General features: G+C 72.6%; 108 protein-coding genes and 1 pseudogene (1 of these 109 running past the window's edge). 64 read left to right on the forward strand and 45 right to left on the reverse strand.

The features are described from left to right. The first annotated feature begins 131 nt into the window (after positions 1-131). Entirely contained in the window at positions 132-1,334 is a 1,203-nt protein-coding gene (locus FL583_RS13040; protein ID WP_142704878.1) for an MFS transporter, read from the forward strand. Here the strand turns inward: FL583_RS13040 and FL583_RS13045 are convergent. Further along, a complete protein-coding gene (locus FL583_RS13045; protein WP_142704879.1) occupies positions 1,320-2,195 on the reverse strand; it encodes an AraC family transcriptional regulator in 876 nt (291 codons plus the stop codon). The genes FL583_RS13040 and FL583_RS13045 overlap by 15 nt on opposite strands. Before the next feature lie 97 nt (positions 2,196-2,292). Between FL583_RS13045 and FL583_RS13050 the strand changes: the two genes are divergently transcribed. Then, positions 2,293-3,381, forward strand: a complete 1,089-nt coding sequence (locus FL583_RS13050; RefSeq protein WP_142704880.1) for an aldo/keto reductase — start codon at positions 2,293-2,295, stop codon at positions 3,379-3,381. Here the strand turns inward: FL583_RS13050 and FL583_RS13055 are convergent. The 3 genes from FL583_RS13055 to FL583_RS13065 form a co-directional block, all read right to left on the reverse strand. Further along, positions 3,352-4,254, reverse strand: a complete 903-nt coding sequence (locus tag FL583_RS13055) for a LysR family transcriptional regulator (RefSeq protein ID WP_142704881.1) — start codon at positions 4,252-4,254, stop codon at positions 3,352-3,354. The two genes, FL583_RS13050 and FL583_RS13055, sit on opposite strands and share 30 nt — an antisense overlap. Positions 4,255-4,261: 7 nt before the next feature. Beyond that, positions 4,262-6,424: an FUSC family protein gene (locus FL583_RS13060; protein WP_142704882.1), complete on the reverse strand. Its 2,163-nt coding sequence runs from the start codon at positions 6,422-6,424 to the stop codon at positions 4,262-4,264. 1,068 nt (positions 6,425-7,492) lie between these two features. After that, a complete protein-coding gene (locus FL583_RS13065) occupies positions 7,493-7,873 on the reverse strand; it encodes a hypothetical protein (protein ID WP_142704883.1) in 381 nt (126 codons plus the stop codon). Between the two features lie 133 nt (positions 7,874-8,006). Here FL583_RS13065 and FL583_RS13070 point away from each other — a divergent pair, with 133 nt between their 5' ends. From FL583_RS13070 to FL583_RS13080, 3 genes are read left to right on the forward strand one after another with little or no spacing between them, the layout of a single operon-like run. Next, the gene (locus FL583_RS13070) at positions 8,007-8,888 is read left to right on the forward strand and encodes an LLM class flavin-dependent oxidoreductase (protein ID WP_142704884.1); all 882 of its coding nucleotides are present in this window, start codon (positions 8,007-8,009) and stop codon (positions 8,886-8,888) included. A 7-nt stretch (positions 8,889-8,895) separates the two neighbouring features. Then, on the forward strand, positions 8,896-10,086 hold the full coding sequence (gene dinB / locus FL583_RS13075) for a DNA polymerase IV (RefSeq protein ID WP_142704885.1): 1,191 nt from the start codon (positions 8,896-8,898) through the stop codon (positions 10,084-10,086). A gap of 27 nt (positions 10,087-10,113) precedes the next feature. Next, positions 10,114-10,788, forward strand: coding sequence for a DUF1707 SHOCT-like domain-containing protein (locus tag FL583_RS13080; RefSeq protein ID WP_142704886.1), 675 nt, complete (start codon positions 10,114-10,116; stop codon positions 10,786-10,788). On the opposite strand, the gene FL583_RS13085 is transcribed toward FL583_RS13080, so the two are convergent. The 5 genes from FL583_RS13085 to FL583_RS13105 are packed head-to-tail and all read right to left on the reverse strand — an operon-like array spanning position 10,776 to position 14,057. After that, a complete protein-coding gene (locus FL583_RS13085) occupies positions 10,776-11,399 on the reverse strand; it encodes a maleylpyruvate isomerase family mycothiol-dependent enzyme (RefSeq protein WP_142704887.1) in 624 nt (207 codons plus the stop codon). The genes FL583_RS13080 and FL583_RS13085 overlap by 13 nt on opposite strands. A gap of 27 nt (positions 11,400-11,426) precedes the next feature. Continuing rightward, positions 11,427-12,662 (reverse strand): RNA polymerase sigma factor, encoded by a 1,236-nt coding sequence (locus FL583_RS13090; RefSeq protein WP_142704888.1) that lies wholly within the window; start codon positions 12,660-12,662, stop codon positions 11,427-11,429. Continuing rightward, complete coding sequence (locus FL583_RS13095) at positions 12,659-12,982, reverse strand: YciI family protein (RefSeq protein WP_142704889.1); 324 nt, start codon at positions 12,980-12,982, stop codon at positions 12,659-12,661. Before FL583_RS13095 ends, FL583_RS13090 begins: the two co-directional genes overlap by 4 nt. Positions 12,983-13,034: 52 nt before the next feature. Continuing rightward, positions 13,035-13,616, reverse strand: a complete 582-nt coding sequence (locus FL583_RS13100) for an NUDIX hydrolase (RefSeq protein ID WP_142704890.1) — start codon at positions 13,614-13,616, stop codon at positions 13,035-13,037. Between the two features lie 15 nt (positions 13,617-13,631). Beyond that, positions 13,632-14,057 (reverse strand): VOC family protein, encoded by a 426-nt coding sequence (locus FL583_RS13105; RefSeq protein ID WP_205752096.1) that lies wholly within the window; start codon positions 14,055-14,057, stop codon positions 13,632-13,634. A 63-nt stretch (positions 14,058-14,120) separates the two neighbouring features. Here FL583_RS13105 and FL583_RS13110 point away from each other — a divergent pair, with 63 nt between their 5' ends. Continuing rightward, positions 14,121-14,717 carry a TetR/AcrR family transcriptional regulator gene (locus FL583_RS13110; protein ID WP_142704892.1) on the forward strand — a complete coding sequence of 199 codons (597 nt, stop codon included), beginning with the start codon at positions 14,121-14,123 and terminating at the stop codon, positions 14,715-14,717. A gap of 9 nt (positions 14,718-14,726) precedes the next feature. Next, positions 14,727-15,518 carry an SAM-dependent methyltransferase gene (locus tag FL583_RS13115; protein WP_142704893.1) on the forward strand — a complete coding sequence of 264 codons (792 nt, stop codon included), beginning with the start codon at positions 14,727-14,729 and terminating at the stop codon, positions 15,516-15,518. Here FL583_RS13115 and FL583_RS13120 read toward each other — a convergent pair. Together FL583_RS13120 and FL583_RS13125 are read right to left on the reverse strand one after the other, a co-directional pair. Further along, entirely contained in the window at positions 15,515-16,693 is a 1,179-nt protein-coding gene (locus FL583_RS13120) for an FIST signal transduction protein (protein ID WP_142704894.1), read from the reverse strand. The genes FL583_RS13115 and FL583_RS13120 overlap by 4 nt on opposite strands. A gap of 24 nt (positions 16,694-16,717) precedes the next feature. Next, a complete protein-coding gene (locus FL583_RS13125) occupies positions 16,718-17,644 on the reverse strand; it encodes an NAD-dependent epimerase/dehydratase family protein (protein WP_142704895.1) in 927 nt (308 codons plus the stop codon). A gap of 3 nt (positions 17,645-17,647) precedes the next feature. Here FL583_RS13125 and FL583_RS13130 point away from each other — a divergent pair, with 3 nt between their 5' ends. Beyond that, positions 17,648-18,166: a metallophosphoesterase family protein gene (locus tag FL583_RS13130; RefSeq protein ID WP_142704896.1), complete on the forward strand. Its 519-nt coding sequence runs from the start codon at positions 17,648-17,650 to the stop codon at positions 18,164-18,166. On the opposite strand, the gene zwf is transcribed toward FL583_RS13130, so the two are convergent. Further along, positions 18,125-19,615 (reverse strand): glucose-6-phosphate dehydrogenase, encoded by a 1,491-nt coding sequence (gene zwf, locus FL583_RS13135; protein WP_142704897.1) that lies wholly within the window; start codon positions 19,613-19,615, stop codon positions 18,125-18,127. The two genes, FL583_RS13130 and zwf, sit on opposite strands and share 42 nt — an antisense overlap. Before the next feature lie 108 nt (positions 19,616-19,723). Further along, on the reverse strand, positions 19,724-22,630 hold the full coding sequence (locus FL583_RS13140) for a helix-turn-helix transcriptional regulator (protein ID WP_142704898.1): 2,907 nt from the start codon (positions 22,628-22,630) through the stop codon (positions 19,724-19,726). A gap of 112 nt (positions 22,631-22,742) precedes the next feature. Between FL583_RS13140 and FL583_RS13145 the strand changes: the two genes are divergently transcribed. The 4 genes from FL583_RS13145 to FL583_RS13160 are packed head-to-tail and all read left to right on the forward strand — an operon-like array spanning position 22,743 to position 26,445. Further along, positions 22,743-22,991, forward strand: a complete 249-nt coding sequence (locus tag FL583_RS13145; RefSeq protein WP_142704899.1) for an SCO4226 family nickel-binding protein — start codon at positions 22,743-22,745, stop codon at positions 22,989-22,991. An 11-nt stretch (positions 22,992-23,002) separates the two neighbouring features. Next, positions 23,003-24,769, forward strand: coding sequence for a glycosyltransferase 87 family protein (locus FL583_RS13150; RefSeq protein ID WP_142704900.1), 1,767 nt, complete (start codon positions 23,003-23,005; stop codon positions 24,767-24,769). Further along, a complete protein-coding gene (locus FL583_RS13155) occupies positions 24,766-25,287 on the forward strand; it encodes a hypothetical protein (RefSeq protein WP_142704901.1) in 522 nt (173 codons plus the stop codon). Before FL583_RS13150 ends, FL583_RS13155 begins: the two co-directional genes overlap by 4 nt. A 36-nt stretch (positions 25,288-25,323) precedes the next feature. Next, a complete protein-coding gene (locus tag FL583_RS13160) occupies positions 25,324-26,445 on the forward strand; it encodes an MFS transporter (protein ID WP_142705100.1) in 1,122 nt (373 codons plus the stop codon). Positions 26,446-26,714: 269 nt separating this feature from the next. Here the strand turns inward: FL583_RS13160 and FL583_RS13165 are convergent, their stop codons facing one another. Then, positions 26,715-27,533, reverse strand: a complete 819-nt coding sequence (locus FL583_RS13165) for an FHA domain-containing protein (RefSeq protein WP_142704902.1) — start codon at positions 27,531-27,533, stop codon at positions 26,715-26,717. A gap of 2,334 nt (positions 27,534-29,867) precedes the next feature. Continuing rightward, a complete protein-coding gene (locus tag FL583_RS13175; RefSeq protein WP_142704904.1) occupies positions 29,868-30,329 on the reverse strand; it encodes a PaaI family thioesterase in 462 nt (153 codons plus the stop codon). Between the two features lie 85 nt (positions 30,330-30,414). Here FL583_RS13175 and FL583_RS13180 point away from each other — a divergent pair, with 85 nt between their 5' ends. From FL583_RS13180 to FL583_RS13205, 6 genes are all read left to right on the forward strand, one after another. Continuing rightward, a complete protein-coding gene (locus FL583_RS13180; protein ID WP_142704905.1) occupies positions 30,415-30,852 on the forward strand; it encodes an HNH endonuclease in 438 nt (145 codons plus the stop codon). A 132-nt stretch (positions 30,853-30,984) separates the two neighbouring features. After that, positions 30,985-31,422 carry a helix-turn-helix transcriptional regulator gene (locus FL583_RS13185; RefSeq protein WP_142704906.1) on the forward strand — a complete coding sequence of 146 codons (438 nt, stop codon included), beginning with the start codon at positions 30,985-30,987 and terminating at the stop codon, positions 31,420-31,422. A gap of 10 nt (positions 31,423-31,432) precedes the next feature. Further along, on the forward strand, positions 31,433-31,849 hold the full coding sequence (locus FL583_RS13190; RefSeq protein WP_142704907.1) for a VOC family protein: 417 nt from the start codon (positions 31,433-31,435) through the stop codon (positions 31,847-31,849). Positions 31,850-31,866: 17 nt separating this feature from the next. After that, complete coding sequence (locus FL583_RS13195; protein WP_142704908.1) at positions 31,867-32,364, forward strand: gluconokinase; 498 nt, start codon at positions 31,867-31,869, stop codon at positions 32,362-32,364. After that, positions 32,361-33,311 carry a DNA polymerase domain-containing protein gene (locus FL583_RS13200; protein ID WP_142704909.1) on the forward strand — a complete coding sequence of 317 codons (951 nt, stop codon included), beginning with the start codon at positions 32,361-32,363 and terminating at the stop codon, positions 33,309-33,311. Before FL583_RS13195 ends, FL583_RS13200 begins: the two co-directional genes overlap by 4 nt. Beyond that, on the forward strand, positions 33,308-33,754 hold the full coding sequence (locus FL583_RS13205; RefSeq protein WP_142704910.1) for a hemerythrin domain-containing protein: 447 nt from the start codon (positions 33,308-33,310) through the stop codon (positions 33,752-33,754). Before FL583_RS13200 ends, FL583_RS13205 begins: the two co-directional genes overlap by 4 nt. On the opposite strand, the gene FL583_RS13210 is transcribed toward FL583_RS13205, so the two are convergent. From FL583_RS13210 to FL583_RS13230, 5 genes are all read right to left on the reverse strand, one after another. Then, complete coding sequence (locus FL583_RS13210; protein ID WP_142704911.1) at positions 33,728-34,615, reverse strand: RNA polymerase subunit sigma-70; 888 nt, start codon at positions 34,613-34,615, stop codon at positions 33,728-33,730. The genes FL583_RS13205 and FL583_RS13210 overlap by 27 nt on opposite strands. Next, a complete protein-coding gene (locus tag FL583_RS13215) occupies positions 34,612-35,028 on the reverse strand; it encodes a VOC family protein (protein WP_142704912.1) in 417 nt (138 codons plus the stop codon). Before FL583_RS13215 ends, FL583_RS13210 begins: the two co-directional genes overlap by 4 nt. Before the next feature lie 94 nt (positions 35,029-35,122). Beyond that, entirely contained in the window at positions 35,123-35,770 is a 648-nt protein-coding gene (locus FL583_RS13220; protein WP_205752098.1) for a response regulator transcription factor, read from the reverse strand. Further along, positions 35,767-36,849 carry a sensor histidine kinase gene (locus FL583_RS13225; RefSeq protein ID WP_142704913.1) on the reverse strand — a complete coding sequence of 361 codons (1,083 nt, stop codon included), beginning with the start codon at positions 36,847-36,849 and terminating at the stop codon, positions 35,767-35,769. Before FL583_RS13225 ends, FL583_RS13220 begins: the two co-directional genes overlap by 4 nt. A gap of 58 nt (positions 36,850-36,907) precedes the next feature. Beyond that, positions 36,908-37,543, reverse strand: coding sequence for a maleylpyruvate isomerase N-terminal domain-containing protein (locus FL583_RS13230; protein WP_142704914.1), 636 nt, complete (start codon positions 37,541-37,543; stop codon positions 36,908-36,910). Between the two features lie 35 nt (positions 37,544-37,578). Here FL583_RS13230 and FL583_RS13235 point away from each other — a divergent pair, with 35 nt between their 5' ends. Then, a complete protein-coding gene (locus FL583_RS13235) occupies positions 37,579-37,977 on the forward strand; it encodes an SRPBCC family protein (protein WP_142704915.1) in 399 nt (132 codons plus the stop codon). A gap of 28 nt (positions 37,978-38,005) precedes the next feature. On the opposite strand, the gene FL583_RS13240 is transcribed toward FL583_RS13235, so the two are convergent. Beyond that, positions 38,006-38,653, reverse strand: a complete 648-nt coding sequence (locus FL583_RS13240) for a GntR family transcriptional regulator (RefSeq protein ID WP_142704916.1) — start codon at positions 38,651-38,653, stop codon at positions 38,006-38,008. A 188-nt stretch (positions 38,654-38,841) separates the two neighbouring features. Here FL583_RS13240 and FL583_RS13245 point away from each other — a divergent pair, with 188 nt between their 5' ends. Further along, the gene (locus tag FL583_RS13245) at positions 38,842-39,336 is read left to right on the forward strand and encodes a hypothetical protein (protein ID WP_142704917.1); all 495 of its coding nucleotides are present in this window, start codon (positions 38,842-38,844) and stop codon (positions 39,334-39,336) included. Here FL583_RS13245 and FL583_RS13250 read toward each other — a convergent pair. Further along, positions 39,295-40,170 (reverse strand): LysR family transcriptional regulator, encoded by an 876-nt coding sequence (locus tag FL583_RS13250; RefSeq protein ID WP_142704918.1) that lies wholly within the window; start codon positions 40,168-40,170, stop codon positions 39,295-39,297. The two genes, FL583_RS13245 and FL583_RS13250, sit on opposite strands and share 42 nt — an antisense overlap. Before the next feature lie 70 nt (positions 40,171-40,240). Between FL583_RS13250 and FL583_RS13255 the strand changes: the two genes are divergently transcribed. Beyond that, a complete protein-coding gene (locus FL583_RS13255; protein WP_142704919.1) occupies positions 40,241-40,579 on the forward strand; it encodes a YybH family protein in 339 nt (112 codons plus the stop codon). Here the strand turns inward: FL583_RS13255 and FL583_RS13260 are convergent. Beyond that, positions 40,576-41,073 (reverse strand): anthrone oxygenase family protein, encoded by a 498-nt coding sequence (locus FL583_RS13260; protein ID WP_142704920.1) that lies wholly within the window; start codon positions 41,071-41,073, stop codon positions 40,576-40,578. The genes FL583_RS13255 and FL583_RS13260 overlap by 4 nt on opposite strands. A 103-nt stretch (positions 41,074-41,176) precedes the next feature. On the opposite strand from FL583_RS13260, the gene FL583_RS13265 reads away from it, so the two are divergent. The 6 genes from FL583_RS13265 (at position 41,177) to FL583_RS13285 (ending at position 46,599) form a co-directional block, all read left to right on the forward strand. Then, the gene (locus tag FL583_RS13265) at positions 41,177-42,016 is read left to right on the forward strand and encodes an isocitrate lyase/PEP mutase family protein (protein WP_142704921.1); all 840 of its coding nucleotides are present in this window, start codon (positions 41,177-41,179) and stop codon (positions 42,014-42,016) included. A gap of 559 nt (positions 42,017-42,575) precedes the next feature. Further along, a complete protein-coding gene (locus FL583_RS13270) occupies positions 42,576-42,941 on the forward strand; it encodes an NUDIX hydrolase (RefSeq protein ID WP_205752099.1) in 366 nt (121 codons plus the stop codon). 48 nt (positions 42,942-42,989) lie between these two features. Beyond that, positions 42,990-44,180, forward strand: a complete 1,191-nt coding sequence (locus FL583_RS13275) for an AGE family epimerase/isomerase (RefSeq protein ID WP_205752100.1) — start codon at positions 42,990-42,992, stop codon at positions 44,178-44,180. A 9-nt stretch (positions 44,181-44,189) separates the two neighbouring features. Continuing rightward, positions 44,190-44,933, forward strand: a complete 744-nt coding sequence (locus FL583_RS13280) for an SAM-dependent methyltransferase (protein ID WP_142704922.1) — start codon at positions 44,190-44,192, stop codon at positions 44,931-44,933. Between the two features lie 14 nt (positions 44,934-44,947). Then, positions 44,948-45,019 carry a putative leader peptide gene (locus tag FL583_RS42910; protein WP_420843140.1) on the forward strand — a complete coding sequence of 24 codons (72 nt, stop codon included), beginning with the start codon at positions 44,948-44,950 and terminating at the stop codon, positions 45,017-45,019. Positions 45,020-45,081: 62 nt separating this feature from the next. Further along, on the forward strand, positions 45,082-46,599 hold the full coding sequence (locus FL583_RS13285) for an FAD-dependent oxidoreductase (protein WP_142704923.1): 1,518 nt from the start codon (positions 45,082-45,084) through the stop codon (positions 46,597-46,599). Here the strand turns inward: FL583_RS13285 and FL583_RS13290 are convergent. Further along, positions 46,587-47,450, reverse strand: coding sequence for a 3-hydroxybutyryl-CoA dehydrogenase (locus FL583_RS13290; RefSeq protein WP_142704924.1), 864 nt, complete (start codon positions 47,448-47,450; stop codon positions 46,587-46,589). The two genes, FL583_RS13285 and FL583_RS13290, sit on opposite strands and share 13 nt — an antisense overlap. 265 nt (positions 47,451-47,715) lie before the next feature. Between FL583_RS13290 and FL583_RS13295 the strand changes: the two genes are divergently transcribed. Next, entirely contained in the window at positions 47,716-53,052 is a 5,337-nt protein-coding gene (locus FL583_RS13295; RefSeq protein WP_205752101.1) for a diguanylate cyclase, read from the forward strand. A gap of 29 nt (positions 53,053-53,081) precedes the next feature. On the opposite strand, the gene FL583_RS13300 is transcribed toward FL583_RS13295, so the two are convergent. Both FL583_RS13300 and FL583_RS13305 read right to left on the reverse strand, forming a co-directional pair. Continuing rightward, on the reverse strand, positions 53,082-53,426 hold the full coding sequence (locus tag FL583_RS13300; protein WP_142704926.1) for a three-helix bundle dimerization domain-containing protein: 345 nt from the start codon (positions 53,424-53,426) through the stop codon (positions 53,082-53,084). A 77-nt stretch (positions 53,427-53,503) separates the two neighbouring features. Beyond that, positions 53,504-54,943 carry a glycosyl hydrolase family 28 protein gene (locus FL583_RS13305; protein ID WP_142704927.1) on the reverse strand — a complete coding sequence of 480 codons (1,440 nt, stop codon included), beginning with the start codon at positions 54,941-54,943 and terminating at the stop codon, positions 53,504-53,506. Positions 54,944-55,275: 332 nt separating this feature from the next. Here FL583_RS13305 and FL583_RS40910 point away from each other — a divergent pair, with 332 nt between their 5' ends. From FL583_RS40910 to FL583_RS13375, 14 genes are all read left to right on the forward strand, one after another. Further along, positions 55,276-56,010, forward strand: a complete 735-nt coding sequence (locus tag FL583_RS40910) for an ATP/GTP-binding protein (protein WP_142704928.1) — start codon at positions 55,276-55,278, stop codon at positions 56,008-56,010. Continuing rightward, a complete protein-coding gene (locus FL583_RS13315; RefSeq protein ID WP_142704929.1) occupies positions 56,007-56,663 on the forward strand; it encodes an SAF domain-containing protein in 657 nt (218 codons plus the stop codon). The genes FL583_RS40910 and FL583_RS13315 overlap by 4 nt, the downstream gene beginning before the upstream one ends. Next, positions 56,663-57,493, forward strand: coding sequence for a CpaE/TadZ family protein (locus tag FL583_RS13320; protein WP_205752102.1), 831 nt, complete (start codon positions 56,663-56,665; stop codon positions 57,491-57,493). Before FL583_RS13315 ends, FL583_RS13320 begins: the two co-directional genes overlap by 1 nt. Before the next feature lie 1,714 nt (positions 57,494-59,207). Further along, complete coding sequence (locus FL583_RS13330; protein ID WP_420843141.1) at positions 59,208-60,863, forward strand: TadA family conjugal transfer-associated ATPase; 1,656 nt, start codon at positions 59,208-59,210, stop codon at positions 60,861-60,863. Next, positions 60,797-61,747, forward strand: coding sequence for a type II secretion system F family protein (locus FL583_RS13335; protein ID WP_420843139.1), 951 nt, complete (start codon positions 60,797-60,799; stop codon positions 61,745-61,747). The genes FL583_RS13330 and FL583_RS13335 overlap by 67 nt, the downstream gene beginning before the upstream one ends. Continuing rightward, positions 61,747-62,613: a type II secretion system F family protein gene (locus tag FL583_RS13340; protein WP_420843142.1), complete on the forward strand. Its 867-nt coding sequence runs from the start codon at positions 61,747-61,749 to the stop codon at positions 62,611-62,613. The genes FL583_RS13335 and FL583_RS13340 overlap by 1 nt, the downstream gene beginning before the upstream one ends. A gap of 9 nt (positions 62,614-62,622) precedes the next feature. Next, a complete protein-coding gene (locus FL583_RS40090) occupies positions 62,623-62,799 on the forward strand; it encodes a hypothetical protein (protein ID WP_170323629.1) in 177 nt (58 codons plus the stop codon). After that, the gene (locus tag FL583_RS13345; protein ID WP_142704933.1) at positions 62,800-63,201 is read left to right on the forward strand and encodes a TadE family protein; all 402 of its coding nucleotides are present in this window, start codon (positions 62,800-62,802) and stop codon (positions 63,199-63,201) included. It abuts the gene before it with no gap. Next, positions 63,198-63,680, forward strand: coding sequence for a TadE/TadG family type IV pilus assembly protein (locus FL583_RS13350; protein WP_142704934.1), 483 nt, complete (start codon positions 63,198-63,200; stop codon positions 63,678-63,680). Before FL583_RS13345 ends, FL583_RS13350 begins: the two co-directional genes overlap by 4 nt. Beyond that, entirely contained in the window at positions 63,677-64,081 is a 405-nt protein-coding gene (locus FL583_RS13355; RefSeq protein WP_205752104.1) for a hypothetical protein, read from the forward strand. Before FL583_RS13350 ends, FL583_RS13355 begins: the two co-directional genes overlap by 4 nt. Before the next feature lie 19 nt (positions 64,082-64,100). Then, positions 64,101-67,805 carry a LysM peptidoglycan-binding domain-containing protein gene (locus FL583_RS13360; protein WP_142704935.1) on the forward strand — a complete coding sequence of 1,235 codons (3,705 nt, stop codon included), beginning with the start codon at positions 64,101-64,103 and terminating at the stop codon, positions 67,803-67,805. Between the two features lie 54 nt (positions 67,806-67,859). Further along, positions 67,860-68,255 carry a PPOX class F420-dependent oxidoreductase gene (locus tag FL583_RS13365; RefSeq protein ID WP_142704936.1) on the forward strand — a complete coding sequence of 132 codons (396 nt, stop codon included), beginning with the start codon at positions 67,860-67,862 and terminating at the stop codon, positions 68,253-68,255. A gap of 259 nt (positions 68,256-68,514) precedes the next feature. Further along, on the forward strand, positions 68,515-69,495 hold the full coding sequence (locus FL583_RS13370; protein ID WP_142704937.1) for an ROK family protein: 981 nt from the start codon (positions 68,515-68,517) through the stop codon (positions 69,493-69,495). A 234-nt stretch (positions 69,496-69,729) separates the two neighbouring features. Beyond that, positions 69,730-72,078 (forward strand): bifunctional diguanylate cyclase/phosphohydrolase, encoded by a 2,349-nt coding sequence (locus tag FL583_RS13375; RefSeq protein WP_142704938.1) that lies wholly within the window; start codon positions 69,730-69,732, stop codon positions 72,076-72,078. Here FL583_RS13375 and FL583_RS13380 read toward each other — a convergent pair. After that, positions 72,040-72,513 carry a VanZ family protein gene (locus FL583_RS13380; RefSeq protein ID WP_205752105.1) on the reverse strand — a complete coding sequence of 158 codons (474 nt, stop codon included), beginning with the start codon at positions 72,511-72,513 and terminating at the stop codon, positions 72,040-72,042. The genes FL583_RS13375 and FL583_RS13380 overlap by 39 nt on opposite strands. Positions 72,514-72,630: 117 nt before the next feature. Between FL583_RS13380 and FL583_RS13385 the strand changes: the two genes are divergently transcribed. Then, entirely contained in the window at positions 72,631-73,617 is a 987-nt protein-coding gene (locus FL583_RS13385; protein ID WP_142704940.1) for a pirin family protein, read from the forward strand. Positions 73,618-73,677: 60 nt separating this feature from the next. Here FL583_RS13385 and FL583_RS13390 read toward each other — a convergent pair whose 3' ends face one another. The 6 genes from FL583_RS13390 to FL583_RS13415 all read right to left on the reverse strand — a co-directional run bounded on the left by FL583_RS13390 (position 73,678) and on the right by FL583_RS13415 (position 81,587). Then, positions 73,678-74,931 carry a cation:proton antiporter gene (locus tag FL583_RS13390; protein ID WP_142704941.1) on the reverse strand — a complete coding sequence of 418 codons (1,254 nt, stop codon included), beginning with the start codon at positions 74,929-74,931 and terminating at the stop codon, positions 73,678-73,680. Further along, positions 74,931-77,288 carry a protein translocase subunit SecD gene (secD, locus tag FL583_RS13395; protein ID WP_142704942.1) on the reverse strand — a complete coding sequence of 786 codons (2,358 nt, stop codon included), beginning with the start codon at positions 77,286-77,288 and terminating at the stop codon, positions 74,931-74,933. Before secD ends, FL583_RS13390 begins: the two co-directional genes overlap by 1 nt. A 61-nt stretch (positions 77,289-77,349) precedes the next feature. Next, the gene (locus FL583_RS13400; protein ID WP_142704943.1) at positions 77,350-77,790 is read right to left on the reverse strand and encodes a hypothetical protein; all 441 of its coding nucleotides are present in this window, start codon (positions 77,788-77,790) and stop codon (positions 77,350-77,352) included. 81 nt (positions 77,791-77,871) lie between these two features. After that, on the reverse strand, positions 77,872-79,953 hold the full coding sequence (locus FL583_RS13405) for a SpoIIE family protein phosphatase (RefSeq protein WP_142704944.1): 2,082 nt from the start codon (positions 79,951-79,953) through the stop codon (positions 77,872-77,874). Between the two features lie 18 nt (positions 79,954-79,971). Then, complete coding sequence (serA, locus tag FL583_RS13410; RefSeq protein ID WP_142704945.1) at positions 79,972-81,171, reverse strand: phosphoglycerate dehydrogenase; 1,200 nt, start codon at positions 81,169-81,171, stop codon at positions 79,972-79,974. A 56-nt stretch (positions 81,172-81,227) separates the two neighbouring features. Then, positions 81,228-81,587 carry an STAS domain-containing protein gene (locus FL583_RS13415; RefSeq protein WP_142704946.1) on the reverse strand — a complete coding sequence of 120 codons (360 nt, stop codon included), beginning with the start codon at positions 81,585-81,587 and terminating at the stop codon, positions 81,228-81,230. Positions 81,588-81,819: 232 nt separating this feature from the next. On the opposite strand from FL583_RS13415, the gene FL583_RS13420 reads away from it, so the two are divergent. Genes FL583_RS13420 through FL583_RS13430 form a run of 3 tightly spaced genes read left to right on the forward strand, consistent with a single transcriptional unit; the run spans position 81,820 to position 84,792 of the window. After that, positions 81,820-82,095 carry a DUF6158 family protein gene (locus FL583_RS13420; protein WP_142704947.1) on the forward strand — a complete coding sequence of 92 codons (276 nt, stop codon included), beginning with the start codon at positions 81,820-81,822 and terminating at the stop codon, positions 82,093-82,095. A 9-nt stretch (positions 82,096-82,104) separates the two neighbouring features. Beyond that, positions 82,105-83,052 carry an aldo/keto reductase gene (locus FL583_RS13425; protein ID WP_142704948.1) on the forward strand — a complete coding sequence of 316 codons (948 nt, stop codon included), beginning with the start codon at positions 82,105-82,107 and terminating at the stop codon, positions 83,050-83,052. Between the two features lie 30 nt (positions 83,053-83,082). After that, positions 83,083-84,792 carry a bifunctional 3'-5' exonuclease/DNA polymerase gene (locus FL583_RS13430; RefSeq protein WP_142704949.1) on the forward strand — a complete coding sequence of 570 codons (1,710 nt, stop codon included), beginning with the start codon at positions 83,083-83,085 and terminating at the stop codon, positions 84,790-84,792. Here FL583_RS13430 and FL583_RS13435 read toward each other — a convergent pair. The 6 genes from FL583_RS13435 to FL583_RS13460 form a co-directional block, all read right to left on the reverse strand. Beyond that, the gene (locus FL583_RS13435; protein WP_142704950.1) at positions 84,777-85,118 is read right to left on the reverse strand and encodes a DUF3817 domain-containing protein; all 342 of its coding nucleotides are present in this window, start codon (positions 85,116-85,118) and stop codon (positions 84,777-84,779) included. The two genes, FL583_RS13430 and FL583_RS13435, sit on opposite strands and share 16 nt — an antisense overlap. Then, positions 85,115-85,549, reverse strand: coding sequence for a hypothetical protein (locus tag FL583_RS13440; RefSeq protein ID WP_142704951.1), 435 nt, complete (start codon positions 85,547-85,549; stop codon positions 85,115-85,117). Before FL583_RS13440 ends, FL583_RS13435 begins: the two co-directional genes overlap by 4 nt. A 20-nt stretch (positions 85,550-85,569) precedes the next feature. Further along, entirely contained in the window at positions 85,570-85,893 is a 324-nt protein-coding gene (locus tag FL583_RS13445) for an STAS domain-containing protein (protein WP_170323631.1), read from the reverse strand. A 100-nt stretch (positions 85,894-85,993) separates the two neighbouring features. Continuing rightward, entirely contained in the window at positions 85,994-86,677 is a 684-nt protein-coding gene (locus FL583_RS13450; RefSeq protein WP_142704953.1) for a lysophospholipid acyltransferase family protein, read from the reverse strand. Positions 86,678-86,789: 112 nt separating this feature from the next. Next, a complete protein-coding gene (locus FL583_RS13455; RefSeq protein WP_142704954.1) occupies positions 86,790-87,932 on the reverse strand; it encodes an XdhC family protein in 1,143 nt (380 codons plus the stop codon). Positions 87,933-87,964: 32 nt separating this feature from the next. Further along, positions 87,965-88,177 (reverse strand): hypothetical protein, encoded by a 213-nt coding sequence (locus tag FL583_RS13460; RefSeq protein WP_142704955.1) that lies wholly within the window; start codon positions 88,175-88,177, stop codon positions 87,965-87,967. A 98-nt stretch (positions 88,178-88,275) separates the two neighbouring features. Here FL583_RS13460 and FL583_RS13465 point away from each other — a divergent pair, with 98 nt between their 5' ends. Then, positions 88,276-88,638: a DoxX family protein gene (locus FL583_RS13465; protein ID WP_170323632.1), complete on the forward strand. Its 363-nt coding sequence runs from the start codon at positions 88,276-88,278 to the stop codon at positions 88,636-88,638. On the opposite strand, the gene FL583_RS13470 is transcribed toward FL583_RS13465, so the two are convergent. After that, entirely contained in the window at positions 88,619-89,656 is a 1,038-nt protein-coding gene (locus tag FL583_RS13470; RefSeq protein WP_142704956.1) for a PHP domain-containing protein, read from the reverse strand. The two genes, FL583_RS13465 and FL583_RS13470, sit on opposite strands and share 20 nt — an antisense overlap. Before the next feature lie 32 nt (positions 89,657-89,688). Between FL583_RS13470 and FL583_RS13475 the strand changes: the two genes are divergently transcribed. Continuing rightward, positions 89,689-90,468: an HAD-IIA family hydrolase gene (locus FL583_RS13475; protein ID WP_142704957.1), complete on the forward strand. Its 780-nt coding sequence runs from the start codon at positions 89,689-89,691 to the stop codon at positions 90,466-90,468. Between the two features lie 23 nt (positions 90,469-90,491). Next, entirely contained in the window at positions 90,492-91,202 is a 711-nt protein-coding gene (locus tag FL583_RS41640; protein ID WP_142704958.1) for a TetR/AcrR family transcriptional regulator, read from the forward strand. A gap of 50 nt (positions 91,203-91,252) precedes the next feature. Here FL583_RS41640 and FL583_RS40920 read toward each other — a convergent pair. Together FL583_RS40920 and FL583_RS13490 are read right to left on the reverse strand one after the other, a co-directional pair. Further along, positions 91,253-92,284 (reverse strand): annotated as a pseudogene (locus FL583_RS40920) (phosphatase PAP2 family protein); the annotation flags it as partial. Positions 92,285-92,793: 509 nt separating this feature from the next. Then, entirely contained in the window at positions 92,794-93,792 is a 999-nt protein-coding gene (locus FL583_RS13490) for a LacI family DNA-binding transcriptional regulator (protein WP_142704960.1), read from the reverse strand. Positions 93,793-94,004: 212 nt separating this feature from the next. Here FL583_RS13490 and FL583_RS13495 point away from each other — a divergent pair, with 212 nt between their 5' ends. Genes FL583_RS13495 through FL583_RS13530 form a run of 8 tightly spaced genes read left to right on the forward strand, consistent with a single transcriptional unit; the run spans position 94,005 to position 104,123 of the window. After that, positions 94,005-95,507 (forward strand): sugar ABC transporter ATP-binding protein, encoded by a 1,503-nt coding sequence (locus FL583_RS13495; RefSeq protein ID WP_142704961.1) that lies wholly within the window; start codon positions 94,005-94,007, stop codon positions 95,505-95,507. Then, a complete protein-coding gene (locus tag FL583_RS13500; protein ID WP_142704962.1) occupies positions 95,504-96,985 on the forward strand; it encodes an ABC transporter permease in 1,482 nt (493 codons plus the stop codon). Before FL583_RS13495 ends, FL583_RS13500 begins: the two co-directional genes overlap by 4 nt. Continuing rightward, positions 96,982-98,019, forward strand: coding sequence for an ABC transporter permease (locus FL583_RS13505; RefSeq protein WP_142704963.1), 1,038 nt, complete (start codon positions 96,982-96,984; stop codon positions 98,017-98,019). The genes FL583_RS13500 and FL583_RS13505 overlap by 4 nt, the downstream gene beginning before the upstream one ends. A 32-nt stretch (positions 98,020-98,051) precedes the next feature. Beyond that, positions 98,052-99,122: a rhamnose ABC transporter substrate-binding protein gene (rhaS, locus tag FL583_RS13510; RefSeq protein WP_142705107.1), complete on the forward strand. Its 1,071-nt coding sequence runs from the start codon at positions 98,052-98,054 to the stop codon at positions 99,120-99,122. 48 nt (positions 99,123-99,170) lie between these two features. Beyond that, positions 99,171-99,491, forward strand: a complete 321-nt coding sequence (locus tag FL583_RS13515; RefSeq protein ID WP_142704964.1) for an L-rhamnose mutarotase — start codon at positions 99,171-99,173, stop codon at positions 99,489-99,491. An 11-nt stretch (positions 99,492-99,502) separates the two neighbouring features. Next, a complete protein-coding gene (gene rhaI, locus FL583_RS13520) occupies positions 99,503-100,660 on the forward strand; it encodes an L-rhamnose isomerase (protein WP_142704965.1) in 1,158 nt (385 codons plus the stop codon). Then, entirely contained in the window at positions 100,657-102,693 is a 2,037-nt protein-coding gene (locus FL583_RS13525; protein WP_142704966.1) for a bifunctional aldolase/short-chain dehydrogenase, read from the forward strand. The genes rhaI and FL583_RS13525 overlap by 4 nt, the downstream gene beginning before the upstream one ends. Beyond that, positions 102,690-104,123: a rhamnulokinase gene (locus FL583_RS13530; RefSeq protein WP_142704967.1), complete on the forward strand. Its 1,434-nt coding sequence runs from the start codon at positions 102,690-102,692 to the stop codon at positions 104,121-104,123. Before FL583_RS13525 ends, FL583_RS13530 begins: the two co-directional genes overlap by 4 nt. On the opposite strand, the gene FL583_RS13535 is transcribed toward FL583_RS13530, so the two are convergent. Beyond that, positions 104,104-105,519 carry an MFS transporter gene (locus FL583_RS13535; RefSeq protein ID WP_142704968.1) on the reverse strand — a complete coding sequence of 472 codons (1,416 nt, stop codon included), beginning with the start codon at positions 105,517-105,519 and terminating at the stop codon, positions 104,104-104,106. The genes FL583_RS13530 and FL583_RS13535 overlap by 20 nt on opposite strands. 103 nt (positions 105,520-105,622) lie before the next feature. Between FL583_RS13535 and FL583_RS13540 the strand changes: the two genes are divergently transcribed. Beyond that, a complete protein-coding gene (locus FL583_RS13540) occupies positions 105,623-106,171 on the forward strand; it encodes a TetR/AcrR family transcriptional regulator (protein WP_142704969.1) in 549 nt (182 codons plus the stop codon). 10 nt (positions 106,172-106,181) lie between these two features. Beyond that, positions 106,182-107,030, forward strand: coding sequence for a metallophosphoesterase family protein (locus FL583_RS13545; protein ID WP_142704970.1), 849 nt, complete (start codon positions 106,182-106,184; stop codon positions 107,028-107,030). Between the two features lie 78 nt (positions 107,031-107,108). Here the strand turns inward: FL583_RS13545 and FL583_RS13550 are convergent, their stop codons facing one another. After that, the gene (locus FL583_RS13550; RefSeq protein WP_142704971.1) at positions 107,109-107,360 is read right to left on the reverse strand and encodes a hypothetical protein; all 252 of its coding nucleotides are present in this window, start codon (positions 107,358-107,360) and stop codon (positions 107,109-107,111) included. Between the two features lie 251 nt (positions 107,361-107,611). Between FL583_RS13550 and FL583_RS13555 the strand changes: the two genes are divergently transcribed. The 5 genes from FL583_RS13555 (at position 107,612) to FL583_RS13570 (ending at position 111,326) form a co-directional block, all read left to right on the forward strand. Further along, a complete protein-coding gene (locus tag FL583_RS13555) occupies positions 107,612-108,283 on the forward strand; it encodes a hypothetical protein (protein WP_142704972.1) in 672 nt (223 codons plus the stop codon). Between the two features lie 184 nt (positions 108,284-108,467). Beyond that, entirely contained in the window at positions 108,468-108,593 is a 126-nt protein-coding gene (locus tag FL583_RS42435; RefSeq protein ID WP_276611605.1) for a hypothetical protein, read from the forward strand. Positions 108,594-108,618: 25 nt separating this feature from the next. After that, positions 108,619-108,939 carry a hypothetical protein gene (locus FL583_RS13560; RefSeq protein ID WP_142704973.1) on the forward strand — a complete coding sequence of 107 codons (321 nt, stop codon included), beginning with the start codon at positions 108,619-108,621 and terminating at the stop codon, positions 108,937-108,939. A 112-nt stretch (positions 108,940-109,051) separates the two neighbouring features. Continuing rightward, complete coding sequence (locus FL583_RS13565) at positions 109,052-109,543, forward strand: DUF3145 domain-containing protein (protein WP_142704974.1); 492 nt, start codon at positions 109,052-109,054, stop codon at positions 109,541-109,543. 88 nt (positions 109,544-109,631) lie between these two features. After that, positions 109,632-111,326, forward strand: a complete 1,695-nt coding sequence (locus FL583_RS13570) for a glycoside hydrolase family 3 protein (protein ID WP_142705108.1) — start codon at positions 109,632-109,634, stop codon at positions 111,324-111,326. Positions 111,327-111,391: 65 nt separating this feature from the next. Here FL583_RS13570 and FL583_RS13575 read toward each other — a convergent pair whose 3' ends face one another. Continuing rightward, positions 111,392-112,247 carry the 3' portion of a beta-ketoacyl-[acyl-carrier-protein] synthase family protein gene (locus FL583_RS13575; RefSeq protein WP_142704975.1) on the reverse strand. The gene runs 422 nt beyond the window's last position, so only the last 856 of its 1,278 coding nucleotides appear in the window; its start codon lies off the right edge, out of view — the gene reads right to left on this strand; it ends in the stop codon at positions 111,392-111,394.

Below are 112,247 nucleotides of genomic sequence, written 5' to 3' on the forward strand. Positions count from 1 at the left end.
AACGTGAAGAAGGGCCGCTACCCGCACCGGGTAGCGGCCCTTTTCGTGTTTCTAGAGCCATCTCGTACAGAGATGGCTCCGAGCTCAGACTCTCGTTGGACGAGATGACCGACCCGGCGCAAAGTGGGCTCATGACCACCCTGGCTCCATCCGCTTCACTGATCGAGACCCACCGCCCATCACGAGGGTTCTGGCTCGTCGCCGGCGCATTCCTCACCGCGATGGCCTTCTCGACCGTCCCCGCTCCGCTCTACGCGATCTACCACCTCTCGCCCTTCGTCGTCACGGTCGTGTTCGCGATGTACGCGGTCGGCGTGGTGGTCAGCCTGCTGCTCGCCGGGCACATCTCCGACTGGGTGGGACGCAAGCGCATCCTGATCCCCGCACTCGCGCTCGAGGTTCTCGCCGCGGTCGTCTTCCTCAGCTCCACCGCGTTGCCGGCTCTCCTGCTGGCCCGTCTGGTGTCCGGGCTCGGCGTCGGGCTGATCACGGCGACCGCGACGGCCTGGCTGTCCGAACTGCACTTCCTGGACCGCCCCGATTCGAGCAGCACCCGCTTCGAGGTGGTCTCCACCGCCGCGAACATCGGCGGGCTCGGCGTCGGGCCGTTGGTGTCCGGGGTGCTCGCCCAATACGTCGACGCACCGCTGCGGACGCCGTACCTCGTGTTCGCCGTGCTGTTGCTGCTGGCGATCGTCGGCGTGGGGATTTCGAGGGAGACGGTCGAGATTCGACCGGAGCGTCCGGCCTGGCGTCCGCAGCGGGTGCGGATCATCGGGCGCCGGTACCTGGCCGCGGCCACCACCGCCTTCACCGCGTTCGCGGTCTTCGGCCTGTTCAACTCGCTCGCGCCCGGCTTCGTGTCGGGGACGCTGCACCACCCGAGCCGGGCGCTGGCCGGCCTGATCGTCTTCGTCGTGTTCGGAGCCGCCGCCGCGGCCCAGACCGCGACCAGCCGGGTCCGCCCAGGCGCCCGGTTCTGCGGCGGGCTCGCCGTCGAGGCCGTCGGTCTGATCGTCCTGGCCACCGGCATGGCGCAGGCGAGCCTGGCCGGATTCCTGGTGGGTGGCGCGCTGGCCGGTGCCGGGGCCGGCGTCGTCTTCAAGTCGGCGATCGGGTCGGTCGTGGCCTCGGCTGCCCCGGAGGCTCGGGGCGAGGCTCTCGCCGGGCTGTTCCTGATCGCGTACCTCGGTCTGGTGATCCCGTCGCTGGCCCTCGGCGTCGCGACCCAGCTCATCGGCGCGACGGCGGCGATGCTCTGGTTCACCGGCGCGCTGCTGGCGCTCCTGGCCACGGGCGCCCTGCTCGCTCCGAAGACGTCACGGGATCGGTAGCGGGGCGTCCGGGGCGGTCGTCCGCAGGTGGGCCGCGTCCTGGCCGGGTGGGGCGCCGAACAGGCGACGGTACTCCCGGCTGAACTGGGACGGGCTGTCGTACCCGACCACGAACCCCACCGAGGTCACGTCCCCGGCGCTGGCCGCCAGCAGTGCCCGGGCCTGCTGCAGGCGGATGCGTTTCTGGAACTGGATCGGCGTCATCGCGGTGATGGCCCGGAAGTGCCGATGGAACGACGAGACGCTCATCCCCGACAGGCGGGCCAGGTCGTTGACGCGCAGCGCTTCCGCGTAGTGGTCACGAATCCACCGGATCGCCCGGCTGACGTGCGTCAGGTTGCTGTCGGCCAGGCCGATCTGCGCCACGGTGGCGCCCTGGGCGCCGGTCAACAGCCTCCACAGCACCTCGCGCTCGAGCATCGGCCCGAGTATCCGCAGATCACCCGGGCGCTCGGCGAGCCGCACCAGCCGGACGACGGCGTCCAGCAGGTCGTCGTCGGCATCGCTGACCGCCATCCCCGGCGGGGTGCCCACCGACCGGGGGAGGTCGGCGTCCAACAGGATCGACGCGATCACCGACGGACGGAGCTCCATTCCGAAGCCGAGGAACGGCGCCTCGGTGACGTAGCCGGTGATCGGCGCGTCGATCGTGACGACGAGGAACTGGCCGGCCGCATAGTCGTAGGTCCGATCGTGCAGGATGGCCCGCTTGGCGCCCTGGGCCACCACCGCGAGCCGCGGCCGGGAGGTCGACAGCATCGGCGCGGTCGGGCCCGCCACCGCGGACAACGTGATCCCGTCCAGCCCCGCCCCCGGCGCGTGCGCCGTGATGAGCCGACGCAAGGCGTCCAGTGAAGGCATGTCCCCAGCGTACGATCCCGCCGAGGTTGGCAGGATCGTGCATTCGACGAGCAGCATCGGTCTACTCGCCCGACCGCGCCCGCGGTTGCATCGAAGCATGCGAACGAGCCTTGATTCCTACGTCACGCTGGGCCGCTCCGGCCTCCGGGTCAGCCCCCTCACCCTCGGCACGATGACGTTCGGGGAGGACAGCGGCTGGGGCTGCAGTCCCGAGGAGTCCGAGAAGATCCTGCAGACCTACCTGGACCGCGGCGGCAACAGCATCGACACCGCGAACATCTACACCAACGGGCACTCCGAGAAGATCCTCGGCGACTACTTCGCGGCTCGGCCCGGCCTGCGCGACCGGATCGTCCTCGGCACGAAGTTCTTCGCCAACCTCTACCCGGGCGACCCCAACGGCGGCGGCGCCGGCCGGAAGGCGATCATCGCCCAGCTCGAGCAGTCACTGCGCCGGTTGCGGACCGACTACGTCGACCTGTACTGGCTGCACAACTGGGACCGCGGGGCACCGATCGAGGAGACGCTGCGGGCCATGGACGACCTGGTCACCGCGGGCAAGGTCCGCTACCTCGGCCTCTCCGACGTGCCGGCCTGGTACGCGGCCGAGGCGCAGACCACCGCCAGGTTCCGCGGCTGGTCGCCGGTCGTCGCGATGCAGTTGGAGTACTCGCTGCTCGAGCGGACGGTCGAGGGTGAGCTGATCCCGATGGCCCGGCACCACGGCCTGGCCGTGATGCCCTGGGGGCCGTTGAAGAGCGGGTTCCTGTCCGGCAAGTACACCCGCGAGACCGCCGGCGCGGTCCTTTCGCCCCGGTCCGCGCTGGTCGGCGTCCCGTCGGCCGACGACTACGACGTGATCGACGCGCTCCGCGCGGTCGCCGGTGACGTCGGGGCGAGCCCGGCCGCCGTCGCGCTGGCCTGGGCGCGCGGGCGGGCCGGGGTCGGCTCGACGCTGATCGGGGCCCGCAGCGTCGAGCAGCTCAACGCCAACCTCGAATCGCTGGCCGTCGAGCTCGCTCCGGAGCAGGTCGCGGCGCTGGACGAGGTCTCGGCGCCGACGATGAACTTCCCCGCGGCCAACCATGCCCACCTCGCCCCGATGCTCCAGTTCTCCGGCGCGACCGTCGACGGCGTGCACACCGACGTCTGGTCGTCACTCGCCAACAGCCCGGCCCGGTATTAGCTGCGGGAGCAGCGCGAGCAGGGCCCGGGCGGCCGCGCTCGGCCGGCGCTCGGCCGAGATCGCGGCCGACAGCGGCCACTCGACGTCGGCCCCGGTCACCGGCAACGACCGCAGCTCCGGCGTCGCCGGGACCAGGAACCGGGGGAGCAGCGCGACGCCCATCCCGTGCCGGACGTAGTCCGCGCCGGTCGCGATGTTCATGATCTCGATGACCACCGACCGGCGCAGACCGGCGGCGTCGAAGGCCCGGTCGGTCACCGTGCGGTTCCCGTAGCCGATCGGGAAGTCGACGAACGGCTCGTCGGCGAAGTCGGCCAGGCTCACCGACGCAACCCCGGCCAGCCGGTGGCCGGCCGGCACCACCAGATCCAGCGGCGAGGACGCCAGGTCGGTCAGCACGACGCTCGGCGGTGCGCCACCCGGCAGCGAGACGAACGACAGGTCCAGCCGTCCCTCGGTCAGCGCCTCGATCAGGCCTTGCGAGCCCGACGGTTCGGCGCTCAGCCGGAGCTGCACGTGGGGGTACCGGCGGTGGTACGTCCCCAGCAGCGCGGGCAGGTCGATCAGGTCGATCGCGGTCAGCGTCCCGATCCGCAGCGTTCCGCGGACGCCGCCGCGCACCTCCTGCACCGCCTCCCGGGCGTCGCGGGCCGCGTCCAGCGCGGCGCGGGCCTTCGGCAGCAGGACGAGACCGGCGTCGGTCAGCTCCGCGCCCCGGGCCGAGCGCTCGAGCAGCACCGCGCCGAGCTCCTTCTCCAGCGCCTTGATCGCCGACGAGACCCCAGACTGGACGATGTGCAGCCGGGCCGCCGCCCGCGTGAAGCTCTGTTCCTCGGCGACCGCGACGAAGAACTCCAGGTGACGCAGCTCCATACCGGGACTATCCCAAACGGGCGAACAGGCCCTGGGCGTGCTCGGCCGCCCCGGCCGGTTCGACCAGCCGCTCCTGGATCCGGCGGGTGGCGTCGAGGTGATCGGCGGTCCAGATCACCCGCACGGCCGTGTCGGCCTCCGAACCGGCCAGATCGCGACGGACCGCGTCGATCAGCACCAGGTCGGCGTCCGCGTCGGCGGGCAGCGGCGGCGGGGCCGGACGGTCGGCCGCGAGCTGGGCCGCGAACTCCTCGTACCAGCCGGTGACCTCCGCGCTGCGGCGGCGCAGCTCCTTCCGGGCGGCGGCCCGGTCACCCGGCCCGGCCGGCGAGTCCTCCCACAGCGCGAGCATCCCGTCGGCCGCCAGCCGGAGCGTCGCCACGCCCGTCACCAGCGTCGCCATCTCGGCCAGCGGCGTCGGCTTGGGACCGCGGTCGGCCACGTACGTCCGCAGGGTGTCGTCGAGACGGCGGCTGGACGCGGCGGCGGCCAGCCGCGCAGCGTCCGGAGGGGGAGTGGTGGCCCGTTCGCAGCGGGCGGCCGCGTAGGTGACGGAGGCGTCCACGTACCGGGCGCTGTCGAGATACGCCTCGGAGAGTGCGATCCGGAGGGTCGCGGCGGCGCCGCGAGGCCAGAACAACAGACCGACGATCAGGCTGACCGCACAGCCCAGGCCGACGTCCTCCAGGCGGACGAGGCCCAGCTCCCACCCGGCCGGCGCGGTCAGGTTGAACAGGATCAGCAGCGTCACGGTGAACGCGGCCTGACCGGTGGCGAAGCCGATCAGCGCGGGGGCGATCCCGGCGATCAGCACCGCGATCGGCAGCAGCACCCAGAGCAGCGTCGTGTCGCTGCCAACCAGTGCGAGCACGGCCGAGCCGATCGCGAACCCGATCGTGGTGCCGAGGACGCCCCGGGCGATCGTCTGGCCGGTGGCCAGCGCGTTCGAGCGCAGCACGGAGAGCGTGCCGAGCACCACCCAGAACCCGTGCGAGACGCCGCTGAGGTCGGCGACGACGACCGCCAGCGCGAGCCCGGCCGCACCCCGGACGCTGTTGTGCAGCCAGACCGAGTGCCATTCGATGTGCGCGGAGGCGCGCTCGACGGCCGAGCGCCAGGCGCCGGTGACGCTGCCCGGCTGAAGTCCGAGGAGGCGTTCCCACCAGCCCCGACGCTCGGCCGCGGCCGCGGTGGCGACGTTGCCGGCGATCAGCGAGATGACGAACGTGAGCTCCTCGGCCCGGAAGCTCGGTTCGAGCGCGGTCAGCAGGGTGTCGGGGGTGGCGGGCAGGCTGTCGCCGGCGCGGCTCTCGAGTTCCTCGAGCGCGGTGTGCAGGGCGTCCGTGGCGGCCTGCAGTGACCGGTCGGACGATGGGCTCTCCAGCAGGTCGGCGCTGCGGTCGAGCACGTCGGCGGCGGCCCGGCGGACGGCGTCGACCGCGTCGGAGTGATCGGCCCGAGCGGGCAGCGGATCGTCGGTGAGAATGACGCCGAGCAGCGCGAACTCGTCGACCAGACGGACCAGCGTCCGGGCCGCGGTGGTGAGGCCGGTCGGGCGGTTGGGCGAGCTCAGGAACGTCCGGTGCAGGGCCGCGATCGCGTCGCCGGCGTCCGCGCCCGACCGCAGGTGTTCGGCGACCGCCCGGGCGGCCCGCGTCATCGCCGCGCGCAGTTTGTCGTCCGAACGGGTCGGCCAGAGCAGCGTGATCGCGAGCAGCGAGGCCACCGACGCGAGGCCCCACCCGAGCAGCCGGTCGGGGATCGAGGAGACCGGCCCCGGCACCGAGATCGACAGGATCGCCGCCAGCACCAGCGGCGTCGCCGCGCTGGCCAGCACCGAGCTGACCACTCCGGAGAACAGCACCGCGAACGCGACGACCGCCATCACGATCGCGCCCAGCCAGAGTGTGCCGCCGGCCGGCGTGGCCACGCAGATGATGACCGCGCCGGTCACGATCAGCAGCAGTTGGCCCTGCAAGCGGGCGTGCATCGGCCCGGTGAACTCGACGAACAGCACCTGCGCGAACGACCCGAAGCTAGCGAACAACGCGGCGGTCGGGTTGTCGAGGACGTGTCCGGCAAAGGCGAACATCGTCGGCATCACGACGGCTGCCCGGGCCGCCCGGCGCACTGCTCCGTTGTTCCAGTACCGCACCAGCCACTCGCGCATGCGCACAGCACATCATTCGGAAATGCAGACCGCTACTGTGCGGGGCCGGGGGGCAAAGGTGAGAGTTTGGAGGCGTGACGCGCCGTGCGGGTCGGGGCTGCCGGCCCGGGGCGCGACTGTGGCCCCAGCGACCTCCGGTGCGACCGCAGCCGGGTCTCGGCCTCATCGGTGGTGGTCGCCACGTCCGCTGCCGACGGCTGCAGAGCGGCTGAAACCAGCCGAGCTGCGGCGAACCGCCAGTACGACGAGATCTTCGGCAACGGTGGCAGGCCGCGGCCGAACCCGTGCCGCGGGTCGGTCGGGTTCCAGGCGTTTGAGCCAGCTCCCGGCGTCGTAGCTGTCGCCGTCGAACGGCTTTGCTGGCGTGCCGGAACGCGATGACCTGTCTGAGCGTCGCGCAGGCCAGCGTGCCCGTGTTCGCTGGGATTCCGGTCGGCCGTGCTCGGTTGATCGTGCGCGTCCACGTACGAGATCGCCTCGCGGCGGACGCCGTGTACCCGCCCACCTCGTGCAGCTGGCCGGTGAGCTCGGTCCGGATGCGATTCTGCGCCGCCGGATCAGCCGGCCTCCAGCGAAGCCCGGCGTCCGTGGGTCTGCCGGCCGGATCGGCCTCGGCCGCGTTGAGCACCGCAGGTTGTCGGCGACCTCGCCGAAGTCCCAGCCCTCGCGCAGCGCGATCATCTGCGCCCTCGGGCGGAAGCCCATCAGGTCGTGCGCGGGCCGAGGCCGGGCACCGCGTCCACCATCGCGCGGACCTCGGCCGGGCCAGGGCCGGGGTCGACCGCGTACGAGCACTCGGGCCGGAAGCGTCGCAGTCCGCGACCACCGCGACCACCGCGACCAGCGCCTGCTGGCGGTCGCTGCCCGGCGGAAGGCCGCCGAGGGCGGCGCCGATCAAGAAGCACCGTCACCGCGAAGCGGCACGGGCGGGCCGCCCGGGGCCGGGAACCCGGTGATCGTCCAGAGGCCGTCGGGCGCGTCCGCCGTCGACGCCCAGAGCACTAGCGTCAGAGCCCGTCGTGCCAGCTGAGGCGAGCGCCCGGATACCGTCGAGTGGGCCCACCCCCGTCAGAGGCGGGTGAAGAACGTCCGGTTCGCCGGCCGGGCCAGCAACACGAGGATCGCCAGCGCGCCGAGGGCCGGGCGGTGCGCGAGCGTCGCGGTCAGCACCACGTTCACCGTCACGTACGCCACCGTCATCACGAACGCGATCCGGCTCCCGAGCAGGAGCCCGATCGCCACCACCCCGGTGCCGACCGCGCCGAGGCCGAGCAGCAGCGCCGTCGTGAGGTCGGTGGCCTCGGACGCGTGCAGGATCGCGCCCAGCAGGAGCGCCGCCGCGTGCAGTCCGACGAGGAACGCCGCCACCAGCACCCGCAGCGGCCGCTGGGGGCCGGCCTCGGGCCGCCGTATCGCCGGTATACCGCGTAACACGGTCACTCCGTTCATCGGATCCTCCCTGGGTTCGCGCCGTAACCCCAGCGTGCGGCCGATTCCGCGACGGCACCGTCCGGCCCGGGACGGCGGATCTGTTCGCGCGCCGACGGTTGTCCTCGGCGCCGGCAAAAGCTAGGAACAGGGCATGACCTCACTCGGCGTCGTATTCCGTCCGCAAGTTCCTCCGGAGCGTCTGATCGCGGCCGCGCGCGCGGCCGACGAGGCCGGGCTCGACGAGCTCTGGCTGTGGGAGGACTGCTTCTGGGAGAGCGGCATCGCGCCGGCCGCGGCCGCGCTGGCCAGCACGACCCGGATCAAGGTCGGGATCGGCCTGCTGCCGGTCCCGTTCCGGAACGCGGTGATCACCGCGATGGAGTTCGCGACCCTCGAGCGGATGTTCCCCGGCCGTTTCCTGCCGGGCGTCGGCCACGGCGTCCAGGAATGGATGGAGCAGGTCGGAGCCCGGGCGTCCTCGCCGTTGACCCTCCTCCGTGAACATCTGGACGCGATGCGAGCCCTGTTGCGGGGCGAAGAGGTGAGCACCGACGGCCGGTACGTGAAGCTGGACAGGGTCAAGCTCGACTGGCCGCCCGCGAACGTGCCGAAGATCCTGGCCGGCGCGGTCGGGCCGAAGACGCTGAAGCTGGCCGGCGAGTCCGCCGACGGCACGATCCTCGACGGCCAGAACTCGCCCGACCGGGTGCGCTGGGCCAAGACCCAGATCGACGAGGGCCGGGCGGCGGCCGGTCGCACCGACCCGCACCACGTCGTCGTGTTCACGCACGCGGCGACCGGGCCGGGCGGGGCCGAGCGGGTCCGGCGCGAGCAGGTGGCGTTCGGCAACGACCCCGACCTCGGCGTCTCCGGCGGGCCGGACGACTTCGCCGCGCTCGCCGCCCAGTACATCGACGCCGGTGCCGACAGCCTGGTCTTCACGCCCACCGCGGACGAGCCCGAGGTCGAGAGCTTCATCCGGTTCGTCGCCGGGGAGGTCAAGCCGCTGATTTCTCGAACATCTGTGCGATAGTTAGTGGGTGGCCGAGCAGGCATCGATCCTGCACGCTGACCTCGACGCGTTCTACGCCTCGGTGGAGCAGCGTGACGATCCACGCCTGCGCGGCCGCCCGGTCATCGTCGGCGGTGGGGTCGTGCTCGCAGCCAGCTACGAGGCCAAGGCGTGCGGGGTCAAGACCGCGATGGGCGGGCGCCTGGCCAAGGCGCTGTGCCCGCAGGCGATCGTCGTCCCGCCCCGGATGAGCGCGTACAGCGCGGCCAGCAAGGCCGTGTTCGAGGTGTTCCGCGACACGACGCCGCTGGTCGAGGGCATCTCGATCGACGAAGCGTTCCTCGACGTCGGCGGGCTGCGCAAGGTCAGCGGCGAACCCGCCGACATCGCGGTGCGGCTGCGGGCCGCCGTGAAAGACCGGGTCGGGCTGGCCATCACGGTCGGCGTCGCCCGCACGAAGTTCCTGGCCAAGGTGGCCAGCGGCGTCGCCAAGCCCGATGGGCTGCTCGTCGTCCCGCCGGAGACCGAGCTGGAGTTCCTGCACCAGTTGCCGGTCGAGCGGCTCTGGGGCGTCGGCACGGTGACGTCGGCCAAGCTGCACGAGCGCCGGATCCGCACGGTCGGCCAGGTGGCGCGGCTGGGCGAGGCGTACCTGGTGTCGATCCTCGGGCAGGGCGCGGGCCGTCACCTGCACGCGCTGGCCCACAACCGCGACCCGCGGCCGGTCGTCGTCGGGCGCCGCCGCCGGTCGATGGGCGCCCAGCGGGCGATCGGACGCGGCCCGCACGCGCTGCCCGACCTGGAGGCGACGCTCGCCGGGCTGGTCGACCGCGTGAGCCGCCGGATGCGGGCCGCCGACCGCGTCGGACGCACGATCACGCTGCGCCTGCGCTTCGACGACTACTCGCGGGCCACCCGGTCGCGGACGCTGCGCCAGCCGAGCTCGCACACGACGGTCCTGCTCGACGCCGCCCAAGGCCTGCTGGCCGCGTCCCTGCCGCTGATCGTCGAGCGGGGCGTCACGCTGATCGGCGTCGCGGTGGGAAACCTCGACGGGCAGGGCGAGCAGCTGATGCTGCCGCTGGAGCGCCCCGACGACGGCGGCCTCGACTCGGCGCTGGACGCGGTGCGCGAGCGGTTCGGCTCGTCCGCCGTCACCCGGGCCACCCTCCTCCACCGCGGCGAGGGCTTCACGGTTCCGCTGCTGCCGGACGACTGAGCTTGTGTAACCACCTATTCTCTTTGTGTGAGCCAGCTCTCCGAACCGACGCCACCGGTTCCCGCGGCGACCGGTGAACTGCGTGCGTCCAATGCCGACCGCGAGCGAGTGGCCAACGCGTTACACGAGGCCGCTGCTGAAGGGCGCATCGACCTGAACGAGCTCGACGTCCGGCTCAACCAGGTCTACGGCGCCAAGACCTACGCTGAGCTGCAGCCGCTCACCCAGGACCTGCCCGCGCTCGGCACCGCCCACCAGTGGGCGCCCGCGCAGCCCCAGGCCCCCGTGCTGCCGCCGTCCCGCCAGGGCGTCGCGATCATGAGCAGCTTCAAGCGGGCCGGGAACTGGACGGTCCCCGACAAGTTCGAGTGCTTTGCGTTCTGGGGTGGCGGGGTCATCGACCTGCGCGAAGCGATCTTCACCAGCCAGACCGTGACGATCCGCGCGGTCGCGATCATGGGCGGCATCGACGTCATCGCGCCCGAGTTCGCCACCGTGCACGTCAGCGGCGTCGGCGTCATGGGTGGCTTCAACGACGCCGCCACGTACCAGGGGGCTCCCGGGGCGCCGATCATCATCGTCACCGGGTTCGCGTTCTGGGGTGGCGTCAGCGTGAAACGGCGGGCGACCCGGGCCGAGATCGAGCGTCGCCGCCTGGAGCGGAAGCGGCTGAAGGCCGAACGCAAGGCTCAGGACGACTGAAACGCGCCGGCCGGCGCGCCGTGCAGGTGGCCGGCCGGGAGGCGGCGGCCGGCCAGCACCATCAGCAGCGCGGAGCCGGAACCGGTGAGCGGTTCGCCGTCGCCGGCCGACCAGTCCAGGTCGTCGGCGACCAGCCGGACGCCGGTCAGGTCGACGCCGAAGATCTTCTGTCCGCGCTCGACCGACCAGCCGTCGAGCACCGGCCGGAGCGTCTCGGCCGGTACCGTCCAGTCCAGACCGAGCGCGATCGTGACGTCGAGCGCGTGAACCGTGTCGTGCGTGAGTGCGCCCGGCAGGCCGCCGCCCGGCGGCTTCCACGGGTGGTTCGCATTGTCCCGCACCGCGGCGGTGAGCTGGGTCGCGCTCAGCGTGGCGGCGTCGGCCGTCGCGCGGCGGTTCGAGAGCCGGGTGAAGTTACCGCCGGCCAGCGCGAAGTGCCACAGGAACTGACGGGTCGAGTAGCGGAACGGCATCGTCACGTGGGCGATCACCTCGCGGACCCGCCAGCCCGCGCACAGCGTGGGCTCGTTCCAGCGGGATTCGGGCAGGGCGGCGAGCGTGTCGGCGAGCCGGGCGCGCTGGGCCGCGATGATCGGGGGGAGGGTGTCCATGCCCTCCCGACGAACGGCGCGGCCCGGTCAGGACACCTCGGCGAGGCGCCCGGCCAGATATCGGCGTTCGGGTTCGGTCGTCGCCCGGCTGATCGCCTCGCGGTAGGCGTCCGCCGCCTCGGACCGGCGACCCAGACGGCGCAGCAGGTCCGCGCGGGTCGCGGACAGCAGCGGATAGCCGGTCAGCCCGCTGATCCGGTCGACCAGCGCGAGGCCGGCCGCGGGGCCGTAGGCCATCCCGACCGCGACCGCCTGGTTGAGCGCGACCACCGCGGACGGGTTCAGCTCCCGGAGCGTTCCGTAGAGCGTCGCGATCTGTCGCCAGTCGGTGTCCGCCGCAGTCGCCGCGGTCGCGTGACAGGCCGCGATCGCGGCCTGCACCTGGTACGGCCCCGGGCGGCCGCGCCGCAGCGCGGCGTCCAGAATGCCGACGCCTTCGGCGATCGCGACGGCGTCCCACCGGCTACGGTCCTGTTCTTCCAGCGGGACGACGACGCCGTCGGCGATCCGGGCCGACGAGCGGGAATCGGTCAGGAGCATCAGCGCGAGCAGGCCGGAGGCCTCGGGTTCGTCAGGCATCAGCGCGCAGAGCAGCCGGGCCAGCCGGATCGCTTCGGCCAGCAGCGGACGCCGGACGAGCTCGTCACCGGCGGTCGCCGCGTAGCCCTCGCTGAACAGCAGGTAGAGCACGGCGAGGACGGCCGGCGTGCGTTCCGGGAGCAGGTGCGCGGGCGGCACCCGGTACGGGATTCCGGCGTGCTGGATCTTCGACTTGGCCCGGACCAGCCGCTTCGCCAGCGCGGCCTCCGAGACGAGGAACGCGCGGGCGATCTCCGGCACGCTCAGGCCGGCGAGCGTGCGGAGGGTGAGCGCGACCTGGGCGTCGAGGGCCAGCGCCGGGTGGCAGCAGGTGAACATGAGCCGGAGGAGGTCGGGGGGCTCGGCGCTTTCTTCCTGGTGGGGCTCCCGGGCGAGTTCCTGGAGCTTGGCCGCGCCGACCTTGTCCCGGCGGAGACGGTCGATCGCCCGGTTGCGGGCGGTCGCGGTCAGCCAGGCTCCTGGCTTCCGCGGAACACCGTCTACCGGCCAGCGCGCGATGGCCTGGGCGAACGCGTCCTGGGTGGCTTCTTCGGCGAGGTCCCAGTCGCCGGTCACGCGGATCAGCGTCGCAACGATCTGCCCCCAGTCGGAGCGGAAGGCCGCGTCGACGGCGGCGCGCGCGGAACCGTCGCGGGCGGGGCCGGACGCGTCGGGACGGGTCACGGGATCAGGGGGCGGACCTCGATCGAGCCGTAGGTCGCGGCCGGGTGCTTGGAGGCGATCTCGATCGCCTCGTCGAGGTCGGCGCAGTCGATCAGGCAGAAGCCGCCCATCTGCTCGCGGGTCTCGGCGAACGGACCGTCGGTCAGCAGCGTCTCGCCGTCGCGGACGCGGATCGTCGTCGCGTCGGCCGGCGGACGGAGCCCGGCGCCGCCGTAGAGGACGCCCCGCGCGGCCATCTCGGTGTCCCAGCCGCCGCAGCCGTCCTGGGCGTGTTCGGCTCCGACGGCCTCGTCGGCGCAGATCAGCAGTACGTACTTCATGTGTGCCTCCCCTTCACCCTCCCGACGAACGGTATCGGCGGTCGAGGACATCTCAACGCCAGGCGAAGACCGGTTGTTCGAGATGAGCGACCGGAGTGGGGCGGCCGTGCAGCGCCACCTCGCGGAACTGATAGATCACGGCGGCGGTCGGCGCGTGCACGAGCGTCCCGACCAGCGGCAACTGGACGACCGGCTGGTCGGACTCGGGGATCCGCAGGTAGCGCGGCTCGACGTCGACGTCGGCGAACGGGATCACGTGCACCTCGGCGACCTCGTCCGGGTTCGGAGTGATCGCCGGGGTGTCGTCGAGCACGAGGACGACCGGGGTGATCACGTAGCCGGACCGGGTCGGGTAGTCGTCGAGCGTGCCGACGAACGAGCCCCGGGGCGCGTCGACGCCGAGTTCCTCGGAGAGCTCCCGGAGGGCCGCGTCGACCGCGTCCTCGCCCGGGTCGAGGCGACCGCCGGGCAGCGCCCACTGCCCGGGGTGGGCCCGTAACCGGGTGGTCCGGCGGGTGAGCAGGATCGCCTGGTCGGCGACGACGAGCGCGACCGCGGCGTGCCGTTTGCCGGTGGTGGGGAGGGTGGTGGGGTGGAACGCGCGGACGTTGGCCCGTAGCGCATCGAGTTCCACAGCTCGGAGGGTACGTCAGGTGAACAGGGCAGCGGCGGCGCTCGCGATCTCGTCGGTCGGGACGTCCCGGACGTGCTGGTCGAACGCCCAGCGGTGGCCGAACGGATCGAGGATCTGGCCGGTGCGGTCGCCCCAGAACGCGTCCCACAGCGGCTCGTAGACCGTGGCGCCGGCGTCGACCGCGCGCTGGAAGGACGCGTCGGCGTCCGGTACGTCGAGGTGGAACGCGGCGGAGGTCGCGTCGAGGCTGACCGGCGCGCGCATCGAGCGTCCGGGCATCTCGCCGGCGACCGCGAGCACGGTGTCGGCGAGCCGGAGTTCGACGGTGAGCAGCGTCCCGTCGGGCAACGTCAGCCGGCTGGTCTCGACTGCGCCCAACGCGTCGGAGTACCAGCGGGCCGCTGAATCGGCGTCGGTGACGACGAGGTGGATAGCGATCATGGCCCCGACCATACACCGTGTCTGAACACACTGTATGGACACGATGTTCGTAGACTGGCGCGCATGGCCATTCGACGAGCCGCCGAGCTGCGGGAACGCATTCTGGACGGGATGCGCCGGCTCCTGGCCGAACGCCGCTTCGACGAGTTGAACGTCGCCGACGTGCTGACCGAGGCAAAGGTCTCGCGGGCCAGCTTCTACTTCTATTTCCCCAGCAAGCAGGCCGTGCTGGCCGATCTGGTCCGGGCCGCGGTCGGAGAAGGGCACGGCGCGGCGGCGCCGTTCGTCGACCCGGACGGAGAGGGCCTGCGGGCCGGGATCCGCGACGGCGCGAGGCTCTGGCGCGAGAACGCCGGGGTGCTCACCGCGGTCGTCGACGCCTGGGCCACCGACGACGACCTCCGCGCGCTGTGGCTGGCCCAGATGGACACGTTCACCGACGCGGCGGCCGCCCGGATAGCCGCCGACCCGCGCGCGCTGGCCTACCTGGGGGACCGGGACGTCCGGGCGGTGGCCGCCGGCCTCACGTGGACCGGTGAGCGGCTCTACTACCTGGCCGCGAGCGGGGTGCCCCCGTTCGACGACGAACAGGTGCTGATCGACGTCCTGACCCACGCGTGGACGTCCATTCTGTACGGAGAGAGCGGAGGCGTTCGGTAGCCTGCCGCGGTGGACGACGTGAACACCGGCACTCCGCACCCGGCCCGGGTCTACGACGCGTTGCTGGGCGGCACCGCCAACTTCGCCGCCGACCGGGAGATCGCCGACGCGATCCGGGTCAACCCGGCGGGTGAGATCGCCCCGCTGGCCAACCGCGACTTCCTCCGCCGTGCGGTCGCGTATCTGGCGACCGAGGCCGGCGTCGATCAGTTCCTCGACGTCGGGAGCGGATTACCGACGTCCCCGAACGTCCACGAGGTCGCGCAGGCGATCATCCCGGCCGCCCGGATCGTCTATGTCGACAACGACCCGATCGTGCTCGTCCACGCCCGGACGTTGCTGTCCAGCACCCCCGAAGGGTCGAGCAGCTACGTCGACGCCGACGTCCGCGACCCCGGGACGATCCTCGCCGCGGCCCGGCAGACGCTCGACTTCGAGCGGCCGGTCGCGCTGCTCCTGCTGGCCGTCGGGCACTTCCTGGACGACGAGCACGATCCCTACGGTGTCGTCGGGACGCTCCTCGACGCGCTGCCGGCGGGCTCGTACCTGGCGATGACGCACCTCACCGGCGAGTTCCAGCCCGACGAGACCGCGAAGACCGAGGCGATGTACCGGGCCCAGGGCATGGTGCTGCGCGCGCGGACCAGGGACGAGTTCGCCCGGTTCTTCGACGGGCTGGAACTCGTCGAACCGGGCGTCGTCCTCGTCCCTCGGTGGCGTCCGGACGCGGACGACCGGGTCTCGCCGGACGAGCCCGGCGAGCGGGCCCCGTTGTACGGTGCGGTCGGGCGCAAGCTCTAGCTGAGGGCCAGGGTCACCATCGTCAGGTGGTGCAGACCCTGGGAGCCGCGAATCCTCGCGACCTCCCCATTCGTGTACCACCCGGCATACGGGATCGACCCGGCCGCCGCCGCTAGCGCACCGGTCTCCCGCTCGACGCCGGCCGGGCCGAGCATCGCTTTGCGGACCGCGCAGTCGAAGGCGAGCATGCCGAGCGGCGGCGCGCCCTCGAGCATCGCTATCGCCTGGTGGCAGGACGTGCCGGCCGCGGCGACCAGCGAATCCTCGTCGGTCTCCATCAGCCAGACCAGGCCGCCCTGGGGGACGTCGGCCAGGCAGATCAGCGAGCCGTCGTCCGGTTCGCTGCCGTGGATCACCCGGATGTCCTCGCCACTTCGACGGTTGAGCCCCAGCGGGTAGCGGTAGGCGATGTCCCGGAACACCGACTCGTCGGTCGCCATCGCCGGGGAGAGGCCCACCCGCTCGACGTAGACGTCCAGCGCCGGTTGTTCGTCCAGCTCGAAGACCTTGCCGTTGACGCTGCGGGTCACCGACATCGGGGTGCCGGACTGGCGCCAGCCGTGCGCGACCCCGATCCCGAGCGGCGACTCGCAGGCCAGCCCGACGCCGACGATCGCGCCCGAGAGCACGTCGACGTGGTCGGCGTCACCGGCGAACTGGTACGTCCGTACGTACTGCAGGCCGTCGCCGGACGCGCCGCCGACCAGCGGGGTCGCCGCGCCGGCGGCCGCGTAGGCACCGCGGACGATCTCCTGCTGATCGTCGGCGAGGCCGTCGAAGAACAGGAGCAGCGCCTGGTGGGGCAGCGTGAGTTCGGACGTGCACGCGGCCACCTCGGCGGCCGCGTCGCGGCCGCGGCCCGGGGACACGTCGGCCACCCGGTAGCGGGCCTCGATCCCGGGGCCGCCGTAGGCCGCGACGACGGTGCTGCCCGTGTCGAGCGTGCCCGCCGTGTACTGACCCGACGACGACGTGCCGACGACGATCGCGTGGCCGGAGAGTTGGGAGCGGACGCCGTCGAGCATCGCCGGGAGGTCGTCGCGGACCTGGCACAGCACGATGACCAGCGCGGGCTCCCGGCCCTGGAGCGCGGCGGCCGCGGCCTCGCGCCCGGCGGACGCACCGTCGGCGGCGTCGCTGGAGCCGACACCGAACCAGCGCGCGCCCTCGTCCATGCCTGCCGGGTCGTCCGGTTCCTCTCAGACCTGAGAAGTTCCGGGCAGGTGATCTCGCCAGCTGCGCTTGGGCTCCCAGCCCAGCAGGCGCTTGGCCTTGGAGCAGTCGATTCCGCCGGCGTCGGGCCGCGAGACCGGGCGCAGCTCGGTCGGGGCGTCCGGGTAGACGCGCCGCCAGGACTCGTGCAGGTCCCGCCCGCCGACGGTGTCGGCCGCGGCGATGTACACGACCTCGTGACCGGGGACGTCCGACGTCGCGGCCAGCACGATCGCGTCGCCCAGGTCGTCGGCGTCGATGTACGCCCAGCCGGTCAGGCTCGGGGCGGAGGGATCATCGACGATCGGGCCCAGGTTGAGCGGGTAGCTGGCCGCGTTCTGCACCCACGTGGGCCGCAGCGACAGCACGTTCAGGTCCGACCGGCGCACGGCGGCGTCGCACAGCTGCTCACCGAAGAACTTCGACAGCCCGTACGGGTCCGACGGCGTGCACGGGTGCTCCTCGTCCAGCGGCAGGTACGCCGGGTAGGTCGGACGCTCGGCGAAGTGGAAGCCGGTGGCCGTCTCGCTGGAGATGTTCACCAGCCGGGGGACGCCCCACCGCACGCACGCCTCGACGACGTTGAACGTCGCACCGATGTTGTTCGTGAACACGGTCGCGGGTGCGTGCGACCCGGGCGCCGGGATCGCGGCCGCGTGCACGACGACGTCGTACCGCCCGGCCTTCGCGCCTTCGCCTTCGCTGATGCCGCCGATCAGCGCGTAGACGTCGCCGGCGTTTCCCAGGTCGGCGGAGACGTAGGGCACCTGCTCGCCGACCGGGGCGTCCGGCGCCGGCCGGTTCCACGACGGCGGGGCCAGGTCGGTGGCGGTCACCGTATGACCGGCCGCGACCAGCGCTTCGACGGCCGCGACGCCCACCTTGCCGCGGGCCCCGGTAACGAGAATCCTCAACGCATGCACCTCGTCATCATGGCCGACACACACGTCCCGAAACGTGCCCGGGATCTCCCGGCGCCACTCTGGGCGGACGTCGAGGCGGCGGATCTGGTGATCCACGCCGGCGACTGGGTCGACGTCGCCCTGCTGGACGAGCTCGAGGCGCGGAGCGTCCGCATGATGGGTGTGTACGGCAACAACGACGGCGCGGCACTGCGCGCCCGGCTACCGGAGGTGGCCCGGGCCGACCTCGACGGACTACGGGTCGCGGTCGTGCACGAGACCGGCGCGGCCGGAGGGCGCGAGAAGCGGTGCGCCCAGCGATTCCCGGACACCGACGTGCTGATCTTCGGGCACAGCCACATCCCGTGGGACACGACGGCCGACAACGGCCTGCGCCTGCTGAACCCGGGGTCCCCGACCGACCGCCGCCGTCAACCGTTCGCCACCTACCTGACGGCGGAGATCGACGGCGGCGAGCTCACCGCGGTGGACCTACGCCGGATTGCGCCACGCCCGGCCGTGACGGCCGATTAGGCGGTCGGCGTCGGTCGGGCCCCAGGACGCGGCCTCGTAGGTCGGGATCGGGGACTTGTCGTTCGCCCAGTGCTCGATGATCGGGTCGACGATCCGCCAGCTGTGCTCGACCTCGTCGGCCCGGATGAACAGCGTCGCGTCGCCCAGCAGCGCGTCGAGGATCAGGCGCTCGTAGGCCTCCGGCGACTCCTCGCGGAACGTCTGGTCGTACGAGAAGTCCATGCTCGCGGTGCGGACCCGGAACGAGTGGCCCGGCACCTTCGCGCCGAACCGCAGCGAGATGCCCTCGTTCGGCTGGATGCGCAGGATCAGCGCGTCGGCCTCCAGCTCGGTGAGCTGGTTGCCGGGGATCGGCAGGTGCGGCGGACGTTGGAACGTCAGCGCGACCTCGGTGACCCGGGCCGGCAGCCGCTTCCCGGTCCGGACGTAGAACGGGACGCCGGCCCAGCGCCAGTTGTCGACGTCCAGGCGCAGGGCCGCGTAGGTCTCGGTGCGGCTCAGCGGATCCACCCCGGGCTCGTCGCGGTAGCCAGGCATGAGCTCCTCGCGGGTACCGCCGCGGGTGTACTGGCCGCGGACCGCGATCTCGCTGACGTCCCGGTCGGTGGGCAGGCGGATCGCCTGCAGCAGCTTGACCTTCTCGTTGCGCAGCGCCTCGGCGCCGAAGCTGGCCGGCGGCTCCATCAGGGCCAGCGCGAGCACCTGCAGCACGTGGTTCTGCACGATGTCGCGCATCGCCCCGGCGGTCTCGTAGAAGCTGCCCCGGGTGCCGACGCCGAGCGTCTCGGCCACCGTGATCTGCACGGAGTCGACCCACGACCGGTCCCAGATCGGCTGGAAGATCGAGTTCGCGAACCGCAGCGCGAGCACGTTCTGGACCGTGTCCTTGCCCAGGTAGTGGTCGATCCGGAAGACCTGGGACTCGTCGAACGCGCTGTGCACGGTCGCGTCGAGCTGGCGGGCGCTGTTCAGGTCGGTGCCGTACGGCTTCTCGATGACCAGCCGGGCGAAGCCCTCGTCGGAGCGGGCGTGGTTCAGCCCGGCCCCGGCGAGCCCGTTGATGATCGGCGAGAACGCCTGCGGTGGCGTCGACAGGTAGAACAGCCGGTTACCGCGCGTGCCGCGCTGGTCGTCGAGCTCGTCGAGCAGCGTCGCGAGCGTCTTGTAGGTCTCCGGGTCGTCGTAGCCGCCCGAGACGTACCGCAGACCGCCGCCGGCCAGGTCGCCCAGGCCGTTCTCGGCCTGGATCGACTGCGCGAACTCGTCGTCGCTCATCGGGGTCCGCGCGACGCCGACCAGCGCGAACTCCTTCGGCAGACGCCCGTGGCGGGCCAGGCTGGCGACGGCCGGGATCAGCTTTCGCCTGGTCAGGTCACCCGACGCACCGAAGATCACGAGCGTCGAGGGCGGCGCGCTCCGGTCGCTCGAGTACTGCGGGCCGATGTCCATCGTCTGAACCTCTATCCGACGGGGGTCTCTGTATCGATGCAATTGACGTGCGGCACAAACGTATTCCTGCGATGTGAACCACGGATGACTGGCGCGATCGGTTGAAGATCACTCTGTGTGACTTCGCACCCAGCTGGCGATCTGGGTTCGGCGGTTCGCCTGAAGTTTGGCCAGGATGTGCTCGACGTGCGCGGCGACCGTCTTGGGGGAGATCGCCAGCGCCCCGGCGATCTCCCGGTTCGTCGCGCCCGCGGCGACGTGCCGGGCGACCTCGGCCTCCCGTGGGGTGAGGGCTCCCGGTCCGGGCCCGGTCCGGGCCCTCATCTCGGTCAGCAGGTCGTCGGCCGCCGACACCAATACCGACGCCCCGGCGGCCAGCGCGCGCCCGCGGGCCTCCGACGCGAGCGCGGCCGCGTCGGCCGGGCGCCGCGAGCGATGGGCGCAGCGGGCCCGGTCGAGCAGGGCCTGGGTGCCCTCCCAGAACTGGCGCCGCCGGTCCCACTCGGCGCTGGCCCGATCGAGGGCGTCCCGGGCCTTGCCGGTCTGGCCCTCGTGCAGGTGGAGCAGGCCGAGCGCGTGGTCCAGCGCCGGTCGGGTGCCGGGGATGTCTCTCTTCTGCAGCAGGGCGCCGCACCGATCGAGCCAGGAGCGCGCGCCGGTGACGTCGTCCTCGCCGAGATAGGCCCGGGTGCCGGTGACGACGAACGGGGCCAGGTAGGCGGCGTCGCCCACCTCGGCGGAGGCGCGGTAGCCCTCCTCGCAGCGGTCCACCGCCGGCTTCCCGGTCCGGAGTGCGAGCTCGGCCAGGCCCCAGAGCGTCGGGGACAGGCGCTGCACCTCGCGCAGTTCGGCGCCGAGCGTGTGGGCCGGCACCAGGTAGGCCGCGGCCCCGGTCCAGTCGCCCCGGCCGATCGCCAGGAAACCGAGGATCTGCTGGGCCAGGATCCGGTTGAGGATCGTGTCGGTGAAGTCGGCCAGCGCCTGCTCCGCGTTCGGCCGGGCCCGCGCCCAGTCGCCGGTCGCCCACTGCACCCGGGCGCGCATCGACAGCATGTAGTTGCGGTCGCCGAACTGCTCGGTCCGGTCGGCGTAGGCGATGCCGTCGTCGAGGTAACGGGTGGCCGCGTCGTACTCGACGAGCACCGCGGCCGAGCTGCCGACCATCTGGTAGGCCCGGCTCGCCTCGGGCTCGGCGCCGGCCGCGATCGACTCGGCGATCGTCGCGTCGGCCAGCCGCCAGCCCTCGTCCATCCGGCCGGCGAACAGCAGCACCGGCACGATCGTCGCGTCGACGCACCAGCGGGACCGGTCGTCGCCGACCGCGATCGCCAGCGTCCGGGCCTCGGACCCGTAGGCGAGCGACTCGTCGAGTCGCCGGTCGAACATGTAGACGGCCGAGAGGCTGGTCAGCACCCGGGCGCGGGCCTCGTCGGCCGGGCGGCCGGGGTGGTCGGCGATCCGGTCGAGCTCGGCCCGGAGCAGCGCGGCCCGGGGCTCGAGCGCGGCGCCGAGGCGGTGGCGCGCGGTCACCAGCGACGGCGAGAGCGCGGCCGCGGCCACCGTTTCGCCGAGTTCCAGCAGCAGCGCGTGCGCCTCGGTGAGCGTCGCCTCGGCGCCGGGGACGTCGTCGACCGACACCAGCTCGATCGAGAGCGCGGTGAGGAGGCCGGCCCGGTCGCGTCCGGGGGTGTCGGACGGCATCGTGCGCTGGGCCCGCCGGTAGAGCGCGGCGGCCTCGGTGTGCGCGGAGATCGCGGTGGCGTGCCGGGCGGCTCTGAGCGCGTGCTCGTACGCCCGGCTCGGCTGGTGGGCGCGTTCGCACTGGTCGCTGACGAACGCGTCGCCGAACCCGGCCGCGCGGGCGGCGTCCGCGACCCGGGCGTGCAGGCGGCGGCGCTGATGGGGCGGGAGGTCGGTGTAGAGCGCGTCGCGGATCAGCGCGTGCCGGAAGTCGTAGGTCGTGTCGGACCGGGGCGTGACGAAGAAGCGGTCGTGCAGCTCCTGGAGGGCGGTGTCCACTTCGTCGGGTGGGGTGCCGGTGACCGCGGTCAGCAGGTCGACGTCGAACGAGTGCCCGATCGCCGCGGCCGCGTCCGCGAGGGCGCGCGCGGGTGGGGTGAGCTCGCGGGCCCGGCTCAGCACCGCGTCGGCCAGCGTGTCCGGCACCGCGAACCGCCTCCCGCCGGAGGCCCGGCCGTCGGCCGGCGCGCGGCCGTCGGCCGTGGCGCGGCTTTCGGCCGTGGCGCGGCTTTCGGCCGTGGCGCGGGTTTCGGACGTGGGGGTTTCGGACGCGGCGAGGAGTTCTTCGACGTGGAGGGGGATGCCGTCGCTGCGGTCGAAGAGTGCGCCGACCGGGGCGTCGGCGCTGACCGTGCCGGTGATCGCGGTGACCATCGCGGCCGTCGACGCCCGGTCGAGACGACGCAGCCGCAGCTCCTCGCCCGACCGCTGGGCCAGCAGCCGGGTCCGCCAGGCCCGCAACACCGAGCGCGGATAGAGCTCGTCGCTGCGATAGCTCGCCACCACCAGGACCGGCGCCGAACGCAACCTGCGGGCCGCCCGCTCGACGACGTCCAGCGACATCTCGTCCGCCCAGTGCAGGTCCTCCAGCGCGACGACCAGCGGGTCCTTCGCCGCGGCCAGAGCGTCCGCGGCCTCTCGGACGAGCAACCGACGCTGACGGTCACCGCCCTCGCCGACCGCGACCTCGCGCAGCGGTCCGGCCAGTACGGCGGTCGGCTCACCGAGCCGGGCCAGCTCGGACGCGAGGCCGAGCAGCAGACCCCCGGCGACCTCGGCGTCACGCGGGAACGCGGCCGCGTGCACCACCGGCAGGCCGGCCCGGCCGACGATCTCGGACAGCAGCCGGGTCTTCCCGATCCCGGCCTCGCCGGCCAGCAGCAGGACCCCACCGGAGCCGTTCGCCGCGTCCTCGGTGCGGCGGAGCGCGTGGGCCAGCAGGTCGTCGCGGCCGATGAGCACCGGGCACAGGTGTGCCTCGGGTCTGGTCCGCATGGTGAGGACCCTAGGCCGGGAAATAGGCCTTCCTAGGTGGTCTGACCGATGTCGGACAGGCTCCCGACCTCGACTCTGGACGCATCAACCCGTTCGTTCGGAAGGTACGAGAATGGCGACGTTCATCGATGTCCACAGCGGTTTCGTCGGAGTCACCGCGGAGCAGCTGAAAGAGGCGCACGAGGCCGACCTCGCGATCGAGTCGGAGGAGGGCGTGCACTTCGAGCGGGCCTGGCTCGACCCGGAGACCGGCAAGGTGTTCTGCCTGGCCCACGGCCCGAGCAAGGAGGCGGTGATGCGCGTGCACGAGCGCGCCGGGCACCCCACCGCCGAGGTGTACGAGGTACCCATCGAGGTGTGATCCTGTTCCGGATGCGACGAATCCGGAGTTTTGTGCGGACGCCGGCCGGCCGGGTCGGGCTGGCCGGCGTCGTGGCATTGGGCTGTGTGTCGGGGCTGGTGCTGCTGGCCGGTGGGCGGCCGCTCGGCCTCGACGGGTGGGTGGCCGGCTGGGTGCCGAGGTTCTTCGGGGCGCGCACGGTGACGCAGCTGGGGTCCGGGTCGGTGCTGTACCCGGTGCTGGCGATCGTGGCGATCCTGCGCCGGGGTTCGGGCGCGTCGTGGCGGGACTCGGTGCGGCCGCTGGTCGTGCTGGCGGTCGCGCAGATGCTGGAGGCGGTCACATTCGTGACGCTGGTGCGGCCGGGGCCCGACGGAGGCACGATCTCGTTCTCGTCCGGGCACGCTATGACCGCGGCGCTCGGGTGGGGGCTGGTGGCGTGGTCGCTGGGGCGGGCCCGGTGGTGGCCGGCCGTGGTGGTGGTAGCCGGGGCGGTGGGGGTCAGCCGGGTCGGGCTCGGGTTGCACTGGGCGACCGACGTCGTGGCCGGGTGGGCGATCGCTGCGATCGCGCTGGCCGCGGTGGCGGCCTGGCCCGCGGGTGAGGAAGCGCCGTCGGTCCCGGCTTCGGACTCAGGGCCGGGCCGGTGGCTCGGGTCTCGGTGGACCTGGGTGTTGCCCGCGGTGGCGCTGGCCGTGCCGGTCGTGCCGTTGTTGCTGGTCCCCGGCCCGGACCGGATGAAGGACCTGCTCGTCTACTACGGCGCGGGCGGCACGGCGGGCACCGGATCGGACGTCTACGAGTTCCGCACCGTGTTCGACATGCCGTTCACGTATCCGCCGTTCGCCGCGATGCTGTCCGAGCCGCTCTCCCGCGTGCCGCTCGGGCTGCTCCAGGTGCTGTGGGTGCTGGCGTCGCTGGCCGCGCTGGTGGGCGTCGCCCGGATCGGGATGCGGCCGGTCGTCGACCGCCTCGGGCTACCGCTCACGCTCGCGTTGCTGCTGGTCTCGGCGCCGGTGCGCAGCCACCTGCGGTTCGGCCAGGTCGGGCTGTTCCTCGTGCTGCTGGTCTCGGCCGACCTCCTGCGTCGCCATCGCCGTCCGGGGTTGGGCCTCGGCCTGGCGATCGCGGTCAAGCTCACCCCGGCCGTGTTCGTGCCGTGGTTGCTCGTGACCCGGCAGTGGCGGACGTTCGTCGTCACCGCGACCACCGCGGTCGGCGCCACGCTGGCCGGGCTCCTGCTGCTCTGGCCGAGCGCGGGGGAGTACCTCTGGCGCGCGCTCTGGGACTCCGACCGGTTCGGCGCGAACGACGTCGTCGGCAACCAGTCGGTCCGCGGGATGCTGCTGCGTACCGGTCTGCCGGACTCCTGGGTGTCGCTGTCGTGGGTGGGGTCCGCGGTGGTGCTGACCGTGATCGGGACCTGGGGCGCGCGCCGGTTGGAGGCCGACGGGAACCGGCTCGGCGCGGTGGGGGTGCTGGCCGCGCTGTCGGTCGCGGTGTCGCCGATCTCCTGGGTGCATCACCTGGTGTTCCTGGTGCTGCCGCTGGCCGCGGTGGTGGCCGCGGGCCGGTACTGGCTGGCCGTCGGATGGGGGGTGCTGCTCACTGCGTCGCTGCCGTCGATCGGGGCGGCCGGCCTGCGGTCCGGCTCGGCTCATCCGGTCTTCTGGCACCTGGTGGTGGACGCTCAGGGGCTGACCGCCGTGGCCGCGGTGCTGGTGCTGCCGTGGCTGCTGGGGGCACTTCGCACCGAACGCCCCGAACTGTCGTCGGAGGCCGATAGCGTGCGGGTGTGATCACCGACCTGGACCAGTGGAGGGGGTTGGGGCGGCTGCTGCCGCCGGGCGAGGACGAGCAGTTCGTCGACTACTTCATGATCGGCGAGCAGGAGGGCGGTCTCGGCTTCCTGCTGAGCCGCTTGCGGGATCACGACCTGCCGATCCCCGCCAACGCGGTGGCCGAGGCCGCGGTGACGGCCGAGGAATGGGGCGTCTGGGTCCGGTCCGAGGACGAGTTCCGCCTGCTGCCGGTGGACGAGAGCGGCGGCCGGTGCGTGCGGCTGGCCGGGCCGTCGGGTGCGGTGGCGATCCCCGACGAAGATCTCGTCGCCTGGCCGTGGCTGGCCTGCGCGTCGTGCGGGGCCGGGGTGAGCCGGGTCTGTCGTCCGGAGCCGTTCGGGCCGTGGGTTCCCCAGCACTACCGGGTCGAAGAGTGCTGGTACGAGCCCGAGGAACTGTGGGAGGCGCTCGCCGACCTGCACTCGTGTTGTGACGACCCGGAGTGTCGGCTGCGCTGGCTCGCCGCGTTGGATTGAGGCATGTCGTCGGAGCACTCACCACCGGCCCGGCAGATGTGGCCGCTGTACGCCGCCGGGTTCACCACCGCGTTCGGGGCGCACGGTATCGCGGCCAACCTGGGCGGGTTCTCCGACGACGCGGTCACGTCTCTGCTGGTCCTGGGCGGGCTGCTCGCGCTCTACGACGGTGCCGAGATCGTGCTCAAACCGCTGTTCGGCACGCTCGCCGACCGCGTCGGGGCGCGTCCGGTGCTGCTCGGTGGGCTCGTCGCGTTCGCGGTCGCGTCGGCCGTGTACGTGGTGGCCGACAGCCACGGCTGGCTCTGGGCCGCCCGGCTGGGCCAGGGCGCGGCCGCGTCGGCGTTCTCGCCGGCGGCGTCGGCGCTGGTCGCGCGGATGAACCCGGCGGCCAGGCGCGGACGGGCGTTCGGGTCGTACGGGTTCTACAAGTCGATCGGGTACACGCTCGGGCCGCTGCTCGGCGGCGTCCTCGTGTGGGCGGGCGGCCTGCGGTTGCTGTTCGCCGTGCTGGCCGTGCTGGGTGCGGCGGTCGCGGTCTGGGCGTTGGTGGCCGTGCCGGTCGTGCCACCGACAGCCAAGGTCCGGCAGACGCTGGTCGACCTCTTCCGGCGGCTGACCGACCCGGTGTTCCTCGTCCCGACCGGGGCACTGGCCGGGGCCACCGCCGCGCTCTCGGCCGGCGTCGGGTTCCTGCCGGTCAGCGGCCGGGTCGCCGGGCTCGGGACGGTGGCCACCGGCGCGGCGGTGTCCCTGCTGGCCGCGTGCGCCGCGGTCGTCCAGCCGCGTACCGGCCGGGCGCTGGACGAGGGGCGTCTCTCCGCGCGCACTGGGTTGTGGGCCGGCCTGGTCGTGACCGCGGCCGGGCTCGCCTGCGCGATGCTGCCCGGTCTGGCCGGGGTGCTCGCCGGGGCGGCGCTGATCGGCGTCGGCACCGGGATGATCACGCCGCTGGGGTTCGCCGCCCTGGCCGCCGGTACTCCGTCCGAGCGGATCGGCCAGACGATGGGTGCGGCCGAACTCGGCCGGGAGGCCGGTGACGCGGGCGGTCCGCTGTTGGTCGCCGCGGTGGCGTCGATTGCGACGCTGACGTACGGATTCGCGGCGCTGGCGGTGCTGCTCCTGGTGGGCGCGGTGCTCGTCGCGATGCGCGAATAGGCCGGGGGCTTTTCTGGCGGGGGCTTTTCCGGGCGGGGCACGGCTGAATGGGGAGCGGGGTGCGGCCGGTGAATTCCGGCCGCACCCCGCTTTCTCCTATCAGCGATGCGGTTCCACTGGCTCCTCCTGGTCGTCGCCGTTTCCTCGGCGTGGAGCGAGCGAGCCGCGGAAGCCCCCTCCGACCCCGCGACGTCTCGATCCACGAGCGGGAAGCCTGCCGGTCAGAACGTGTTTCGGCTGGGCAGGCCTGCCCGTGGAGCGATGTGCGGTCAGTCGCGGTGGAGGAGAGCGAGATCGTCGATCGTGATCTGACGGCGACGCACCAGGAGGTGCGCGACCTCGTAGTAGTCCGGCAGGGCCAAAGCCCGGCGCCGACGGATCTCCTGATCCTCGTCCAGCACCGGCCCGAAGAGCCGAATACCTTTGTGGACGATCGTCGGCGTGGCGGGCAGACCGAGTTCGCGCTCCTCGAGACGACGGCGGGCCTCGACCCGTTCGCGGAGCTCGGGAACCTCGGTCAGGTACAGGTCGCAGAGCCGTTTGACCAGGTCACGGATCTGCTTCCGGCTGCGGTTGACCAGCCGGCGCTGTACCTCCTCGTACGATGCCGGGAGCTGCTTACCCTGCAGCAGCGGCTCGCAGAGCGCGATCGCCACCGGCCGGAGATACGACGGGATCGGTGGCATGCTCGTCGTCGGCCGGTCGTCGAGAACGGCGGGCAACGCGGGCTCGATGCGCTGCTGGGCCACCACCAGGACGCAGCCGTCCGGGCCCTGGATGTAGGCCAGGTCGCCGGGGATCGTCTGCGCCGCGCCCGGGTCCGGCCGGGCCGGATCGCGCGGTGGTAGCGGTGGCAGCGGTGGAAGGCCCGGTTGGGTGATCCACAGTTCGTGCTTTTCGGAGAGGTTGCGGACCCAGAGTTCCCCCTCGTATCGCCAGATCCGGCCGGCGACTCGAGAAAGTGACTCTCGGTTGATCGCCGAAAAGATGATCAGGTCGCAGTCGTCGTCGCGACCGAACGTGATGCGGTCTCCGTCCTTCGTGAATGTGAATTTCTCGTCCGGCTCATATAAGTACCAAACGGACAAGATAGGGTCACGCGGAATTTCCCCCTGTGCCATTTCCCCCAGCCCCCACTGTTGGTTGTTACCCCCTGTGCATCCATTCTGCTTTGTGCGGGCAAGTTTTTGACTACGAATAGTTGCGGCGGTCGGAATTGGCCGGTGAGGGGGTTGGTCTTGGGGCCAGCGGGGTCGTGTGCCGGTCGGCGCGGATGCTGCCGCGGTGAGCCCCGGACGAACAACCTGGGGAACCCGTGCCGATGCCGTTGCATTGGGCCGTGTTGTGCTGACTCGCGCCGCGCCCGGCTGTCTGCTCCGCGCTGCGCCACCGTGGCGCCTGCTCTTGCGGTGGCGGGCGGCCGGTAGGTACCCGGGTCGCCGTGCTCCGGCTCACGGATGGCGGGCACGCCGAGCCGGTGTCGTGGCTGGGCAGCTTGGAGAACCCGCGCCGTCGCCGGCCCGGCCGCTCGCAGCCACCGCGGCCGCCACCGCCGCGAACGGTCGTCGGAGCCGCCATCGCCGCCGTAGCGGCCACCGCCACCGCGGTCACCGCCGCTGCGGCCGTTGCAATCGCTCCCGCCACCGCTGCGGCGGCCGCCGCATCCGTCATCGCCACCACCACCATGACCGCTGCCGCGTCCACCGGCACTCCACTGCCCGCCGCCGGCGGCGCTTTGCGGCCGCACCTGCACCGCCACTGCCGCAGCCACCGCCGCCGTTGCAGCGGCACCCGCTGCCATTGGCACCGCCACCGCCACCGGCACCGCCGCCGTTGCGTCCGCAGCCTTCGCTACCGCCGCCGTTGCAGCGGCACCCGCTGCCACCGGCACCGCCGCCGTTGCGGCCGCCCCCGCAGCCGCTGCTACCGCAGTCGTTGCGGCCGTTTCCACTGCAGCTATCGCTACCGCCGCCGTTGCGGCGCCCGTTGCCGCTGCCACCGGCACCGCCGCCGTTGCGTCCGCAGCCACCGCTACCGCCACCGCCGCCGTGGCAGCGGCACCCGCTGCCATCGGCGCCGCCGCCGCCTCCGCAGCCGCTGCTACCGCAGTCGTTGCGGCCGTTTCCACTGCAGCTATCGCTACCGCCGCCGTTGCGGCGCCCGTTGCCGCAGCTACCGCCGCCGATGCGGCGCCCGCCGCCGCTCCCACCGGCACCGCCACCGTTGCGTCGGCAGCCACCGCTACCGCCGCCGCCGTCGCACCCGCGCCCGCGCCCGCTGCCGCAGCCACCGCCTCTGTTGCGGCCGCACCTGCACCCGCGCCCGCTGCCGTAGTCACCGCCGCCGTTGCCGCGGCACCTGCTGCCATCGGCACCGCCGCCGTTGCGGCCGCCTCCGCAGCCGCTGCTACCGCCGTAGTCACCGTCGGCGTTGCGGCGCGTCCGTTGCCGCTGCCGCCGGCCCCGCCATCGTTGCGGTCCGCAGCCGCCGCTCCCGCCGCCGTCGCACCTGCACCTGCGCCCGCTGCCGTAGTCACCGCCGCCGTTGCCGCGGCACCTGCTGCCATCGGCACCGCCGCCGTTGCGGCCGCCTCCGCAGCCGCTGCTACCGCCGTAGTCACCGTCGGCGTTCTGGCGCGTCCGTTGCCGCTGCCACCGGCACCGCCATCGTTGCGGTCAGCAGCCGCCGCTCCCGCCGCCGTCGCGGCCGCACCTGCGCCCGCTGCCGTAGCCACCGCGGCCGTCGCGGCCGCTTCCACTGCAGCTACCGCTACCGCCGCCGTGCGGCGCGTCCGTTGCCGCTGCCAGCGGCACCGTCGGCGTTGCGGCGCGTCCGTTGCCGCTGCCACCGGCACCGTTGCGTCCGCAGCCGCCGCTACCGCCGCCGTGCGGCGCGCCAGTTGTCGCTGCCACCGGCACCGCCATCGTTGTGGTCCGCAGCCGCCGCTCCCGCCGCCTTCGCACCTGCACCTGCGCCCGCTGCCGTAGCCACCGCCGCCGTTGCGGCCGCTTCCACTGCAGCTACCGCTACCGCCGCCGTGCGGCGCGTCCGTTGCCGCTGCCAGCGGCACCGTCGGCGTTGCGGCGTGCCCGTTGCCGCTGCCACCGGCACCGTTGCAGCCGCAGCCGCAGCCGCAGCCACAGCCGGCGCCGTTGCGGCCGTACCTGCGTCCGCGCCCGCTGCCGTAGTCACCGCCGACGTTGCGGCGCGTCGGCTGCCGTAGCCACCATCACCGCCGTTGGGGCCGCTTCCATGGCCGCCCCCGCCGCATCGGTGCTCGGTGGGGCATCGTCGCGGCGGTCCTGTTGTTGCTGGCTCTCGTCTCGGTGGGTCAGTGTCTCGGCGTGCGGCGGTCCGGTGGCGGGGCGGTGAGGTAGCGGCCTATCGGCTTGATTGGGCCGGCGTGCGGTGGGCGGGCCGGGCTAGGGGCGGGGGCGCCAGCGTTTCCAGTGGGCGGTGGCGGTGGCTCGGGGCTTGTCGTCCCAGATCAGCTCCACCTCCGCGGTCATCTCGGCCTCACTGGCGGCCGTGATCGTCGCCCGGAGTTCTACTGCCTCGTGCAGAGGACTCGGGCGTAGGTAGCGCACGTTCAGGCCCGCCGTCACGTACGGCAGCGCGGCGCCCGGGAGGGCGGGCCAGCCTCGGTGGGTCGCTTCGGACGTCACGGCGGCGGCGCTGTGGCAATCGAGGACCGTCGAGATGATGCCGCCGTTGAGGTAGCCCAGCCCGTTGTCGTGTTCCGGCCACGGGGTGAACGTGGCGACCACGTAGCCGTCCGCTTCGTAGCTCCGAAGTTTCAGTCCGCGGTCGTTGGCGTGCCCGCATCCGAAGCAGGCCAGGTCCGGATAGAGCCGTTCCTGAATGCTCAGCACCTCGTCGGTCATGCCCCGATCGTGCCTTATACCGAGGTAATTCCGTTGTCGGGGACTGCGCCGGGGTCCCACCATCAACCGAAAGAAAGGAGACCCGGTGGACGTCCTCGTATTGAACGCCGACCTCGGCCCGCTGCACCGGGTCAGTTTCCGGCACGCGGTCCGGATGTTGGTCCGACGCGTCGCCGAGGTGCACGAGTCTCACCCCGGCCGCCTTGTCGGCACCTATCCGGCGCCTCGGGTCGTGCGGCTCGTGAACTACGTCGTGACCCGGTGGCGGCACAGTCGTGGGCCGGGCTGGTCCCGGGCCGGTGTACTGGCTCGGGACGGGCGTCGCTGCGGGTACTGCGGACGCCCGGCCTCGACCGTCGATCACGTGCTGCCGCGGTCGCGCGGCGGGGTCAACAGCTGGTCGAACACGGTCGCGGCCTGCGGTCCGTGCAACCAGCGGAAGGGTGACCGGACGCCGGCCGAGGCCCGGATGCCCCTCCGCCTCACCCCCGCGTCGCCCACCTGGTCGGCCCTGGCCCGCTGATCGAACCCGACGCATCCGGCGAGGGGCACCCCCAACGGCGCCCCCGCCGGCCGCGGCCGGGGCCGGGGCCGGGGCCTCGCCTTGCTCGGCGGCGCCCCGCCGGCCCGGGCGCGGCCTCGCTACGCTCGGGGCGTGCGGCGCGTGCCCGGGGACCTGCTCGTCCACCTGCGACGAGCCCGCGACCACGCCGACCTCCACTACCGCGAACCGCTCGACCTCGAAACACTGGCCACCGTCGCCGGCCTCTCCAAGTACTACTTCCAGCGCACCTTCACCGCGACCTACGGGCTCTCACCCGCGGCCTACGTCTCGCAACGCCGGGTCGAACGGGCCCAGGACCTCCTCCGCGCCACCAACCTCACGGTCACCGAGGTCTGCGTCGAGGTCGGCTTCGCCAGCCTGGGATCGTTCAGCAGCCGCTTCCGCGACCTCGTCGGCGAGACCCCGACGGAATTCCAGCGCCGCTGGGCTGCCTCCGGCGCACCCCACATCCCGGGCTGCTTCATCCTGATGTGGGGTCTGGCGGAAAGAGCAAGCGAGGAGAAGCCCCCTCCCGACGAGCAAAACTAACCTCACCCGCATGATCACGAACATCGCCATCACCAGCGTCTTCGTCAAGGACGTCGACGCCTCCAAGGCCTTCTACATCGACGTACTCGGGTTCGCCGAGCACACCGACATCACGCTCTCCGACGGCTCCTACCGCTGGTGCACGGTCATGCACCCGAGCCAGCCCGAACTCCAGGTCCACCTCACGGTCCCGGGGCCGCCGCACTCGCCCGAGATGGTCGACGCGATCACCCGGGCGCTGGACGAAGGCGGCATGCACGGCCTCGGCCTGAGCGTCGACGACTGCCGGAAGACCTACGACGACCTGCTGGCCAAGGGCGTCGAGTTCATCCAAGCCCCGGAGGAGCGCCCGTACGGCGTCGAGGCCGTCGCCCGGGACAACTCCGGTAACTGGATGGTGCTCGTCGAGCCCCGTCCGTTCAGCTGACACTACGATCGGGCGATATGCGAGCAACGAAGCCGACCGTCGTCGTGATGGGTGTGACCGGTTGCGGTAAGAGCACGATCGGGCAGCTCCTGGCCGAGAAGCTCGGCGTCGACTTCGCCGAGGGCGACGACCTGCACCCGCCGGAGAACATCGCCAAGATGACCGCCGGTCACCCGCTGACCGACGAGGACCGGTGGCCGTGGCTCGCCAGGATCGCCGACTGGCTCCGGGATCACGCCGCCGACGGCGGCGTGATCCCGTGCTCGTCGCTCAAGCGCGCCTACCGCGACAAGCTGCGCGAAGGCGATCCGGACGTCTGGTTCCTGCACGTGGACGTCGACCGGGAGACGATTCTCAAGCGGGTGAGCGAGCGCAAGCACCACTTCATGCCGGTGTCGCTCGTCGACTCGCAGTTCGCGACCCTCGAACTGCTCCAGGACGACGAGAACGGCGCCGCGATCGACGGCACGCAGACGCCCGAGCAGATCGTCGAGGAGGCGTTGAACCGGCTATGACCGAGCGCGACGGCGTCACCCTGACCAACCTCGACCAGCCACTGTTCGACGGGTCCGACGCGACCAAGGGCGACCTGGTCGAGTACCTGGACGCCGTCCGCGACCGGATCATCCCGCACCTGCACGACCGGCCGCTCTCGGTGATGCGGCTGCTGCGCGGCCAGCGGCCGTTCATGCAGAAGAACCTGCCGAAGTACACGCCGGAGTGGGTGCCGCGGGTCGAGCACTGGGCCGAGTCGTCGCACCGGCAGGTCACCTACGGGCTCTGCAACGACCGGAAGACCCTGCTCTGGTTCGCCAACCAGCGGGCGATCGAGTACCACGCGGCGCTGGTGCGGGCCGACCACTGGGACCGCCCGACGCACCTGATCATGGACATCGACCCGCCCGAGGGGCACCCGTTCGCGGTCGCGGCGAAGGCCGCGCTGCTGGTCAAGGCCGCCCTCGACGACGTGAACATGGCCGGCGCGGTGAAGACGAGCGGCGCCAAGGGCCTGCACATCTTCGTGCCGCTGGCCGAAGCGACCCACGAGGACGTCGCCGCCGCCCAGCGCGCGCTCGCGGTGCGGGCCGAGAAGCTCGATCCCGCGCTGGCGACCACCGCGTTCATCCGGGAGGACCGCGGCGACAAGGTCTTCCTCGACGCGACCCGGGCCGGCGGCGCGACCGTCGTGTCGGTGTACAGCCCGCGGATCCGGCCGGGCACCCCGGTTTCGTTCCCGGTGCCCTGGGACGACCTCGAATCGGTGTCGCCGCGCGATTTCACGCTGCGGAACGCGTCCGCATTGGTGGAGAAGGCGGACCCGTGGGCCGACGCGATGCCGGCGCCGCAGGCGTTGGACGCCGGGCTGGTCGCGGAGGGGCACACGATCCCGGTCGCCCGGGTGCAGGCGATGCACGAGGGGAAGCGCCGCAAAGCGGCCGCCCGCAAGCAAGCGGAGGAATGAGGGTTTTGTCCGGCGAGGTCGCAAGCGCGACCGGGCCGGCCCGGGCGGCGGCGTTCGCGGACCTGCGCCGGCTCATCACCGTGCACGAGACTGCCGAGCAGCTGGTGCTGCACCCGCGGATGCGCGGCCTGTCCGACGGGGTCGACGCGCTCGTCGCGCAGGAGCACCACGGCACCGAGCTGCTGGCCGAGCTCGAGCGGCTGGATCCGTCGTCGGCCGACTTCGACGCGCGGTTCACCCGGCTCGCGGTCGAGATCGTCGCGCACGCCGACCACGAGGAGCTCGAGGAGTTCCCGCTGGTCCGGGAGCGGCTGCCGCTCGAGGAACGGCAGCGGATGGGGCACGCGCTGCGGGTCGCCGAGGACTCGGCCCACCCCGAACCCGCCCACCGGGTGGTCGACCGGATCCGCGAGGCACTAGCCGGCCTCTTCAGCTCGCACTGACGGCAGCCCGAGCGCGGCGAACGTGGAGACCCCGAACGTCGTGATCTCGGCGATCCGGCCGTCCACCACCCGCAGCACGTCGAGCTTGAACCCGCGGAACAGCGAATCGCCCGGCCGGCGCAGGTAACTGGCCGCGGCCGGCATCCGGTTGACCGCGGTCGGGACGAGCCTCCAGTCGCCCTCGCGCTGCGGGCCGACCGCCCGCTCGATCAACGGCGCGATCGCGTCCAGCCCGCGGAACTCGAGGTGATCCGGTGGCATCGTGATCCGGATGTCCTGCGCGGCGATCCGCACCGCGGCGCCGGGATCGTTCTCCTCGTTGGCCCGGACGAACTCGGCCAGCAAGGCCTTGTCTTCGACGGTCAGCACCGGGGCCGTCCACTCCGACCGCGCGGGCACCCGTCCGGAGAGTTGAGAACGGGCCCGCTGCAGCGCGCTGTTCGCGGCGGCGACGCTGATTCCCAGCATCGCCGCCGCGTCGGCGGCCGGCCAGCCGAGCACGTCCCGGGCCAGGAACACGGCCCGCTGACGCGGCGGCAGGACCTGCAGCGCGACGATGAACGCCAGCGCGATCGTCTCCCGGGACTCGACGACCGACTCGGGCAGCAGCTGGTCGGGGTAGGGCTGCAGCCAGTGCGGGTCGGTCGACGGCGACCGGGCGGTGCGGCGGAGCGCGTCGAGGCAGACGTTGGTCGCGATCCGGTACAGCCAGGCCCGGACCTCGGTGCTGCCCTCGACGCGCTCCCGGCCCCGCCACGCGCGCAGGAACGTCTCCTGGACCGCGTCCTCGGCGTCGTCGAACGACGCGAGCATGCGGTAGCAGTGGACGTGCAGCTCGCGGCGGTGGCCCTCTAGGTTCATCCTCGGGGCGTCCGGTCGGTGACCTCCTGCAGCAGCCACACGTTGCCGTCCGGGTCGTCGATCTGCAGGAACGAGCCGTAGCTGGCGCGCTCCGGGTGCAGGCCGGGCGTCTGGCCCTCGGGGCCGAAGTGGAACGGCTCCCCGACGGCCAGCCCGCGGTCGGCGAGCTCCTTCCGGGCCGCCTCCAGGTCGTCGACGACGAGGTGCAGGCCTTTCTGCGAGCCGGGCGCCATCTGGTTACGCATCAGCGTGATGGAGCAGTGCGAGCCGCTCGGGGTGAGCTGCACGACCCGGAAGTCCGGTCCGGCGCTGTAGTCGACGTCCAGCCGGAAGCCCATCCGGTCGAGGTAGAAGGCCTTGGCGAGGTCGATGTCGGCGACCGGGACGATGACGACTTCCAGCTTGTAATCCACGATGCGCTCCTAGCGGCGGCGACGTTGTCATCTTGTACAACGACGGACACCCCGGAAACTCATCGGTCGAGCGATGGATCCCGGCCGAGCGCCGTCACTCCGCGTCGTGGACCAGCAGGGCTACCTGGACCCGGTTGGTGAGGTCGAGTTTCGTCAGGATCCTCGTCATGTAGGCCTTGACCGTGGCCGTGCTCATCAGCAGCTCGCGGCCGATCTCGGAGTTCGTGCGGCCGCGTCCGACCAGCGTCGCCACCGACCGCTCGCCCTCGGACAGCGACTGCAGCCGCCGCCGCGCCTCGTCCCGCCGCAGGTCGGGGGCCGGCTCGGCGGCGAACGTCATCACCCGCCGGATCACGTCCGGCGACAGCATCGGCTCCCCGCCGGCGACCCGGCGGATCGCCTCCGCGATCTCGGCCGGCGGCGTGTGCTTGAGCAGGAACCCGCTCGCCCCGGCCCGCATCGCCCGCCGGATGTGCCGATCCGTGTCGAACGTGGTCAGCACGATCACCTCGGGTGGGTCCGGCCGTGCTCGCACCTGCTCCGTCGCCGTCAGCCCGTCGATCAACGGCATCCGAATGTCCATCAGGACGACGTCCGGACGCACGTCGTTGACGGCCGGTGGGACGTCGGCGCCGTCACCGATCGAGCCGACGACGGCGAGGTCGTCGAACTGGCCGAGCATCATCTCCAGACCGGCGCGGACCAGCGCGTCGTCGTCCACGATCAGGACCCGGACGGTCACGACGACGGCACCCAGGCGTACAGGCGGAAGTCGCCGCCGTCGGTGCGGCCGTGCTCCAGGCGGCCACCGACCAGCTGCATGCGTTCGCCCAGGCCGACGAGGCCGCTGCCCGCGCCGGGCAACCACGACGGGCCGGTCAGCGCGTTCGTGATCTCGACGGCCAGCCCGCGGTCGCGCTCGGCCAGCACGATGCGGACCGGGGCGTCCGGCGCGTGCTTGCGGGCGTTCGTGAGCCCCTCCTGGACGACCCGGTAGACGTGCCGGCCCGCGTTCTCGGCGCTCGCCTCGTCGCGGCGGCGGTCGTCGAACGTGATCGGGGTGCCGGCCTCGCGGGACTGCTCGATCAGCGCGGGCACGTCGGCCAGCGTCGGCTGCGGACGGTCGGCGTCGCCGGGCTCGCGGAGCAGGCCGATGACCGCGCGGAGGTCCTCCAGCGCCGCGTACGCGGACTCGCGGACGACGCCGGCCGCGCGCCGCTCGTCGTCGGGCGCGGTGCGGCGCACCTCGAGCGCGCCCGCGTGGACGGCGAGCAGCGAGATCCGGTGCGCGAGCACGTCGTGCATCTCGCGGGCGATCCGCTCGCGCTCGGCGTGGCGGGCCTCCTCGACCCGGAGCCGCTGGCCCTCCTCGGCCTCCCGGGCCCGCGCCTGCCACGACTGGACGAGCAGCCGCTGCGACCGGACGAGCCGGCCGACCGCGACGAGGGCGACGTCCAGCGCGAGCACGGCGATGATCGCGATTCCGTACTCCGGCTGCCCGTAGGCGACCGCGGTGAACGCGCCGGTGACGAGGGCCGCGTGGGTACCGGCGACCGCGAGCGTCACCGGCCAGGAGCGGTAGCGGGCGACGAGCGCGAGCGTCACCGCGGCCGGCCCCATCGACGTCGTCGAGAACACCATCAGCGGGATCAGCCCGATCGCGATCGGGACCGTCCAGCGGCGGCGGGCCACCAGCGGCCCGGCGACGGCCAGGACGCCGATCGTGACGTCGACGGCCGGGTACTCAAGGTGGGAGTCGGCGACGAAGAACAGGCCGAGCAGCGCCGACAGCCCGATCAGGCCGGCGTCGATCCGCTTCACGGCTTTACGGTAAGGGGTGCCCGGGGGATCCGGCGACGACCTTGGTCTCGGACCGGACTTATCGGTCAGCGACCGGGCGGGCTTCCCAACGCCACTTCGTGCCCTGGTCGGGGTGGCCCGGTAGCGTGCCGCGGCCGGTCGCCCAGAGCAGCGTGACCCAGGGGTCGGTGTCGGCCGGGGCGTCCGGGAACAGCCGGTGGAGCGACCGGGCGCAGAGGTCGGCCGGTGGGCACCACGGGCGGCGGAGCCCGCGGGCCAGGTCCTCGCCGTGGACCAGCGTCTCGACGACGCCCATCGCCGCGAAGCCCTCCGGATCGGACAGTCCGTAGCCGTGGTGCGCGCGACGGTCGGGCGGGGCGTCGCGGACCGCGCCGGCCAGGAACACCCCGCACACCTCGAGCGACTGGAGTAACCCGGCGGTGCCCGCGCTGGGCTGCAGGAACAGCGAGTTCATCGGCCCGCCCTCGCGGGCCGCGTGGTAGGCGAACGGCACCAGGTCGTCGCGCGGCGGATCGGAGGCGGCGACCTGGATCGCGTAGGAGAACAGGTCGTCGATGAGGTGCTCGAGCGTCTCCCAGCAACTCCAGGCCAGGTCGCCGGCCGGAACCCGCCAGGCGTTGTCGGGCACGTCGGCGAACGCGCGCCGGAGCAGGTTGACGCCGGCGGTCACGTCGTCACCGGTGACGGGTTCCATGGCAGAAACACTACGGGCACGGGACACTCCTTTTCGTGCTGATCTACTCCACGGTCATCGCCGCCTCGCCCGGACGCGTCTGGAACGCGTTGATCGATCCGGCGCGCACCGCGCACTACTGGGGGCACCACAACGTCTCGACCTGGACGCCGGGGGAGCCCTGGGAGCACCGCCGGGTCAGCGACGGCGGCCTCGACGTGGTGGGGGAGGTGCTCGAGTTCGATCCGCCCCGGCGGCTCGCGCACACCTGGGCGCGGCCGGAGCGGGAGGGGGAGTCGCGGGTCACGTTCGACGTCGAACCGGTGCCGGGCGGGGTGCGGCTGACCGTGACCCACGACGGGGTGCCGGACGATCAGGTGGCGGTCGTGGCGATCGGGTGGCCGTTCGTGCTGTCGAGCCTCGTGTCGTACGTGGAGACGGGACGGGCGGCCTGACGCAGTTGGTTGACGCGAATTGCGCCAGCTATTCGATGCCGATTTGCGCGAGGGCCTTGAGGGAGTCACGCCGATCGGCCTCGACGCGCGCATAGGAGACGGCTTCGGCGAGCCGCTCGTCACCGGACGAGATCGCGCGATAGAGCTGCCGGTGGCCGAGTACCGGATCGGAGCCGTCCAACTCCGAGGTCAAGTAGTACAGCCATGTCATGCGCCCGGAAAGCGGGCGCATCAGCGTTGCCATCAACGCGTTCCCGGTCAGTTCCACGATCGCATCACTAAATCCGGAACGGGCTATCGCAATGCGATATCGGTCGCCGCGCGGGACGCTCTCCTCCGACTCTTTCAGTGCGCGAGCCAGCGGCTCGACCGATGCGCCGGACGCCACTCGGCGGGCCGCGTGGACGGTTGCGCCGACTTCGAGAACCGAACGTAGGTCGAATAGGTCCTTAGTGGCGCTAATCGACCAGCTCGCGACGATGGCGCCGCGCCGGGGCAGCGTCTCGACGAATCCGTCCCGCTCCAACAGGGGCACTGCCTCGCGTAACGGCACGCGGGAAACGTCGAGTTTCTCCGCGAGCCGTTGTTCGGCCAGTCGCGACCCTTGTGGGTACTCGCCCCGGATGATGCCCTCGCGCAGGGTCGCGTAGATCTGCTGCGAGAGGGATTCGGGCATGGACCTATTATCGCGGATTTATTTTTGACCGGCGCTCTATGGCCCGGAGAATTTTCATACCTCAGGGTTAGAGGTTTGCGATACCTCGGCGGGACGCTGTTTCTATGGAATTGCCGCACGCTCGGTAGCGTGCGGGATTACCGCACGCTTCGGCAATCAACGAGGGGTGCGAGATGGTGGAGCGAGTATTGACGAAGGACGTTCGGCCGTCGGCGGTGGTGCCCGGGCCGCCCCGGGCGGTACGGGCAGCGGCGCTGTGGTGGGTGACCGCGGTCGGGGCCGGAGTGGTGGAGACGATCGGGACCGTGGCGGTGCTCGCGTCGCACGGTGAGTCGACGGAAGTGCTCGGGGTCGGGCTCGGCGTCCGCGCGGTGATCTACGCGCTGGTGCTGCTGGTGGTTTCTCGTCTCTGGCGTGGGCATCCGTGGGCGCGGTGGGTGCTCGCGGTCGGCCTCGGGGTGTTCGGGACGCTGTCGCTGGTGGCCGAGCCGATCGGCTGGCTGCTGGCCGGGCACTCGCTGGGTGCCCTGCTCGCGTCGACGGATCTGGAGCTGGCGCTGGTGATCGCGATCCGGGCGGTGCACGTGGCGGCCGTGATGGCGGCGTGCGTATGCATGTTCCGGCCGGCGTCGAACGCGTACCTACGGCGTGCAGTCGGGCAGCGCGGCTCTGGCGTCGGCTAGGAACGTGCGGGCGGCCGGGTTGGTCTGGCCGGTCTCGCGCCAGGCCAGCGCCAGCTGGCCGCGGATCTCCGGGGTGAGCGGAACGGTCCGGACGCCGGGTGCCCGGACGGAGGCGGGCAGGATCGCGCACCCCAGGTCGCGCGCGGCGAGGTCGGCGAGCAGGAACGGGTCGCTGGCCTCGAACGCGATCTGCGGGGTGAACCCGGCGGCCCGGCAGGCGTCCTCGAGGCGGGCCCGGATGCCGGTGCCTCGCGGCAGGCTGATCAGCGGCCGGTGCTCGAGCTCGGCGATCGACAGCTCGGCCGGGCCTTTCTGACCGGCTGCCACCGCCCCGACGACCGGCTCGTCGGTGACGATCTGGGTTGCGAGCCCCGCGGGCGGCACCGACGGGAGCCCGATGATCGCCGCGTCGAGGGTGCCCGCGTGCAGCCGGGCGACCAGGTCGTCGGAGTCCGCCTCGGTGAGCGTGACCTCCACGGCCGGGTGCTTGCGGTGGAAGTCGGCGAGGATCTCGGGGAGCCCGAGCGGCCCGCACGAGGTGATCATGCCGACCGAGACCCGGCCCCGGAGCAGCCCGGTCAGCTCGTCCACCGCGTGCCGGGCCGCCTCGGTGGCGGCGAGCGCGGCACGGGCGTAGGGCAGCACGGCTTCGCCCACCTCGGTGAGGCGCACCGTGCGTCCGGACCGGTCGAAGAGGGGCTGGCCGAGCTCGCGTTCGAGCTGACGGATCTGGGCGCTGACCCCGGGCTGGGCGACCCGGACCGCGGTGGCCGCGCGGGTGAAACTGCCGGTCTCGGCGACCGCGAGGAAGTACGCCAGCTGACGGAGCTCCATAACCGTTGATTCTAGGAAGCAGAACGAACTGCTCTTTGACGTCTAGCTGGGGCCCGGGGAGGGTGGAGCCATGACTGCACAGACACCCGAAGACCTGGCCCGGCTGTTCGTCGAACGGGCCAACGCGAACGACGCGGCGGGCATCGCGGAGCTGTACGAGCCGGACGCCGTGCTCGGGTTCCCGCCCGGACGGACCACGGTCGGGAGGGACGCGATCCGCGCGCTGTTCGAGAACGTCGTGGCCCAGATGCCGGAGATGTCGGTCGAGGAAGCCGTACCGACGCTGTACTTCGACGACCTGGCGCTCACCGCCACCCGGCCCGCCGACGGAACCGGCGGCCGGGCCCAGGTGGCCCGTCGCCAGCCCGACGGCACCTGGCTCCGCATCCTGGACCGGCCCGAGGCCTAAGCCGGTGCCTCGGTGCGCCGGACGATCGCGGAGGCGAGCGTCACGAACGACGCGGTCGAGAGAACCGCGCGCAGGACGTTCCACCGGACCCAGCTGGTCTCGAACCGGGCCCGGACCGCGGCCAGGTCGGCGATCCGGTCGGGCGCCCCGGCCGCGTTCAGCTGGTCGTTGAGCGGCACGTTGACCGCGAACGTCACGACGAGCACGGCGACGTACAGCGCGACCGCCACCGCGATCCAGTACGCGGTCGTGGTCGCGCCCGCGCGCCACTGGACGACCGCGGCGAGGACGGTCAGCAGCAGCGCCCCGCCGAAGCCGAACGCGAACCACCCGTTCAGGATCGCGACGTTGATGCGCTGCATGGCGTCCACGAAGGTCTTGTCGTCGGTCTGGCGCAGGCCGGGCATGACCGCACAGGCGAACGCGTAGAACAGTCCGGCCGCGAGGCCGGATGCGGCGGTTGCCGCTATCAGCGAGATGTTCCGGAACAGCATGGCGGGCCTCCTGGATTCGGGTGACTCCAGGAGACCGTCCGGTGGTCGGCCGCGACCATCGTCAGGAGCCTCAGCCCCATGCGCAGCCGTCTATCTTCGCTCCATGAGCGACTCCCAGGCTGCGAAGGCGCAGCGCTTCCTCGACCTGCACTCCGGCGATCGGCCGCTCCTGCTTCCGAACCCCTGGGACGCGGGCTCCGCGGTTTTGCTCGCCTCCCTCGGCTTCACCGCGCTCGCCACGACGAGCAGCGGCTTCGCCGCCACGCTGGGCCGGCTCGACGGCCAGATCTCCCGCGAGGAGGCCCTCGCCCACGCCGCCGCCGTCGCCGCGGCGACCGACGTGCCGGTCTCGGCCGACCTCGAGAACGGCTTCGCGGACGCTCCCGGAGCGGTGGCCGACGTGGTCAGTGCGGCGATCGGCGCCGGACTGGCCGGTTGCTCCATCGAGGACGCCACCGGTCGCGACGACGATCCGATCTACGATCTCGGGCTGGCGACGGAGCGGATCGCGGCTGCCGCCGAGGCCGCGGGGTCACGGTTGGTGCTCACCGCGCGAGCCGAGAACTATTTGTACGGTCGGGCGGAGCTGGGCGACACGATCGCGCGCCTGCAGGCGTTCGCGGAGGCCGGTGCGCACGTGCTCTATGCCCCTGGGCTGACCAGTGCCGAGGAGATTCGGGCGGTCGTCACGTCGGTGGACCGGCCGGTGAACGTGCTGGCGGTGGCGGGTGCGCCGTCGGTTTCGGAGCTCGCGGAGCTGGGCGTGGCGCGGGTGTCGGTGGGCGGAAGCTTTGCTTTTGCGGCGATCGGGGCGTTGGTGCAGGCGGCGACGGAGTTCCGGGACGCCGGGACGTACGGGTATCGCGCGCTGTCGGCCCGGGGCGCGGCAGCCGCCGATTCCGCCTTCGCGGAGGGGAGCTCGTCTGGCTCGATGCGTCGTTGATCCGAGGTGGTCCCGCCTACGCGCCGCGGATCTGTTCCAGGCCCCGCCCGGTGGCCGCGCCGCTACCGCCGCGGGTCACCCACCGAGTCGGCCTGACTGGGATCGCGGCGAGCGGCGTCGGCCGTCGACGAAGCCGGCCGGCCGCCGTGTTGCGGCGACAGGTCAGCGATGGAATCCGATGGTGGGTGCGAACTCGCTCAGTGTTGATCGGTTGGCCGGTGTGGTCGCGCCATATCACGGCGATCATTGTCCGAGCGCCGTGTTCTTCGAGGTCGAGCCGACCTTTGAAGAATGCAGCCGCGAGCACCAGCGGGACTGCGGGGCGCGGTGGCCGTACTGGCGTAGCCGGCCGGCTCGAAGTGATGCACGGGTGTCTCGGGCGGCAACTGTACGGAGTGGGTGGGCCGCAGCGCGGGCTGTCGGCTTTCCGGGGTTCTGACGGCCCGCGAAGCCCCGAAAACTCGGCGAACCGCGCGATCGGGGCAGGGCTCGAGAGGGCGATTCTCATTCCAATGAGAGGTATATTAGGGGAGGCGTCGGTCGACTGGCTAGGAGACCCGTGAGGCTTGCGACTTCCACGTTCGTCCTGCGCGACGGACAAGTGCTGATGACTCGACGCAACCGCACCCGCTGGGCCCTCCCGAGCGGCGACCTGACCCCCGGCGAACGTCTCGTCGACGCCGTCGCCCGCCGAACCCGCGACACGACCGGCGTCGACGTGTTCGTCACCGGGCTGGTCGGCGTCTACAACGGCCCGGAGCAGCTCTCCCTCTGCTTCCGCGCGCACCCACTCAGCGGCGAGCCGACGTCCCCCGACGTGAGGTGGGTCGACCCCACCGAGTTCCGCACCCTCGACATCCCACCCGAGACACTCCGCCGGATCGGGCACGGCCTGGCCGACCGGCCGCTGCCGTACCTCGGGTAAGCAGGGCATACGCTTCCACCGGAATCCGAGCGGGAGAGGTGGACACGGGTGGCCGACTGGATCGACTCCGCCGAGCACCGGGCATGGCTCGACGCCGAGCGGGAGCGCTTGTTCGAGTTCGCGTCGCGATCGGCCGCCCCGGTGGGGTTCGGCTGGCTCACCGACGACGGGAGCCTCGACCAGGCCCATCCGCTCGAACTGTGGATCACCTGCCGGATGACCCACGTGTTCGCGCTGGCCGCCCTGCTGGGCCGGCCGGGCGCGGCCGAGCTGGTCGACCACGGGCTGGCCGCTCTCGACGGCGCGTTCCGCGACCGGGAGAACGACGGCTGGTTCTCGTCGATCTCGGCCGACGGCTCGGTGGTCGACGACGCCAAAGCCGCCTACCCGCACTCGTTCGTGATCCTGGCCGCGTCGTCCGCCGTCGCGGCCGGGCGTCCGGGGGCGGAGGCGCTGCTCACCGACGCGCTGGCCGTGAACGAGCAGTACTTCTGGCGCGAGGCCGACGGCATGGTCGTCGACTCCTGGAACCGGGACTGGTCGGTGCTCGACCCGTACCGGGGCGTCAACGCGAACATGCACACGGTGGAGGCGTACCTGGCCGCCGCCGACGCCACCGGTGACCTGGTCTGGCAGGCCCGGGCCGAGCGCATCGCCCGCCGGGTGCTCGGCTGGGCCGGCAACAACGAGTGGCGCATCCCCGAGCACTTCGACGAAGACTGGAACCCGCTGCTGGAGTACCACCGCGACCAGCCCCGTCACCAGTTCCAGCCCTACGGAGCGACGATCGGGCACGGCCTGGAGTGGTCCCGGCTCTGCCTGCACGTCAGCCCGGATCTGATCGACGGCGCCACGAGCCTCTTCGACCGCGCGGTGACCGACGGCTGGGCCGCGGACGGCGCCGACGGGTTCGTCTACACGACCGACTGGTCCGGGGTTCCGGTCGTGCGCGACCGCCTGCACTGGGTCGTCAACGAGGCGACGAACGCGGCCGCGGCGCTGTGGATCGCCACCGGCGACGAGCGGTACCAGGCGCCCTATCAGCAGTGGTGGGAGTACGCCGAGCGCTATCTGATCGACCGCGAGCGGGGGTCGTGGCACCACGAGCTCGACCCGGAGAACCGCCCGTCGGCCTCGGTCTGGAGCGGAAAGCCGGACGCGTACCACGCGGTGCAGGCGACGCTGATCCCGCAGCTGCCGCTGACCCCGTCACTGGCGGCCGCGCTCGCTCGCAAGTAGACAGTACGCATGGACGTCGACCAGCCCAACGCGGCCCGGATGTACGACTACTTCCTCGGCGGCTCGCACAACTTCGCCGCCGACCGGTCGGCCGCCGACGGGCTGCTGCAGGTCGCGCCGGACGCCCGGGCCAACGCCAGGGAGAACCGAGCGTTCCTGCGCCGGGTGGTCGAGTACCTGCTGGAGAACGGCGTCCGACAGTTCCTCGATCTCGGTTCCGGCATCCCGACGGCCGGCAACGTGCACGAGATCGCCGGCCCCGAGGCCCGGGTCACCTACGTGGACGTCGAGCCGATCGCGGTCGAGACCAGCCGCGGGCTGCTGGCCGACGTCCCGTACGCCGAGATCGTCCACGCCGACCTGCGCGATCCCGCAGCCGTGCTACAAGGCGCAACGCTGCTGGACCTGAGCGAACCGGTGGCGGTTCTCATCGTCTCCGTCCTGCACTTCGTACCCGACGATCCAACCCCCATTCTCGGCGCCTACCTGGACGAACTCGTCGACGGCAGCTATCTCGCGCTCTCGCACGTCGTCGTCGACGAGGCCCCGCCGCCGGAGTCGGAGGACGGGCTCGCGGTCTACCGGCGCACCGCGACCCCGGTCACGCTGCGGGACTCCGCCCAGGTCACCGCGTTCTTCCACGGGCACCCGCTGGTGGAGCCCGGTCTGGTGCCGGTCTCCGACTGGCGCGCCGACGTCGCGACCGAACCGTCGGCCATTCAGGGAGCCTTGGCCCGAATTACCTATAGGTAAGGTATGCTTTCGGCGTGAAGCTGATCGAGCGCCGCCACGTGGACCTTCTCCGCGTCGCGAGTTCGCTCTGTCGGGGCAACGGGTAATTGCGCGGGAGACCGGTTGGTCCGGTCTGCCCGGTCAACCGTTGACTGCCTGAGGAGCCCACATGACTCCCGCAACCGCACGGCCCACCGAGCGTCTTATCACTGATGTCCTGATTGTCGGCGGCGGCGCCGCCGCGACCTGGGCCGCCGTGCAAGCGGCCCGCTCCGGCCGGTCGGTGATCCTCGCCGACAAGGGCTACGTCGGCACCAGTGGCGTCGCCGCCGCCGGCCGCGACGCCGCCTGGGAAGGCCCGGGAGACGACTCCTACGAGAAGAGCCGGGTCCTGGCCGAGACCGCCGCCCGCCTCGACGAGTGGGAGCTGGTCTCGGGCGAGCGCACGCTGCCCGGCCCGACCCACCTGCGCTGGCAACGCTCGCGCCTGCAGCGCCTCGGGGTCCGGATCCTCGACCACAGCCCGGTCCTCGAACTCCTCGTCGACGCCGACGGCGCCGTGGCCGGCGCCCGCGGTCTGCTACCCGGCCACCGGAACGACCGCGAGAACACTCCCGCCTACGAGGTCCGCGCCGCCGCGACCGTGCTCGCGACCGGCGGCTGCGGCTTCGGCGCGCGAGCGCTCGGCTGCGACGTCGACACCGGCGACGGCGCGTTGCTGGCCGCCGAGGTGGGCGCCGACCTGTCGGGAATGGAGTTCACCGAGGTCGTCCCGGTGACGCCCGAGCCCAACCCGGTGTTGACCACCGCGTTCTCGTCCTGGGCCCGGTTCTACCGGGCCGACGGTTCGCCGCTGTCCGGCGCCGACTCCGCCCGCGGTAGGGCCGTCGTGGCCAAGGCCGCGCTGAGCGAGCCGATCTACTGCCGTCTCGACCGCGCCGACCCGCCCGTCCGGTCGGCGTTACGCCTGGCCCAGCCCGCGTTCTTCGCCTCGTTCGACGCCGACGGCGTCAACCCGTTCGCGGAGAAGTTCCCGGTTTCGGTCGTGTTCGAGGGCGCGGTGCGCAGCAGCGGAGGCGTGCTGATCCGCGATGACGACGGCGCGACCGGCGTTCCCGGCCTCTACGTGGCCGGTGACGTCGCCGCCCGTGACCACGTCTTCGGCGAGGTTCCCGGCACCGGCCCCCAGAACACGTCCTGGGCGATCGCGTCCGGGTCCTGGGCCGGAATCGGGGCGGCCCAGTTCGCCGCGCGGCTCGGGTCCCGGCACCGTACCCGTCCGGCCCGTCCGGCCGGCCGGGCCGGTCTGCGGCCGACCGGCCCGGGGGTCGTCGACCCGGCCACGGTCCTCCGGACCGCCCAGGCCGAGGTCCTGCCCTACGACCGCGGTTCGCTGCGGCACGGCGACCGGCTCCGGTCTTCACTGCAGGTCCTGGACGCCATGTGGGCGCGCGCCCGCACGTCGCTGGACGGCGACGCGATCAAGGCGCGCCAGGCGGCCGCGGTACTGGCCGCCGCCCGCTGGACCTACGCGGCCGCCCTGGCCCGCACCGAGAGCCGCGGTGTCCACCGGCGGGCCGACCACCGGGCCATCGACCCGGCCCAGGCCCACCGGATCCTGGTCAGCGGCCTGGACGCGATCTCGACCCGCCCGGCCGCCGCCGACCGGACCCTTCAGCGCGTGTAGTCGTAGAACCCGCGTCCGGACTTCTTGCCGAGCAGGCCGGCGTCGACCATCCGCAGCAGCAGCGGCGGCGGGGAGTACAGCGGCTCCTTGAACTCCTCGTACATCGACTCGGCCACCGCCTTGGTGGTGTCCAGCCCGATCAGGTCGGTCAGCCGCAGCGGCCCCATCGGGTGGTTGGCCCCGAGCACCATGCCGTTGTCGATGTCGTCGGCGGACGCGAAGCCCGACTCGAACATCCGGATCGCCGACAGCAGGTAGGGGATCAGCAGTGCGTTGACCACGAAACCGGCCCGGTCCTGGGAGCGGACGACGGTCTTGCCCAGCGTCCCGGTGGCCAGCTCCTCGACCCGGGCCTGGGTCTCGTCCGACGACAGCAGCGACGGGATGATCTCGACCAGCTTCAGCACCGGCGCCGGGTTGAAGAAGTGGACGCCGATCACCTGGGCCGGGCGGCTCGTCGCCATCGCCAGCTTCATGATCGGGATCGACGACGTGTTCGAGGCGAAGATCGCGTCGGCGCGGGTCACGACCTTGTCGAGCCGGGCGAAGATCTCGAGCTTGAGCGGCTCGACCTCGGCCACCGCCTCGACGACCAGATCGCGGTCGGAGAAGTCGTCGAGCGACGTCGTGTACGCGATCCGGCCGGCCGCGGCGCCCCGCTCGTCCTCGGAGAGCTTCCCGGCGCGCACGCCCCGGCTCAGCGAGTGCGCGATGCGCTGCTGCCCGGCCTCCAGGGCACCGGCATCCACCTCGGAGACCAGGACGTCGAGACCGGCCCGCGCGCAGACTTCCGCGATGCCGGACCCCATCAGACCGGCACCGACCACACCGACCCGCTCGATCGTGCTCATTCGCGACTCCTTCCGTCGAACTAGACCTATCACGGCCCGGTTGGCTGTGAGCTAGCGGAGTAAGCGATCGAATGCACAGGCCACACGCCGTTGGCCCTTGTACTCTCGTAACAGGTCGCTACTGGCGCCGCAGCGGTGCGGAGTCAACGCCAGTCGATGCAGGCGTTGTGAACTTCAGCGTCCAGTGGATGGGGTCGTGAGCGTTCCGGAAGTGTCCGGCGGCCGTCCGCCGGCGGCGTTACGGGCGCCCTCGGGTGCACCGGCGTTGCCTGGTTTGGTCTTGCTCGGCGAGCTGGGCCGGGGCAACGACACCGTCGTGTACCGCGCCCGCCGGACGTCCCCCAACGGCACGTCCGCCCACGGCCTCGCGGCCGCCCGCCACCCCGACTACGCGGTCAAGGTCCTCGGCATCGCGGCGACGGTCGGCGACGACGCCCGCCACCGGTTCCGCCGCGAAGCCGCCGTCCTGGCCTGCGTCGACCACCCCGGCGTCGTCCAAGTGCATGCGGTGGGGGAGCAGGAGGGCCGGCCGTACCTGGTCATGGACCTGGTGGAAGGCCAGGCGCTGGCCGATCGGCTCGTCGTCGGCCGGCTGGACGAAGCGGCGGCCGCCGCGCTCGGCGCGGCGCTGGCCGACGCGCTGGCCGCGGCCCACCGGGTGGGGCTGATCCACCGGGACGTGAAGCCGCGCAACATCATGGTCCGGCCGGACGGCCGGCCGGTCCTGATCGACTTCGGCCTGATCGACGTGCGGGTGGCCGAACTCGGCCTGCCCACCCGAGGTGGACCGGACACCGGTGACACCGATCCGATGGACGCGTTCGGCCTCGGCCTGCGCTCGACCGGCGCGGTGGCCGGGACGCTCGCGTACTGCTCGCCGGAGCAGTCCGGGCTGCTGCACCGGCCGGTCGACGGTCGCTCCGACCTGTACTCGCTCGGCGCCGTGCTCTACGAGTGCGTCACCGGCCGGCCGCCGTTCACCAGCACCGACGCCGGTGAACTGCTGCACCTGCACGCGACCGCGCTGCCGCCCGACCCGCGCGCGCTCCGGCCCGACCTCTCGGTCCGGTTCGCGGCCGTGCTGGCCCGGCTGCTGGCGAAGGATCCCGACGACCGGTACCCGAACGCGAGCGCGCTGGCCGACGACCTGCGCCGGCTGCTGCCCAACGGCGCGCCCGGCGGGGCCGACCCGGCGCTGGTCGGCATCGACATGCGGGCGCCGCTCGCGCTGGTCGGACGCCGCCGCGAGCTGGCGACGCTGCTGGGCGCCTGGCGCCGGGCGACCACCGGCACCGCGACGATCGTCGTGCTCGACGGCCCGGCCGGCAGCGGCAAGTCCCGGCTGGCCGAGGAGCTGGCGGTCACGGTCGGGCCGCGCGACGACAAACGGCCGGGCCCGGTGGTCCTCACCGCCCGCGCGGTCGACGGCGCCTCTCCGCTGGCGCCGTTACGCACCGCGGTCGAGAACCACGTGCGCGCGGTCGAGCGACTGACCGAGCCGACCCGGACGGTGGCGATCCAGTGGCTCACCGAGGCGGCCGCGCCGGTCGCGTCGTACCTGCGCCCGCTCTCGCCCGCGCTGGCCGCGCTGTGCGACCTGCCCGATCCGGTCGACGACCCCGGGCGTCACCACTTCCCGGCCGCGGTGGCCACGTTCCTGCTCGAGCTGGCCCGGCGGGCCGGCGGGCTGCTGGTCCGGGTGGAAGACGCGCACGCGCTCGACGACGGCACCGTGCGGGTCATCGCCCAGCTGGTCGCCGAGCGGGCCCGCACCCCGGTCATGGTGCTGGCGACGTCCCGCGGCGGCACGGACCTCTCCGAGCTCGTCTCGTCGGCCGAGATGCAGGAGCTGATCGACGAGCGCATCACCCTCGAACCGCTCGACGCCGACGAGGTCGCCGAGCTGGTCGAGCGGCTGTCCGGGCGGCTGGGCCTGGGCAACGAGTTCGCCGCGCGCATCGCCAGGGCGAGCGCGGGCAACCCGCTCGCGGTGCTGCAGTACTTCCGGGCCGCGCTGGAGGCCGGGCTGATCCGTCCGGCCTGGGGGCGCTGGATCGTCGACCTGGAGGGCCTCACCCGGGTCCGTCTCCCCACCGACGTCGTCGCTCTTCTCAATCGGCGGATCGAGCAGCTCAGCGCACCGGTCCGGGGCATCCTGGTGGCCGCGGCCGCGCTCGGTGTCCGGTTCGAGCCGGGCATGCTCACCGCGGTCAGCGGCGCGTCGGTCGACGACGTCCGGGCGACGCTCGACGAGGCCGGGCGGCTGCACGTCGTCGAGCGGCGGGGCGGCAGCGACTACGGGTTCGTGCACGCGGGCATCCGGCGGGCGCTGCTCACCGACGCCGACCCGCTGATCCTCCGCCGGGTCCACCAGCGCGCGGCCGAGCTGATGGAACAGCCGACGCCGCCCGACCCGACCGATCCCGCCCAGATCTACCGGCTCGCCTGGCACCGGATGGCCGGCGAGGTCGAGCGCAACCCCGGCGCGGCCGCCAAGGCCTGTGTGGACGCGGCCCGGCAGGCGCTGGCCGACTCCTCGCCCCCCGACGCCGTGACCTACTGCGACCGGGCCGAGCGGATCAGCCAGGGCTACCGCATCCCGCTGCCGCCGCACTTCGCCGAGACGTTCGGCACCGCGCTGCACCAGAGCGGACGCTACGGCGAGGCACTCGACCGGCTGGCCCAGGCGGTCGAGCAGGCCACCGACCCGCTCGACCGGGGCCGGCTGCTCGTCTACATCGGTCAGGTGCACCTGAGCCGGTGGGAGGCCGACGCGGCCGACGTCGCGTTCGAGCGCGCGCTCGACGTCCTCGGGATGGCGCTCCCCGAAGGGGAGGCCCGGCTGGCCGTGTCGACGACCAAGGACACGGTGATGGCCGCGACCCGGCTGCGCACCGGGGTCGGCGCGGGCACCGCGACCGGCCCGGAGCGCGAACGGCTCCGGCTGGCCGCCCGGGCACTGGTCGGGCTGGCCAACAGCAGCGTGTTCGGGCTGCGTCCGAAGCAGATGCAGTCGTACGCGTACCGGGCGCTGCTGCCGGCGATCAAGGTCGGCGCGAGCGCGGAGTACGTCGCGGTGTGCGGGCTGATCGGCGCGGTGTCGGCCCGGCTCGGGCGGCACAGCCTGGCCCAGCGGGCGTTCGCGATGGCCCGGGACGCCGCCGACGAGCTCGGCGACCCGCACCTCGACGTGCAGACGTCGCTGATCGAGGCCCAGGCCTGGGACACCGTCCACGACGACACCGACGCCGACCGCGCCGCCGCGCTGCTCGGGCAGCGCGGCCACTGGCTCGACGTGTTCCACTTCCTCAACGGCATCGGCATGTTCTGCTGGCAGCGGCTGCTGCGTGGCGACGTGGTCACCGCGCTGGCCGCCTACCGCAACGGCGCGGCCCGGCTGCCGCTCGGCGACGACGACGCGTCGTTCGTCATGGTCGGCGCGGCGGTGACCGCCGCCTGCGGCCGGCTCACCGACGCCTACGAGCAACTGGCCGACGTCCGGGAGAAGATCGAGTCGCGCGTCGGTGCCGCCCCCGGCCTGGCCGTGATGCTGGCGCTCACCGAGGCCCAGGTCTCGGTGGAGGCCGGTGACGTCGGCGAGCGCTTCGACGAGGCGCTGGCCCGGTTCACCACGCTGGACGTCGAGCCGGACGCGCTGCTGTCGTCCCAGCGTGCGATCTACGTCTACCAGGCCTACGGACGGCTGGAGCAGTGCCGCCGGGTGATCCAGCGCAGCGGCGACGTCACCGAGGCCATGGCCGCCGCCCAGCGTGCGGTCACCGAACTCGAGGCGGCCGCGAACAGCGCGCGGATGCGCGTCCACGCGCTGATCACCCGGGCCGAGATCACCCGGCTGGCCGGTGACCCGCTCGGCGGCCTCGACACCGCGCTCGGCGCCGGGGTGGCGATCCGGGCCGCGTCCTCGTTGCTGGCCGAGTACGAGTCGGCGCGGGTGCGGGCCCGGGCGCTGATCGACCTCGCCGACCGCGGCGCGGCCCGCCGGGCCGCCCGGGAGGCGCTCGACCTGGCCAACGAGCACGGCTGGCCGCACCGCGCCGACTGGGTGAAGGCCGAGTTCGAGCTGGCCGGCGAGTCACCGATCGGGACGCACGACCCGAACTGGGACATCTCCCGCTCGACCGTCGACCGGCAGCGGCTGGCCGCGCTCGAGCAGGTCAGCTCGGCCGCGGCCCGGGTCCTCGACCCCGAGGAGCTGGCCCGGGTGGGCCTCGACGAGTCGGTGCGCATCCTGCGGGCCGAGCGCGGGCTGTTCTTCCTGCCCGACGAGCAGACCGGCCGGATGGTGCTCTGGCTCGGGCGCACGGCACACCAGGAAGACCTGTCCGGCCCGGCCGCCTACGCGTCCTCGCTGGTCGACCGGGTGCAGCAGTCCCGCCGGGAGCTGGTGGTCACCGGCACCGAAGACGGCGCGGCGCTGGGTTCGGAGAGCATGCTCGCGCACGGCATCCGCAGCGTCGTCGTCGCGCCGCTGGAGCTCGACAGCCGCCTGCTCGGCGTCGTCTACCTCGACAGCCGGCTGGCCAGCGGGGTGTTCCGCCCGGGGGACGCCGGCATCCTGACCGCGATCTGCCGTCACGTGGCCGCGGCCCTGGAGACGGCCAGGGCGGCCCAGCTGGCCACCGAGGTCGCCACCGTCCAGCAGGAGCGGGACGTCGCGAACCTGCTGCGTGCGGCCATGATCGCGGTGTCCAACACGCTCGACCCGGCCGAGGTCCTCAGCCGTCTGCACACCGCGGTGACCAAGCTCCTGCCCGGCGAGGTCTCCTGGCTGGTCGAGCGCGAGGAAGACGGCACGCTGCTGGTCTCCGGCGCGGCCGGCTTCGAGAAGGTCAGCCCGGCCACGCTGGAACGGTTGCTCGCCGTCGACGCGCCGACCGTGGTGCCGATCGGTGGTCCGGCCAGCCTGTTGGTCATCCCGCTCACGTTCGCCGATCCCGACGGATCGGTCCGCCGCGTCGGCGTCCTGCTGATCGCCGCCGGTGATCCGGACGCGTTCCGCGAGAGCCATCTCGGGCTGGCGGCCGCGCTGACCGCGGCCGGCATGGTCCAGTACCAGAACGCGCTGCTGTTCCGCCGGGTCGCGGAGCTGGCGACGATCGACGGGCTGACCGGCGCGACGAACCGGCGGTACTTCTACGAGACCGGCGCCGAGATGCTCGAGGCCGGTGGGCCGATCGCCGCGATCATGGTCGACATCGACCACTTCAAGCAGGTCAACGACCGGTACGGGCACGGGGCCGGCGACAAGGTGATCGCCGAGGTCGCGGCCCGGCTGAAGAGCGTGCTGGGGCCGGAGGACCTGCTCGGCCGGTACGGCGGGGAGGAGTTCGCGGTGCTGCTCGACGGCGCGGACTCCGACCGGGCCGAGAAGGTCGCGCGCGAGCTGCACGCGGCGGTCGGGGCGGCGCCGGTGGAGACCGACAGCGGGCCGCTCCCGGTCACCGTGAGTGTCGGTGTCCGGTGCGGCCCGGCTGACGATCTCGGGGTCCTGCTCGGTGCGGCGGACGAAGCGCTCTACTCGGCGAAGCGCGCCGGACGCGACCGGGTGGTGGTCGCGCACCGGGCGCTGGCCGAGGGGTGAATCTCTTAGGTGGCGGAGCCGCCTGATTTCTAGGTGGCGGCGCCGCCTGCCGGGCGGCCTAGGCCGGTCGTGTCGGCTCCGGAGCCGGTCGAACCGGCCCGGAGGTCGGTGTTCGGGTCGACGACCGCATCGGTGTCCTCGACGATCGGGGCCGGGCGGCCGAACTCCTCGGCCAGCTTGTCGCCGACCTCGTGCTCGGTCACGGCCGGGAGCATCGTGTCGACCGTGGCTTCGGCCGCCAGATCCTCGTACGTCTCGTGGACGGTCGACTCGATCGTGTCGCGATCGACCGCACCCTCGTAGCGCTCGTCGAACTTGTCGGTGATCCGGTCGAGCACTTTGTCGGTGTCCTCGAACGGGTTCTGGGTGGTCACGGCAGTCTCCCTCCTGGCTGCTCACTCCGCCCCTACCCCGTGCGGGTCGCACTTCAATCGGCTTGGAAAGTGAACTTTCAGGGCCCGAACGTCACGCCGGTGGCATAACCGTTCGTCACGTACGTCAACTGGCTCGGACGCGTCACGAGCGTCGTCCCGCCGTTGAAGCGCAGGCCGTGGAAGTGGACGCCGTCGACCACCCCGGCGGGGTTGCCGGTGACGACGAACGGGAGCGCCATGGGCGCGCCCGCGTACGTCACGTCGGTCGCGGTGACGTCGGAGAGTGACCCCGAACCGGTCACCTGGAAGCCGAGGTAGCGCTCCTGGCACTCCTCGACCCGGACGTCGGTGTAGTTGACGTCGCTGACGTCGCCGTCGTCGCGGACGTAGATCGAGATCGCGTCCCGGGCGTAGGGGTCGCTGCGGGCGAGCTTGTGGATGATGTCGATGTCCTGGTAGGCGACGTCGGTGATCGGCGCGCTGCTCTCCCGGCCGATCTCCAGGCCGTTGCCGGCCCGGCCGTTGAAGACGACGCTGTCGTGGACGAAGATCCGGGCGCTCGGGCCGGTCCAGGTGTCGTCGGACATGCTGCTCTTGACGGCGATCGCGTCGTCGTAGCTGCGGACGAAGACGTGGTCGACCTCGACGTCGCTGCTGGCCACCACGTCGATGCCGTCGGGGGTGCCGGTGCCGTCGGTGTCGAGCCAGTTGATCACCTTGATGTTGCGCAGCGTGACCATCCGGGACTTCCGGGCGACCACGCCCCAGTGCTTCTGACCGAGGAAGATCGGCCCGTCGATCGTCACGCCGGTGGAGTTGTTGATCCGGACCGGGCGGCCGTGGTCGGCCACCGCGGTGGAGTCGACGATGCCCCGGCCGGTGACCGCGGTGCCGTTCGCGCCCGGGCCGCCCTCGGTATCGGAGCCGATCTGGATCTTGCCGCGCAGGATCGCGCCGCCGGCCAGGTAGAGCCGGGTGCCGGCCGGGACCGAGTACGTCCCGCCGGTGCCGGCCGCGCCCGGCACGATCTGCCCGGACGGGTCGACGGTCCAGACGCCGGGGCCGACGTACCTGGTCGTGGACGTGTTGCCGGTCGGCGCGTTCGTCTCCAGCGGATTCGCGAACAGGAACAGCGGCGGGTTGGCGTCGGTATCGGGGCTGAGCTCGAAGCTGTACTGACCGGCGACCGGGATCGTGAACCGGAACGTCCGGGGCGCGGTCCGGGTCACCCGGACCGCGGCCGCGCGCGGACGGAGCACCGGCGACGTCGAATCGACGCTGGTCGTGACCGTGACGACCACCGGACCGCCGCCGAACGAGAAGTTCGTGAACGCGCCGAGACCGCTGGTGTAGACGAACGAGGAGCGACCCTCGACCGAGACGCTGTAGCGGCTGGTGGTGGGTGCGCCGGCCGGACCGGGATAGGTGACGACGGTGGCGGCCCGGGCCGGCGTCGGGATCGCCGCGAAAGCGGCGGCCAGGAGAACGGCGGCGAGCAGGTGACGTAAGAGCCTCATGCCTCCGGTCAACGACGGGCTGTCGTCCACAGTGATGTGTGGTGCCCGTTCGGCCACGGAGGTCCGGCCGGGACGTCGGTCACCGGCGTGAGTATCCGTCGTCGCGGGGCCGGGCGCTCACGAGGGGGAGCTGATCCCCCGAAGGGTGTACCTACCCGTCGCCTGTCCAGTTTGAGTCGCGATGTGTCTACTGCGGGCCGTGCCATCCAGGTGCCAAGAATGTCGTAGCGGGGGTGAACCATCCTCCGCGTATCTCCGTGGTCACGATGCGCGATGGGTCACGCGGCGCATTTACCTGCTTACCGATTGAGGGGCGTTCCGGGGTGAAATCGTTGGCTGCACTGGTCGCCGTCGTGGTGTTCTCCACGCTCGGCGGAGTGGCCGCGGCCGAGCCGCCTCCGTCCGGCGGGGCGACGTGTCCGCCCGGGCAAGACTGCGAGGTCCGGGCCGAGCGGCCGGCTCCGGCGCCTCCGGCGCCCGCGCCGGGCAACAACCCGGCGCCCGGGCCCACCGAACCGCCTCTGCTGCAGTGCAACATCGCTGCGCTCTGCCCGGTGGAGCAGGCGCCGCCGCAGCAGGCCGAGACCGCGCAGGACGTGGCGCTCCGGGAGTTCGCGAAGATCCCGATCAAGGGGCCGCAGATCGGCATCGTGCCCGGTCCCGAGGCCGGTAAGGCCGGGCTGGTCGGGTTGCCGGTCTGGCTCTGGACCGCGGTCACGCCCCAGACCTGGGGGCCGTTCACGGCGACCGCCACCGTGCCCGGCCTCACCGTCACCGCGACCGCCACGGCCGTGAAGATCACCTGGAACATGGGCGACGGACACCAGGTGACCTGCACCAACCCCGGTACGCCCTACCAGGCCTCGTACGGCAACGCGGCCTCACCGGACTGCGGCTACCGGTACACGAGGTCCAGTCGTAGCCAGCCCGGCGGGCGCTACACGGTCACCGGCACGACCAACTGGGTCGTCAACTGGGCCGGCGGCGGCCAGACCGGCACGATCCCGCAGACCCGGCAGACCACGACCACGATCCAGATCGACGAACTCCAGGTGGTGACGCAGTGAGCCAGACCGCCACGGTGACCAGTTCCGGGCCGGTGCCGGCGCCCCGGGTCGTCGGCCAGCGCCGGATCCGGGGTGGGCACCTCGGCCTCGCGGTCGCGCTGGTCGCGATCGGCGGCCTGCTCGCCGCGTTCGCGTTCTACGCCGCGACCCGGACGGGCGACTACTTGGCCGTCGCCCGCCCGGTCGCGGCGGGGTCGACGATCACCGCCGCCGACCTGGCGACCGTCCAGGTCAACAGCACGGTCGGGCTCTCGCCGATGGCCGCGTCGGAGCGGGGGTCGGTGGTCGGCAAGCGGGCCAAGGTCTCGCTGGTGCCGGGCACGCTGCTCACCGCCGAGCAGCTGACCGACGAGGAGCTCGTCGGGCCGGGCCAGCAGCAGGTCGGCATCGGGCTGAAGCCGGAGCGGATGCCGGCCAAGCGGCTCAGCCCGGGCGACAAGGTGCAGCTGGTGGCGACGGCCGCGGCTAACTCGGCCTCGGACTCCGAGCCTTCGGTGGAGACCTTCACCGCGACGGTCGTGGACACCTCGCCGCGGACCGATCAGGACGCCACCACCGTGGTCTACGTCGCGGTGTCGCAGAACGACGCGGCGCGAGTGGTGTCGCTGGCCGCGGACGGCCGGATCGGCGTCGTCCTGAGTGGGACGCGCTGATGGCGCTCGTCGCCCTGGCGTCGGCCAAGGGCTCGCCCGGCGTCACGACCGCCGGTCTGGCGTTCACGTTCTCGTGGGCCGCCCGGTCGGTGCTGGTCGAGTGCGACCCGGCCGGCGGGTCGGTGCTGGCCGGCTACCTGCAGGGCCAGGTCGACGCCGGGCGCGGCCTGATGCCGCTCGCCGTCGCCGACCTGCGTCACTCCGGCGCCAACGACCGGCTGGAGAGCGAATTCTGGGCTCAGCTCGTCGACCTGGCCCCGCCCGACCGGCAACGCCTGCTGCTGCCCGGGCTCACCGACCCGGCCCAGTCCGGGACGCTGGCCCCGCTGTGGAACCGGTTCGCCGGGTTCTTCGCCCAGCTCGAGTTCGGTGACCCGCCGTACGACGCGATCGTCGACTGTGGCCGCCTCGCCGCGCCCGCCACCCCGTGGCCGCTGCTCTGGGCCGCGGACGCCGTCCTGCTGGTCGTCCGCCCGACGCTGCCGTCCCTGGCCGCCGCGGTGCCGACGCTGGGCGCCGTGCGGGCGCAGCTGTCCGAGCGCACGGCCAGCCTGTCGTCGCTGGGGTTGCTGCTGGTCGGGTCCGGGCCGTACTCGGCCTCCGAGGTGTCGGGGCAGCTCGGTGCGCCGGTCGTGGCGTCGCTGCCCGACGACGCCAAGACCGCCGGGGTGCTCTCGACCGGGGGAGACGTGCGCCTGTCGCGGCCGCTGTTGCGGGCGGCGGCCAACGCGGAGGCGGCGGTGCGGGCGCTGATCGCCGAGCACCGTCAGCAGGTCCCGCGCCGGGCGGTCCGGAGGGAGGTGTCGGTCGGGAATGGGCATCCGTTCTGACGGCAGCGCGCCGTTCCCCGAGGGGCCGGACCAGTACGACACCCCGCCGCCTGCGACCGGGTATCCGGCGCCGGAACCGCGGCCCCGGGCCGAGGCGCGGTCTCGGGCTGAGGCGCGGTCACGGGGCGAGGCGCGGTCTCGGGGCGAGGCGCGGTCTCGGGGCGAGGCGCGGCCTGGCGGCGAGGCGCGGCCTGGCGGCGAGGCGTGGACGGCGGATGAGTGGGCTTCGGAGTCTCGTCCGCCGGTGGCGTGGCCCGCGGAGCCGCGGTCGGCGGCGGCTCGGGCGGGGGCGTCTCGGTCGGACGCGGTGCGGTCGGAAGGGGTGTGGTCGGACGGGGTGCGGTCGGTGGGGCGGGTTTCGGAGGTGCGGTCGGGGGAGGGTTGGCCGGATTCCTCGGCGGACGGCGGGCTGGATGACGGCTGGGCGGCGGAGGTTCCGCCCCCGGCCACCTGGCCGGCGGATGCGTGGGCGGGGGAGCCGGTGTCGGGGGCTGGAATTCGGATGTCGCCGGGTACGACGGTGTTTCCGCCGGAGCGGGCGGGTGGGGTCTATCCGGTTTCTGCTCCGCCTCGGCGCGAGGCGGAGCCGCCGAGCGCCGGCGCGCCGCTGGCCGGGCCGCCCTTGGGCGGACCGCCGTCGGGCGGGGCGCCGTTGAGTGAGCCGCCGTTGGGTGGCGCGCCGTGGGGCGAGCGGCCGTTGGGTGGGTCGCCGTTGGATCGGTCGCCGTTGGGCGGGGCGCTGGCGGGCGGGGGTGCGCTGTTCGGAGGCGGGTCGCCGTTGGATGGGCCGCGGCCGGGTTCCCTGCCGGTCGGCAGCCCGTCGGCGGGTGAGCCGCCGTTGGGCGGGAGTTCGTCGGCGGGTGAGTCGGGCGGTTCGGCTGGCGGAGGCCCGTTGGTGGGTGGGCTGCCGTCCGGGGCGGTGCCGTCGGCGGCGGGTATGCCGTCGGCCGCGTTGCACGCGGCGCTGCCGCCATTGACCTCTACAACGTCGACCTCCGCACCGTTGCCCTCTGCGCTGCCGCCCGCGACTCTGTCGCCATCGACTGTGTCCCCGCGGCCCTCGTTACCCCCGGCGTCGCGGCGATCGGAAGACCGCGCGCTCGGCCGCCCGCTGCCGCCAGCGCCCCGCCCGTTGGAAGACCGCCTGGCCGGCGCGGCCCGTCGCCCCGACGACCGCCCCGATGGACCCGGCTGGCTCCCCGAGGGCCCAGGCCGCCTGGAGGGCATCGGCCGCGCCGAGGGCCTGAACCACCCGGACGCATTCGCCCGGCTGGAGAGCTCCAGCCGCGCCGAAGCCCTGGCCCACCCGGAGACGTCCGGTCGCGCGGAAGCGCCCGGCCGCGCGGAAGCGCCCGGCCGCGCCGAGGGCCTGTCCCACCCCGGGGCGTCCGCCCGGCTGGAGGTTTTCGGGCCGACCGGAGGCCTGGGCCATCCGGAGACGTCCGGCCGCGCCGACGGTCTGTCCCACCCCGGGGCGTCCGCCCGGCTGGAGAGCTTCGGCCCGACCGGAGGCCCGGGCCACCCGGGAGCGTCTGGCCGCCAGGAGGGCTTCGGCCGAACTGAGGGCCTGGGCCATCCGGAGCCATCCGCTCGGCCGGAGAGCTTCGGCCGGGCCGAGGCCGGGTTCAGCCGGGACGCGGGCGGCTTCGGCCGGACCGAGGCCGCGGGGCTCCTCGAGGCGCCCGCCCGCGCCGAGGGCGGACCCGACCCGATCATGTTCCTCCCGCCGTCGGTACTGGACCCCTCCACCCGACCCCCGGCCCAGCCCGGCTCCCTACCCCCACCGGGCACAGCGCCAGGCGCAGGGCCAGGCGCAGGGCCAGGAGCGGCGCCGGGTGCGATCCCGGGAACCCTGCCGGGCGCGCTGCCGGGCCTGCCGCCCGGAGCGCTACCCCCGCCCGGGCTGCCCTCAGGGGCACTCCCCCCGCCGAGGCCGCACCCAGGCCGCCACGCCGCCCCCACCACCCAGGTCGACTACGCCGCCGTCCGCGCCCTGGGACGGCAGATCAGCGAGCGCCTCTCCCTCTGGCTCCGCAACCACGCCGACGCCTCCGAGGACGACCGCCGCCGGGAACGCGACCGGGCCGCCGGGCAGCTGGTCGCCGAGTGGGTCGACGCCCAGCGCCGGGCCGGCGTCCCGCTCGCCGCCAACGACGAACGCGCGCTGCTCGAGGCGGTCATCGCCGACCTCGTCGGCCTCGGCCGCCTCCAAGCCCTACTGGCCGACCCGACGATCGAGGAAGTCCACATCCTCGGCTGCGACCGCGTCCGCATCACCCGCCGGTCGGGCGCGGTCGAGGTCGGCTCTCCGATCGCGGACTCCGACGACGAGATGGTCGAGATCCTGCAGACCGCGGCCCGCCGGGCCGGCTCCACCGAGCGGTCCCTGTCGACCTCCCGCCCGGTCCTCGACCTGCAACTTCCCGACGGATCCCGCCTCGCCGCGGTCTACCAGGTCTCCCACCGCCCCTACGCGGTGATCCGCCGTCACTCCACGTTGGACGTGACGCTCCCGGATCTCGCCGGCGGGCGCCCCGACCTGTCAGAAATGATCGACCCGCTGATGGGCGAGTTCCTCTCCGCCGCCATGCGAGCCGGTCTGAACATCATGGTCGCCGGCCTGGCCGGAGCCGGCAAAACCACCCTGTTGAGAGCCCTGGCCGCCGAAATCCCCCGCCAAGAAGCGTTCGTCGTCCTCGAAGAATCCCGCGAACTCGGCCTCCACGCGTCCCCCCGCCACCCCTGGGCCATGTCGTTCGAGGCCCGCGAAGGCCACGGCGAACGCGACCTGGCCGGACGCCCGGCCGGTGAGGTCACCATCGCCGACCTCATCCCACTCTCCCTGCGCATGGGCGTGCTGCGGGTCATCGTCGGCGAGGTCCGGTCCCGCGAGATCGTCCCCATGCTCCAGGCCATGACCACGTCCCGCGGCTCGATGTGCACGATCCACGCCCGCACCCCGCAAGCGGTCACCGAACGCATCATCGAACTGTCGCTCTCGCACGGCAAGGACATGACCGTCGAGCTGGCCCGTCGGATGGCCGGCAACGCGCTCGACCTCGTCGTCTACGTCACCGTGCAGGACGAGACACCGATCGGCGGACGGAAGCACCGCTTCGTCTCCCACATCGAGGAGGTCGACGGGGTCACCGGCGACCGGATCTCGCGCACCACGGTCTTCGGCCCCGGCCCCGACGGACGCGGCGTGCCCAAGCACCTTCCGGGTCGCATCCGCGACGCGCTGCTGCGCGTCGGTTACGACGCGCGTGCGCTCGCCGGCTGGATCGAGGCCGGGCACGGCGCGTGGCGCTCGCCGTTGCAGAGCCTGCTCAACCGCACGCCGACGACGACGGCCGGGGTGATGGTGTGAACCTGCGGCTGATCGCCGGAATCGGTGGCGCGCTCGTCGTCGCCGGAGTCGTGCTGGGCGTGTTCGCGCTGATCGGCACCAGCGCTGCGGCCCGTCCGACGTCGTCGCGCGCGCTGTGGTGGCGACGGGTCTGGAACGGCGACGGGCTCAGCGCGTCCGAGCGACGCACCCGGCAGGCGTTGCTGCTGGGCGCGCTCGCGGCCGGAGCCGTGGCCTGGCTGTTCACCCGGATGCCGATCGCCGGGCTGCTCGCGGCACTCGCGGTGCCTGGCGTCCCGTGGTTGTTCACGGTCGGCAACCGGGAGAAGCGCGCGATCCAGCGGATCGAGTCGGTGGGGGAGTGGGCCCGCCGGCTCAAGGACATCACCGCGACCGGTGTCGGGCTCCAGCAGGCGATCGTGTCGTCGACGGCCACCGCGCCGGTCGCGATCACCACCGAGATCAAGACGCTGGCGGCCCGGCTCCAAGCGGGGTGGAACGGCCGGATCGCGCTCCTGCGCTTCGCCGACGACATCGCCGACCCGGTGTGCGACCAGGTCGTCGCCGCGCTGATCCTGCACCTGTCCGACCGCGGCGAGCACCTCGGCGACGTCCTGAACTCGATCGCGTCGGCGGCCGCGGCCGAGGTCGCCACCCGTCGCGAGGTCGAGGCGAAACGGACCCAGCCCCGGTTCGCGGTCCGGTTCCTCACCGGGCTGACGTTGCTGGTGCTGGTGTACGGCGCGAGCCGGCCCGACTACATGGCGCCGTACGGAACCACGACCGGGCAGCTGGTGATGGCCGGGCTCGGCGGCGTGTTCATCGGGTTGCTGATCTGGGTGCGGGCGATGAGCCTGCCGCCGCGCGCCCCGCGGTTCCTGTCGACGCCGGGGGAGGCCGAATGATCGCGTCCTGGCAGCTCCCGGCGGCCGTGCTCGGCGGAGCGGCGGTCGGGGGTGGCGCGTTCCTGCTGGTGCGGGAGGCGCTGCCCGCGGTGCCGGCGCTCGGTCCGGCGCTGCGCCGGCTGCACGAGCCGGTCGCCGTCGCGTCGCCGTCCGGCGGCTTCCTGCCGGGTGGGCTGCTGTCCGGGGCGGCGCGGCGGATCCGCGTCCCCCAGCGCGATCTGACGCTGCTCGGCCGCACCCGCGAGCAGTACCTGCTGTCGTTGCTGCTCTCGGCGTTGATCGGGCTGGCCACGCCGCCGGTCGCCGGGTTCATCTTCGCGGCCGCCGGCATCACGCTGCCGGTGGCGATCCCGGTGGCGGCGTCGCTGGTGTGCGCGGTGCTGTTCGTCGTCGTCGCACATCGGGACGTCCTCGAGAAGGCCGCGGCCGCGCGGGCCGAGTTCGTCCGGGCCGTCTGTACCTATCTGGACCTGGTCGCGCTCCAGCTGGCGGCCGCGCACGGGCCGGTGCAGGCGCTCGAACAGGCGGCCCAGGTGTGCGACGGCTGGGTCTTCCAGCGGATCCGCGAGGCGCTGCTCCGGGCCCAGCTCCAGATGCGTTTCCCGTGGGCCGAGCTGCGGCTGATGAGCGAGGAGATCGGCGTCGCCGAGCTCGGTGACGTCGGCGCGATCATGCAGTCCTCGGGCGCCGAAGGCGCGCAGGTGCAGCAGACGCTGCGGGAGCAGGCCGACTCGCTGCGCGATCAGATCCGCACCACCGACTTGGCTCGCGCGGAGTCGATCACGTCTCGGCTCGACATTCCGGGCGCCGCGCTGGTGTTCGTGCTCGTCCTGTTCGTGCTCTATCCGTTCATGACCCGGATCTGAGGGAGTCGCATGATCAAGCTGTATGTGGCGGTGTTTCTGCGGATGCAGGAGCTGACCCGGGAGCGCGATCGCGGTGACGGCCCCGTGCCGACCTCGATCATCATCGCCGGGCTCGCGGTGCTGGCGGCGGCGGTGGTGGCCTGGGCCACCACGAAGGCCAACAACGCGATGAACTCGGCTCCGTAGATGCGGTGGCCGCGTCCGCGGGGTGAGCGGGGGTCGTCGCCGGTCGAGCTGGCGATCCTCGCTCCCGCCGTGCTGCTCGCGCTGTTCGCGTCGATCCAGGTCGCGGCCGTGTTCATGGCCCGGTCGACGGCGTTGTCGGCGGCGCAGGAGGCCACCACGGCGGAGCGGGCGTTCGACGCCCCCGAGGGCGCGGGCGAGGACCGGGGGCGCGCCTTCCTGGCGCGCGCCGGTGACTGGCTGTCCGGCGGTCGGGTGACCGTCGTGCGTAACGGCGACGAGGTCACGACGACGGTCACGGGCACGGCGATCTCGCTGGTGCCGGGTTTCACGTTCGCGGTCTCCGAGACCGCCCACGGCGAGGTCGAACGCTTCACCACCGACGACGAGGACCCAGGCCCATGACGACGCTTGGCGAGCGAGCGATCGCGGCCGGGCGCGCGACCCGGGCACTGGGCGGCGGGCGGGCGGCGGACGAGGGGTCGATCGCGGTCGAGTTCGCGATCCTCGTGCCGGCGTTCGTGCTGCTGATCGCGGTGGCGGCAGTGATCGGGCGGCAGACCGTCGCCCAGACCGCGATCGAAGGCGCGGCCCACGACGCGGCCCGGGCGGCGTCGATCTCCCGGACCGCGGCCACCGCGCAGGCCCGCGGCAAGGCCGCGGCCAACGACGTCCTCGATGCGCAGGGCCTGCACTGCGACCCGGTCACGATCACGGTCGACACCAGCCAGTTCGCGCGCCCGGTCGGCCAGGCCGCCGCGGTCACCGCGGTCGTCTCGTGCTCGGTGAGCTTCTCCGACATCGCGGTCCCCGGCCTGCCCGGCAACCGCACGCTGTCGGCCACGTTCACCAGCCCGCTCGACATCTACCGGAGCCGATCGTGACCGCGCCCGACGATCGAGGCCGGGTCAGCGTGTTCCTGGCGATCGCGCTGGCCGGCGTCCTCATTCTCATCGGGATGGTCGCGGACGGCGGCGCGCGGCTGCGCGCGATGCAGCGCGCGGACAACATCGCGGCCGAGGCCGCGCGGGCCGCCGGGCAGGGCATCGACGGCGCGACCGCGATCCCCGGCGGGAAGAAGCAGCTCGATCCGGACCTCGCGGTCCGGGCCGCCCAGGACTACCTCGCGTCGGCTGATGTCACCGGCACCGCGACCGTCAACGACGACCTCGACGAGGTCGACGTCGAGGTACAGATCACCCGGCCGACCGCGATGCTCGGCCTGATCGGAATCAACACGATCCAGGTCACCGGCCACGCCACGGCCGTGCTCCGCACGGAATGACTCCGGAAGGTAGGCGTCGATGAGCTCCGCTACTGCGCCCCGAGGGCGACAGGTCCTGTCCGGCCTCGTCGCGCTGATCGTCCTCCTGGGGACGCTCGTGGGCGTGCCGATTCTGCTCGCGGTACTGGGCGGCAACCTGTTGCCCGACCACGTGCCGACGCTGGCCGAGGCCGGGCACGCGCTCACGTCGCCGGACGACGGCACGCTGTTCCTGCGGGTGCTGACGGTGGCGGGGTGGGTCGGGTGGGCGACGTTCGCGCTGTCGGTGGTCGTCGAGGTGCCGTCGGCGTTGCTGCGCCGGCCGGCGCCGAGGTTGCCGGGGTTGCGCACGCAGCAGCGGGCGGCGGCGGCGCTGATCGCGGCGATCGCGCTGCTGGTGGGAACGTCGACGGCGGCCAGCGCGGCCGTGGCGCCGACGTCTGTTGCGGCGTCCGTGGCCGCTGGGCATCCGGCGATGCAGCACGGCGCGGCGCCGTGGTCCGCGGCCGCCCGCGATGGGCTTCCTATGACGGGCGCGGCGCCGTGGTCCGCTGTGGCCGCGCGCGATGGGGTTCCGGAGTCGGCGACCGGCGCGGCGCCGTGGTCGTCGGCCACCGCGCGCGATGAGCTTCCTGCGGCTGGGACGGCGCCGTGGTCCGCGGCCGTGGCGCGAGATCGACTTTCGGCCGCGGAAGCGGTGCCCACGGCGGCGAGGGACGGGCTCCCGGCCGCAGGAGCGGTGCCGGCGGGGGCGCGGGAAGGCGTTCCGGCTCCGGCTGTGGGAGGGGTGCCGGCGGCGGCGCGGGATGGGGTGCCGGCTCCGGCCGTCGGGGCGGCGCCCGGAGCGGCGCGTGATCAGGTGCCCGCGCCCGCTGCCGGCGAGGTGCCCGGGGCGGCGCGGGATGGGGTGCCGGCTCCGGCTGTGGGGGCGGTGCCGGTGGCGGCGCGTGATCAGTTGCCGGCTCCGGCTGTGGGTGGGGTGCCCGCCGGGGCTCGGGATGGGGTGCCGGCGGCGGCCGTCGGGGCCGCGCCCGGAGCGGCGCGTGATGAGGTGCCCGCGCCCGCTGCGGGCGGGGTGCCCAAGGCGGGGCGGGACCAGATGCCGGCGGCTGCTGGGGGCGGGGTGCCTGGGGCGGCGCGTGATCAGGTGCCGGAGGCGGCTGGTGGGTCGGTGGGGACTCACACGCCGGCTCGTGGGTCGGAGGGGCGGCCGGCGTTGCCGCAGCGGGGGGCTTCGGGGCCGCGGGCCGGGTCGGGTGGGGCGCCCGGGTACACGGTTCGGCCGGTCGGAGGCGGGGGGACGTATGTCGTGGCTCCCGGGGATCGGCTCGCGGACATCTCGGCGCGGTTCCTCGGGGACCCGGACCGGTATCCAGAGCTCGCCGCGGCCAGCGGAGTGTCCGATCCGGACGAGATCCGGGCCGGTCAGCGCATCGTGCTGCCGCCGGGCGCGCGCGACCGCGGTGCGTCCCAGTACGCGGCCGGGCCGGTTCAGGCATCGTCGACGAGTACGTACGTCATCGCACCGGGCGATCGGCTCTCCGACGTCTCGGAGCGGTTCCTCGGCGACCCCGACCGGTATCCCGAACTCGCGACCGGCAGCGGTGTCGGTGACCCCGACGAGATCCGCCCTGGCCAGCGCATCCTGCTCCCTCCGGACGCCCGCGACCGAGGCGCCGATCCCCACGCCACCGGCCGGGTAGACCCTCCGACCGACCCCGACAACTCAACCCCAACCCCAGATGCCCCCGCCCCGGGCACTCCCGCCCCGAGCGCGCCGAGCAACCCGGCCCCAAGCAGGCCCGCCCCGAGTGCCCCCGCCCCGAGTGCCCCCGCGCCGAGCTCGGCCGCCCCAGCCCCCGGCGCCCCGGCCCCGGGCACGCCCGCGCCGGGCACGCCCGCGCCGGGCGCGCCCGCGACAAGTGCCCCCGCGCCAAGCGCCCCTGCGCCGAGCTCGGCTGTGCCCGCTCCCGGTGCCCCGGCCCCGGGTACCCCCGCGCCGAGTACTCCCACCCCGAGCGCGCCCGCGCCGAGCGCCTCTGCTCCCAGCGCCCCCGCGCCGAGTTCAGCTGTGCCCGCTCCCGGTGTGCCGGCGCCGGGTGCCCCGGCCCCCACGGCGCCCGCGCCGAGCGCCCCCGCCCCCAGCGCCCCTGCGCCGAGTTCGGCTGTGCCCGCTCCCGGTGTGCCGGCGCCGGGTGCCCCGGCCCCCACCGTACCCGCCCCCCGCACTCCCGCCCCGAGCACGGCCGCGCCGAGCGCCCCGGCCCCAAGCACAGCCGCGCCCAGCGCCCCGGCCCCGAGCACGGCCGCGCCCAGCGCGCCGGCCCCGGACACGGCCGCTCCGAGCACGGCCGCTCCGAGCACGGCCGCGCCGAGCGCGCCGGCTCCGAGCACGGCTGAGCCCCGGCCTAGTCACGACCTGCCCCAGCCGGCGCCCGGCGGCGTCCCCCAGAACGAACGCGTACCGGACCGCGCGCCGGACGCGGCGCCCCGGGGCGCCAGTGGGAGCGCCGACCCGGCGGCCGAGAGCACCACACCCCAGACCACCGCAACCCGCCCCGCCTCGCACGACTCCTCACCGATCCTCCCGATCGGCGTCCCCCTCGCCGGCGCCGGTCTGCTCGCCGCGCTGCTTCTGGCCCGCGGCCGCCGCCAGAACGCGTTCGTCGGCCGACACCGTCGGCACCGCGGCCGCCCCAAGCCAAAGCCCAACCCGAAACCCACCTCCAAGCCCGACGGTTTCATCGCCGCCCCGCCGCGCCAGCGATCCGAGCCTCCGCCGCTCCCGGTCCGGATCCCCGCGCCCGTGCCTCCGCCTCCCGCCGACACCCCCGAACCGCCGAACGTCGCCCCGGCCGCCACCAACGCCCGGCTCGACGCCGCCCTGCGCGCGCTCGCGATCTCGCTCGCCGACCGGTCCCCGGACGCGATGCCCGATGTCCTCGGCGCCTGGCTCGAACCCGACGGCATCAAGCTGATCCTCAGCCGTCCCTGTCCGAACCCGCCGTCGCCGTGGAGCGGCACCGCGGTCAGCTGGATCCTGGCCGCCGACGCCGAACTGCCCGACCTCGCGCCGATGCCCGCGCCGCTTCCGATGCTGGTCACGGTCGGCACCCGCGGCGGCACACCGCTCGTCCTCGACCTCGAACGCCTCGGGGTCCTGACGCTCACCGGCGACGAGTTCCGGGCCGAGGACCTCCTCCGTTACATCGGCGCCGAGCTCGCCGGCAGCCCCTGGAGCGACGACGTCGAGATCCTCGTCGCGGGCTTCGACTCCGAGCAGACCAACCACTTCGCGATGATCGGCGACGGCCGGATCGAGCCGGTCCCGACCGTCGCCGACGGCATCGGACGGATGCGCCGACGGGTCAGCCAGGCCCTCGGCGTCGAGAAGACCTCCGGCGGACGCCACGCGGCCGCCGACGAGCACGAGGACGACGACGAGTGGGCGCCGACGATCCTGCTCGCGGCCGATCCCGACCTGGAGGAGACGATCGCGCTCGGCGAGCTCGACGAGGAACTCGCCAAGACCGGGCGCTGCGGCGTCGGGATCGTCGCGGCGATCCGGGGCGACCTCGGCCGCTGGCCGCTCTCGACCAACTCCGAGGGTGGGATGTCGGCCGGCTTCCTGGGCATCGACGAGGCCCGGCTCGTTGCCGCCCGCCTCTCCCGCCCCCGCCTCGGCAGCCTGGCCGAAGAATTCGTCGACTCGGCCATCCAGGGCAACAGCAACCCTTTGACCTGAGGCGATCCCGCACCCCTTGACCTCAAGCGCACTGCAGCTTGCACGCTCTCCTACATGCCGATCTTCACCGACGCAGAGCTCGCCTACCTGTCGAGCCAACGGCTCGCCCGACTGGCCACCGTCGACGCCCGGGGCGTTCCCCAGAACAGCCCGGTCGGCTACTCGGTCGACCCGGACACCGGGGCCATCGACATCGGCGGGTACCACATGGGGGCCAGCCGGAAGTTCCGCAACGTCCGGCGGTCCGGCAAAGCGGCCTTCGTCGTCGACGACATCGCGTCGGTCTCCCCGTGGCGGGTGCGCGGGATCGAGATCCGCGGTGACGCCGAGGCGATCGACGGCCTCCCGGCCCAGGGCCACCTCAGCGGCGAGATCATCCGCGTCCACCCGCGCTGGATCCTCAGCTGGGGCCTCGACGGCCAACCCCCACGCGGCTCCCGCCGACTCTGACCCGAGGCCAAGCCCCGACGAGGCCGCGACCCAGGCCGCGACCCAGGCCGCGACCCAGGCCGCGACGAGGCCGCGCCAGGCCGCGACCAGGCCGCGCCAGGCCCGACCAGGCCGCGCCAAGCCGCGACCCACCCGCGACCCACCTGCGCCAGAACAACGCCGACCCCGGCGACACCCCCCGCGCCACTCGCGTACCGAACGGGACAATGGGCATGCTTGGAGATGTGTCCGGGCGGGACGTACGCGTAGGGGAGATGCAATGGGCTTGGTCGTGGGCGTCGACGTCGGCGGAGCGCGCATCGCGGCCGGCCTGGTCGACGCCGACGGCCGGGTGCTGATCCGGCAGACCGTCCCCACCCCGCCCCGCCCCGCCGACCTCGTGCCGTGCGTCCACGCCCTGGTCAGTGCGTTCCGTGGCGGGTACACGATCTCCGCGGTCGGGCTCGGCATCGCCGGCTTCGTCGACCGCGACCGGTCGACGGTCCTGTTCTCCTCGCTCGCCGGCTGGGCCGACGAGCCGCTCGGCGTCGAGCTCGAACGGCTGCTGGGCATCCGGGTCACGGTCGAGAACAGCGGTAGCGCGGCGGCCTGGGCCGAGTCCAGGTACGGCGCCGGCCTCGGCGAGCCGAACCTGGTCAGCTGCGTCGTCGGCACCGGGCTGGGCGGCGGGTTCGTCGTCGACGGGCATCCCTACCGGGGGCGGTTCGGCGTCGCGGCGGAGTACGGGCACATCCCGGTCGTGCCCGGCGGTCTGCTCTGCGGCTGCGGCAACCGCGGGTGCTGGCAGATGTACGCGTCGGGCGCGGCCCTGGCCCGGGAGGCGCAGCAACTGGCCGCCTCCGGCGCGGAAGAGGCGAAGCCCCTGCTCGCCAAGGCGAACGGTGAGATCGGCGAGATCGGCTACCGCGTGGTCGCGGCCGCGGCCCGCGAGCAGGATCCGGCCGCGCTCGCGCTCGTCGAGAAGGTCGGACGCTGGCTCGGCACCGGAATCGCCACGGTGGCGTCCGTATTGGACCCCGGCTGCGTGGTGATCGGCGGCGGGATGCTGAACGCGCTCGTCGGCGTTTCGGCGACCCCCGACTCCGACCCGGCCGATCTGCTGTTGGAGCCGGCCAGGGACGAGTTCCGCCGGAGCCTGCCCGGGCGCGGTTACCGCCGGGAAGCGAACATCGCCCCGTCCGCACTCGGCCCGGATGCCGGCCTGATCGGCGCGGCCGACCTCGCCCGTACCTACCGTTAGCACGTTTCAGTCCGGCCTCCGGTAGGGCCGACCGAATCGTTGGCCCGAACGGGCGCACCTCATCCGCCGTGCGGCCCGTCGGGCGGGGGCACTTCGGCGCGGTAAGGCCCTGGGGGCCGTTTCGGGGCGGTAGGGATGCCCCCCTTTCTGCGATCGTGTAGCCGTGTTCGGGTGCCCACGGTCCGTTGTCGACGGTCGCGCCGCTCAGTGCGGGAGTTCGCCAGGCGTGCCCCCGTGCGTCGACCAGCCCGGGAAGCCGTGACGTTCGCGCCCGGCTCCGGCGACAATCGTGCGGTCGACTACGACCGCGCGATGCCCGACACTGCCCTCCCGGCCGAGGTGAAACCCGAGCCGGGCCGCACCCACCCCGGCATCCGGGTCGAAGACATCGACGACCAGCGCCGCGCCGCGGCGTTCTCGGCGCACCGGCGTTCGGTCTGCCGCGACGAGCTCTGCCGGCTCTCCGCCGCCTGCGGGATCGGCTGGATCGTTCTCTACCAGCTTCTCGCCTGGGCGGCCGGTGGCACCTGGGCCGCGCCGCTCGTCACCGACGCGATCTACCTGCTGCCGATCGTCGCGGCCGCCGTCTTCGGCGTCTGGGCCGCGCGCAGTACGACGGGGCGGATCGCGATCGTCTGGCGCTGGCTGGCCGCGTCGACGATCTGCTGGCTGGTGGGCGAGGTGATCTGGAGCGTCTGGGGCGTCTGGCTGTCGTCCGACCGGGTCGCCGCGGCGGCCGAGACCGACGCCAAACTCCCCGAGGTCGGCATCGCGTTCACGGTGTCGTACGCGCTGCTGGTGCCGGCAGCCTGGTTCGGGTTCGTCTACACGCGCAAGCTCTGGCGGGCCCGCGCGCTGGTCGACGCGGCGCTGGTCGCGCTCGCGGTCGGCGCGGTCGGCTGGCGGCTGATCGGGTCGTCCGACCCGGTCGAGACCGACATCATCGCCGACCTGGCCTATCCGGCCATCGGGCTCGCGTTCCTGGTCGCGCTGGTCGGCGCCGGGCTGGCCCGCCACCGGGGGATCCCGTGCTCGATCCTGCTGGCGATCGTCGGTTATGGGTTCGGCGTCCTGGCCGACGCCGGTTACGCGTTCGCGGACGCGAACAACTCGTTCTCGGACACGAGCCTGGTGAACGCCGGCTGGCAGGCCCAGGCCGTGTTCCTGACGCTCGGCGGGCTGGCCGCGGTGCGACATCCCGACGTGGAGCCGCCGGTCGAGCGGTTCGAGCACGACCGGGCGTTCGGCGCCGTGCTCGTGTCCGGGCTCTCGGTCGCGGTCCTGGTCGTCATCGACCAGGTGCGCAACCACAAAGTGGACTCGGTCTGGCTGCTGGTGACCGGCCTCGTCGTCGCCGGCCTCCTGGTACGTCAGGCGCTGACCACCCGCGAGCGGACGCGGCTCGCCCACCGCCTCGACGACGCACTCCGCGAGCAGCGCCGCACCGCGGTCACCGACGGCCTGACCGGCCTCTACAACCGGCCGTTCTTCCAGGCGCTCTTAGGGGTCGAGGCCCGCCGGGCCGCCCACGGCAGCGCCCGGGCCGGGCTGATCCTCGTCGATCTCGACTCGTTCGTCCGGATCAACGCGCACCACGGCCGGCCCGCAGGCGATTCGGTGCTGGTGCAGGTCGCCGACCGGCTGCGGATCGCCGCGCGCCCCGGTGACGTCCTGGCCCGCTACGGCGGTGACGAGTTCGCCTGTCTGCTTCCGCAGACCGACGAGGAGGCCGCGATGGAGGTCGCCGAACGCTTCCGGCAGGCCCTCCGGCGGACGACGATCGTCGTCGGCAGCAGCGCGTCGGTCGAGGTGACGGCCTCGTTCGGGGTGGCGACGACCGGCGGCCAGCCGGCCGAACACCCGGATGCCGACGTCGCTGAGCCCGTCCTCGACATGGAACGCCTGGTCCGGGACGCCGATCGCGCGCTCACCGACGCGAAGGAGCGCGGCGGCGACCGGGTCGTGGTGGCCGGGCGCGCCGATCGCCGGACGGTGGCCGACGACGCCGACGTGCCGCCCGAGCTGGCCTGGCTCGCCGACCGGGTCGACCGGGTGCTGTCCGACCACGAGCACAGCACGGCCGTGGCGCGGTGGTGTCTGCTGGTCGGGGGGTATCTCGCGCTCGATCACATCGAGTTGCGTCAGGTCGTCGCGGCCGGGCGGTTGCACGACATCGGGAAGTTCGGCGTGGGGGCGGCGATCCTGCGGAAGACCGAGCCGTTGACCGAGCCCGAGTGGGGGGCGTTGCGGTGTCATCCGGAGGAGGGGGCCCGGTTGTTGCGCGGGGTCGGGGGGCATGCGGCGCTGGCGCCGCTGGTGGCGGCTCACCACGAGCGGTGGGACGGGCTCGGGTATCCCGAGGGGATCAAGGGCGAGGCGATCCCGCTGGGGGCCCGGATCATCGCGGTCTGCGACAGCTGGGCCGCGATGCGCGTCGACCGCCCCTACGCCCCCGCCCTGGACCCGCGCTCGGCCCGCCACGAGATAGAACAGGCCCGAGGCACCCAATTCGACCCCATCGTCGTCGACGCCTTCCTAGCGTTGCTAGACCAAGACCTCATCGACGACCCGGCTCCGCTGTGAGACCAGCGCGGCGATCGCCGCGCCGGTCGTGTTGAGGAGGACGTCGTCGACGCTGGTCACTCGGCCGATGGCCAGGGCGTACTGCAGTAGTTCGACGACGACGGATCCGGCGCAGGCCAGGGCGGCCACCTGAGCCACCGAAACTCGCCACCGCAGCGGCGCGCAGAAGCCGAACGCGGCGAACACCAGCAGGTTCCCGCCGATCTGTTCGATCGCCGTGGACGCCGACCCGAACGACAGCAGCCCGGCCAGCGGTACCGCCTCCACCGACCGCCCGGACCCCCGGGGCGTCAGGATCATCCACACCCACGGCGCCGTCCCGACCACCATCCCGACCTCGGCGAACGAGTACCGCCAGCGATGCGCCGACCCACGCCGCCACCACGCCAGCGCGACCACGACCAGCGCGGCGGGCACCAGCGAAACCGCCGTCACCAGAACGACCCCGCTCCACGCCGCACCCACCACGCGCGCATCGTGTCACAGCCCAAAAACCGGAAATGGTTGACACGTCATCTACATTGAGGGAAGCAGCCAACCCAGGAGGCCGACATGCCCGCCGTCACCGTCGAGAACCCGCTGGCCCTGCCGCGGCTCGCTCCCGTCGACCCGACCATCGACCGCCCGCGCGTCGTGACGAGCCTGACCACCGCACCCCAGGGCTACGAGGGCGAGGGCTTCCCGGTGCGCCGGGCGTTCGCCGGGGTCGACCTGCGCGCGCTCGACCCGTTCATTCACATGGACCAGATGGGCGAGGTCGAGTACGGCGCCGGTGAGCCCAAGGGCACCCCGTGGCACCCGCACCGGGGCTTCGAGACCGTCACCTACATGATCGACGGCGAGATGGCCCACCAGGACTCCAACGGCGGCGGCGGCCTGATCACCAACGGCGACACCCAGTGGATGACCGCGGGCGGCGGGATCCTGCACATCGAGACGCCACCCGAGCACCTGGTCGCCAGCGGCGGGCTGTTCCACGGCCTGCAGCTCTGGGTGAACCTGCCCAAGTCGCTGAAGTTCGCCCAGCCCCGCTACCAGGACATCCGTGGCAACAAGGTCGCGCTGCTGAGCAGCCCGGACGGCGGCGCGCTGCTGCGGGTCATCGCCGGCGAGCTGGCCGGTCACGCCGGTCCCGGCAGCACGCACACGCCGATCACGATCGTGCACGCGACGCTGAGCCCCGGCGCGAGCGTCACCGTGCCGTGGAACACCCAGTTCAACGCGCTCGCGTACGTCCTCGGCGGGGACGGCACGGTCGGCGCCAAGGCGCGCCCGATCCGGACCGGGCAGCTCGCGGTGCTGGAGGACGGCGACACGATCACGCTCACCGCGAACCCCAAGCAGGAGTCGCGGACGCCGAACCTCGACGTCGTCCTGCTCGGCGGGCAGCCGATCCGGGAGCCGGTCGCGATGGCCGGGCCGTTCGTCATGAACACCCGGGCCGAGGTCGTCCAGGCCTTCGACGACTTCCGCGCCGGCCGCCTCGGCAGCATCCCGGCCGCCCACGGCGACGTGGTCGGCGAGACCGGCCAGAACTGACCCCCGCACGCACCGAGGCCCCGGATCGCACGAGCGATCCGGGGCCTCGCCGTTCGGTCCCTACCGAGCGACCCCCGCCCCGGCCTCTTCAGGAGCTTCCGACGAGGACGACTCGACCTCGTCCGGCGCCGGCCCGGTCGGCACCGGCAGCAGCCGCGCCGGGACGAACCGCGACAGCCACTCCGTCCGCACCACCGCGAGCGGCCCGATGATGGCCAGCACCAGCACGTAGCCGGCCGCGAACGCCGCCACCCGCGGATCGAGCCCGGCCCCGAGCGCCAGCGTCCCGAGCACGATCGAGAACTCGCCCCGGGTCAGCACCGTCACCGCGACGTTGGTCCCGGCCCGCCGGTCGTACCCGTACAGCCGGGCCGCGCCGAGCCCGGCCACCAGGTTCAGCACGATCGTCAGCACGACCGCGATCACGATCGGCACCGCCACCGACACCACGTCACCCGGGTCGATCGTCAGCCCGAACGTGAAGAAGAACAGCGCGGCGAACGCGTCACGCAGCGGATGCACCAGGCGGGTCACCCTTGAGGCGTGCGGGGTCGACCCGATCACCAGGCCGATCATGAACGCGCCGATCGCGTCCGAGACCCCGAGCTCCTCGGCCGCGCCCGCGGCCACGACCGCCAGCCCGACGAACATCACGACCAGCAGCTCGTCGGCCCGCACGTCCAGCAGCCGCGACACGAGCCGCGACCCCCACCGGGCCAGCCCGAACAGCACCACCAGGAACAGGAACGCGACACCGAACTGCCCAGCCGCGGCCCAGAACGACGAAGCGTCCCCCAGAACCGGCTGCAGAGCCGCCAGATAGAACGCCAGGAACACGTCCTCGACCACGATGATGCCGAGGATCAGCCGGGACTCCGGGTTCCGGAGCCGTCCGAGCTCGATCAGCAGTTTGCTGACGATCGCCGACGAGGAGATCCCGACGATCCCGGCCAGCACCAGCGCCTCCCGGGTGCCCCAGCCGAGCGCGAACCCGAAGGCCAGCCCACCACCGATGTTGAGCACCAGGTACCCGACTCCGGCGATCAGCAGACGCCGTCCGCCGTTGACCAGGTCGTCGAGATGGAATTCCAGCCCCAGGTAGAAGAGCAGGAACACCAGGCCGAGCGTCGAGAGCAGCTTGAACTCGGACGGGTCCGAGACCAGCGCGAGCCCCGGCGTGTGCGGCCCGAGCAGCACTCCGGCCAGGATGAACAGGGGAATCGTGGGCAGCCCGATCTTCGCGCCGAGCCGCGCCAGTATGCCGGCGGCGAGGAACGCACCACCGAGCGCCAACAGGATTTCCGCCGTATGCATCAAACCACCGCCCCACTGCCAGTACGAACAGGCTTTTTCGCCACGGAAGGCCGCGAAGAACGGCCCGGCCAGCGGCTCTCCAGCACGACGGCCAGCGGCGTCGCGGTCAACGCGGACGACGCCGTCCCGACGACGACCCCGACGAGCAACGCGATCGCGAAGTCGGTCAGCGAATCCCCACCGAGCACCGCCAGCGCGGTCAGGATGAACAGCGCCCCGAGCCCGGTGTTCACCGTGCGTGGCACGGTCTGCAGCACAGCCTCGTTGGCCACGTCCGCGAACGGCGTGCGCCGCGCCGCCCCGCGCCACCGCTCACGCACCCGGTCGAAGATCACGACCGAGTCGTTCACCGAGTACCCGATCACGGTCAGCAGCGCGGCCAGGAACACTCCGTCGAGGGACTTCCCGAGCCAGGCGAACAACCCGACCACGATCACGACGTCGTGCAACATCGCCACGACCGACGACACGGCGAACGTCCACCGGAACCGGATCGCCAGGTACGCGACCTGCGCCAGCAGCGCGACCCCGAGCCCGATCAGCGCCTTGACCCGCAGCTCCGACCCCAGCGAAGGTCCGACCTGCTCGTCCCGGACCCGCTCGACCGACCCGCCCACGGTTTCGAGCGCGGCCCGGATCCGCTGCTCGGACTCGTCGGAGATCTGCCCGGTCCGGACCGACAGGTCCGAGTCCCCGGACTCCACCACGACGGCCCGCGGGAACCCCGCGTCGGCCACCGCCTCCCGGGCGGCCGAGATCGAGACCGGCGAGGACGTCGTGTACTCCATCAGCCGCCCGCCGGTGAACTCCACGCCGAGGTTCAGCCCCCGGCCGAAGATCCCGATCAGCGCCACCACGACCAGCACGCCCGACACGGTGAGGAACACCCGCCGGTGGCGCATCAGGTCGAAGTTGCGCCGGGTGATCCATCGTTGGACCCGGCCCGGCCCGGCCAGCCCGGTCCAGGCCGGGTGCCGACGCACCCACGGCACCGCGATCAACAGCTCCATGAGGACGCGGGTGAACAGCAGCGCGCTGACCATCGAGGCGAGCACCCCGATCGACAGCGTCACCCCGAACCCGCGCACCGGCCCGGAGGCCAGCCAGAACAGGAGCCCGGCGGCCAGCAGCGTGGTCACGTTCGAGTCGGCGATCGCCGACAGCGAGTTCTTGAACCCGCCGCCGACCGCGGCCCGCAGACCACGCGAGACCTCCTCCCGGGAGCGCTCGAAGATCAGCACGCACCCGTCGATCGCCATCCCGATCGCCAGCACGAAACCGGCCAGGCCGGGCAGCGTCAGCGTCGCGCCGAGCGCGGTCAGCACCCCGTACGAGAGCACGCCGTACCCGGCCAGCGCGATGGCCGCGACCAGCCCGGACAGCCGGTACACGAGCAGCAGGAAGCCGATCGTCAGCGCGACCCCGATCACCGCGGCCTGCGCGCTGGCCCGGATCGCGTCGGCGCCGAGCGTCGGACCGACCGTCCGTTGCTCGACAGTCTCCACCGGCACCGGCAGCGCACCGGCCTTCACCAGCAGCGCCAGGTCGTTGGCCTCGGCCTTGGAGAACGATCCGGTGATCTGCGTCGATCCGCCGGTGATCCCGACGTTGCACCGGACGTCCTCGCCGACCTGCGGCGCGGACACGATCTCCTGGTCGAGGACGATCGCCACCCGCCGTTGCGGGTCCCCGGAGGGGAAGCAGGCCGCGTCGCCGGTGACGGTCTCCCACGCGCGTTCCCCCGCGCCCCGGAAGTCGACGGTGACGAACCAGCCGAGTCCGCTGGTCGCGTCGAACGACGCCGCCGCGTCGGCGATCCCCTCCCCGGTCAGCGCGGCCGGCCCCAGGCGCAGGGGCGCTCCCGACTCGTCGGTGAGCGTGAGCCCCGTCCCCGGCTCCGCCGGTGATGACGCTGAGGGGGCCGGCGTCGGGGGTGCGGTCGAAGGCGCGGCTCCCGGGGACGGCGCCGAGCTCGCGTCGGGAGCCGGCGTGGCCCCGGCCTGGTCGTAGCCGAGGACCGGGCGGACCGTGAGCTGCGCGGTCCGGCCGATGACCGCGGCGGCCTCGGCCGGGTCCTGGACGCCGGGCAGCTCGACGATGATCCGGTTGGAACCGGAGCGGGTGATCGTCGGCTCGGTCACGCCGAGTGCGTCGATCCGGCGGCGGAGCACCTCGACCGTGCGATCGGTCGCCTCGGCGTCGGCCTTCGTGGTCGAGGTGTCTTTCGTCTCCAGCACGATCTGGGTCCCACCGCGGAGGTCGAGGCCCAGCCGGGGGCTGGAGGTGATGGTCAGGTAGACAGCTGTGCCGAGAATGACGCACGCGAGCACCGCGCGCGCCAAGTTGGCGCGGGACATGGATTTCCTCCGGACGAAGGCGAACCGGCCACGCGCTGGTCAGCAGCGCGCGCCGGACGGCTCAGAGACGTCCGGAGGTGGGAGGAGCTCGAGTTTCGGGGAGGCCGGCGACGGCCGGCGGGCCGCGGGTCGGTGCGCTGGTCAGCGCCCGCCCGACCGGGATCAGCAACGGGGCCAGCGCCAGCAGCGCGGCCAGGGTGCCGGACGGGAGCCCGTCCAGCGGCGCGCGCAACGCGGCCACCGACGCCGGGGCCGAGTTCTCGCCCGAGCGCGGCGCGACGGTGTGGGTCACGGTGCGGGTCGCCGCCGGGCGGCTACGTCCGGCGGTGCCGGAGTACGACGCGGAGTGCGGAGCCAGCGCCACCGCCGGCCCGGCGCCGTTCAGGCCCGCGCCGCCGAAGCCGGTCGAGGCCCCGGCCGGTGCGGCCGCCGCGCCCAGGCCGGCTGCCGCCAGCACGGCCGCGCACAGCGCGAAGACCAGCCGCAACGTGATTCGGCGCACGCCTCGCAACGACCGGAGCGGTCGCGTGTCGAGCGCGTGCGTGGGCGGCAGAGGAGGTCCTCTCGAAGTTGGGCGGTACCCCTACCCTACGTGATGCCGACGCAGAGCGAGAACACACACGTCGTCCTCGAGCGGCTCGTCGGCGATCATTCCGGCCGTCACGCGGTCGACGACGTCCTGCGCGGAGACCGGCTGAGCGGTCACGCCGGCGAGCACCGTGGACAGCTTCTCCATCCCCAGATCGAGGTCGGACGCCCGCCGCTCGATCAGCCCGTCGGTGTAGCAGAGCAGGGTTCCGCCGCCCGGGATCCGCAGCGTCCGGGTCGGGTAGACCCGGGAGATCGTCGCGCCCAGGATCGGCTCGGCGCTCTGCAGCACGGTGACGTCGTCCGCCGAGACCAGCGGGTACGGGTGCCCGGCGTTCGCCCAGGACAGCTCGCCGGTCGCCGGGTCGTACAGCCCGACCACCGAGCTGACCAGCGTGCCGATCGGGTACCCGGTGATCAGCAGACGGTTGAGTCGGGTCAGCACGTCACCGGGCTCGGGCTGTTCCAGCGTGTAGGCGCGGGCGACCGCCCGGATCTGCCCCATGATCGCGGCCGCCTGCTGGTCGTGCCCGATGACGTCGCCGATCGAGAGCCCGATCCGGCCGTCCGGCAGCCCGAACGCGTCGTACCAGTCGCCGCCGACGTCGATCCGGTCGGCCACGGCCAGGTAGTCGGCGCTGAGCGCCCCTCCGGGCACGTCCGGGAGCGTGGCCGGCAGCATCGCGCGCTGGAACAGCTCCAGCACCCGCCGCTCGGCCTGTACCTCGGCCCGGGCCTCGGCGACGTCCTGCTTCGCGGCGACGAGTTCGCCCCGCGCGGTCACCAGCTGGCCGTGCGCGGTGCTGAGCTGGCCCTGCGTCGTGACCAGCTGGCCCTGGGCGGTGACCAGCCGGCCCTCGGCCGTGTGCAGCCGGCCCTGGGTCGCGACCAGCTCGCCCTTGGCCGCCTTGACGTCGGTGACGTCCTGGACGACGCCCCACAGGCCGACGACCTCGGCATCCGTGTCGTCGGGGTCGTCACCGGCGCGGACGACCTCGCCGTGCACCAGCATCTCGCGCACCTCGCCGTCGGTGCGGATCATCCGGGTCTCGACGGTGAATGGCGAGCCGGTCTCGATCGCCCGCTGCTGCACGGCCTGCAGCCGCTCGACCTCGTCGGGGTGGATGTGGGCGAGCTGTTCCGTCCGCGTCGCCGGGGGAGTGGTGCGCTGCATCAGCGCGCACAGCTCGGCCGACCAGATCGTCCGCTCGCCGGTGACGCTGACCTCGAAACCGGCCAGCTGCGCGATCCGCTGCGACTCCAGCAGCCGGTGGGACAGGCGCGCGGTGGCGCCCAGCTGCTCGGTCTCGCGTTCGAGCTGCTCCAGCCGGTAGCGCTCGGTGACGTCGGCGATGACCGCGCCCACCCCGGTGATCGGGCTGCTCGGCCCGCCCGAGAACCGCACCGGGAACGCGTCGACGACCAGGTGCGTCGTCGTCCCGGGCGGGGTGGTGATCGGCATCACCTGCTGACGCAGGACGCCGCCGCCGCTGAGCACCGCGCGGAGCTGCGTGATCAGCGAGTCCGGCACGTCCGGGACGACCTCGGGCAGCGTCCGCCCGAGGTGGGCGGCCGGCGTCGTCCGGCTCAGCCGCGCCATCGCCGCGTTCACCCGGACGAACCGCAGGTCCCGGTCGAACAGCGCGATGCCGACCGGGGCCGCCTCGACCAGGGGATCGAGGACCGCGGTGGCGCGCCGGGCGGCGTCGGACAGGAGGTTGTCGACCCAGACGACCGACAGGGCGGTCAGCCCGAGGAAGATCGCCGCCCACAACCAGCCCCGGGCCTGATCGGGCGGGAGCGCCTGCCGCGGCCAGGCGACCGCGGCGAGCAGCCCGCCGGTCGCCACGAACGCGGCGAGCATCCCCGGGCCTCGGCCGGCCACGACCGTCGCCCCGACCACCGCGATCAGGAACAGGAAACCAGGGATGACCTGCACGGTCGGCGTGGTCGCGATGATCAGCGCCGGACCGAGCGGGAGGAGGGCGCCCGCGAGCCAGCGGCCGGGTCCGGCGATCCAGACCCGGCGCCGGCCCTGCAGCGTGCGCCGCAGCAACGTCCGCCTGGCGAGTTTCACCCGCTGACAGCCCCGTCCCTATCCCAGCTGACGCAGGCAGACGGTCTCCGGCATCGCCTGCAGCGCGGCGAGGACATCGTCGGACAGCACGCCGGGCACGTCGGTGACGACGTACCCGAGCTCGCCGCGGGTGTTGAGCAGCTGGCCCTCGATGTTGACGCCGTGCTCGGCCAGGATCCGGTTGACGGTCGCGAGCACGCCCGGCGTGTTCCGGTGCAGGTGGGCGAGCCGGTGGGTGCCCGGGGTCTGCTCCAGGTTGAGCGGCGGGAGGTTCACCGACAGCGTGGTGCTGCCGGTCTCCAGGAAGCTGCGCAGCTTGCCGGCGACGAACCGGCCGATGTCTTCCTGCGCCTCCTCGGTGGACCCACCGATGTGCGGGGTCAGGATCACGTTCGGCAGGCCGCGCAGGTCGGAGACGAACTCGTCGCCGCGCTTGTTCGGCTCGTGCGGGAACACGTCGACGGCCGCGCCCACCAGGTGACCGCTGACGATGTGGTTGCGCAGCGCGACGTGGTCGACGACGAACCCGCGCGAGAGGTTGAGGAAGATCGACCCCGGACGCATCCGGGCGAACTGCGCCTCACCGAACAGGCCCGCGTTGCCCGACCGCCCGTCGACGTGCAGCGTCACGACGTCGGCCCAGTCGAGCAGGTCTTCCAGGCTGGCGTACCGGCGGGCGTTACCCAGCGCGAGCTTGTCGGCGGTGTCGTAGAAGCCGACCGACATGCCCATCGCCTCGGCCAGCACCGAGAGCTGGCTGCCGATGTTGCCGTAGCCGACGATGCCGAGCCGGCGGCCGCGCACCTCGTGGCTGCCCTCGGCCGACTTGTCCCAGACGCCCTCGTGCAGCGCCTTGTTCTTCTCGGTCAGCCGGCGGGTCAGCGCCACGATCTCGGCCAGCGCGAGCTCGACCACACTGCGGGTGTTGGAGAACGGGGCGTTGAACACCGCGATGCCCCGCCCGGCCGACGAGACCAGGTCGATCTGGTTCGTCCCGATGCAGAACGCACCGATGGCCAGCAGGTCGGACGCCTTCTCCAGGACGGTCTCCGACACCTGGGTCTTCGAGCGGATGCCGAGCAGGTGGACCCCGGACAGCGCGTCGATCAGGTCCGACTCGTCGAGGGCGCCCGGCCGCGCGTCCACCTCGATACCGGCCGAGCCGAGGATCGATACAGCGTGGGGGTGCACGTTCTCCAGCAGCAGTGCCTTGAGCATGGCCCCATTGTCGCTCGTTGGCGCCCCGACCTGAAATCCCCGCGTGGCGGCGTCGGTCACTTCGCCGGAGCCGGGGGTTCCTCCAGCGCGAACAGCAGGTCGAGGCCGACCGTCACCATCGCCTTGCGCACCATCGGCGGCACCCGCTGCAGGGTGGTCAGCCGGCCCTCCTCGGCGGTCAGGTGATGCATGCGGACGAGGAAGCTGAGCGCCTGCGAGCCGATGAACGTCACCGCGCCGAGGTCGATGACGACGTCGGCCGGCTGCGCGTCGGTCGCGGTGCCGAGCGCGGCCTCCAGCAGATCGACGACGAGGAGGTCGATTTCGCCGCCGAGAGTGACCGTCACCAGCCCGCCGGTCACCGTGGTGCTGACTCTGCTCTGCGGTGATAGCCAACCGTTGCTGCGACTTTCCATGGGGCGTGGTCCTCCTGCGACCGATCAGCGGCGCGGAACCGGCATGGGGGCGCCAGGAGTGAGTCCGCGTCGCATCGCTTGGAGGCCGTCTGCTCGACCCGAGAGTTGCCCCGAACGGGGGCAGTCCGCGGCAATCTTAGTGGCGGACCGTGAGCATCGTGGAGCCGGGCCGCGCTTAGCGACAACGGCGGCGGGTAGGTCCCCCGGACGTGACGGACGAGAAGGGTGAGACATGACGGTCGACGGTGGTGCCGGAGCGTCCAGCGGGGCGTTGGGGAGCGCGGGCGGGCTCGGCGTCGAGCCCGAACAGCTGACGGACGACGACCTGCTGCGCGAGTTGCGCCGGTTGCACGACACCAGGCACGAGACGCTGCGTCACGGTTCGGACGACGCCCTCGACGCCCACACGGTGCGCCTGGCCGACCTGGAGTCGGAGTACCTCCGGCGCTGGCCCCAGCGCGAGGTCGACCCGGCCCGGCTGCGGGAGGGTGCCCGGGCCCGCGAATAGTGTCGGGGTATGCGCTATCTACCGCTCGGGGACTCCGGACTGCTGGTTTCGGCGGTCGGGCTCGGCTGCAACAACTTCGGTGGGCGGCTGGACGTCGACGCGACCCGCGCGGTCGTCGACGCGGCGCTCGACGCCGGCATCACGCTGCTCGACACGGCGGACGGCTACGGCGGCCGCGGTGCCTCCGAGCGCGCGCTGGGTGAGGTGCTGGCCGGCCGGCGCGACCAGGTCGTGCTGGCGACGAAGTTCGGCTCGCAGGGGTCGGACATGGGCTACGGGCCCGCGGCCGGGGCCAAGGGCGGGCGGGCCTACGTCCGGCGGGCGGTCGAGGAGTCGCTGCGCCGCCTGCGCACCGACCACATCGACCTGCTCCAGCTCCACACGCCCGACCCGGTGACACCGATCTCGGAGACGCTGGCCGCGTTGGACGAGCTGGTGCGGGCCGGAAAGGTGCGCTACATCGGGCATTCGAACTTCAGCGGGTGGCAGCTGGCCGAGGCCGCGCACGTGGCCCGGGAGCTGGGCACGGCGCCGTTCGTCTCGGCCCAGAACCACTGGTCGCTGCTGGAGCGCGACGTCGAGCGCGAGCTGGTACCGGCCGCGCGCCACTACGGCGTCGGCGTGCTGCCGTACTTCCCGCTGGCCAACGGGCTGCTCACCGGCAAGATCCGGCGGGGTCGGCCGGCCCCCGCCGGGTCGCGGCTGGCCGGGCGCGACGGCTACGTCACCGACGAGAAGCTCGACCGGGTCGAGGCGCTGGCCGGGTGGGGCGCCGAGGCCGGCCGCTCGCTGCTGGAGATCGCGATCGGCGGCCTCGGGGCGCTACCGGGCTGCAGCTCGGTGATCGCCGGGGCGACGACGGCCGAGCAGGTGCGGGCGAACGCGGCCGCGGGGGAGTGGGTGCCGACCGCCGGGGAACTGGCCGCGATCGACGCGCTCGTGCCGGCCCGGTCGTGAATTGTCGTACCGGCGGCTGAGAATCACGGCGTGCTGATCGCGCTCGTTCCGGGGTGGGGCGGCGGTGGGTGGCTGGCGGAGATCGATGCCGCAGGCACCGTCGCCGGCCCCGTGCGGTGGTTCGCCGAGAGTGCGGTGCTGGCCCGCGAGGTGGCCGCGCGGGAGCGGGCGTCGAAGCCCCGGTGGCTCTGGCCCACTGCGGCCGCCGTGTACCCGGCGCTGCTGCGGGCGGGCGTCCGGGTCGGGCGGTGTCACGACCTGGAGCTGGCCGAGGCGCTGCTCAACGGGTACGACGGGCACTGGGGCGCGCCGAAGTCGCTCGGGTCGGCGCTGGCCCGCGCCCGGGGTCTGCCGGTGCCTCCCGATCCGCCGCCGCGTCCGCGTGACGTCCAGGCCTCGCTCTTCGCGCTGGACGCCGAACCCACGGCCGAGGGCGAGCCGATCGCCGAGCTCGCCGAGGTGTACCGGGCGCAGTTGCGGCGGGTCGCGGCGGTCGAGCGGCCCGAGCGGTTCCGGCTGTTGATCGCGGCCGAGTCGGCCGGGGCGCTGGCCGCGGCCGAGATGGGGCACGACGGGTTGCCGTGGTCGGTGCAGCGCCACGACGCGCTGCTCGAACAGCTGCTCGGGCCGCGTCCGCTGCCGGGTGACCTGCCGGTGCGGCTGCACGAGCTGGCCGCCGAGGTGCGCGACGCGTTCGGCGGCGCCAAGGTCAACCCCGATGCGCCGGCCGACGTCGTGCGCGCGTTCGGGCGGGCCGGCATCCAGATCCCGTCGACGCGCTCGTGGGTCCTCAAGCGGGTCGAGCACCCGGCGGTCGCGCCGATCCTCGCCTACAAGGAGCTGTCCCGGCTGTTCGCGGCCAATGGCTGGGCCTGGCAAGACACCTGGGTCTCGGGCGGACGGATGCGGCCCGAGTTCGTGCCCGGTGCGGTCGTGTCGGGGCGGTGGGCGACGCGGGGCGGGGCGGCGCTGCAGTTGCCGAAGATCGCCCGTCAGGCCGTCGTGGCCGATCCGGGGCACGTGTTCGTGGTGGCCGATGCGGCGTCGCTGGAGCCGCGGGTGCTGGCGGCGATCTCGGGCGATCGGCGGCTGGCCGAGTTCGCCGCGTCCGGTGACCTCTACACCGCGCTGGCCGCCGACGCGTTCGACCACGACCGGGCCCGGGCCAAGATCGGCATGCTCGGCGCGCTGTACGGGCAGACCAGCGGCGAGGGCGGCCGGCTGGCGCACGTCCTGCGCCGCCGTTTCCCGGAGGCGCTGGCCACCGTCGACGCCGCCGCCCGGGCCGGTGAAGAGGGCCGTCTGGTGCGCTCCTGGCTGGGCCGCACGTGCCCGCCGCCCGGGGCCTCGTTCGAGGAGGGCGCGGCCACCGGCGAGGGTTCACCGACCGGCGACGAGGGCGGCGAGCCGCCCACGAGCGACGCCCGCCGGGCGGCCCGGGGGCGCTTCACCCGCAACTTCCTCGTGCAGGCCACCGCGGCCGAGTGGGCGCTGATCCTGGTCGCCGGGCTGCGCCGCCGGCTGCACGCGATGCCGCCCGGCCCGGCCGACGCGGACGGCGCCCGGCTCGTGTTCTTCCAGCACGACGAGGTGATGGTGCACTGCCGGGCCGAGCTCGCCGACGAGGTGAGCGAGGCGGTCGTCGCGTCGGCCGAGGAGGCCCGTCAGCTGCTGTTCGGGCCGACGCCGGTGCGGTTCCCGCTCGACCTCGCGGTCGTCACGTCCTACGCGGACGCATGAGCTTCGTTGCGCGACTCGTACTGCTCGACGACCTGGCGGTGGATGCGCCGCTCGATGATGAACGAGACGAACGGGATCGTGCCGGCCAGCATCACGCCGACGATCTTGAGCACCGGCCAGCGCAGCCGCACCGACAGGTCGAGCACCACGACCAGGTACACCATGTACAAGAAGCCGTGCAGCGGGCCGATCGTCTCGGTGAGCGTCGGGTTGTCGGCGAAGTATTTCAGCGGCATCGCGACCAGCACGAGCACGAGCAGGCCGGTACCGACCACGTACGCCGCGATCCGGTAACGGGTCAGCGCGGACTTGACGGAGGGGTTCACGGGGCGGTCCTTCCGGACTCGGATGATTTGTTCAGCGCGGCCAGATAGGCGTTGTAGGTGGCGAGGGCTTCCTCGTCGGCCGAGTCGGCGGAGTCGGCCGGGGGCTCGGGCGGCGGCGCGACCGGCTGGTACCGGCGCCGCACGGCCACCGTGCGCCGGCCCGGCTCCGCCGGGGCGTCCGCCTCGGATTTCTCCGTTTCGGTTTTCTCGGACGGAGGGTGCAGCTCCAGCCGCAGCATCCGGTACCAGGCGTAGGCGACGAAGGCGCCGAACGCGGGCCACTGCAACGCGTACCCGAGGTTCTGCGCGGTGCCGGTGAGCGAGTGCGCGCGCCCCCACTGCCACCAGGCGAGGCCGAAGCAGGCGGCGATGAGCACGATCGCGACCGCGTGGCGCACCAGCCACCGCGGGGAGAGAAGGACCGACCGCACGTCCAGAGGTTACCGCTTGTCTACGTCAGGTCGAAGAGTGCGTCGACGCCGGTGATCTCGAGGATCCGGCTGGCCGCCGCCGAGGGCCGGGCCACCTGGAACTTGCCGCCGATGTTGCGGGCCTCGTGCCAGAGCGTGACCAGGACGCCGAGCCCGGTCGAGTCGAGGAACGTCACCTCGGACAGGTCGACGGTCAGCGTCGGCGCCGGACCGGACTCACGCAGCGCGGACGTGCCTGCGGAACGCAGCTGGCTCGCGGTGTCGAGGTCGAGCGCACCGGCCACCCGGAGCACGACCTCGTTCCCCAGCCGCTCGATCCTGAGCGACCACGGCATGCTGTCCATCAGCTCCCCTCCGGACCGGACGCGGTCACCGACCCGGACCACCCCGCGGAACGGGGCCGGCTCCGGCGCCAGCCCACGATCGTAGAGGGATCTCGGGCGGTCAGGCCTCGGCATCGGAATCCGCGTCCTTCTTCGGAGCGTAGTTGGGCACGTACTCCTGCCCCGAGAGCGCCCCGATCGCGGCCACGATCTGGTCGGTCACCGCGCGCCGGGCCCTGGCCTTGCCGGCCTGGCCCTTGTACTCCTCGAACGTCAGCGGCTCGCCGATCCGGACGCCGACCTTGACCGGCCGGGGGACCTTGGTGCCGGGCGGCAGGGCCCGTTCGGTGTTCATCATCGCGACCGGCACGACCGGGACGTCGGCGGTCAGCGCGAGCCAGGCGACCCCGGTGCGGCCGCGGTAGAGCCGTCCGTCGGGGGAGCGGGTGCCCTCCGGGTAGATGCCGAACAGGTCGCCGCCCTGCAGGATCTTGAGGCTGGCGTCGAGCGCCTCCTGGGCGGCCCGGTTGTTGCCGCGGTTGATCGGCACCTGGCCCTGGCCGCGCATGATCCGGGCGGTGAGCCGGTCGATCGGCCGGGTGCCGGTGAAGTACTCCTGCTTCGCGACGAAGACGACGTCCCGGTCGATCATCAGCGGCAGGAACACCGAGTCGAGGATCGAGAGGTGGTTGGACGCGAGAATCGCCCCACCCGTGGCCGGCACGTGCTCTTTCCCCTGCACCCACGGGCGGAACGCCAGGTGGAGGAAGGGGCCCGCGACCACTCTGCTCAGGCCGTACGCCATGAGAACTCCTCCCCACGGACACTGCGGTGCGACGAGATCACCCTAGAGCGCCCGGCGGCGGGGTGGGACGGGCGGGCCGCGTCCGGACGAGGGTAAGAGTGACTCACAGCACTTAGGCCAGTACGGAATGTTCCCGGTGAATGGCCTCGTGCAACGTGGACAACCGCGCTCCGGTACCGCCCCAGCGGCCCGCGACGATCTCCGCGGCGATGCTCACCGCGGTCTCCTCGGGTGTCCGGGCGCCCAGGTCGAGGCCGATCGGGGAGGCCAGCCGGGCGGTCTCGGCGGGGCTCAGCCCGGCCTCGCGCAGCCGGTCCAGCCGGTCCTCGTGCGTGCGCCGGGACCCCATCGCGCCGACGTAGGCCGCCGGGATGCGCAGGGCGACCTCCAGCACCGGGACGTCGAACTTCGGGTCGTGGGTGAGCACGCACAGCACGGCCCGCTCGTCCACCCGTCCGGCGTCCGACTCGGCCTGCAGGTACCGGTGGGGCCAGTCGACGATCACCTCGTCGGCGTCCGGAAACCGTTTCTTGGTGGCGAACACCGGACGCGCGTCGCACACCGTCACGCGGTAGCCGAGGAACGAGCCGATGCGCGCGAGCGCGGCGGCGAAGTCGATCGCGCCGAACACGATCATCCGCGGACGAGGAGCGAAGCTCGCGACGAAGAGGGTCAGGTCGTCGCCGCGCCGCTCGCCGTCGTGACCGTAGTGGACGGTCGCGGTCCGGCCGGCCGCGAGCAACCCGCGGGCGTCGTCGGCGACCGCCTCGTCGAGCCGGGCCGAGCCGAGCGTGCCCGCGACCCGGTCGGGCCAGATGACCAGCCGACGGCCGACCCGGTCGTCGCCGGTGGGGGCGGCGGTGCTGGAGACGCACGTCACGACCGCGACCGGCGCGCCGGCCCGGATCGAGCCGACGACCTCGCCGAACTCCGGGTAGGTCGTCCGGTCGATGCGCTCGACCCACACGTCGAGGATGCCGCCGCAGGTGAGCCCGACCGCGAACGCGTCGTCGTCGGAGACGCCGTAGCGCTCCAGGCTGGGGTCGCCGGACGCGATCGTCTCCTGCGCCCGCTCGTAGACCGCGCCCTCGACGCAGCCGCCGGAGACGCTGCCGACCGCGGTGCCGTCCGGGCCGACGAGCATCGACGCCCCGGCCGGCCGAGGCGCGCTCTTCCAGGTGGCGATCACCGTGCCGACGCCGACCGACTGGCCGGCTTCCCACCAGGAATACAGCTCGTCCAGGACCTCGCGCATAAATCCACTATTGCTCGTAGCGAGGCGGAAACCTAGGCGTTGACGTCGTAGACGTATCCGTAAAAGACGCCGCCGAGGATCAAAGCGCCGACGCCGATGAAGAAGATCCGGTTTCGACGGGACATTTTCGACATCCATTTGCGCTGGGCCCAATTCAGCAGCAGGCCCGCCAGGATCACGAAGATGATGATGACGAACGCGTTCGGGTTGTCCCGCAGCGTGCCGTCCGCCTCGCCGAGGTCCACGGAACTCCTTTGGGTAGTGGAGCGACTTCTTTACGTTACGGTCCGCTTCCGCGTCCGTGGGCAGGGTAGGGGGTGAGGGAACGTGACAGAATTTGCGGATGGCATCTCGCTGGAAGAAGGCCTCGCCGGGGTTGCTGGCCGGGGGGCTGGCCGCGATGGGCGTCCTGCACTTCGTCGCGCCGAAGCCGTTCACCCGGATCGTCCCGCGGGCGCTGCCGAATCCCGAGGCGCTGGTCGCGATCAGCGGAGCGGCCGAGCTGGCCTGCGCGGCGCTGGTCGCGGTTCCCCGCACCCGGCGGGTGGGCGGCCTGGCGGCCGCGGCGCTCTTCGTCGGGGTGTTCCCGGCGAACTGCCAGATGGCTCTGGACGCCCGCTCCGGCACCGCCAAGGCCATCGCCTACGGTCGGCTACCGTTCCAGATTCCGCTGGTCGCCTGGGCCCTCAGCGTGTCCAGGCGATGAGGTCGTCGGCCGACCAGGTGTTGATCACCATCGCCGGGTCGACACCGCAGAGGGCGGCCCGGGCGCAGCCGTAGGGCTGCCAGTCGAGCTGGCCGGGCGCGTGGGCGTCGGTGTCGATCGCGAAGTGGCAGCCGGCCTCGACGGCCAGCCGGAGCAGCCGCTTCGGCGGGTCGAGCCTCTCCGGCCGCGAGTTGATCTCGACCGCCACGCCCCGCTCCGCGCAGGCCGCGAACACCGCGTCGGCGTCGAACTCGCTCTCCGGACGCTTGCCCTGGCCGGTGGACTCGCGCCCGGTGACCAGCCGGCCGGTGCAGTGCCCGAGGACGTCGGTGTTCGGGTCCTCGATCGCGCGCAGCATCCGCTTGGTCATCACGTCTTTCGGGGCGCGCAGCTTGGAGTGCACGCTCGCGACGACGACGTCCAGGCGCTCCAGCAGCGAAGGCTCCTGGTCGAGCGTGCCGTCCTCGTTGATGTCGACCTCGATGCCGGTGAGGATGCGGAACGGCGCCAGCTCGGCATTCAGCTCGGCCACCACGTCCAACTGCTGCCGCAGGCGCTCCGGGCTCAGCCCGTTCGCGACGGTCAGCCGGGGTGAGTGATCGGTGAGCACGAGGTAGTCGTGGCCGATGCTGCGCGCGGCCTCGGCCATCTCGCGGATCGGCGAGCCGCCGTCCGACCAGTCGGAGTGCGCGTGGCAGTCGCCCTTGAGCAGCGCCCGCAGGGCGTTGCCGGCCTCGTCGACCGACGTGCCCGCGGTGGCCTCCAGGCGGCGCAGGTAGACCGGCTCCTCGCCGTTGAGCGACTCGGCGACGCAGCGGGCGGTCACGTCGCCGATGCCCTGGAGCTTCTTCAGCGTGCCGGCCTCGGCGCGCTCGTGGAGCTCGTTCTCGTCCAGCTTCTCGACCGCCGCCGCGGCCGACCGGAACGCGCGCACCCGGTACGTGGCCTCGTGGGCCCGCTCCAGCAGGAACGCGATCCGCCGGAGATCGGCGACCGGGTCACGTCGGGTGTCCGTCACCCCGACACCGTACCCGTGGGAACCTGTGGGGTATGACCGCGCGTAAAGACATCGAGTGCTGGCTGATGGACATGGACGGGGTGCTCGTCCACGAGGGTGTGCCGGTTCCCGGCGCGCCGGAGTTCCTCGCGAAGCTCGTCGAGACGGGTCGCCGGCACCTGGTGCTGACCAACAACTCGATCTACACGCCGCGTGACCTCTCGGCCCGGCTGCAGCGGGCCGGCATCGCGGTGCCGCCGGAGTCGATCTGGACGTCCGCGCTGGCCACGGCCAAGTTCCTCGAGGACCAGCGGCCGGGCGGCACCGCGCACGTGGTCGGGGAGGCCGGTCTGACGACCGCGCTGCACGACATCGGCTACATCCTGACCGACGCCGACCCGGACTACGTCGTGCTGGGTGAGACCCGCAACTACAGCTTCGAGGCGATCACGACCGCGATCCGGCTGATCGATCGCGGGGCCCGCTTCATCGCGACGAACCCGGACGCGACCGGCCCGTCGCACGAGGGTGCGCTGCCCGCGACCGGGGCGGTGGCCGCGCTGATCAGCAAGGCGACCGGCGTCGAGCCGTACTTCGTCGGCAAGCCGAACCCGCTGATGATGCGGTCGGCGCTGAACGCGGTCGACGGGCACAGCGAGTCGACCGTGATGATCGGCGACCGGATGGACACCGATGTGATCGCCGGGATGGAGGCCGGGCTGCAGACCGTGCTGGTGCTCACCGGCGTGACCCAGGCCGCCGACGTGAACCGGTTCCCGTTCCGGCCGTCGCGGATCCTGAACTCGGTCGCGGATCTGGTCGACGAGGTCTGATTCCTGCGGGCACCATAGACCCGATGGGCGACGCTCGGAGTCAGCGACCCGATCGGCGCGTCGCGCGGCGACTCGCGAACCGGTCGGTGATCGAGGACGCCGCGTTGCGGCTCTTCGCCGAGAAGGGCTACGAGGCCACGACGGTCGACGAGATCGCGGCCGAGGCCGGGGTCAGCGTCCGGTCGTTCCACTACCACTTTCCGACGAAGCGGGACGTGCTGGTCGGTGACCTGAGCGGCAAGGCGGACGAGCTGGCGTCGGCGCTCGCCGCCCAGCCCGACGGACAGCATCCGCTGGTGGCGTTGCGGGCCGCGCTGCACACGCTCGGCGTCGCGCAGGACGTCGAGCACCGGGAGCGGACGCTGCTCCGGGCCCGGATCCTGCGGTCGGAGCCGCACCTGGTGCCGTTCGCGCACGAGTTGTTCCGGGGCTTCGGCCGGGTGCTGTCGGAGGACGTCGCCCGCCGCGCCGGCCTCGACGCCGACCGGGACGCGTACCCGCGGCTGGTCGCGTCGGTGGCGGTCGCGGTGCTGGGCTCGACGATGATGACGCTGGCGTCGGAGGGGTGCGATCAGGCGGCGCTGGACGAGGCCATCGACAGTGCGCTGGAGTGCGTGCTGGCCGGGTTGCCGAGTCCGGGGTGCGCGGTGTCGGCTCCGGCGGCGGGGCCGGCGGCTACGGAGGCGGGGGCGGCTTCGGCGGCCGGGAAGATGCGGAGCCCGAGCAGCAGGTAGCGGGCCAGGCCGCCGACCGCGGACGCGATGAGCATCACGGTCAGTTCGAGCGTGTGGCTCGCGTGCGGGGTCGTCGAGTCCAGGACGAGCAGCGCGCCGGTCGTGACCAGGTAGGAGAGCAGCACGGTGCCGGCCGCGGCGACCCGGGCCAGGAGCCCGTTGCGGTCGCTGCGGAACGTCCAGGACCGGTGGGCCTCGTTGGAGAGCAGGGTCGAGACGATCGACGCCACCGTGTTCGCGACGGCCGACGGCATGACCAGGAGCAACGGCACGAAGATCACCGCGGAGAGCAGCGTCGAGGCGCCACCGACCACGACGAACCGGATGAACGGCCAGACGTGGTGGGAGGCGACCGCGACCGCGCGGGCGCGCGCCACGGTGACGGTGCCGAGCAGCGGGCCCGGCTCGACGATCGCCATCGCGACGATCAGGAGCGCGCAGCCGACGATCGCGTCGAGCCAGTAGTGGTTGCCGGTCGCGACCACGACGGCCAGCGTCGTCACCGGATGTAATACGGCGAGCCAGCGCCACGGGGTCTGCAGGGTCCGGATCAGCGCGATCGCGACCAGCACCGCCCAGGCGACGTGCAGTGACGGCATCGCCGCGAACTGGTTGGCCAGCCCGGTGCCGACCGGCCCGTAGACGGACTGCCCGTAGACGTGGGCGGTGTCGACCATGCCGTGGTCGGTGAGCATCCGCGGCGGGGCCAGCGGGTAGAAGATGTGCCCGACCAGCGCGAAGCCGGTGAGCAGGGCGAGCGTCCAGCGGAACCACGGGTAGGCGCCCGGCCGCCGGACGAACAGCCAGACCAGCACGGCGACGGTGGCGGGGAAGTGGACCCGGGCGTAGTAGGTGTTCATCGCCTCGATCAGCGTCGGCCAGTGCAGCGCGGCCTGCTGGATCCAGTGCTCGCTCGGTAAGCCGATGCGGCGCTCGAACGCCCACACCGACTCGGCGTGGGCGAACGCGGTGCCGGTGTGATGCGACGCCAGGTAACGGCCGCTCATGTACGCGAGGTACAGCGCGGCGATCAGCGGTACCTCACGTAACGCGCGCCGGAGCACATCACTCTTCACTCGCATCACCTCCTACGCGAGAGACACTACTGCGCAATGCAAAGTAGTACTCACCGCGTAGTCGGTGGGTGCGTGTCTTTGCTGTTCACAGGCTTACGATGCGCTAATTTTCAGAATCTGCAAAGTTGCTACATGCATGTTGTTGGTCACACGGATGCCGTTACGACACGAACTGGCTACCAGCGTGCCTGCTCACACCGTGTCGACGCCTCCACCCCTCCAACTGTCGCCTTTCGGTCACGCTCTGGCCCGCCGGCGCTCGCATGCCGAAGCACGGTCGTCGACCCCACCGGATCGGTCGACTCAGCGCCTCGCGCCGCTCGCCCGACCGGGGCCCGCGCCGATGGGGCCGCGACGGCCCGCGGACGACCATCTCCCGAACCGGCGCCACGGAACGACCCCGCCCCGATCGGGCGACTCAGAAGTCCGGGCGGGTGCAGACCCGATGCAGACGCGGGCCGCGGAACGGGCCTGAGCCGTTGCGGCCGCCTGCAACGCGCGCACGGCCCGATCGGCTAGTACGTGTGTTTGGGCGGGCCGCTCGAGGCTCTCACCACCAACTCGGGGGAGAACCTCACCTGCCGATGGACGTGCGCGTCCGTCGCGTCCGCCTCGGCCAACAGGAGCTCGGCGGCGGTGCGCCCGAGCAGGTGGCGGGGCTGCCGCACGGAGCTCAGCGGAACCGCCGCGGCGGCGGCGAACTCGATGTCGTCGTAGCCGACGATCGACAGGTCGCCGGGAACCGACAGCCCACGGGACACCATCACCTGCAGCACCCCCAGCGCCAGCAGGTCGTTCGCGCAGAAGACCGCGGTCGGCGGGTTGCGCAGGCCGAGCAGGCGCTCGCCGGCGTCCCGGCCGGACGCGACGTTCAGCGCGGCCCCGGCGAGGATCTCCAGGTCGCCGCCCGCGACCGCGCCCTGGTACCGGTCGGCGCACTGGGCCAGGCTCATCGGTCCGCTCACGTAGGCGATCCGCTCGTGGCCGAGGTCGCGCAGGTGCGCGGCCGCCAACTCGCCACCGAGGACGTCGTCGACCGCGACCGAGCAGTAGTCGCCCTCACCGGCGTGCCGGTCGAGCAGCACGACCGGGACGCTGCGCCGGCGCAGGCGGGCCAGCCGGTCGCCGTCGATGTCGACCGGCGTGATCAGCACGCCCTGCACCCGCTGCTCCTCGAGCAGGTCGAGGTAAGCCTGCTCCTTCTCGCGACGCTCGTCGGAGTTGCAGAGGATGACCGCGAGCCCGGCCTCGTTCGCGGCGTCCTCGACTCCGCGGGCGACGTCGGTGAAGAACGGGTTCGTGACGTCGAGGACGACGAGACCCAGCGTGCGGCTGCGGCCGGCGCGTAGGTGCCGGGCCGACTCGTTGCGGACGAAGCCCAACTCCTCGATCGCCCGGCGGACCCGCTCGCGGGTCGCGGGCGCCACCGCCTCCGGACGATTCAGCACATTGGAGACGGTTCCGACGGACACCCCGGCTCTCTCCGCGACCTCCCGAATGCTCGTCGTCGCCATGCGGTGCCCCTCTCCCGGTCTGGCGGGAGCGTACTTGTTGCACCGGCCAATTTGAAACGTCTCAGATCACCGGCCAGCTTAAGGGCCCCGGGCAGCGAGAGGTCACAGAAATGTCACGCAGGCGAAACCGTTGACACGTGACGGCGCTCACTCGTACGGTCGGCGCCACTGAGTTGAAACGATTCATTATTCCTCGCAACGGAGCGTGTGCTGTGACCAACGGCGAGCCCCTGCTCTCCCTCGAGGGGGTGGGCAAGACATTCGGCGCGTTACGGGCGCTCGACGGCGTCTCGCTGGACCTCTATCCCGGCGAGATCCACGCCCTGATGGGGGAGAACGGCGCCGGCAAGTCGACGCTGGTCCGCATCCTCGCCGGCGTGCACCGTCCGGACTCCGGGACCGTCACGCTCTCCGGGGCCGAGGTCACGTTCGCCGATCCGGCTGCCGCGCGCGACGCCGGCATCGCGGTGATCTACCAGGAGCCCACGCTCTTCGGTGACCTGTCGGTCACCGAGAACGTCTTCATGGGACGGCAGCCGCTGGGCCGCTTCCGCGCCATCGATCGAAAGACCATGCGGACGCAGGTCGACGCGCTGTTCGCCCGGCTGGGCGTCGCGCTCGACCCGGACCGGCCGGCCAGCGGGCTCTCGATCGCCGACCAGCAGCTCGTCGAGATCGCCAAGGCCCTCTCGCTCAATGCGCGGGTCATCGTCATGGACGAGCCGACCGCGGCGCTCTCGTCCCGCGAGGTCGAGCGGTTGTTCGCCGTGGCGCGAACCGTGAAGGCCGACGGGGCCGCGCTGGTGTTCATCTCGCACCGCCTGGACGAGGTCTACGCACTCTGCGACCGGGTGACCGTGCTGCGCGACGGCAAGTTCGTCTCGTCCGACCCGATCGCGTCGGTGACCGAGGACGAGCTGGTCCGCCGGATGGTCGGCCGCGATCTGGACGCGCTGTTCCCGAAGATCGACACGACGCCGGGTGAGGTCGGGCTGCGGGTCGAGCGTCTGACCCGGGAGGGCGTGTTCACCGACGTCTCGTTCGAGGTCCGCACCGGCGAGATCGTCGCGCTGGCCGGGCTCGTCGGCTCCGGCCGCAGTGAGATCGCCCGGGCGATCTTCGGGATCGACAAGTACGACGCCGGAGCGGTGTCCGTCTTCGGCCGCGCGCTGAAGCCCGGGCGGCCGACGACGGCCATCGACGCCGGGATCGCGCTGGTGCCCGAGGACCGCCGTCAGCAGGGCCTGGTCATGGAGCTCTCGATCGCCCGGAACGCGTCGATGACCGAGATGGGCGCCCTCGCGCGGTTCGGGCTGCTCGGCGGCCGCGCCGAGCGGAACCTGGCCCAGGAGTGGGCGACGAAGCTGCAGCTCAAGTACCGCAGCCTGTCCGACGCGGTCGGGGTGCTCTCCGGTGGCAACCAGCAGAAGGTCGTGCTGGCGAAGTGGCTGGCCACCGCGCCGAAGGTGCTGATCGTCGACGAGCCGACCCGGGGCATCGACGTCGGGACGAAGGCCGAGGTGCACCGGCTGCTGTCCGAACTGGCCTCGCAGGGCGTGGCGGTGCTGATGATCTCGTCGGAACTCCCGGAGGTGCTCGGCATGGCCGATCGGGTCCTGGTGATGCGGGAGGGCCGGCTCGCGGCCGAGTTCTCCCGAGCCGACGCCACCGAGGAGACCGTGCTCTCCGCCGCGGTCGGCCGGAGGGCGGCATGAGCGCCCCGGTCGCGGCGGGTGCGCCGGGCGGATCCGGCGGCTCCGGCGGCGGCCCGGGCGGCGGCGCCCCGGGCGGCGCACAGAGCGGCGCCCCGGGAGGCGGCGCGCAGAGCGCGGCGCGGCAGCGATCGGCGGCGGCGCTGCTCGGGCGGCTCGCGCGGGCTCGTGAACTCGGGCTCGTCGTGGCACTCCTGCTGCTGTTCGGGGCCACCGCGGCGGTGAACCCCCGGTTCATCGGCGTGCAGAGCCTCAAGGACATCCTGCTCAACACCGCGATCGTCGGGCTGCTGGCGGTGGGCCAGACGCTGGTCGTCGTCACCCGCAACATCGACCTGTCGGTGAGCTCGGTGCTCGGCATCTCGGCGTTCGTCACCGGCCTGCTCTTCGCCGACCACGATGTGCCGATCGTGCTGGCGTTCGTCGTCGGGATCCTGATCGGCGCGGTGTGCGGCGTGATCAACGGCGTGCTGGTCGCGGTGTGCCGGATCCCGGCCCTGGTGGTGACGCTGGGCACGCTCTACGTGTTCCGGGGCTTCGACTTCTGGCTGGCCGGCTCGCGGCAGATCAACGCGGCCGACATGCCGAAGACGTTTCTCGACCTGGGTAGCGGGTCGGTGCTCGGGGTGCCGTTCCTGGTGATCATCGCGCTGGTGCTGCTGGCGATCGTCGCCTGGGGGATGCGCAACCTGCGGTCCGGGCGGGAGCTGTACGCGATCGGGTCGAACCCCGAGGCGGCCCGGCTGGCCGGTATCGCGGTCGGGCGGCGGGTGTTCGCGGCGTTCGTGCTGACCGGGGCACTGTCCGGGTTGGCCGGTGTGCTCTGGGCGGCCCGGTTCGGCACGATCGACGCGACCGCGGCGACCGGGTTCGAGCTGAACGTCGTGGCCGCGGTGGTCGTCGGGGGCGTCGCGATCTTCGGTGGGAGCGGCACGGTGATCGGCGCCGCGCTCGGCGCGTTGCTGCTGTCGACGATCGGGTCGGCGCTGGTGGTGCTGAAGGTCGAGGCGCTCTGGGAGCGGGCCATCGACGGTGCGCTGCTGCTCGCCGCGATCACCCTCGACCGCCTGCTCGCCCTCCGCGCCGAACGCGCCCTGCGGGCCAGCGCCAGCCGAGGCGCCACCACCCTGCCGGCAGCCCCGCCGACCGGCACGCCCGCGAACGGCGCGCCCGCGAATGGCACGTCCGCCGATGGCGCGCCCGCGAACGGCGCGTCCGCCGATCGTGCGTCCGCGAACGGCCCGGCCGTGGGTGGCGCGGCGGCCGCCGGCGGCCCGGATCCCGCCGCCGATGGCGCGCCTCCCGGGGCGTCCACCGAAGCGGTGACGAACGGCGAGGCCACCACCGGAGACGGAACCGGACCGACGACCGGAACCGCGACGGTTTCGCCGGCCGGAGAGCCGGCCGACGGCGATCGGCCCACCGCCGCCGCGGCCGACGGCGAGACGACTGCTGCTGACGCCAAGGGAGGCGCGCGATGAGTACGACGATTTTGCCGCCGCCCGGCACGTCCGAGCAGGCCACCACCTCCTCCGGGGAGGGCTCGCCGTTCCGGCGGCTGCTGTCCTGGGAAGGCGCGATCACCGCGCTGCTGATCTTCGTGATCCTGGCCGCGTCCCTCGGCGTCGACAGCTTCGACAGCTCGTTCAACATCACGAACCTGCAGCTCGACATCATCGAGATCGCGATCATGTCGCTGACCCTCACGCTGCTGGTCGTGATCGGCGAGATCGACCTCTCGATCGCCTCCAACCTGGGCATGTGCAGCGCGCTCATGGGCGTGCTGTGGAACGCGGGCCTGTCGATCGAGTCGATCATCCCGATCGTCATCGTGGTCGGCGCGCTGGCCGGAGCGTTCAACGGCTTCCTGGTGACGGTCGTCGGCCTGCCGAGCCTCGCGGTCACGATCGGCACGCTCGCGCTCTACCGCGGCCTGGCCTACGTGTTCCTCGGCGACAAGGCGGTCGCCGACTTCCCGCTCAACTACACCGCCTGGCCGGCCAAGACGCTCGGCAGCCTGCCGATCCCGTACCCCACCGTGCTGGTGATCGTGCTCGCGATCGTCGTGGGCATCGTCCTTCATGCGACGCCGATCGGCCGCTCGTTGTACGCGATCGGCTCGAACAAGGAGGCCGCGCGGTTCGCCGGCATCCGGGTCAAGCGGATCACGTTCTGGCTGTTCGTCGCGTCCGGCGCGTTCGCCGGGCTGGCCTCGGTGATCTACACGTTCCGGTTCGCCAGCTCGCGCGCCGACAACGCCAACGGCCTCGAGCTGACGGTCGTCGCCGCGGTGCTGCTCGGCGGCGTCTCGATCTTCGGCGGACGCGGCACGCTGCCCGGCGTCCTCGTGGCCGTGCTGCTGGTCGGCGTGCTGCGCAACGCGCTGACGCTCGAGGACGTCAAGCCGGACACGCTGATGCTCGTCACCGGCGGCCTGCTGATCATCTCCGTGCTCGCCCCCAACGCCGTCACCTGGATCCGGGAGCGATGGCGGCTACGACAGCTTTCCCGATAACCCCCCACCCCACCCGAAAGGGCTCAACAATGATGTTGCTCCGTGCTCGGAGAGCCGTCGCGTTCTCCGCCGCGGTCGTCGCCGTGACGCTCGCCGCGGCCGCCTGCGGTGGCACCACCAAGGACTCGACCGACAACGCGAGCGCCGGTCCGGCGTCGTCGGCGTCGGCCAACCCGGACGCGGCCCTCAAAGAGGGGCTGAAGATCGCGTTCCTGCCCAAGCAGGTCAACAACCCGTACTTCACGGTGGCCGACAAGGGCGGCGAGAAGGCGGTGACCGAGTTCAAGGGCACCTACAAGGAGGTCGGCCCGTCCGACGCCTCCGCGTCGTCGCAGGTCACCTACATCAACACGCTGACGCAGCAGGGCCAGAACGGCATCTGCATCTCGGCCAACGACGCGAACGCGATCGTCCCGGCCCTGACGCAGGCCCGCCAGCGGGGCGTCAAGGTCGTCACCTACGACTCGGACGCCGCCGTCGCCGGGCGGGACGCGTTCGTGAACCAGGCGAACCCGGAGGACCTGGGCCGCAGTGAGGTCCAGCTGCTGGCCAAGCAGATCGGGGAGAAGGGCAAGATCGCGATCCTGTCCGCGACCCCGAACGCGACGAACCAGAACACCTGGATCGAGTTCATGAAGGACGAACTCAAGAAGTACCCGGGGATGCAGCTGGTGAAGGTCGCCTACGGCAACGACGACGACCAGAAGTCGTTCCAGGAGACGCAGGGTCTGCTCCAGGCCTACCCGGACCTGAAGGGCATCATCTCGCCGACGACCGTCGGCATCGCGGCCGCGGCCCGGTACCTCTCGTCGTCCCCGTACAAGGGGAAGGTGCAGCTCACCGGCCTCGGGACGCCGAACCAGATGCGTCAGTACGTGAAGGACGGCACGGTCAAGCAGTTCGAGCTCTGGGACCCGGCGAAGCTCGGTTACCTGTGCGCGTACACCGCGGCCGCGCTGTCGTCCGGGCAGATCACCGGCAAGGAAGGCGAGAAGTTCAAGGCCGGCGAACTCGGCGAGTACACGATCGGCAAGGACGGCGCGATCCTCCTCGGCCCGCCCCAGGTCTTCGAAAGCACGAACATCGACCAGTTCAATTTCTGAGTGAAACGCCGGGGCCCGGCAACGGGCCCCGGCGCACCAGGAGCAACCATGCGACGCGTCTGCCTCCTGGGCCAGGTCGACCCGACCCGGCTCGACGAGTACCGGGAACGGCACGCAGCGGTGTGGCCCGACATGCTCGCCGCCCTCACGAAGCACGGCTGGACGAACTACTCGCTGTTCCTCAAGGACGACGGCCTCCTGATCGGCTACCTCGAGACCGAGGACTACGAAGCCGGCCTCGCCGGAATGGCCACCGAGGACGTCAACGCCCGCTGGCAGGCCGAGATGGGCCCGTTCTTCGTGGGCCTCGACGGCCGCCGCCCCGACGAAGGCTTCCTCGTCGTCCCGGAAGTGTTCCACCTCGACTGAAAGATACCGCTATGTCCCGAGTTACCGACGTACTCAACTCCCAGCACATCGAGCTGCCCTCGTGGGCGTTCGCGAACTCGGGGACCCGGTTCAAGGTCTTCCCGCAGGCCGGCGTCCCGCGCGACCCGTACGAGAAGGTCGCCGACGCCGCCCAGGTGCACAAGTACACCGGGGTCGCGCCGACGGTCGCCCTGCACATCCCCTGGGACAAGACCGACGACTACGCCGACCTGGCCCGCTACGCCAAGGACCAGGGCGTCGCGCTGGGCACGATCAACTCGAACGTGTTCCAGGACAACGACTACATGCTGGGCAGCGTCACCAATCCGGACCAGCAGATCCGGCGCAAGGCCACCGAGCACCTGCTGGAATGCGTCGACATCATGGACCAGACCGGGTCGCGCGACCTCAAGCTCTGGTTCTCCGACGGCATCAACTACCCGGGCCAGGACGACATCCGTGAGCGTCAGGACCGTCTGGCCGAAGCGTTGAAGACCGTCTACGAACGGCTCGGCGACCACCAGCGCATGCTGCTCGAATACAAGCTCTTCGAGCCGGCCTTCTACGCCACCGACGTCCCCGACTGGGGCACCGCCTACGCCCACACGCTCGCGCTCGGCGAGCGGGCCGTGGTCTGCGTGGACACCGGCCACCACGCCCCGGGGACCAACATCGAGATGATCGTCGCGGTGCTCCTGCGGGCCGGGAAGCTCGGCGCGTTCGACTTCAACTCCCGCTTCTACGCCGACGACGACCTGATGGTCGGGGCGGCCGACCCGTTCCAGCTGTTCCGCATCCTGTTCGAGGTGCTGCGCGGCGGCGGTCTCGAAGCCGACACCGAGATCGCGTTCATGCTCGACCAGTGCCACAACATCGAGCCCAAGATCCCGGGGCAGATCCGCTCGGTGATGAACGTCCAGGAGGCCACCGCCAAGGCCCTGCTCGTCGACCGGGACGCCCTCGCCGCGGCCCAGAAGGCCGGCGACGTTCTCGGCGCCAACGCGGTCTTCATGGACGCCTACAACACCGATGTCCGGCCCCTCCTGGCCGACCTGCGGGCCGACAAGGGCCTCGACCCGGACCCGATGGCCGCCTACCAGCGCTCCGGCTACGCCGAGCAGATCGTCAAGGACCGAGTCGGAGGAACGCAAGCGGGATGGGGAGCATGACCAACGAGACCGTTGCCGCACTGATCGCCCGCAGCAACCGCCTGGGCGCCGATCCGCGCAACACGAACTACGCCGGCGGCAACACGTCGGCGAAGGGGACCGATACCGATCCGGTCACCGGCGGTCCGGTCGACCTGCTCTGGGTCAAGGGCTCCGGCGGGGACCTCGGCACGTTGAAGGAGTCCGGCCTCGCCGTCCTGCGCCTGGATCGGCTGCGGGAACTCACCCACGTCTACCCGGGTATCGACCGCGAAGACGAGATGGTCGCCGCGTTCGACTACTGCCTCCACGGCCGCGGTGGTGCCGCGCCGTCGATCGACACCGCCATGCACGGTCTGGTGGACGCCGCCCACGTCGATCACCTGCACCCGGACAGCGGCATCGCGATCGCCACCGCGGCGGACGGCGAGAAGCTGACCGCGGAGATCTTCGGCGGCCGGGTCGCCTGGGTGCCGTGGCGCCGGCCCGGTTTCCAGCTGGGCCTGGACATCGCCGCGATCAAGGCCGGGAACCCGGGCGTGATCGGCACCGTCCTGGGTGGTCACGGCATCACGGCCTGGGGCGACACCAGCGAGGAGGCCGAGGCCAACTCACGCTGGATCATCGAGACCGCCGCCGCCTACATCGCCGCGCAGGGGGCGTCCGAGCCGTTCGGGGACAACGTCGCCGGTTTCGAGCCGCTCCCGGAGGCCGAGCGCCACGCCAAGGCCGCCGCGCTCGCCCCGGTCGTCCGGGGCCTGGCCTCGACCGACAAACCGCAGGTCGGGCACTACACCGACAGCGAGGTCGTGCTCGACTTCCTGTCCCGGGAGAAGCTCGCCCCGCTGTCGGCGCTCGGCACCTCGTGCCCGGACCACTTCCTCCGCACGAAGGTCCGTCCGCTGGTCGTCGACCTGCCGTCGAGCGCCTCGGTGGAGGAGATCACCGAGCGGTTGACCGCGCTGCACGCGGCCTACCGCGAGGACTACGCGGCCTACTACAACCGCTATGCGGACGACACGAGCCCGGCCATGCGTGGGGCCGACCCGGCGATCGTGCTGGTACCCGGCGTCGGCATGTTCAGCTTCGGCGCGAACAAGCAGACGGCTCGCGTCGCCGGCGAGTTCTACGTCAACGCGATCAACGTGATGCGCGGTGCCGAGGCGATCTCGACCTACGCCCCGATCCCCGAGTCGGAGAAGTTCCGGATCGAGTACTGGGCCCTGGAAGAGGCCAAGCTGAAGCGGCTGCCGGAGCCCAAGGCCCTGGTCGGACGGATCGCGCTGGTCACCGGCGCGGCCTCGGGCATCGGTAAGGCGATCGCGGCCCGGTTCGCGGCCGAGGGCGCCTGCGTGGTGATCGCCGACCTCGACGCCGAGAAGGCCCGAACCGCGGCCGAGGAAATAGGCACCAGAGACACCGCGATCGGCGTCGCCGCCGACGTCACCGACGCCGCCGGGGTGAAGGCCGCCTTCGACGCGGCCGCGCTCGCGTTCGCCGGCGTCGACCTGGTCGTGAACAACGCCGGGCTGTCGATCTCCAAGCCGCTGGCCGACACCACCGAGGCCGACTGGGACCTGCTCCACGACGTGCTGGCCAAGGGCTCGTTCCTGGTCGCACAGCAGGCCGCCAGGACGATGACCGCTCAGCGCATGGGCGGCGACATCATCTACATCTCGTCCAAGAACAGCGTGTTCGCCGGGCCCAACAACGTCGCCTACAGCGCGGCCAAGGCCGACCAGGCCCACCAGGTCCGGCTGCTCGCGGCCGAGCTCGGCGAGCACGGCATCCGGGTCAACGGCATCAACCCCGACGGGGTCGTCCGCGGCTCCGGCATCTTCGCCGGCGGTTGGGGCGCCTCCCGGGCGGCCGTGTACGGGGTGCCCGAGGAGGACCTCGGCAAGTTCTACGCCCAGCGGACCCTGCTCAAGCTCGAGGTGCTGCCCGAGCACGTCGCCAACGCCGCGTTCGCGCTGGTCGGCGGCGAGCTGACCCACACGACCGGGCTGCACGTCCCCGTCGACGCCGGCGTCGCGGCCGCGTTCTTGCGATGACGGCTTTTGCGGCCGTCGACCTCGGCGCGTCCTCCGGGCGCGTCGTGGTCGGCCGGGTGGGGCCGGACGCGCTGGACCTGCACGAGGTGCACCGGTTCGCCAACGAGCCGGTGCGCCTGGCCGGGACCCTGCACTGGGACGTGCCGGCGCTCTACCGCGAGGCGCTGGCCGGTCTGCGCCAGGCCGGGCCGGTCACGAGCATCGGCGTCGACTCGTGGGCCGTCGACTACGGGCTGCTCGACGACTCCGGTGCGCTGCTCGGCGCCCCGGTGCACTACCGCGACCGGCGCACCGAGGGCGTCGCCGCGGCCGTGGCCGAGCGGATCGCGCCCGACCGGCTGTATCGACGGTCGGGGCTGCAGGAGTTGCCGTTCAACACGCTCTACCAGCTGGTCGCCGCCCGGGACACGGCCGCCTACCGGGTCGCTCAGCACCTGCTGCTGATCCCGGACCTCGTCGGCTTCTGGCTGACGGGGTCCATCGGGGCGGAGGTCACCAATGCCTCGACGACCCAGCTGCTCGACGTCCACAAAAGAGTCTGGGACCGGGAGCTGGCGACGGAGCTCGGCCTCCGCCCGGAGCTGCTGCCGCAGCTGCGGCAGCCGGGGGACCGGCTGGGGAACCTGCGCGCGGACGTCGCCGACGAGGTCGGCTACGACGCGCCGGTGATCGCGGTGGCGTCGCACGACACCGCGTCGGCGGTGATCGGCGTGCCGGCCGTCGACGCGCGCTTCGCCTACATCTCCTGCGGGACCTGGGGTCTGGCCGGCCTGGAGCTCGACCGGCCGGTGCTCACCGAGGCGAGCCGGCGGGCCAACTTCACGAACGAGGCCGGGATCGACGGCACGGTCCGGTACCTGCGGAACGTGATGGGGCTGTGGCTGCTGCAGGAGTCGGTGCGCTGGTGGGAGCGGTCCGGGTCGCGGGCCGACCTCCCCACGCTGCTCGCCGACGCGGCGGGCGTTCCGGCCGGCCGGACCGTGATCGACGTCGACGACGCCCGGTTCCTCCCGCCGGGTGACATGCCGTCGCGGATCGTCGCCTACGCCGAGGAGACCGCGCAGCCGGTGCCGTCGGCGCCGGGCGAGGTCGTGCGGTGCATCCTCGACAGCCTGGCGCTGGCGTTCCGGCGCACTCTCCGGCAGGCCGTCGCGCTGGCCGGGCACGACGCGGACGTCGTGCATCTGGTGGGCGGCGGCGCGCGCAACGCGCTGCTCTGCCAGTTGACCGCCGACGCGACCGGCCTACCGGTCGTCGCCGGTCCGGTCGAGGCGACCGCGCTCGGCAACGTGCTGGTGCAGGCCCGTGCAGCCGGCCTCCTCCATTCTTTGGCGGACGCTCGTGAGCTGCTCGCCGCGACCCAGCGCACCGTGCGCTACGAGCCCCGTTCGGGAGTGGACTGGGAGGGGCTCACTCGCCGCTACCGATAGCCAGGCGCTGACCGTTGCGGGCGGCCGCGGCCTGGGCCCAGCGGCTGGTGGAGACGGCGCCGAGCGCGAGCACGGCCAGCCCGCACCCGCCGAGCACAGCCCAGGCGGCGTGGCTCGATTCGAGGAAGCCGTTACCGGTGCCGGCCACGATCGAGCCGGTGACCGCGACGCCGATCGAGGCGCCGAACTGGCGGGCGCTGGCGGCCAGCGCCCCGGCGACCCCGACCTGGTCGGGCGGCAGCCCGGAGACGGCGGTGTTGGTGACCGGTGGGCTGATCAGGCCGACGCCGAGTCCGAACAGGGCGTAGGTCGCCACCAGGTAGGCGCTCGGGATGTGCGCGGTCAGCGGCACGAGCAGGAATGCGCCGGCCGCGAGCAGCGCGCCGCCCAACGTGAGCGGGAGACGGGCACCCCGGGACGCGACGAGCCGTCCGGAGAGCGTGGCCGCGACGGCCTGGCCGGCGGCCAGCGGCACGATCATCAGCCCGGCCCGCAGCGGGCTCGAGCCGCGGATGTCCTGCAGGTAGAGCGTGTTGAGGAACAGGAACCCGCCCAGGCAGGCCGACATCACCACCGAGATCGTGTTCGCGCCCGAGAACGGCGGGCTGCGGAAGAACCGGAGGTCGATCATCGGCTCGGCCCGCCGCGGCTCGACGACGAGCAGCCCAGCCAGGGCGAGGACCGCGAGAACGATCAGCCCGACGATCCAGGGGTCGGCCCAGCCCCGGCGGGGACCCTCGATCGTCGCCCCGACGATCGACGCGAACAGGACGACGATCAGCGCCTGGCCGGGCGGGTCGAACGCGCGCGCCCGGGCCGCCCGGGACTCGGGGACGAACCGCCGGGTGAGCAGCAACGCGACGATCCCGATCGGGACGCCGACCCAGTACACCGAGCGCCAGTCGATGCCGCTGACCAGCAGCCCGCCCAGCACCGGCCCGACCGCGATCGTGATGCCGATGACCGATCCCCACACGCCGATCGCCCGGGCCCGTTCCTGGCGGTCGGTGAACACGCTGGCCACGATCGACATCGCGACCGGGTTGAGCATCGAGCCGCCCACCCCCTGCAGGCCGCTGAACGCGATCAGCCACCCGACGCCGGGGGCCAGCCCGCACAGCAGCGACCCGAGCGAGAACAGCGCCAGCCCGAGCTGGAAGATCCGCTTGCGTCCGTAGCGGTCGGCCATCGAGCCGGAGAGCAGGAGCAGGCAGGCCATCACCAGCGAGTAGGCGGAGACCGTCCACTGCAGGCTGGTGACCGAGGCGTGCAGGTCCCGGCTGATCGAGGGGAGGGCGACGTTGACGATCGTCAGGTTGATGCCGGTCACGCCGACGCTCAGGCAGCAGATCGCGAGCACCAGCCGGCGGTGGACGGGCAGTGTTGTGGTGGTCATGGCGGTTCCTCGGACAGGCGGATAGAGTCTCCGGTGGAAACGGAGAGGCTGTCCGCATGACCATACGGACAGCCTATCCACTTACGCAACGGGGAGGGCAGGCGTGGCTGACCGTCCGCGGGCCGACGCGGCCCGCAACCGGCAGCGGATCCTCGACGCGGCCCGCACCGCGTTCGCCGCGACCGGTGCCGAGACGTCGATGGCCGAGGTGGCCCGGCAGGCCGGGGTCGGCATGGCGACGCTGTACCGGAACTTTCCCGGTCGGCACGAACTGCTGGAGGCGCTGCTGGCCGACGAGGTCGACGAGGTGTGCGCGGCGGCCGCGACGGTGGAGGGGAACGACCCGGGGGAGCGGCTGATGAACTGGCTGCGCCGGTTCTTCCGGTACGTCACCGACAAGCGGCCGGTGGTGATGGGGCTGCTCGAGCACACGGACCCGACCGACCCGGTCTTCAAGACCCGGGGCCGGATGCTCACGGCCGGGCAGCCGCTGCTCTCGGCCGCCCAGGAGGCTCACCAGATCGACGGCGACCTCGAGCTCGACCAGATCCTCGACCTCGTGATGGCGATCGCGAAGATCTCCGGCACGCCGGAGTACCGCCGCCCGATCCTGGACGCCGCTCTGGCCGGCCTGCAGACCCGGCCTGGTTAGTCTGGGTGGGATGGGGAACCTGCTCGCGGTCAGCGACCTGCACGTCGGGTACAAGGAGAACCGGGACGTCGTCCGGGCTCTGCGGCCGGTGGCGGACGACGACTGGCTGATCGTGGCCGGGGATGTCGCCGAGCGGCTCGAGCACATCGTCTGGACGCTCAAGGTGCTGACGCTGTCGTTCGCCCGGGTGATCTGGGTGCCGGGCAACCACGAGCTCTGGACCTCGGCGAAGGACCCGGGCTCGCCCCGCGGCGACACGAAGTACCGGACGCTGGTCGAGGCCTGCCGTGCGCTCGGCGTCACCACGCCCGAGGATCCGTACCCGACCTGGGACGGCGGCGACGAGCCGGTCACGATCGCCCCGCTGTTCACGCTGTACGACTACTCGTTCCGGGCCGACGGGCTGACCCAGGAGCAGGCGCTGGCCCAGGCCTACGAGTCGGGAGTCGTCGCCACCGACGAGGCCGTGCTGCACCCCGACCCGTACGAGACGCGCGGTGACTGGTGCCGGGCCAGGGTGGCGTCCACGGCTGCCCGGCTCGACGCCGAGCTGCCCGCCGACCGGCGGACCGTGCTCGTCTCGCACTGGCCGCTGCATCCGCAGCCGACCAAGCGTCTGCGGTACCCGGAGTTCGCGCAGTGGTGCGGCACGACGCTCACGGCCGATTGGCACCTGCGCTACCGCGCCGCCGTCGCGGTCTACGGTCACCTGCACATTCCACTTCGGGACGTCATCGACGGGGTGCCGTTCGAGGAGGTGTCGCTGGGGTATCCGCGGGAGTGGCAGCCGCGGAGCCGCCCGCACGGTCTACCGAGGCTGGTCCTCCCGGCCAGAACCCGTCTCCCAGCACATGAGTGAGCCATTCCAGCCCGCCGGCCCGCGGCGAATGAATCGTCCGGGCGGGGCGCGTCGGGGGCGTGAGACGCGGCGGTTGTTTCAGGGGTCGACGATCCGGGTCACCCGAACGATCGGGCCGACTTCCAGCATCGCCACGTTCCCCCACTCCACCACCAGATCCCCGTCCGCAGTGGAGTACTGCAACCGCCCACCCCGGTGCAGATCCTGCGGAAACCGGCGCAGCGCGTCCTGCGGCGACCGGGCAACGACCCGAATGACCCGGGCGTTTCCGTCGATAGCGACCCGCACCCAGAATTCACGCGGCGGCTCGGGATCGCGTTCGTGCTGCATATCGGCACAGTATCGAACGCGAGTTCGAAACGCCGCGCGGGTGGGGCCCGCGCGTCACCGGTGACACCAGTGATGATTGCGTTGTTTGGGACGAACAGGGCAGGTCCATTCACTCATGTTCGTTCGGCGCTCGGTCATATCAGTTGGCAGCAACTCGTGATTTTCTGTCGATCACTCTTCAGAATTGAAAGGGCACCCTCAGCGACGAGGGGTTCTCACTGGTCCGTGGCGACGGGATCGGAGACAGGCGGATGGGTCGTTACGTCAAAGAGCGCGGCAAAGGCGAGGAGACGTACTACTGGTATCCAGGTCAGAAGGACGACTGGATGCAGGCCGCTATCGCCCTGGGGAGTGGCCTGGTCGCAGCGGCGGCCATCCGGGTGGCCACCGGAAGCACGATGTGGGCGGCGGCGGTCGGTTTCACGGTGACCGCGGCGCTCTCGGGGACCTACCTCGGCCGGCGGGACGCGAAGGCGCTCGCCGTGACCGATCCCCGGGGGCTGGCCGGTGCGGTGTTGATCGCGTTGGCGTTCGTCCGGGCCCTGGCCAAGGGGTCCGGTGCGGCGCTGGCGGCGATCGTGATCGCCCGGACCGCGACGCCCAACTTCTGGTACGAGTGGGTCCTCCCGCTGGTACCGGCCGTGGTCGGGGCGATAGCGCACCACCTCGGGATGTTCTACGAGAACCTGGAGAAGGCCTCCAAGGTCAAGGTCAAGGCGTCCGAGTCGGAGCTGGCCAAGTTCGCGGCCGAGATGAAAGCCGCGAAGGAGGCCAAAGCTGCGCAGAAGCCGGAACCGGCCCCCGAGGCCCCGGCCACCCCTGACCCGGCAACCGAGACCGCGCCCTACGTGGCCGCTCTCCCGGGTGAGGTCGACGAGCCGCAGGGCAGGCAGGCGGTGTTCTCGCGCCGCCGTCCGGCCTGACGGTCGTCCGACGCGCCGCGTCCCCGGATCCACGGAAAGATTGATGAATGCGCTGGTGGGGATCTGGGGACGGGCGTCTGTCGGCCGCTCGGAGGAACGGGGCCTACGAGCGGTTCGTCGATCGAACCGACGACGTCATGCTGGTGACCGCTGGCAGTTCGTCCGTTCGAACCTGCCGGACCTCGTGATCGTGCTGGTTCCGCCGCTGCGCAGCCTCCGGCTGGTGGCGGCGCTCATGCGTCTGCTGGGGTTGGTCAGCGTCGTCGGGCGGCTGTCCCGGCAGAGCCTCGAGGTACGCACCGGTGCGTAACCCGGTGACCGCCCAGGGGCGGTGGATGGCCGGCGTCCTCATGCTGGCCGGCATCGCGATCCTGGGGATCGTCACCGCGAGCATCGCGGCCTGGTTCATCGGCCAGTTCTCCGCGGCCTCGGCCGCGGTCACCCACGCGGTCTCGGACGCGGTCGAGGACGCCGTCGACGACGCGGTCGACCAGCAGGCGGAGTTGCTCGCCGCGGTCCGAGACCTATCTCACCGATTGGAACGTTTAGAGAGTCGGGTAGGCGACGCGGTGCGCCATCTTGACGCCGGGCGACACGCCGATAACGCCGAAACCGGTACAGAACCGGCTCTGATGCGCGACGATCAAGGCACTTGACCGGGCAGAACGGCTTGGCACGACACCCGCCCCGAGGGCATCATGAGTGTCGACCTACCGAGGGATACAGGGCGTTGGGGAAGGCGTACCTCGTTCCTACGGGAGGTCTCCGGTGCCAGCACGTGGCGTTTTGTACGTCCACTCCTGCCCGCCTGCGGTGTGCCCGCATGTGGAGTGGGCTGTCGCACGGGTCCTTGGCGTGCCCGTGAACTTGAAGTGGACGGCGCAACCTGCCGATCCCACGACCCTGCGAACCGAGTCCCAGTGGACCGGTTCGCCGGGGACGGCAGGCGAGATCGCCACTGCTCTGCGTGCCTGGCCGATGACTCGGTTCGAGATCACCGAGGAACCCAGCCCGGGCGTCGACGGGGAGCGGATCATGCACGTCCCGGGCCGGGGGGTGCACCGCAGCACGATGAGCGCCAACGGCGACATCCTGGTGTCCGAGGACCGGCTGCGCAGCCTGCTGGCCACCGCGGTCGGCCCGGACGCGATCGCCCACGGCCTGGAGAAGCTCCTGGCCGCCGAATGGGACCTCGAACTCGAGCCGTACCGTCACGCCGGCGACGGGGCCCCGGTCACCTGGCTGCACCGGACAGGCTGAGTACGGTGGGGCGGTGCCTCGCACCGCACAGCTCTTACCGTCCCGGTCCGACCGTCCCGGCGGCCGCGGCCCGCGTCGTCCGCTGCTCCTGGCGATCGCCGGCGTCGTGGTCGTCGGCCTCGTCGTCGGTGGCTTCTGGGTGCTGCGTCCGGACTCCTCGGACGCGCCCCGGGAGGCAGCCCCGCCGAAGCCCTCGTCGGTAGCCCCGGCGCCGCCGGCCGGTGACGACGTCGCCGCCCGGGCCAAGGCCATCGCGGGCAAGCTGGCCGACGTCGACCTGGTCGGCCAGATGCTGATGCCGTTCGTGTACGGCGACGCGGCCGACCAGGTCTCCGACGCGACCCGGCAGCTGAACGTGGCCCGCGACGGCGTCGGCACGCCGTCGGAGATCGTGAAGAAGTACCGGCTCGGCGGCGTGATCCTGATCCGTCGCTCCAACGACGACCCCACCGCGCCCACCAACCCGGCCTCGAACGTCGGGTCACCCGATCAGGTGCGGGCGTTCACGTCCGGGCTGCAGAAGACCGCTCAGGGCCTTCCGGCCGGCGTCCCGCTGATGGTGGGCGTCGACCAGGAGCACGGGACCGTCACCCGGATCCGCGAGGGCGTCACCCGGCTGCCGGCCGCGATGGCGTTCGGCGCGGCCGACGACGTCTCGCTGACCGAGAAGGCGGCGGCGGTGTCCGGCTCCGAGCTCCGGACGCTCGGCATCGACGTGGACTTCGCCCCGGACGCCGACGTGATCGGCGGCCCCGGCAACACGGTGATCGGCTCCCGGTCGTACGGGTCCGACCCGGCCGCGGTGGGCAAGCAGGTGGCGGCGACCGTGCGGGGTTACGAGAGCGTCGGCGTGGCCACCGCGATGAAGCACTTCCCCGGCCACGGGCACACCGACGTCGACAGCCACGAGGCGCTGCCGGTGCTCACCCAAACCAAGGCGACGCTCGAGCAGGAGGACCTGGCGCCGTTCAAGGCCGGGATCGAGGCCGGGAGCGAGATCGTCATGTCCGGCCACCTCTCGGTGCCGGCGCTCGACCCCGAGTTCCCGGCCTCACTGAGCCACAAGATCCTCACCGACCTGCTGCGCGGCGAGCTCGGGTTCACCGGCATGGTCGTCACCGACGGGCTCGACATGAAGGCGCTGACCGACAAGTACGGGCCGGCCGAGGTGGCGGTGCGGGCGATCCTGGCCGGCAACGACCTGCTGCTCCAGCCCCCGGACGTCGGGGCGGCCCAGCAGGGGCTGCTGGCCGCGCTGAAGTCCGGCCGGCTGTCCCGGGAGCGGGCGGTCGAGGCCGTGACCCGCGTTCTCACGGTCAAGCTGAGGTCGAGGCCCGCCGCGCAGCCGATGTCGACGCTGGCCTCGGCGACGAACCGGGCCGCGGTCGACGCGGTGGCGGCCAAGGCCGTGACGCTGTTCCGCGGCAAGTGCGACGGCCCGCTGATCGCCGGCCCGGTGACGATCACCGGCGGGGCGTCCGAGGCGCGGGTGGCGCTGAAGAGCGCGCTGCAGCGCCAAGGTGTGCGGATCGGCACCGGTGGCGACTCGATCCACCTCGCCGGGTACCTCGACACGGCCGCCGATCTACGGCTCGCGACGGTGACGGTCGCGACCGACGTCCCGTACATCCTCGCGTCGGCGAAGTCCCCGACCCTGCTCGCCACCTACGGCAACGTCGACGCGTCGATGAGCGCCCTCGCCGCCGTGCTCACCGGCCGCGCCCGTCCCGAAGGCCGCTCACCCGTCCCGGTGACGGGCCTGCCCCGCTCGGCCTGCGAGTAGGAGACCGACGACGAATCGGGCCTACGGCAACCCGCCGTAGGCCCGATTCGTCGTCGTAGCGTGCGTCAGAGCGCGGTGAACGCCAGTGCGACGTTGTGACCGCCGAAGCCGAAGCTGTCGTTGATCGCCGCGGTGATGTTCATCTTGCGGGCGGTGTTGGCCGCGATGTCGAGGCAGACCGCGTCGTCCGGGTCCTCGAGGTTGATCGTCGGCGGGACGATCCCGTCGCGGATCGACAGCACGGTCGCGATCGCCTCCACCGCACCGGCCGCACCGAGTAGGTGCCCGGTCATCGACTTGGTGGCGGTGACGACCGGGTGGTCGCCGATCGCGGTCCGCAGCGCCAGCAGCTCACCCATGTCACCCGCGGGGGTCGACGTCGAGTGGCCGTTGACGTGCTGGATGTCGGCCCCGGTGAGCCCACCGTCGGCCAGCGCCTCGGCCACGGCCCGCGCCTGGCCGGTGCCCGACGGGTCGGGCTGGACGATGTCGTAGCCGTCGGCGGTGATGCCGGCCCCGGCCAGCACCGCGTAGCCGGTACGACCCCGGGCCCGCGCGTGCGACGCCCGCTCGAGGACGACCATGCCGCCGCCCTCACCCAGGACGAACCCGTCCCGGCCCTTGTCGAACGGACGCGACGCCCGCTCGGGCTCGTCGTTGCGGGTCGACATCGCCCGCATCGCCGCGAAACCGGCCATCGGCAGCGGGTGGATGCACGCCTCCGCGCCACCGGCCAGCACGACGTCGGCCTTGCCCGAGCGGATCAGCTCCAGGCCGATGGCCAGGGCCTCGGCCCCGGTCGCGCAGGCCGAGACCGGGGCGCGCACGGCCGCCTTGGCGCCGACCTCCAGCCCCACGACCGCGGCCGGACCGTTCGGCATCAGCATCGGGACGGTCAGCGGGGAGACCCGGCGGGGTCCC

This window comes from Cryptosporangium phraense (genome assembly GCF_006912135.1).
Taxonomy (GTDB): domain Bacteria; phylum Actinomycetota; class Actinomycetes; order Mycobacteriales; family Cryptosporangiaceae; genus Cryptosporangium; species Cryptosporangium phraense.

Bases quoted from the DNA above. Each gene is read 5' to 3' on its own strand.
- FL583_RS13040 (WP_142704878.1), top strand. From the start codon at position 132: ATGACCACCCTGGCTCCATCCGCTTCACTGATCGAGACCCACCGCCCA.
- FL583_RS13045 (WP_142704879.1), bottom strand. From the start codon at position 2,195: ATGCCTTCACTGGACGCCTTGCGTCGGCTCATCACGGCGCACGCGCCG.
- FL583_RS13050 (WP_142704880.1), top strand. From the start codon at position 2,293: ATGCGAACGAGCCTTGATTCCTACGTCACGCTGGGCCGCTCCGGCCTC.
- FL583_RS13055 (WP_142704881.1), bottom strand. From the start codon at position 4,254: ATGGAGCTGCGTCACCTGGAGTTCTTCGTCGCGGTCGCCGAGGAACAG.
- FL583_RS13060 (WP_142704882.1), bottom strand. From the start codon at position 6,424: ATGCGCGAGTGGCTGGTGCGGTACTGGAACAACGGAGCAGTGCGCCGG.
- FL583_RS13065 (WP_142704883.1), bottom strand. From the start codon at position 7,873: ATGAACGGAGTGACCGTGTTACGCGGTATACCGGCGATACGGCGGCCC.
- FL583_RS13070 (WP_142704884.1), top strand. From the start codon at position 8,007: ATGACCTCACTCGGCGTCGTATTCCGTCCGCAAGTTCCTCCGGAGCGT.
- FL583_RS13085 (WP_142704887.1), bottom strand. From the start codon at position 11,399: ATGGACACCCTCCCCCCGATCATCGCGGCCCAGCGCGCCCGGCTCGCC.
- FL583_RS13095 (WP_142704889.1), bottom strand. From the start codon at position 12,982: ATGAAGTACGTACTGCTGATCTGCGCCGACGAGGCCGTCGGAGCCGAA.
- FL583_RS13105 (WP_205752096.1), bottom strand. From the start codon at position 14,057: ATGATCGCTATCCACCTCGTCGTCACCGACGCCGATTCAGCGGCCCGC.
- FL583_RS13110 (WP_142704892.1), top strand. From the start codon at position 14,121: ATGGCCATTCGACGAGCCGCCGAGCTGCGGGAACGCATTCTGGACGGG.
- FL583_RS13120 (WP_142704894.1), bottom strand. From the start codon at position 16,693: ATGGACGAGGGCGCGCGCTGGTTCGGTGTCGGCTCCAGCGACGCCGCC.
- FL583_RS13130 (WP_142704896.1), top strand. From the start codon at position 17,648: ATGCACCTCGTCATCATGGCCGACACACACGTCCCGAAACGTGCCCGG.
- zwf (WP_142704897.1), bottom strand. From the start codon at position 19,615: ATGGACATCGGCCCGCAGTACTCGAGCGACCGGAGCGCGCCGCCCTCG.
- FL583_RS13140 (WP_142704898.1), bottom strand. From the start codon at position 22,630: ATGCGGACCAGACCCGAGGCACACCTGTGCCCGGTGCTCATCGGCCGC.
- FL583_RS13145 (WP_142704899.1), top strand. From the start codon at position 22,743: ATGGCGACGTTCATCGATGTCCACAGCGGTTTCGTCGGAGTCACCGCG.
- FL583_RS13150 (WP_142704900.1), top strand. From the start codon at position 23,003: ATGCGACGAATCCGGAGTTTTGTGCGGACGCCGGCCGGCCGGGTCGGG.
- FL583_RS13160 (WP_142705100.1), top strand. From the start codon at position 25,324: ATGTGGCCGCTGTACGCCGCCGGGTTCACCACCGCGTTCGGGGCGCAC.
- FL583_RS13175 (WP_142704904.1), bottom strand. From the start codon at position 30,329: ATGACCGACGAGGTGCTGAGCATTCAGGAACGGCTCTATCCGGACCTG.
- FL583_RS13190 (WP_142704907.1), top strand. From the start codon at position 31,433: ATGATCACGAACATCGCCATCACCAGCGTCTTCGTCAAGGACGTCGAC.
- FL583_RS13195 (WP_142704908.1), top strand. From the start codon at position 31,867: ATGCGAGCAACGAAGCCGACCGTCGTCGTGATGGGTGTGACCGGTTGC.
- FL583_RS13200 (WP_142704909.1), top strand. From the start codon at position 32,361: ATGACCGAGCGCGACGGCGTCACCCTGACCAACCTCGACCAGCCACTG.
- FL583_RS13205 (WP_142704910.1), top strand. From the start codon at position 33,308: ATGAGGGTTTTGTCCGGCGAGGTCGCAAGCGCGACCGGGCCGGCCCGG.
- FL583_RS13210 (WP_142704911.1), bottom strand. From the start codon at position 34,615: ATGAACCTAGAGGGCCACCGCCGCGAGCTGCACGTCCACTGCTACCGC.
- FL583_RS13230 (WP_142704914.1), bottom strand. From the start codon at position 37,543: ATGGAACCCGTCACCGGTGACGACGTGACCGCCGGCGTCAACCTGCTC.
- FL583_RS13240 (WP_142704916.1), bottom strand. From the start codon at position 38,653: ATGCCCGAATCCCTCTCGCAGCAGATCTACGCGACCCTGCGCGAGGGC.
- FL583_RS13250 (WP_142704918.1), bottom strand. From the start codon at position 40,170: ATGGAGCTCCGTCAGCTGGCGTACTTCCTCGCGGTCGCCGAGACCGGC.
- FL583_RS13255 (WP_142704919.1), top strand. From the start codon at position 40,241: ATGACTGCACAGACACCCGAAGACCTGGCCCGGCTGTTCGTCGAACGG.
- FL583_RS13260 (WP_142704920.1), bottom strand. From the start codon at position 41,073: ATGCTGTTCCGGAACATCTCGCTGATAGCGGCAACCGCCGCATCCGGC.
- FL583_RS13265 (WP_142704921.1), top strand. From the start codon at position 41,177: ATGAGCGACTCCCAGGCTGCGAAGGCGCAGCGCTTCCTCGACCTGCAC.
- FL583_RS13280 (WP_142704922.1), top strand. From the start codon at position 44,190: ATGGACGTCGACCAGCCCAACGCGGCCCGGATGTACGACTACTTCCTC.
- FL583_RS13285 (WP_142704923.1), top strand. From the start codon at position 45,082: ATGACTCCCGCAACCGCACGGCCCACCGAGCGTCTTATCACTGATGTC.
- FL583_RS13290 (WP_142704924.1), bottom strand. From the start codon at position 47,450: ATGAGCACGATCGAGCGGGTCGGTGTGGTCGGTGCCGGTCTGATGGGG.
- FL583_RS13305 (WP_142704927.1), bottom strand. From the start codon at position 54,943: ATGAGGCTCTTACGTCACCTGCTCGCCGCCGTTCTCCTGGCCGCCGCT.
- FL583_RS13320 (WP_205752102.1), top strand. From the start codon at position 56,663: ATGGCGCTCGTCGCCCTGGCGTCGGCCAAGGGCTCGCCCGGCGTCACG.
- FL583_RS13330 (WP_420843141.1), top strand. From the start codon at position 59,208: ATGTTCCTCCCGCCGTCGGTACTGGACCCCTCCACCCGACCCCCGGCC.
- FL583_RS40090 (WP_170323629.1), top strand. From the start codon at position 62,623: ATGATCAAGCTGTATGTGGCGGTGTTTCTGCGGATGCAGGAGCTGACC.
- FL583_RS13345 (WP_142704933.1), top strand. From the start codon at position 62,800: ATGCGGTGGCCGCGTCCGCGGGGTGAGCGGGGGTCGTCGCCGGTCGAG.
- FL583_RS13350 (WP_142704934.1), top strand. From the start codon at position 63,198: ATGACGACGCTTGGCGAGCGAGCGATCGCGGCCGGGCGCGCGACCCGG.
- FL583_RS13360 (WP_142704935.1), top strand. From the start codon at position 64,101: ATGAGCTCCGCTACTGCGCCCCGAGGGCGACAGGTCCTGTCCGGCCTC.
- FL583_RS13365 (WP_142704936.1), top strand. From the start codon at position 67,860: ATGCCGATCTTCACCGACGCAGAGCTCGCCTACCTGTCGAGCCAACGG.
- FL583_RS13370 (WP_142704937.1), top strand. From the start codon at position 68,515: ATGGGCTTGGTCGTGGGCGTCGACGTCGGCGGAGCGCGCATCGCGGCC.
- FL583_RS13385 (WP_142704940.1), top strand. From the start codon at position 72,631: ATGCCCGCCGTCACCGTCGAGAACCCGCTGGCCCTGCCGCGGCTCGCT.
- FL583_RS13390 (WP_142704941.1), bottom strand. From the start codon at position 74,931: ATGCATACGGCGGAAATCCTGTTGGCGCTCGGTGGTGCGTTCCTCGCC.
- secD (WP_142704942.1), bottom strand. From the start codon at position 77,288: ATGTCCCGCGCCAACTTGGCGCGCGCGGTGCTCGCGTGCGTCATTCTC.
- serA (WP_142704945.1), bottom strand. From the start codon at position 81,171: ATGCTCAAGGCACTGCTGCTGGAGAACGTGCACCCCCACGCTGTATCG.
- FL583_RS13415 (WP_142704946.1), bottom strand. From the start codon at position 81,587: ATGGAAAGTCGCAGCAACGGTTGGCTATCACCGCAGAGCAGAGTCAGC.
- FL583_RS13420 (WP_142704947.1), top strand. From the start codon at position 81,820: ATGACGGTCGACGGTGGTGCCGGAGCGTCCAGCGGGGCGTTGGGGAGC.
- FL583_RS13425 (WP_142704948.1), top strand. From the start codon at position 82,105: ATGCGCTATCTACCGCTCGGGGACTCCGGACTGCTGGTTTCGGCGGTC.
- FL583_RS13445 (WP_170323631.1), bottom strand. From the start codon at position 85,893: ATGGACAGCATGCCGTGGTCGCTCAGGATCGAGCGGCTGGGGAACGAG.
- FL583_RS13450 (WP_142704953.1), bottom strand. From the start codon at position 86,677: ATGGCGTACGGCCTGAGCAGAGTGGTCGCGGGCCCCTTCCTCCACCTG.
- FL583_RS13455 (WP_142704954.1), bottom strand. From the start codon at position 87,932: ATGCGCGAGGTCCTGGACGAGCTGTATTCCTGGTGGGAAGCCGGCCAG.
- FL583_RS13465 (WP_170323632.1), top strand. From the start codon at position 88,276: ATGGCATCTCGCTGGAAGAAGGCCTCGCCGGGGTTGCTGGCCGGGGGG.
- FL583_RS13475 (WP_142704957.1), top strand. From the start codon at position 89,689: ATGACCGCGCGTAAAGACATCGAGTGCTGGCTGATGGACATGGACGGG.
- FL583_RS41640 (WP_142704958.1), top strand. From the start codon at position 90,492: ATGGGCGACGCTCGGAGTCAGCGACCCGATCGGCGCGTCGCGCGGCGA.
- FL583_RS13490 (WP_142704960.1), bottom strand. From the start codon at position 93,792: ATGGCGACGACGAGCATTCGGGAGGTCGCGGAGAGAGCCGGGGTGTCC.
- FL583_RS13500 (WP_142704962.1), top strand. From the start codon at position 95,504: ATGAGCGCCCCGGTCGCGGCGGGTGCGCCGGGCGGATCCGGCGGCTCC.
- FL583_RS13505 (WP_142704963.1), top strand. From the start codon at position 96,982: ATGAGTACGACGATTTTGCCGCCGCCCGGCACGTCCGAGCAGGCCACC.
- rhaS (WP_142705107.1), top strand. From the start codon at position 98,052: ATGTTGCTCCGTGCTCGGAGAGCCGTCGCGTTCTCCGCCGCGGTCGTC.
- FL583_RS13515 (WP_142704964.1), top strand. From the start codon at position 99,171: ATGCGACGCGTCTGCCTCCTGGGCCAGGTCGACCCGACCCGGCTCGAC.
- rhaI (WP_142704965.1), top strand. From the start codon at position 99,503: ATGTCCCGAGTTACCGACGTACTCAACTCCCAGCACATCGAGCTGCCC.
- FL583_RS13525 (WP_142704966.1), top strand. From the start codon at position 100,657: ATGACCAACGAGACCGTTGCCGCACTGATCGCCCGCAGCAACCGCCTG.
- FL583_RS13530 (WP_142704967.1), top strand. From the start codon at position 102,690: ATGACGGCTTTTGCGGCCGTCGACCTCGGCGCGTCCTCCGGGCGCGTC.
- FL583_RS13535 (WP_142704968.1), bottom strand. From the start codon at position 105,519: ATGACCACCACAACACTGCCCGTCCACCGCCGGCTGGTGCTCGCGATC.
- FL583_RS13545 (WP_142704970.1), top strand. From the start codon at position 106,182: ATGGGGAACCTGCTCGCGGTCAGCGACCTGCACGTCGGGTACAAGGAG.
- FL583_RS13550 (WP_142704971.1), bottom strand. From the start codon at position 107,360: ATGCAGCACGAACGCGATCCCGAGCCGCCGCGTGAATTCTGGGTGCGG.
- FL583_RS13555 (WP_142704972.1), top strand. From the start codon at position 107,612: ATGGGTCGTTACGTCAAAGAGCGCGGCAAAGGCGAGGAGACGTACTAC.
- FL583_RS13560 (WP_142704973.1), top strand. From the start codon at position 108,619: ATGGCCGGCGTCCTCATGCTGGCCGGCATCGCGATCCTGGGGATCGTC.